The sequence below is a fragment of the Mesorhizobium sp. M0998 genome (genome assembly GCF_040318885.1).
In the GTDB taxonomy this organism is placed as follows: Bacteria; Pseudomonadota; Alphaproteobacteria; order Rhizobiales; family Rhizobiaceae; genus Mesorhizobium.
On record NZ_JAMYND010000022.1, the window covers coordinates 1 to 111,902 of the forward strand.

93 protein-coding genes, 1 tRNA gene and 6 pseudogenes are annotated in these 111,902 nt (G+C 62.0%); 63 read left to right on the plus strand and 37 right to left on the minus strand.

All coding sequences use genetic code 11. The features are described 5' to 3' along the window. Nucleotides 1–192: 192 nt before the first annotated feature. The 4 genes and pseudogenes from NKH59_RS20560 to NKH59_RS20575 all read left to right on the plus strand — a co-directional run bounded on the left by NKH59_RS20560 (nt 193) and on the right by NKH59_RS20575 (nt 2,215). On the plus strand, nt 193–1,218 hold the full coding sequence (locus tag NKH59_RS20560; RefSeq protein WP_353022927.1) for a zinc-binding alcohol dehydrogenase family protein: 1,026 nt from the start codon (nt 193–195) through the stop codon (nt 1,216–1,218). Between the two features lie 101 nt (nt 1,219–1,319). Next, nucleotides 1,320–1,424, plus strand: a pseudogene (locus tag NKH59_RS20565) (EamA family transporter); the annotation flags it as partial. Nucleotides 1,425–1,557: 133 nt separating this feature from the next. After that, the gene (locus tag NKH59_RS20570; protein ID WP_352851185.1) at nt 1,558–1,785 is read left to right on the plus strand and encodes a CopG family transcriptional regulator; all 228 of its coding nucleotides are present in this window, start codon (nt 1,558–1,560) and stop codon (nt 1,783–1,785) included. A 15-nt stretch (nt 1,786–1,800) separates the two neighbouring features. Further along, nucleotides 1,801–2,215 (plus strand): annotated as a pseudogene (locus tag NKH59_RS20575) (TA system VapC family ribonuclease toxin). A gap of 141 nt (nt 2,216–2,356) precedes the next feature. On the opposite strand, the gene NKH59_RS20580 reads toward NKH59_RS20575, so the two are convergent. From NKH59_RS20580 to NKH59_RS20595, 4 genes are all read right to left on the minus strand, one after another. Beyond that, on the minus strand, nt 2,357–2,812 hold the full coding sequence (locus tag NKH59_RS20580; RefSeq protein ID WP_352474447.1) for a type II toxin-antitoxin system VapC family toxin: 456 nt from the start codon (nt 2,810–2,812) through the stop codon (nt 2,357–2,359). Then, nucleotides 2,793–3,035 carry a type II toxin-antitoxin system Phd/YefM family antitoxin gene (locus NKH59_RS20585; RefSeq protein WP_352467423.1) on the minus strand — a complete coding sequence of 81 codons (243 nt, stop codon included), beginning with the start codon at nt 3,033–3,035 and terminating at the stop codon, nt 2,793–2,795. The genes NKH59_RS20580 and NKH59_RS20585 overlap by 20 nt, the downstream gene beginning before the upstream one ends. A gap of 456 nt (nt 3,036–3,491) precedes the next feature. Beyond that, complete coding sequence (locus tag NKH59_RS20590) at nt 3,492–4,619, minus strand: NAD(P)/FAD-dependent oxidoreductase (RefSeq protein WP_353022896.1); 1,128 nt, start codon at nt 4,617–4,619, stop codon at nt 3,492–3,494. A 64-nt stretch (nt 4,620–4,683) separates the two neighbouring features. Further along, nucleotides 4,684–5,685, minus strand: coding sequence for an SIS domain-containing protein (locus NKH59_RS20595; RefSeq protein ID WP_353022897.1), 1,002 nt, complete (start codon nt 5,683–5,685; stop codon nt 4,684–4,686). A gap of 103 nt (nt 5,686–5,788) precedes the next feature. Here NKH59_RS20595 and NKH59_RS20600 point away from each other — a divergent pair, with 103 nt between their 5' ends. From NKH59_RS20600 to NKH59_RS20615, 4 genes are all read left to right on the plus strand, one after another. Continuing rightward, on the plus strand, nt 5,789–6,625 hold the full coding sequence (locus NKH59_RS20600; protein WP_352979862.1) for a PfkB family carbohydrate kinase: 837 nt from the start codon (nt 5,789–5,791) through the stop codon (nt 6,623–6,625). A gap of 179 nt (nt 6,626–6,804) precedes the next feature. After that, a complete protein-coding gene (locus NKH59_RS20605; RefSeq protein WP_352449157.1) occupies nt 6,805–7,641 on the plus strand; it encodes an ABC transporter substrate-binding protein in 837 nt (278 codons plus the stop codon). 76 nt (nt 7,642–7,717) lie between these two features. After that, the gene (locus NKH59_RS20610) at nt 7,718–9,247 is read left to right on the plus strand and encodes an amino acid ABC transporter permease/ATP-binding protein (protein ID WP_352614958.1); all 1,530 of its coding nucleotides are present in this window, start codon (nt 7,718–7,720) and stop codon (nt 9,245–9,247) included. An 88-nt stretch (nt 9,248–9,335) separates the two neighbouring features. Continuing rightward, nucleotides 9,336–10,481, plus strand: a complete 1,146-nt coding sequence (locus tag NKH59_RS20615) for a LacI family DNA-binding transcriptional regulator (RefSeq protein ID WP_352921396.1) — start codon at nt 9,336–9,338, stop codon at nt 10,479–10,481. A gap of 234 nt (nt 10,482–10,715) precedes the next feature. Here the strand turns inward: NKH59_RS20615 and NKH59_RS20620 are convergent, their stop codons facing one another. Continuing rightward, on the minus strand, nt 10,716–11,795 hold the full coding sequence (locus NKH59_RS20620) for an FAD-binding oxidoreductase (RefSeq protein WP_353022898.1): 1,080 nt from the start codon (nt 11,793–11,795) through the stop codon (nt 10,716–10,718). Between the two features lie 88 nt (nt 11,796–11,883). Then, nucleotides 11,884–12,741, minus strand: a complete 858-nt coding sequence (locus NKH59_RS20625; RefSeq protein WP_352503720.1) for a LysR family transcriptional regulator — start codon at nt 12,739–12,741, stop codon at nt 11,884–11,886. Nucleotides 12,742–12,874: 133 nt separating this feature from the next. On the opposite strand from NKH59_RS20625, the gene NKH59_RS20630 reads away from it, so the two are divergent. From NKH59_RS20630 to NKH59_RS20660, 7 genes are all read left to right on the plus strand, one after another. Further along, nucleotides 12,875–13,957, plus strand: coding sequence for an amidohydrolase family protein (locus NKH59_RS20630; RefSeq protein WP_352503721.1), 1,083 nt, complete (start codon nt 12,875–12,877; stop codon nt 13,955–13,957). Nucleotides 13,958–13,968: 11 nt separating this feature from the next. Further along, nucleotides 13,969–14,322 carry a Rieske (2Fe-2S) protein gene (locus NKH59_RS20635; protein WP_352503722.1) on the plus strand — a complete coding sequence of 118 codons (354 nt, stop codon included), beginning with the start codon at nt 13,969–13,971 and terminating at the stop codon, nt 14,320–14,322. A 112-nt stretch (nt 14,323–14,434) separates the two neighbouring features. Beyond that, nucleotides 14,435–16,042, plus strand: coding sequence for an ABC transporter substrate-binding protein (locus NKH59_RS20640; RefSeq protein ID WP_352823071.1), 1,608 nt, complete (start codon nt 14,435–14,437; stop codon nt 16,040–16,042). Nucleotides 16,043–16,136: 94 nt separating this feature from the next. Continuing rightward, a complete protein-coding gene (locus tag NKH59_RS20645; protein WP_352503724.1) occupies nt 16,137–17,183 on the plus strand; it encodes an ABC transporter permease in 1,047 nt (348 codons plus the stop codon). Nucleotides 17,184–17,290: 107 nt separating this feature from the next. After that, nucleotides 17,291–18,064 carry an ABC transporter permease gene (locus tag NKH59_RS20650; RefSeq protein WP_353022900.1) on the plus strand — a complete coding sequence of 258 codons (774 nt, stop codon included), beginning with the start codon at nt 17,291–17,293 and terminating at the stop codon, nt 18,062–18,064. Further along, on the plus strand, nt 18,054–19,685 hold the full coding sequence (locus NKH59_RS20655) for an ABC transporter ATP-binding protein (protein WP_352503726.1): 1,632 nt from the start codon (nt 18,054–18,056) through the stop codon (nt 19,683–19,685). Before NKH59_RS20650 ends, NKH59_RS20655 begins: the two co-directional genes overlap by 11 nt. A 187-nt stretch (nt 19,686–19,872) precedes the next feature. After that, nucleotides 19,873–20,604 carry a protein-L-isoaspartate O-methyltransferase family protein gene (locus NKH59_RS20660; RefSeq protein ID WP_353022901.1) on the plus strand — a complete coding sequence of 244 codons (732 nt, stop codon included), beginning with the start codon at nt 19,873–19,875 and terminating at the stop codon, nt 20,602–20,604. A gap of 210 nt (nt 20,605–20,814) precedes the next feature. Here NKH59_RS20660 and ftsH read toward each other — a convergent pair whose 3' ends face one another. The 4 genes from ftsH to NKH59_RS20680 form a co-directional block, all read right to left on the minus strand. Continuing rightward, on the minus strand, nt 20,815–22,737 hold the full coding sequence (ftsH, locus tag NKH59_RS20665) for an ATP-dependent zinc metalloprotease FtsH (protein ID WP_352823078.1): 1,923 nt from the start codon (nt 22,735–22,737) through the stop codon (nt 20,815–20,817). 462 nt (nt 22,738–23,199) lie between these two features. After that, complete coding sequence (locus NKH59_RS20670) at nt 23,200–23,562, minus strand: hypothetical protein (RefSeq protein ID WP_352770511.1); 363 nt, start codon at nt 23,560–23,562, stop codon at nt 23,200–23,202. 514 nt (nt 23,563–24,076) lie between these two features. Continuing rightward, nucleotides 24,077–24,694: a glutathione S-transferase family protein gene (locus NKH59_RS20675; protein WP_353022902.1), complete on the minus strand. Its 618-nt coding sequence runs from the start codon at nt 24,692–24,694 to the stop codon at nt 24,077–24,079. 68 nt (nt 24,695–24,762) lie between these two features. Next, a complete protein-coding gene (locus NKH59_RS20680; protein WP_352821528.1) occupies nt 24,763–25,863 on the minus strand; it encodes a pyridoxal-phosphate dependent enzyme in 1,101 nt (366 codons plus the stop codon). Between the two features lie 87 nt (nt 25,864–25,950). On the opposite strand from NKH59_RS20680, the gene NKH59_RS20685 reads away from it, so the two are divergent. From NKH59_RS20685 to NKH59_RS20715, 7 genes and pseudogenes are all read left to right on the plus strand, one after another. Beyond that, nucleotides 25,951–26,433: an Lrp/AsnC family transcriptional regulator gene (locus NKH59_RS20685; RefSeq protein ID WP_352540712.1), complete on the plus strand. Its 483-nt coding sequence runs from the start codon at nt 25,951–25,953 to the stop codon at nt 26,431–26,433. Between the two features lie 270 nt (nt 26,434–26,703). Further along, nucleotides 26,704–27,366: a TetR/AcrR family transcriptional regulator gene (locus tag NKH59_RS20690; RefSeq protein WP_352503732.1), complete on the plus strand. Its 663-nt coding sequence runs from the start codon at nt 26,704–26,706 to the stop codon at nt 27,364–27,366. A gap of 111 nt (nt 27,367–27,477) precedes the next feature. Beyond that, on the plus strand, nt 27,478–28,341 hold the full coding sequence (locus tag NKH59_RS20695) for a TauD/TfdA dioxygenase family protein (protein ID WP_352503733.1): 864 nt from the start codon (nt 27,478–27,480) through the stop codon (nt 28,339–28,341). A 24-nt stretch (nt 28,342–28,365) separates the two neighbouring features. Beyond that, nucleotides 28,366–29,313, plus strand: coding sequence for a carbohydrate ABC transporter permease (locus NKH59_RS20700; RefSeq protein WP_352770518.1), 948 nt, complete (start codon nt 28,366–28,368; stop codon nt 29,311–29,313). Beyond that, a complete protein-coding gene (locus NKH59_RS20705; RefSeq protein WP_352770521.1) occupies nt 29,303–30,139 on the plus strand; it encodes a carbohydrate ABC transporter permease in 837 nt (278 codons plus the stop codon). Before NKH59_RS20700 ends, NKH59_RS20705 begins: the two co-directional genes overlap by 11 nt. A 28-nt stretch (nt 30,140–30,167) precedes the next feature. Continuing rightward, a complete protein-coding gene (locus tag NKH59_RS20710; RefSeq protein WP_352540714.1) occupies nt 30,168–31,457 on the plus strand; it encodes an ABC transporter substrate-binding protein in 1,290 nt (429 codons plus the stop codon). 36 nt (nt 31,458–31,493) lie between these two features. Further along, nucleotides 31,494–31,679, plus strand: a pseudogene (locus tag NKH59_RS20715) (SDR family oxidoreductase); the annotation flags it as partial. Nucleotides 31,680–31,854: 175 nt separating this feature from the next. Here NKH59_RS20715 and NKH59_RS20720 read toward each other — a convergent pair. After that, nucleotides 31,855–32,655 carry an IclR family transcriptional regulator gene (locus tag NKH59_RS20720; RefSeq protein ID WP_352470926.1) on the minus strand — a complete coding sequence of 267 codons (801 nt, stop codon included), beginning with the start codon at nt 32,653–32,655 and terminating at the stop codon, nt 31,855–31,857. 239 nt (nt 32,656–32,894) lie between these two features. Here NKH59_RS20720 and NKH59_RS20725 point away from each other — a divergent pair, with 239 nt between their 5' ends. The 4 genes from NKH59_RS20725 to NKH59_RS20740 are packed head-to-tail and all read left to right on the plus strand — an operon-like array spanning nt 32,895 to nt 37,404. After that, nucleotides 32,895–33,947 carry an ABC transporter substrate-binding protein gene (locus tag NKH59_RS20725; RefSeq protein ID WP_352470927.1) on the plus strand — a complete coding sequence of 351 codons (1,053 nt, stop codon included), beginning with the start codon at nt 32,895–32,897 and terminating at the stop codon, nt 33,945–33,947. A gap of 18 nt (nt 33,948–33,965) precedes the next feature. Then, a complete protein-coding gene (locus tag NKH59_RS20730; protein ID WP_352614870.1) occupies nt 33,966–35,474 on the plus strand; it encodes a sugar ABC transporter ATP-binding protein in 1,509 nt (502 codons plus the stop codon). Continuing rightward, nucleotides 35,471–36,436, plus strand: coding sequence for an ABC transporter permease (locus NKH59_RS20735; RefSeq protein WP_353022904.1), 966 nt, complete (start codon nt 35,471–35,473; stop codon nt 36,434–36,436). The genes NKH59_RS20730 and NKH59_RS20735 overlap by 4 nt, the downstream gene beginning before the upstream one ends. Then, nucleotides 36,433–37,404, plus strand: coding sequence for an ABC transporter permease (locus NKH59_RS20740; RefSeq protein ID WP_352470930.1), 972 nt, complete (start codon nt 36,433–36,435; stop codon nt 37,402–37,404). The genes NKH59_RS20735 and NKH59_RS20740 overlap by 4 nt, the downstream gene beginning before the upstream one ends. On the opposite strand, the gene NKH59_RS20745 is transcribed toward NKH59_RS20740, so the two are convergent. Then, nucleotides 37,378–38,319 carry an amidohydrolase family protein gene (locus tag NKH59_RS20745; protein ID WP_352851184.1) on the minus strand — a complete coding sequence of 314 codons (942 nt, stop codon included), beginning with the start codon at nt 38,317–38,319 and terminating at the stop codon, nt 37,378–37,380. The genes NKH59_RS20740 and NKH59_RS20745 overlap by 27 nt on opposite strands. 77 nt (nt 38,320–38,396) lie before the next feature. On the opposite strand from NKH59_RS20745, the gene NKH59_RS20750 reads away from it, so the two are divergent. The 6 genes from NKH59_RS20750 (at nt 38,397) to NKH59_RS20775 (ending at nt 44,187) form a co-directional block, all read left to right on the plus strand. Then, nucleotides 38,397–39,716 (plus strand): type III PLP-dependent enzyme domain-containing protein, encoded by a 1,320-nt coding sequence (locus NKH59_RS20750; RefSeq protein WP_353022906.1) that lies wholly within the window; start codon nt 38,397–38,399, stop codon nt 39,714–39,716. A gap of 49 nt (nt 39,717–39,765) precedes the next feature. Beyond that, nucleotides 39,766–40,110, plus strand: coding sequence for a RidA family protein (locus NKH59_RS20755; RefSeq protein ID WP_352540719.1), 345 nt, complete (start codon nt 39,766–39,768; stop codon nt 40,108–40,110). Between the two features lie 9 nt (nt 40,111–40,119). Continuing rightward, the gene (locus NKH59_RS20760; protein WP_352470934.1) at nt 40,120–41,127 is read left to right on the plus strand and encodes a succinylglutamate desuccinylase/aspartoacylase family protein; all 1,008 of its coding nucleotides are present in this window, start codon (nt 40,120–40,122) and stop codon (nt 41,125–41,127) included. Nucleotides 41,128–41,182: 55 nt separating this feature from the next. Further along, entirely contained in the window at nt 41,183–42,361 is a 1,179-nt protein-coding gene (locus tag NKH59_RS20765; RefSeq protein WP_352470935.1) for a hypothetical protein, read from the plus strand. Nucleotides 42,362–42,496: 135 nt separating this feature from the next. Then, nucleotides 42,497–42,880 (plus strand): helix-turn-helix domain-containing protein, encoded by a 384-nt coding sequence (locus NKH59_RS20770; protein ID WP_502899609.1) that lies wholly within the window; start codon nt 42,497–42,499, stop codon nt 42,878–42,880. After that, nucleotides 42,880–44,187 (plus strand): type II toxin-antitoxin system HipA family toxin, encoded by a 1,308-nt coding sequence (locus NKH59_RS20775; RefSeq protein ID WP_352470936.1) that lies wholly within the window; start codon nt 42,880–42,882, stop codon nt 44,185–44,187. The genes NKH59_RS20770 and NKH59_RS20775 overlap by 1 nt, the downstream gene beginning before the upstream one ends. A gap of 287 nt (nt 44,188–44,474) precedes the next feature. Here the strand turns inward: NKH59_RS20775 and NKH59_RS20780 are convergent, their stop codons facing one another. After that, the gene (locus NKH59_RS20780) at nt 44,475–44,918 is read right to left on the minus strand and encodes a MarR family winged helix-turn-helix transcriptional regulator (RefSeq protein ID WP_352470937.1); all 444 of its coding nucleotides are present in this window, start codon (nt 44,916–44,918) and stop codon (nt 44,475–44,477) included. A gap of 104 nt (nt 44,919–45,022) precedes the next feature. Here NKH59_RS20780 and NKH59_RS20785 point away from each other — a divergent pair. Then, a pseudogene (locus tag NKH59_RS20785) lies at nt 45,023–46,609 on the plus strand (FAD-dependent monooxygenase); the annotation flags it as partial. A 99-nt stretch (nt 46,610–46,708) separates the two neighbouring features. On the opposite strand, the gene NKH59_RS20790 reads toward NKH59_RS20785, so the two are convergent. The 3 genes from NKH59_RS20790 to NKH59_RS20800 all read right to left on the minus strand — a co-directional run bounded on the left by NKH59_RS20790 (nt 46,709) and on the right by NKH59_RS20800 (nt 48,689). After that, a complete protein-coding gene (locus NKH59_RS20790; protein WP_352470939.1) occupies nt 46,709–47,785 on the minus strand; it encodes a tartrate dehydrogenase in 1,077 nt (358 codons plus the stop codon). Nucleotides 47,786–47,864: 79 nt separating this feature from the next. Then, a complete protein-coding gene (locus NKH59_RS20795; protein WP_352470940.1) occupies nt 47,865–48,377 on the minus strand; it encodes a phosphatidylglycerophosphatase A family protein in 513 nt (170 codons plus the stop codon). A gap of 51 nt (nt 48,378–48,428) precedes the next feature. Continuing rightward, on the minus strand, nt 48,429–48,689 hold the full coding sequence (locus NKH59_RS20800) for a hypothetical protein (RefSeq protein ID WP_352614884.1): 261 nt from the start codon (nt 48,687–48,689) through the stop codon (nt 48,429–48,431). Here NKH59_RS20800 and NKH59_RS20805 point away from each other — a divergent pair. The 3 genes and pseudogenes from NKH59_RS20805 to NKH59_RS20815 all read left to right on the plus strand — a co-directional run bounded on the left by NKH59_RS20805 (nt 48,688) and on the right by NKH59_RS20815 (nt 50,265). Beyond that, complete coding sequence (locus NKH59_RS20805) at nt 48,688–49,314, plus strand: CDP-alcohol phosphatidyltransferase family protein (RefSeq protein ID WP_352470942.1); 627 nt, start codon at nt 48,688–48,690, stop codon at nt 49,312–49,314. The two genes, NKH59_RS20800 and NKH59_RS20805, sit on opposite strands and share 2 nt — an antisense overlap. A 39-nt stretch (nt 49,315–49,353) precedes the next feature. Then, nucleotides 49,354–49,786, plus strand: a pseudogene (locus NKH59_RS20810) (antitoxin Xre-like helix-turn-helix domain-containing protein). Next, nucleotides 49,783–50,265, plus strand: a pseudogene (locus NKH59_RS20815) (RES family NAD+ phosphorylase). The pseudogenes NKH59_RS20810 and NKH59_RS20815 overlap by 4 nt, the downstream one beginning before the upstream one ends. Nucleotides 50,266–50,303: 38 nt before the next feature. Here NKH59_RS20815 and NKH59_RS20820 read toward each other — a convergent pair. The 6 genes from NKH59_RS20820 to NKH59_RS20845 all read right to left on the minus strand — a co-directional run bounded on the left by NKH59_RS20820 (nt 50,304) and on the right by NKH59_RS20845 (nt 55,705). Continuing rightward, nucleotides 50,304–51,323 carry an LLM class flavin-dependent oxidoreductase gene (locus NKH59_RS20820; RefSeq protein ID WP_352470945.1) on the minus strand — a complete coding sequence of 340 codons (1,020 nt, stop codon included), beginning with the start codon at nt 51,321–51,323 and terminating at the stop codon, nt 50,304–50,306. 162 nt (nt 51,324–51,485) lie between these two features. After that, on the minus strand, nt 51,486–51,692 hold the full coding sequence (locus NKH59_RS20825) for a hypothetical protein (protein WP_352470946.1): 207 nt from the start codon (nt 51,690–51,692) through the stop codon (nt 51,486–51,488). Between the two features lie 18 nt (nt 51,693–51,710). Further along, nucleotides 51,711–52,853 carry a DegT/DnrJ/EryC1/StrS family aminotransferase gene (locus tag NKH59_RS20830; protein WP_353022907.1) on the minus strand — a complete coding sequence of 381 codons (1,143 nt, stop codon included), beginning with the start codon at nt 52,851–52,853 and terminating at the stop codon, nt 51,711–51,713. A gap of 253 nt (nt 52,854–53,106) precedes the next feature. Continuing rightward, complete coding sequence (locus NKH59_RS20835; RefSeq protein WP_352850281.1) at nt 53,107–54,030, minus strand: carbohydrate kinase family protein; 924 nt, start codon at nt 54,028–54,030, stop codon at nt 53,107–53,109. Continuing rightward, nucleotides 54,027–54,473, minus strand: coding sequence for an RbsD/FucU family protein (locus NKH59_RS20840; protein ID WP_352470949.1), 447 nt, complete (start codon nt 54,471–54,473; stop codon nt 54,027–54,029). Before NKH59_RS20840 ends, NKH59_RS20835 begins: the two co-directional genes overlap by 4 nt. 2 nt (nt 54,474–54,475) lie before the next feature. Then, nucleotides 54,476–55,705: an ROK family transcriptional regulator gene (locus NKH59_RS20845; protein ID WP_352470950.1), complete on the minus strand. Its 1,230-nt coding sequence runs from the start codon at nt 55,703–55,705 to the stop codon at nt 54,476–54,478. A gap of 267 nt (nt 55,706–55,972) precedes the next feature. On the opposite strand from NKH59_RS20845, the gene NKH59_RS20850 reads away from it, so the two are divergent. From NKH59_RS20850 to bglA, 10 genes are all read left to right on the plus strand, one after another. Then, nucleotides 55,973–56,950, plus strand: coding sequence for a sugar ABC transporter substrate-binding protein (locus NKH59_RS20850; RefSeq protein WP_502893787.1), 978 nt, complete (start codon nt 55,973–55,975; stop codon nt 56,948–56,950). A gap of 154 nt (nt 56,951–57,104) precedes the next feature. Next, a complete protein-coding gene (locus tag NKH59_RS20855) occupies nt 57,105–58,166 on the plus strand; it encodes an ABC transporter permease (protein ID WP_352503463.1) in 1,062 nt (353 codons plus the stop codon). A 2-nt stretch (nt 58,167–58,168) separates the two neighbouring features. After that, complete coding sequence (locus NKH59_RS20860) at nt 58,169–58,951, plus strand: ATP-binding cassette domain-containing protein (RefSeq protein ID WP_352470952.1); 783 nt, start codon at nt 58,169–58,171, stop codon at nt 58,949–58,951. A gap of 175 nt (nt 58,952–59,126) precedes the next feature. Next, nucleotides 59,127–61,595, plus strand: coding sequence for a glycogen/starch/alpha-glucan phosphorylase (locus NKH59_RS20865; protein ID WP_353022909.1), 2,469 nt, complete (start codon nt 59,127–59,129; stop codon nt 61,593–61,595). A 146-nt stretch (nt 61,596–61,741) separates the two neighbouring features. Next, nucleotides 61,742–63,955, plus strand: a complete 2,214-nt coding sequence (glgB, locus tag NKH59_RS20870) for a 1,4-alpha-glucan branching protein GlgB (protein WP_352871592.1) — start codon at nt 61,742–61,744, stop codon at nt 63,953–63,955. Between the two features lie 35 nt (nt 63,956–63,990). Then, a complete protein-coding gene (gene glgC / locus NKH59_RS20875; protein WP_352490794.1) occupies nt 63,991–65,256 on the plus strand; it encodes a glucose-1-phosphate adenylyltransferase in 1,266 nt (421 codons plus the stop codon). Nucleotides 65,257–65,259: 3 nt separating this feature from the next. Further along, nucleotides 65,260–66,705 carry a glycogen synthase GlgA gene (gene glgA, locus NKH59_RS20880; protein ID WP_352832930.1) on the plus strand — a complete coding sequence of 482 codons (1,446 nt, stop codon included), beginning with the start codon at nt 65,260–65,262 and terminating at the stop codon, nt 66,703–66,705. Between the two features lie 3 nt (nt 66,706–66,708). Further along, nucleotides 66,709–68,337: an alpha-D-glucose phosphate-specific phosphoglucomutase gene (locus NKH59_RS20885; protein WP_353022911.1), complete on the plus strand. Its 1,629-nt coding sequence runs from the start codon at nt 66,709–66,711 to the stop codon at nt 68,335–68,337. Further along, nucleotides 68,337–70,370: a glycogen debranching protein GlgX gene (gene glgX / locus NKH59_RS20890; RefSeq protein ID WP_352972283.1), complete on the plus strand. Its 2,034-nt coding sequence runs from the start codon at nt 68,337–68,339 to the stop codon at nt 70,368–70,370. The genes NKH59_RS20885 and glgX overlap by 1 nt, the downstream gene beginning before the upstream one ends. Beyond that, entirely contained in the window at nt 70,360–71,988 is a 1,629-nt protein-coding gene (gene bglA, locus NKH59_RS20895; protein WP_352972281.1) for a beta-galactosidase BglA, read from the plus strand. The genes glgX and bglA overlap by 11 nt, the downstream gene beginning before the upstream one ends. A gap of 16 nt (nt 71,989–72,004) precedes the next feature. Here bglA and NKH59_RS20900 read toward each other — a convergent pair whose 3' ends face one another. Continuing rightward, entirely contained in the window at nt 72,005–73,789 is a 1,785-nt protein-coding gene (locus NKH59_RS20900; RefSeq protein WP_353022913.1) for a pilus assembly protein TadG-related protein, read from the minus strand. 1 nt (nt 73,790) lies between these two features. Beyond that, the gene (locus NKH59_RS20905; RefSeq protein WP_084641571.1) at nt 73,791–74,270 is read right to left on the minus strand and encodes a TadE family protein; all 480 of its coding nucleotides are present in this window, start codon (nt 74,268–74,270) and stop codon (nt 73,791–73,793) included. A gap of 381 nt (nt 74,271–74,651) precedes the next feature. Between NKH59_RS20905 and NKH59_RS20910 the strand changes: the two genes are divergently transcribed. The 4 genes from NKH59_RS20910 (at nt 74,652) to NKH59_RS20925 (ending at nt 80,066) form a co-directional block, all read left to right on the plus strand. Next, entirely contained in the window at nt 74,652–76,244 is a 1,593-nt protein-coding gene (locus NKH59_RS20910; protein WP_352771877.1) for a peptide ABC transporter substrate-binding protein, read from the plus strand. Between the two features lie 166 nt (nt 76,245–76,410). After that, complete coding sequence (locus NKH59_RS20915) at nt 76,411–77,334, plus strand: ABC transporter permease subunit (RefSeq protein ID WP_352470962.1); 924 nt, start codon at nt 76,411–76,413, stop codon at nt 77,332–77,334. Continuing rightward, complete coding sequence (locus NKH59_RS20920; protein ID WP_353022914.1) at nt 77,327–78,445, plus strand: ABC transporter permease; 1,119 nt, start codon at nt 77,327–77,329, stop codon at nt 78,443–78,445. The genes NKH59_RS20915 and NKH59_RS20920 overlap by 8 nt, the downstream gene beginning before the upstream one ends. A gap of 1 nt (nt 78,446) precedes the next feature. Beyond that, nucleotides 78,447–80,066 carry an ABC transporter ATP-binding protein gene (locus NKH59_RS20925; RefSeq protein WP_352503453.1) on the plus strand — a complete coding sequence of 540 codons (1,620 nt, stop codon included), beginning with the start codon at nt 78,447–78,449 and terminating at the stop codon, nt 80,064–80,066. Here NKH59_RS20925 and NKH59_RS20930 read toward each other — a convergent pair. Both NKH59_RS20930 and NKH59_RS20935 read right to left on the minus strand, forming a co-directional pair. After that, complete coding sequence (locus NKH59_RS20930) at nt 80,041–81,180, minus strand: site-specific integrase (RefSeq protein ID WP_353022916.1); 1,140 nt, start codon at nt 81,178–81,180, stop codon at nt 80,041–80,043. The genes NKH59_RS20925 and NKH59_RS20930 overlap by 26 nt on opposite strands. Before the next feature lie 387 nt (nt 81,181–81,567). Next, a tRNA-Pro gene (locus tag NKH59_RS20935) sits at nt 81,568–81,644 on the minus strand. A 205-nt stretch (nt 81,645–81,849) separates the two neighbouring features. Here NKH59_RS20935 and NKH59_RS20940 point away from each other — a divergent pair. Next, nucleotides 81,850–83,364 (plus strand): phosphomannomutase/phosphoglucomutase, encoded by a 1,515-nt coding sequence (locus NKH59_RS20940; RefSeq protein ID WP_502893782.1) that lies wholly within the window; start codon nt 81,850–81,852, stop codon nt 83,362–83,364. A gap of 17 nt (nt 83,365–83,381) precedes the next feature. Then, nucleotides 83,382–85,652, plus strand: coding sequence for an AGE family epimerase/isomerase (locus NKH59_RS20945; protein WP_352972274.1), 2,271 nt, complete (start codon nt 83,382–83,384; stop codon nt 85,650–85,652). Here NKH59_RS20945 and betB read toward each other — a convergent pair. Genes betB through betI form a run of 5 tightly spaced genes read right to left on the minus strand, consistent with a single transcriptional unit; the run spans nt 85,616 to nt 91,916 of the window. Next, nucleotides 85,616–87,079 (minus strand): betaine-aldehyde dehydrogenase, encoded by a 1,464-nt coding sequence (gene betB, locus NKH59_RS20950; RefSeq protein WP_352501751.1) that lies wholly within the window; start codon nt 87,077–87,079, stop codon nt 85,616–85,618. The genes NKH59_RS20945 and betB overlap by 37 nt on opposite strands. Before the next feature lie 57 nt (nt 87,080–87,136). Further along, a complete protein-coding gene (betA, locus tag NKH59_RS20955; RefSeq protein WP_352501752.1) occupies nt 87,137–88,789 on the minus strand; it encodes a choline dehydrogenase in 1,653 nt (550 codons plus the stop codon). A 3-nt stretch (nt 88,790–88,792) separates the two neighbouring features. Further along, on the minus strand, nt 88,793–89,800 hold the full coding sequence (locus tag NKH59_RS20960) for a pyridoxal-phosphate dependent enzyme (protein WP_502908710.1): 1,008 nt from the start codon (nt 89,798–89,800) through the stop codon (nt 88,793–88,795). Then, nucleotides 89,800–91,329, minus strand: coding sequence for a choline-sulfatase (betC, locus tag NKH59_RS20965; RefSeq protein WP_352922953.1), 1,530 nt, complete (start codon nt 91,327–91,329; stop codon nt 89,800–89,802). The genes NKH59_RS20960 and betC overlap by 1 nt, the downstream gene beginning before the upstream one ends. Beyond that, entirely contained in the window at nt 91,326–91,916 is a 591-nt protein-coding gene (gene betI, locus NKH59_RS20970) for a transcriptional regulator BetI (protein ID WP_352501755.1), read from the minus strand. Before betI ends, betC begins: the two co-directional genes overlap by 4 nt. 220 nt (nt 91,917–92,136) lie before the next feature. On the opposite strand from betI, the gene NKH59_RS20975 reads away from it, so the two are divergent. Continuing rightward, nucleotides 92,137–93,303, plus strand: coding sequence for an acetyl-CoA acetyltransferase (locus NKH59_RS20975; RefSeq protein WP_352501756.1), 1,167 nt, complete (start codon nt 92,137–92,139; stop codon nt 93,301–93,303). 25 nt (nt 93,304–93,328) lie between these two features. Further along, nucleotides 93,329–94,333: an asparaginase gene (locus NKH59_RS20980; protein ID WP_353022919.1), complete on the plus strand. Its 1,005-nt coding sequence runs from the start codon at nt 93,329–93,331 to the stop codon at nt 94,331–94,333. Here NKH59_RS20980 and NKH59_RS20985 read toward each other — a convergent pair. After that, entirely contained in the window at nt 94,326–95,702 is a 1,377-nt protein-coding gene (locus tag NKH59_RS20985; protein ID WP_352501758.1) for a TIGR03808 family TAT-translocated repetitive protein, read from the minus strand. The two genes, NKH59_RS20980 and NKH59_RS20985, sit on opposite strands and share 8 nt — an antisense overlap. 131 nt (nt 95,703–95,833) lie before the next feature. On the opposite strand from NKH59_RS20985, the gene NKH59_RS20990 reads away from it, so the two are divergent. Further along, nucleotides 95,834–96,307 carry a GreA/GreB family elongation factor gene (locus NKH59_RS20990; protein WP_352501759.1) on the plus strand — a complete coding sequence of 158 codons (474 nt, stop codon included), beginning with the start codon at nt 95,834–95,836 and terminating at the stop codon, nt 96,305–96,307. Here the strand turns inward: NKH59_RS20990 and NKH59_RS20995 are convergent. The 4 genes from NKH59_RS20995 to NKH59_RS21010 form a co-directional block, all read right to left on the minus strand. Next, the gene (locus NKH59_RS20995) at nt 96,304–96,690 is read right to left on the minus strand and encodes a type II toxin-antitoxin system death-on-curing family toxin (RefSeq protein WP_352501760.1); all 387 of its coding nucleotides are present in this window, start codon (nt 96,688–96,690) and stop codon (nt 96,304–96,306) included. The two genes, NKH59_RS20990 and NKH59_RS20995, sit on opposite strands and share 4 nt — an antisense overlap. Beyond that, complete coding sequence (locus tag NKH59_RS21000; RefSeq protein ID WP_352501761.1) at nt 96,687–96,917, minus strand: AbrB/MazE/SpoVT family DNA-binding domain-containing protein; 231 nt, start codon at nt 96,915–96,917, stop codon at nt 96,687–96,689. The genes NKH59_RS20995 and NKH59_RS21000 overlap by 4 nt, the downstream gene beginning before the upstream one ends. Nucleotides 96,918–96,992: 75 nt before the next feature. Continuing rightward, nucleotides 96,993–99,116, minus strand: coding sequence for a methylmalonyl-CoA mutase (gene scpA / locus NKH59_RS21005; protein WP_352501762.1), 2,124 nt, complete (start codon nt 99,114–99,116; stop codon nt 96,993–96,995). Continuing rightward, nucleotides 99,113–100,555 carry a methylmalonyl-CoA mutase subunit beta gene (locus tag NKH59_RS21010; protein WP_352501763.1) on the minus strand — a complete coding sequence of 481 codons (1,443 nt, stop codon included), beginning with the start codon at nt 100,553–100,555 and terminating at the stop codon, nt 99,113–99,115. Before NKH59_RS21010 ends, scpA begins: the two co-directional genes overlap by 4 nt. Nucleotides 100,556–100,830: 275 nt before the next feature. On the opposite strand from NKH59_RS21010, the gene NKH59_RS21015 reads away from it, so the two are divergent. After that, nucleotides 100,831–102,363 (plus strand): helicase HerA-like C-terminal domain-containing protein, encoded by a 1,533-nt coding sequence (locus tag NKH59_RS21015; RefSeq protein WP_352501764.1) that lies wholly within the window; start codon nt 100,831–100,833, stop codon nt 102,361–102,363. Nucleotides 102,364–102,517: 154 nt separating this feature from the next. Here NKH59_RS21015 and NKH59_RS21020 read toward each other — a convergent pair whose 3' ends face one another. Beyond that, on the minus strand, nt 102,518–105,379 hold the full coding sequence (locus NKH59_RS21020; RefSeq protein ID WP_353022921.1) for an ATP-binding protein: 2,862 nt from the start codon (nt 105,377–105,379) through the stop codon (nt 102,518–102,520). Between the two features lie 207 nt (nt 105,380–105,586). Between NKH59_RS21020 and NKH59_RS21025 the strand changes: the two genes are divergently transcribed. From NKH59_RS21025 to NKH59_RS21055, 7 genes are all read left to right on the plus strand, one after another. Further along, nucleotides 105,587–106,906: an epoxide hydrolase family protein gene (locus NKH59_RS21025; protein WP_502908711.1), complete on the plus strand. Its 1,320-nt coding sequence runs from the start codon at nt 105,587–105,589 to the stop codon at nt 106,904–106,906. A 130-nt stretch (nt 106,907–107,036) separates the two neighbouring features. Further along, a complete protein-coding gene (locus NKH59_RS21030; RefSeq protein ID WP_352501906.1) occupies nt 107,037–107,573 on the plus strand; it encodes a hypothetical protein in 537 nt (178 codons plus the stop codon). 47 nt (nt 107,574–107,620) lie between these two features. Next, nucleotides 107,621–108,268, plus strand: coding sequence for a cysteine hydrolase family protein (locus tag NKH59_RS21035; protein ID WP_352501766.1), 648 nt, complete (start codon nt 107,621–107,623; stop codon nt 108,266–108,268). Between the two features lie 221 nt (nt 108,269–108,489). Continuing rightward, nucleotides 108,490–109,146: a VOC family protein gene (locus NKH59_RS21040; protein WP_502893785.1), complete on the plus strand. Its 657-nt coding sequence runs from the start codon at nt 108,490–108,492 to the stop codon at nt 109,144–109,146. A 91-nt stretch (nt 109,147–109,237) separates the two neighbouring features. Next, nucleotides 109,238–109,990 carry an SDR family oxidoreductase gene (locus NKH59_RS21045; protein WP_353022923.1) on the plus strand — a complete coding sequence of 251 codons (753 nt, stop codon included), beginning with the start codon at nt 109,238–109,240 and terminating at the stop codon, nt 109,988–109,990. A 46-nt stretch (nt 109,991–110,036) separates the two neighbouring features. Further along, complete coding sequence (locus NKH59_RS21050; RefSeq protein WP_352501769.1) at nt 110,037–111,098, plus strand: alpha/beta fold hydrolase; 1,062 nt, start codon at nt 110,037–110,039, stop codon at nt 111,096–111,098. 55 nt (nt 111,099–111,153) lie between these two features. Further along, entirely contained in the window at nt 111,154–111,573 is a 420-nt protein-coding gene (locus NKH59_RS21055; protein WP_353022925.1) for an Ohr family peroxiredoxin, read from the plus strand. The last annotated feature ends 329 nt before the right edge of the window (nt 111,574–111,902 follow it).

Consider the following 111,902-nt stretch of genomic DNA (forward strand, 5'->3'; position numbering starts at 1 on the left):
CACCCCCCGCCACCCCCCCGGGGGCGCACCCGTCCGCCCCCATTGTTCCCCCCGGCGCCGGCTGGGGCCCCTCCACACCTCCCCCCCCTCTCTTGTCCCCCCCCCGGGGCCGGGGGTTGCCCCCCGCCGCCCCACTTCCTGTTGCCGGACTCCAGCTTAGCAAGGGGGTGAATTATAGTCATGGGCCCCACCATCAAAGTCGTGCGATGCGCTGAGCCGGGCAGGCTGGTGTTTGAGGAGCAGCAGGCACCAGGCACTCCGCCCGAAGGCTGGGCACTGATCAATGTCGTCTATGTCGGGATATGTGGAACCGACTTCCACATCTTCGAGGGCAGGCATCCTTATCTCGCCTATCCGCGCGTCATGGGCCATGAGGTTTCGGGAACAATCGCGGCAATCAACGCGCCGGTGGACCTGTCGGTTGGAGAGCAAATCCTCGTCAACCCCTATTTTGCCTGCGGAAATTGTGCCGCCTGCCGCCAGGGAAAGCCGAACTGCTGCATGTCGATCGAGGTGCTTGGCGTGCACCGTGACGGTGCCATGAGCGAGCAGATTCTCGTGCCGGCGCAGAACTTGATACCAGCGGCCGGCCTGTCACCGGTCGAGGCTGCCACGGTCGAGTTTCTGGCCATCGGTGCTCACGCGGTGCGCAGATCCATGGCGGGGCCGGGCATTCGCACCTTGGTTATCGGCGCCGGGCCGATCGGCCTTGGCACCGCGCTTTTTGCGCGCATAGCGCAACTCAACGTGACCGTCATGGACGTCGATGCCGAGCGGCTGGCCTTTGCCGCAAGACAATTGGGCTTCCTGGTGATCGACGGGTCGAAGGGATCGATCGTCGAAACGATAGCGGAGCGAACTGCGGGAGCAGGTTTCGACGTCGTCTTCGACGCCACGGGGAACAGCCGTTCGATGCAGTCTGCCTTTGCCTATGTTGCCCATGGTGGCGTCATGGTGATGGTCAGCGTCGTGCCGGACGACATAACCTTCTCAGATCCAGAGTTCCACAAGCGGGAAATGATGCTGATCGGCAGTCGCAACGCGACGCGTAGCGATTTCCAGCACGTCATTGCCTCGATCCGCGCTGGAAAAATACCAATCGACCGACTCGTCACCCATCGCACTACCCTGCGAGACAGCCCACGCGACATCGCAATCTGGGCGCAGCAGAAGTCCGGTCTGATCAAAGCCGTTGTCGACGTGGCTGGATCTGGCTGATGTCAGCAAACACAATCAAGATATGTGACCGCAGCCCTGATGCTGCATTATGGGAGGGGGAGTTGCTCGGTGACGCCAGGCTAAGCGGCGCGCTTGACACGGTATTCGGAGTGGGTTTCCTCCGTGAACAATTGTCCCTGCCGAACTGGCTTGGCGTTTCACTGATTGCAGCAGGGGGCGCAGTTCTCGTCGCATACAAAGGTTGAAGCCGTGAAGCGACAATCCTTCCGGCACAAAACGCGTTCCACGCCAAGTCCGCCGGCTATTCGCACCGGTTGAGTATCCGACGTCGCTATTTTATATGATGCGTGATGTTTGATGCGCACCAAGCAGGGCAACATGAGAACCACACTGGCGATCGATGACGATGTCCTGGTTGCAGCCAAGGCCATCGCCCGGCAGCAGGATCGCAGCCTCGGCGAGGTCATCACCGATCTCGCCCGGCGCTCGCTGCGTCGGCCTCAAGCCGGCGGCGAGCGCAACGGGATTCCTCTACTGTCGCGTCGGCCGGATGCACCTCCTGTCACGCTTGAGACGGTCAATGCCTTGCGAGACGAACTGCCGTGACGCTCCTGCTCGAATGTGCTGATCGCACTGATAGATCCTGGCCACGTCGCCCATGACGACGCGCATGGCTGGTTCGAAGAGACCGGTAAACTCCGCATGGGCTACGTGTCCCGTCACCGAAAACGGCGTCCTGCGCATCGTCGGCAACCAAAGATATCCCAATTCTCCCGGCTCACCAGCTGTTGTTGCGCGAATCGTTACCAAGTTGCGGACCCTGCACGGGCACAGCTTCTGGCCCGACGATGTGAGCCTGGTTGGCTCCGGCGACATTGATGCAGCCAAAATCCTGACCTCGGCGCAGGTGACGGCTACGTACCTTCTCGCGCTCGCCAAGGCGCGCGGCGGCCAACTTGCCAGCTTTGACCGCAAGCTGTCAGCGGCGGCCGTGAAGGGCGGGAAGTCTGCACTGCATCTGATTCCAACAAGGTAGAGACTCTTCGGTGCGGTCTACCTCCGATCTTCTCGGGTTTCTTCGGCGAGAAAGTCGCGGAGGTCCAGAGTCAGCACGGAATCGAGAGCGTCAAAGACTTCTGCACGTCGAACAACATAGGCAGGTGGTCGAGCGAAGAGGTCAATTGCCATTCGCGAGCGGCCCGAGAATTTGGACTCCCTGGCGGCGTGCGGCAAGTGCGAGCTTCCGATCGAGGGTGGCCAGCGGCAACTCGGTTTCGATTGCCAGCGCCAGATAGGCGGCGTCATAGGCGCTGAGCCCGTGCGAAGCCGCTAATGTCAGCACTGCGCCGTCCGACCCGCCGCCGGCGTCCTCCAGCGGCAATCGGCGCAGCCGTGCCATGGTGGTGGCAGCTTCGCCCGCCGCGATGCGGCCACGCCGCTCGGCCATCAATACGACGTTACGCGCCTCGTGCCAGAACAGGGAAGGGACAGGCGCCGTTGCTCCCGGCAATCGTCGCATCAGGGCGGCCGCCGCCTCACTGTCTTCATCAGGAAGAATCCAGGCAGCGGCCATGGAAAAGTCGACAACGAAAGGCATCAGACGATGATCGCCATCAAGCGCGACGCCCTTCATCGCGCCAGGCCCGAATTTCGTCCTGCGTCACGGGCTTGGCGCGAGCGCGGGCAGCGCTGATCTCTTCGATCACGGCTTCGACATCGTTGCGGCGTTGAATCCGCGACAGTTTAGCGATGGGATCATTGCCGCGCGAAATAATCACCTCCTCGCCGGCTTCTACCCTTGAAAGCAGTTCCGAGAGATGCGTTTTGGCCTCGCCAACTTTCACCGTGATGGTCATTTCCTGTCCTTGCGCGCGTCGGGTCAACGTGGTGAGCCGTGTTCATTGCCGAGCTGAGTGTGGATTGCTCGACAATCGCTCTTGCACGCGACGATAGGCGCAATCCTGACCCTTGGTCAAGGCTTGGTCAAGTCATTGCCGACCCCTCGCACGCCGCAAGGCGGGCCGTCTCTTGACAAGGTGAAATCGTTCTGGAGCAACGGCTTCTGATTATGCGCAGTGTCTGATTTTGCGGGCGGAAGCTTGCGCAACTTGTCGCGGTTAGCGCACTCCAGTGGATCGCGAGTGGCTATCTGACCATAGTTTGCGGGGCATTCTTCTTCGAGCGTTCGCGCTTGGACGCGCAGCGCCGATCTCTCGCCGTCTCTGTTGCCGTAGCACGACAACCTGATCACGCCGCTCTTCCCCAGGCCCGCGACCCATCTGGACAGTTCGGCCTTGCCCCAAATTGCCCTTTCAGCTGAAACGATTAGGGCGGAACGTTGCAAGCATGGGATGCGGATTGCCAGAGGCGATTTCTTTGGCAAGCAATTCGCCGACGATCAATCCAAGCGTGGCGCCGCTGTGGCTGAAGGCGACGTGAAGTCCGGCAACGGTCTCGACGCAGCCAAGCACTGGCTCGCCGTCGCCGGGGATGGGCTTCGGGCCAACTGCATAGGCAGCGAGTTGGAGCCGCGGATTGCCCTCGAGCACCGCACTAGCCTCCTCGAGCAGTCCTTTGACGGTCTTGTCGTGCACGGTGTAGGTTCCGTCAGAGTTGACCACGACTTCTTCCTCCGACCACGCCGAATCCAAAACAAGTGCGCCATCCGGCGTCGGGCGAACCGCCACGCGGGGCGTATTCAGCACGGCACGGAGCTCGGTCTTGATCGGCTTGGTCTTCAAGAGAAGTGAAATTGGCGTGGCGTCGGGGACACGAACTCCGATCTCTGCGAGCATGATAGGCGTCGCTGGCCCGACCGCAAGGACCACTGCATCCGCCTTTACCGGCACACCGTCGGCAGTGACGACGCCACGCGCGCGACCACCTGTGGCATCTATCCGGACGCGTCCAGCGTCCCGAACAAACTTGCCGCCACGGGAGCGGAACTCATTGAGCAGCAGACTGATCAAAGACGGCAGGTCAACCCATCCTTCGCCAGGATTGAAGATGGCGCCCTGGGGGGTAATTGCGCTCGCGTTGACGCCGGGCACCACTGCACCGACTTCGGCAGGGCCGAGCAGAAGCGCGTCATAACCAATATCCTGCTCCAACTGGCAGACGGACGCGATCTGGTTCGTCTCGTCATCCGCATCCCAGGTGAGGCCGCCGTCAAAGCGAAGCCACGATCCCGTTTCCGGCCTTGTGGCGGCCAGGGTCCGATAACGGTCGATGCCTGCAAGCCTCAAGCGGTGGTAGGCAGTGTCCGCACGTCGCGCTGAGTTCAGCCAGGAAAGTGAACGGCCGGATGCACCGTTGGCTGGCGCGCCGTCGTTGACAAGCGTTACATCAAGGCCAAGACGAGCAAGGTGCAACGCGGAAGAGATGCCGAAGATGCCCGCGCCGATAACAACGACATGGCGCGGCTTTGGTGATGCAGTCATAGAGAAATCCTTCTTCGCAGAAGCCGGGCTGGGAGTTGTTGGATGGCTGCAGAGCGCGGCGGAACTAATAGTCGGTGAGCTTCTTCATGTAGCGCCGGCCCTCAAGCATTGGACGGCCGCGCAGGGCGGCCAGCTCGTAGGCAAAACGCCAAAGCGTGTCGAAGAAGACCAAGGGCACGAGATAGGGTTTGATGTGTTCGGACATACCGCTGAGGTCGAGTTCCGCTCCATCGAGCACCAGGACGTTTTCCCGGCTGCCGTACTTGAAAAGGAAGTCTCGGGCGCGTTCGGGAAGGCTCCGCGTTTCGTCCAAACCCAGCAAGACCACGAAGCAAGTATCCCGGTCGACCACCTCAAATGGGCCGTGAAAGAACTCGTTGGCGTGTATGGCCTGCGAATCGTACCACTGCATCTCCATCAACACGCAGATGGCGTACGAATAGGCCGCACCATAGCTGGCACCGCTGGCCAGTGTGTAGATCGCATTGCGCGGCGCGAAACGGGGGGCGAAGGCCTGAAACCGGTCGGCATAGGTCCGGTGCGCACGCTCGATCGCCGGCTGAAGATGGCTCAGGCTCGTCAGCAGATCGGCAGTTAGCCCGGCATCCTCCCGAGCATCGATCAGGCCGGCGAGCAACATATAGAGCACGCCGTAGTTGCTGCAGGCTGAATCGATTGCTTTGCCCGTCGTGTAGGAGGCCTGGTAGGCGACTGCGTGGTCGACCGTCAGCGCGAGGGGCGATATCTGGTCGAGCGTCATGCCGATTGTCGTTGCGCCTCGATCCTTTGCATGATTGGCCGCTCGCACAGTTTCGCGGGTGGTGCCGGTCTGCGAGCAAAGGACAACGAGCGCGTCAGGTCCCAACCGTCGCGGGTCTCGGCAGACGAACTCATCCGCGTTGTAGATGTCGCAGGCGAATGTGCCGCTGTGACGGTCGACGAAGTATTTGCCTGCCATCATGATCGAGAGCGAACCGCCGCACGCCACGAGGAATAGGTGCGAAAACTGCGTGCCCGCCGTAGCGGTCAGGGCGCGTTCCACGTCGGAGGGCAGGGCGGAAATCATGAGCTTCCTCGTCTCGTTGGCAGAGCTAGGGGCGGGCCCACAATTGACAGGTGGGCGGCCATTGTGCGAACGTTATCACACCCTTTAAACTGAAAGTCCTGCAATGGTCAAGATTGCCGCGATAGGCGATAACGTGGTCGATTGTTATCTTGCTCGCGACGAGATGTATCCTGGTGGAAATTGCCTCAATGTCTCGGTTTATGTCAGCCGCTTCGGCGGGCGATCGGCCTATGTCGGAGCGATCGGCAAAGACCGGGCAGGGGACCTTATCTGCACTGCACTGGCGTCGGAGCGCGTGGACATCACCCGATTACGGCGTCTCGAGGGACCGACCGCTTACTGCCTCATAGGTCACCGCAACGCCGATCGGATTTTCCTGGACTTCGATCTCGGAGTTTCGGTGTTTACGCCGACGCAAGAAGATCTGGATTTTCTCTCGGGCTTTCAGGCCGTCCACATCGGCCAGTCCAGCGGTTTGGACCCGTGGGTTGCCGCTGTATCAAGTAAGTCACTGTTGTCTTATGATTTTTCCACGCGACGGGACCCGGGACACCGACGCGAGATTGGACCCTATTGCTATCTGGCTTGTGTCTCGGGTGACGGTCTCGACGACAAGGAATTGGCCGCAATCGCGGCCGAATTGCTTGCACGTGGTTCAAAGTGGGTTCTTGTGACTCGTGGTCGAGCCGGCGCGGTGCTTCACGGCGACACCGTCTCTTACCGAACCCCGGCGCGGTTGGTCAAACCCGTCGACACCCTGGGCGCGGGCGACACCTTCATCGCAAGAACGCTATTCGGCCTGCTTAAGAAAGAGGCGCCTCAAGACATTCTCGGCCATGCCGCAGAGGCGGCTGCTGCTACCTGCCGGTACTACGGGGCAATCGGCCATGCGACAGCAATCGACCTAGGAAAGATGACGCCGAAGATCCCCCACGCTTAACACTGGAAACCATCTAGCAGCGAAATTCTCCGAAACAATTGACGCGAGAAATGGACAATGCTAGAGAAAATGATAACGTTCTCACTTTCCTGGCCGAACGCCGTCCAAGAGCGTTTTGATAGATGAGACGTCGAGTGGGATCGCAAGGCCGAGTTCGGCCAATCGTAAGAGGAGAAGACATGCACACGAATTCGAGCAGGCGCCTACTTTTGAAATCCGGTCTGGCGCTGACGATCGCGCTGTTGACAGGACTTGGCACGTTGGCCTCGTCAACTCAGGCAAACGCGGCGGACAACCCTTATAACCTCATCGACCCGACGGTGATCAGCGTCGGAACCATGGGCGATGCGAAACCCTATGTCTTCACCGATGCCAACGGCAACTTCACCGGCTTCGACGCCGAACTCTTCCGTGATGTGGCGCGCCGGCTCGGGTTCAAGGAGGAGCAGGTCGTTTTCACCGGCCAGGAATTCTCGGCGCTGCTGCCCTCCGTTGCCAACGGCCGCTTCGATGTCGCTGTCGCCGCCATCGGCACAACGGCGCAGCGCAAGAAGACGGTGGATTTTGGCGACGGCTATCTCGCCGGCTACCTGTCGATCATTTCGGCGGATCCGGCACTGACGAGCAATGAGAGCACCGCCGGAAAGCGCATCGGCGTGATCCAGGGAACGCTGCAGGAAATCTATGCCGAGAAGAACCTCAAGGGCGACATTGTCAAATTTCCCGACAACAACACTGCGGTGGCGGCGCTGAATAACGGGACGATTGATGGCCATTTCACTGACTATGAGTCCGCCAAGCAGTATGTGGAGCGCTACAAGAACCTGAAGATAACAATGAACGTGCCGTCCTTCGATGCGCCGGCCGGGTTCGTGGTCAAGAAAGGCAACGATGCCTTCCGCGAGGCGCTCAACAAGGCGCTGCGCGAGGCCATGGACGATGGCACCTGGAAACGGCTGCATGAGAAATGGTTCCCGGGCACTCCGATGCCGGATCAATATCTGCCCAAGAAGTGAATTCGCGCGTATTCATTTTCGTTTCCGGCCGGGCCCGTCAGCAACGGTGCCCGGCCGAGTTATAGATGGACTTGATATGAGCTGGTTCGATACCTTCGCCCGCAGCTTCCTTGATTTCCAGGCGATGGCAGAAGTTCTGCCAAACATGGTGATGGTCGGCCTCAAGAACACTTTGATCCTGGCCCTTGCCTCGACGTTTTTCGGAACGCTGATCGGTATCGTCCTCGCAGTCATGGGGATTTCAGAGAACCGGCCGCTGAAACTCCTTGCCCGAGTCTATACCGATATCTTCCGTGGGCTTCCTGCCATTGTCACAATCCTGATCATTGGCCAAGGCTTCGCGCGGTTGGGCCGAGATCTGTTCGGTCCATCGCCTTATCCGCTGGGCATTCTGGCGCTCAGCCTGATCGCCGGAGCCTACATCGGGGAGATTTTCCGCGCCGGCATTCAGAGCGTCGAGCGGGGTCAGATCGACGCCACGCGCACTCTCGGTATGACGTATGGCCAAGGCATGCGCCTGGTGGTGATCCCGCAAGGCATCCGTCGCGTCCTGCCTGCACTGGTCAACCAGTTCATCGGCAATGTCAAAGACTCCAGCCTGGTCTATTTCCTTGGTCTGCTCGCCTCCGAACGCGAACTGTTCCGCGTCGGCCAGGACCAGGCTGTGCTGACCGGCAACTTGTCGCCGCTATTGCTGGCCGGAGTGTTCTATCTCGTGATCACGGTGCCGCTGACCCATCTCGTCAACTACATCGACGCGCGCATGCGCGTCGGCAAACGAATAACCGCCGTGCAGAGTGGCCTCCAAGAGGTCGCCGAGCTTGCCGAAGCCGTCGTGCCGGGAGCAGCGACGTTGCCTGCAGCAGCGCCCACACGCTTCAAGGGTGGCGGCATCGAGGTCAAAAATATCGACATGGCCTACGGCGCCGTCCAGGTGCTGCATGACGTCGGTCTGAAAGTGGAGCCCGGGACCGTCACCTGCCTCATCGGTCCGTCCGGATCGGGCAAGTCGACCTTGCTGCGCTGCCTCAACCGTCTCGTAGAATGCCGAGCCGGTGACATTCTGCTCGACGGCGAAAGCATCTACAAGCAGACCCCTGACCAACTCCGGCGGCGTGTGGGCATGGTTTTCCAGCAGTTCAATCTGTTCCCCGACCGTAGCGCGCTCGCCAACATCACCTTGGCGCTGCGCAAAGTTAAACGCATGTCGCGCGAGGAGGCTAATGACGCGGCCTTGGCCAGGCTAAATGAAGTCGGACTGCTGGAGCGCAAGGACCATCGGCCGGCCAATCTCTCGGGCGGGCAACAGCAGCGGGTGGCCATCGCGCGTGCGCTCGCGCTCGAACCCGAAATTATGCTGTTCGACGAAGTCACCAGCGCCCTCGATCCAGAATTGGTCAAAGGTGTCCTGAACTTGATGGCCGACCTCGGGCGGGGCGGGATGACGATGGTGGTCGTTACACACGAGATGAATTTCGCTCGCAAGGTCGCGAACCAGGTCGTGTTCATGGACGAGGGGCGGATCGTCGAGGCAGGCCGGCCAGAAGACCTATTCGACAATCCGCAGAGCCCGCGTCTTCGACGCTTTCTGTCGGAGGTGCTGTGATTCAAATGGTGTGCGCAGCGGCGGGTTCTGCGGTGTTCGGCCTTGCGGGGCGTGCCTAACTGCCGCTAGTTCGTCGCCACGACGTTGCATGGTCGGCGGGACTTGCTGGGTGACTCAAAGATCCAAAAACGCAACTATCATCGAAGTCGCTCGCCGGGCTGGAGTGAGCTCTGCCACGGCTGGGCGCGTGCTTGGTGACTACGGGTACAGCAGCCCTGAGGTCCAGGAGAAGGTGCGCGCCGCGGCATCTGCGCTGGGTTATCGGCCCAATCGCCTGGCCAAAGGTCTGATCACCGGTAAGACCCAGACTATCGGCGTTGTCGTAGGCGACATCGAAAGCCCATTCTATGCAAGCGTGCTGCGCGGAATAGGGGACGTCGCGCGCCGTGGCGGCTTTGGGGTTATTGTTACGAATAGTGACGAAAATGCCGAACTCGAGCGAGAGGCGGTGCAGCTGCTGTTGGAAAAGCAGGTCGATGGTTTAGTCGTCTCATCGACCTTCTTGGACAAGCCGGATCATCTTCGTGACGCAGTCGCGGCCGGCTGTCCCGTCGTGCAGTTCGACCGCATCGTGGCGGGCATGGAAACCGATTCGGTCGTGGTCGATAACGTTTCTGTAACGCGTAGCAGCATAGCGGCGGTCATCGCCGCCGGACACAGCCGCATCGGAATATTGGCGGAACTCGGGCCGGACCAACGCGATGATGTTGGTTCCTTTGTGACAAACGCTGATCTCTCCAGCTCCGACGTTCGCTACCATCATCCAAGCTGGCAACGGTTGTTGGGTTATCTCGAAGCCCATCGCGCTGCGGGCATTTCGCCGGATCCACAGTTGATCCGCCGCGTGGCGGTCTATTCCAGCGAGGCAGCCCGAAAGGAGGCACTCGATCTGCTGACAATGCGCAATGCGCCGTCCGCCCTGTTTACCGCCGACGGTGTGATGTCGACAGGCGTTCTGGAGGCGACATCCGCACTGAAGCTTGCGATTCCGGGAGAGGTTTCGCTGCTTTGCTTCGACGATCTCGACTGGATGCAGTTCGTGGCCCAAGGTATCACAGCCATCGCGCAGCCGGCGCATCTGATCGGGGCGACGGCAGCCGAGCTTCTCTTGAAGAGGCTGGCTGGCGACACCGCACCGTTTGAACACCGTGTCCTCGCGGCTCGCCTGGTGAACCGTAATTCGATTGCGGTTCATCTCAACCGCAACGCCCCTGATCCGGCCGCGACGGTGTAGCTGGAGCCGAATTGCCGCGCCTCTTTGTGTCGAGGTCGGTCCCATGCAACGGCTGAATGATAGCTCAAGCGTATTGCTGGGTAGGACTTTTGTCGCTTGCGATGCCCAGCGTGAGCTGCGCCAGAAATCGGGCGAGCCCATCCGGGTTCCGAAACCTAATCACTTGCGGTCGCAGTAGTATGGCTTGGTCGTTGAACGCAAAGGCTGCCCGATTTCGTTCCGCGATGGGTACAATTATAGATCAAGCAAAATGTCGCCTTGTGGGCGGCTGCAGCACGCCAGGATGTAGCCTGCCGATTTGTCCTCCAACGTCAGTCCGCCTAGGTCATCCATGACGACTTCGCCAGACAGCTTGGCGATCCGGCACGTACCGCAAACTCCCTGCTGGCAAGCGGTTGGGACATGGACGCCACATTGGCGCGCCGCTTCCAGCAGGGTCTCTCCGGGCGCGCAGTGATATGCAAGGCCGGAGCGGGCGAAGCGGACCGAAGACGAAACCTTTGAATCCGATAGCGAACGCGAAATGTTGCCGCCCCCGAAGCTCTCCTCATGATACTGTGAAGGGGCGAGCCCGATTGCATCGAGGCAGCTGCGTGCAGCCTTCATGTAGGACTCCGGCCCACAGGCAAAAATCGTGCGGCTATGGAGATCGGGAACCAAGGTCAGGAGCATCTCACTGTTAATTCGCCCGGTTGGACCCGTCCAGGCCGGGTCTCCATGACTGCAAATGCAAGTCACATGAACATTGGGAAAGCGAGCGGCAAGTGCGTCCAGTTCGAGCCGAAAAATGATGTCGTCCGGCGTTCTCGCACTATGAATGAAGTGGATATCCTGGTTTGCTGCGCGGTCGGTAAATGCCCGCAGCATTGACATGACGGGAGTTATCCCGCTGCCACCTGAAAGGAAGAGGGACTTTGCATGCGGCAGATCGTCGAGATTGAACGAGCCGAGCGGCCCTTCGATCTCGATCCCATCGCCCGGCTTCAAATTGTCATGGAGCCAATTCGAAACGAGCCCGCCCGGCGTCCGTTTCACGGTGATCTGCAGGTCGAGCGGTCGCGTCGGCGGTGATGAAACAGAGTAGGAGCGTGTCACCGCGGCCCCCTCGATCCTCAGGTGCACCACAACATATTGGCCAGCGCTGAAGCAGAACATCCGATCTGAAGCGGGTGTGAGAACGAATGTTTTCACATCGTGCGTCTCGTCGATCACGCGTCGGCAGAGCACAAGCTGCGGCGTGGTCTGTGCCCACTCCCGGTGAAGCTTTGTTGGGGCGAAGCCGGAGGCTGCAAAGGCCGCGTAAGCATTCATCATTCAACTCGGGTTTGAAGTGGAGCCAAGATGCCACTTCAAACCCCGCTGAACAGCCGCGCAATCCTGCCGTTATGATCGGCAATTTCGATTACACTTCCAGGGACATTACAGCCACCTGGAGAGCTCGGATGCCCTTGCGAATAATGGGTTCGTGTTTGCGGCGCGCAAGGATCGCGGTGTGGACTGGCTGGTGCAGCGTCGGCGCTCCCTCGACGAGGAACGATGGGAGCTCGGCCGTGAACCGGCGCGCATCGTCGCTGCGCATGTAGCAGGTGCCGCCCGTTCGTCGCAGCATGATCTCCGCCAGAGTTTCCGATCCCGTCGAAAGCCGACAGATCGCAAGCTCGGCCAGCAGCTCTGCGTGCGTCTTTTCCAGCACCGCGGTGTAGCCTGGGCGAATGTAGGTTTCAGGGTCGACATCAGACAGCGTTCTGGCAGCCGTCGAAACCATCACATATTCCTCGACCATCAGATGCTCGTAGGCGATCTCAGGCAGGTAGCGAGGCGCATAAAGCACGGCAATATCGAGATTTCCCATGCTTAGGTCGCTGACCATCTGGTTCGAATAGTCCGACTCGACATGGATCGAGGATTTTGGAAGCGCCTGGCACAGTGTCTCGACCCATCCCGGCAGGACCGAACGGGTCATCCCCACCTGTGCGGCGATGCGCAACGTGCCCTCGAAACGGTTGAACGCTCGCACATCGTGTCGAGCTTGCGACCACGTCGACAGCAAGGATCTGGCATAGGCTTCGAACCGCCGCCCGGCGGCTGTCGGCTCAGCGCCGGCGCGCCCGCGCAGAAAGAGCTCGGACCCGATCGCGCTCTCCAGATTCTTGATGCGGGTGCTGATCGTCGACTGGGTCAACCCCAGCCGGTCGGCGGTACGATTGAAATTTCGCGACTCGATGATGTCGAGAAAGGTCTCGATGTGATCTAGCTGCACATGACCTCCGATCGAAAAAGTCGATCATATTGCGCAGGATCATAAGCTTGATCAAACAATACTCAAGGCGGAAGCTGCACGCGGTGAAATCGGCCGGCAGATCGTCCAGGCTGAAGCTACGGAGCTGAGCAACGTGTTCATAGTCGACTGCGATTGTCACAATTACTGGTCGAGCGCGACTGTATTGGAGCCTTACCTTTCCGGCCTATGGAAGGACATGTTCGTTGAAGGCGAGAAGACAGGTCCCGTTGGCGCCTTCCCGCATGGCCATCGTCCCTGGTTTCATCCGCAGGACTTCTCACGCAAGGACGTCCGTCCGAAAACAGAAGCCGACAACTATCTCATCATGAAGGAAAAACACCTCGACAAGTACAAGGTCGATGTGGCGATCCTGACCGGCGATGAGCCGATCGAGGCTTCCACCCTCGCCAATCCCTATTATGCCAGCGCCCTCGTCAGCGCCTACAATGACTATCAGATCGACCAATGGCTGCCGAAGGACGATCGCTTCATGGGCTCGATCATCGTCGCGCCACAGGATCCGAAGCTCGCGGCCGCCGAGATACGCCGTCTGGGCAATCACCCGCGCATGGTTCAGGTTCTCGCTTCGCAAGGCTCCGTCAAGCCCTATGGCGATCCGTTTTACCATCCAATTTATGAGGCTTGCGCCGAGGTGGGGCTGCCCTTTGCCATTCATCTGGGCGGCCATGGTGGCGTGAATTCGACCGCGATTGCTCCGGCCCCGACGACATTCTTCTGGGAGACCCATGCCATCCTGCACATGTCGGCCATTTCGCATGTCGCAAGCATGATTGCGCATGGCGTCTTCGAAAAATGGCCGGACCTCTACTTCGTGGTCATCGAATGCGGCGTCGCCTGGGTGCCATCGGTATTGTGGCGCCTGGACGCCGACTACAAAGCCCTACGCAAAGAGACGCCATGGCTGAAAATGCTGCCGTCCGAATATTGCCGGCGAAATATCCGCTTTTCCACGCAGCCGCTGGAGCAGCCCGCAAATATTCAGCATCTCTGGTCCACTCTCGAGGCGATGGACGGCGAAAATACGCTGATGTTTGCCTCCGACTATCCCCATTGGGACTATGACGATGCCAACACGCTGCAAATCCCTCCTGCCTGGAAGAGCAAGATCATGGGGCTGAATGCGCTGGAGGTTTACAAGCGCATCCCGCGCGCGCAAGCGGCGAATGCTGCCTGAGGAAGCAGACGATGCCCGAGAAGACATACATCTGTAGAGTCGACGAGATCGAAACCGGATCTCCCTTCATCGCCAAGATCCGCAGCCTTTCGGTCGGCGTTTTTCGCATCGGAGATTCATTCCACGCGCTGCTGAATGTTTGTCCGCACCGCGGCGCTCCCCTTTGCGAGGGGCCGCAATGTGGAACAACTGCACCGGTCGAAGAGGCGCAGTTCATCTATCACCGCCAAAACGAGATCGTGCGCTGCGCCTGGCATGGCTGGGAATTTGACATCAAATCAGGCGCGGCCCTGGTCGATCCGTCCGTTCGTGCGCGCACATTTCCAGTAACGGTCGAGGCGGGCAGCATCTATGTGACGGCCTGATTGAGGTACGGATTCGAAGAGTAGCAGAAATGATGATCGCGGCTAACGGGCAGATTTCTTCACAGGGTGCGTGACGAACAAGAACGCGGAAAATCCGCAATGGGAGAGTCAAATGTCAGAATCTGGATACAAGCTTGCTATCGCTCAAAGCCTGATCGGTCGCGGCAAGATTTCCCGTCGCGATTTCATTAATCTTGGGCTGGCCGCTGGGCTGACGGTCACCGCTGCGGATAAGCTCTTCGTCAGCACGGCCCGCGCCGAACCGCTGCAGGGCGGCTTCGCCAAGCTCGGAATGGCACATGGCGCGACGACGGATTCGATCGATCCGGCCGGCTACCCGGACACCTTCACACAGACAGCGTTCTCAGGCTCGATGTCCAACAGCCTCACCGAGGTCGACGCCAAAGGCAACGTCCAACCGGACCTTGCCGAGAGCTTTGAATCGTCCGATGGCGCCAAAACCTGGGTCTTCAAGCTTCGCAAGGGCGCAACCTTCCACAACGGCAAGAATGTGACGGCGGACGATGTCGTGACTTCGCTTCGCTATCATATGGGCGACGAAACTAAGTCGGCGGCGAAGCCGCTGCTTGAGCCCGTCGCCAGCATTAAGGCGGATGGCCCCGAAACGGTTGTCTTCACGCTGAAAAGCGGCAACGCCGACTTCCCCTACATCATGAGTGACTACCATCTGGTCATCATGCCGGCCAAGGACGGCAAGGCGGATTGGGGATCGGGCGTTCGCACCGGCGCTTTCGTGCTTGAGAATTTCCAGCCCGGCGTTTCGGCCAAACTCAAGCGCAATCCGAACTACTTCAAGAACGGCAAACCCTATCTCGACGAGGTGGAGTTCATCGCCATCACCGATCTCGCCGCTCGCATGGCCGCGCTATCGACAGGGGAGGTAGACTATATCGGCCGCGCCGACCTCAAGACCCTCGGCATGTTGAAACGCAACCCCAAGGTGGAGATCGTCGAGGTCACCGGCTATGGCCATTATACGTTGCCGATGAATGTCACGATGGCGCCGTTCGACAATGCGGATGTCCGGATGGCCTTAAAGTGGGCGATCAACCGTCAGGAGATCGTCGACAAGATCTTTCTCGGTCACGCCACTGTGGCCAATGACAACCCGATCGCGCCGGCGATTAAATTCGCCACCAATCCGCAGCCGCAGCACAGTTTCGATCCGGAGAAAGCCAAGCATTATCTGAAAAAGGCTGGAATGGAGAAACTGAAGGTGGACCTCTCGGTCGCCGATGCCGCTTTTGCAGGCGCGGTGGACGCGGCTGCGCTGATCCGCGAGACGGCAGCCCAGTGCGGTATCGACGTAAACGTCGTGCGCGAGGCCGAGGACGCCTATTGGGACAATGTCTGGCTCAAGAAACCTTGGTGCGCTTCCTATTGGAGCGGTCGCGCGACGGCCGACTGGATGTTCACGCAAGCCTTCGCCGCCGATTCCAGCTGGAACGAGTCGTTCTGGAAAAATCCCCGCTTCAACGAGTTGCTTGTCCAGGCGCGCGCCGAGACGGATGAGGCCAAGCGGGCGGCAATGTATGCCGAGATGCAGCAACTGACGCATGATGATGGCGGCAGCATCGTGCTGGTCTTCAACAACTTCGTCAGCGCCAAATCCAATAAGCTCGCACATGGCGAAGTGGCGCCGAACTGGGAGAACGACGGACTGAAGATGGCCGAACGCTGGTGGATCGCCACTGCGTGAGAGAGCGGGCCGGACCCGCGATGGCTACTGGGCTTCGGCTTGCAGCCGCGTGCCCTGCCGGCAGGGCAGCGACGGCAACGGGAAACGCGAGCAAATGAACCCGGTCGCAAGAACGGTTCTGCAGCGCCTTGGCCTCGGCCTGGTCACGCTGTTCATCGTCTCCATCATTATCTTCTCTGCGATTGCAATGCTGCCGGGCGACTTCGCCAAGGCGATGCTCGGACAATCCGCGACACCCGAAACGGTCGCCGCCTTCCAGCGAGAAATTGGCATCGACCGTCCGCCTGTCGAGCGTTATTTCGTCTGGGTCGGGCAGATGCTCCACGGGGATTTCGGCTCTTCGTTCGCGAGCCGCACCGGATATCGGCGCACCGTCGCCGAGATCATCGCGCCGCGCCTTTACAATACGATGTTCCTCGCATCGATGACCGCGCTGATCGCAGTTCCGCTCGCCCTGGGACTGGGCATCCTCGCTGCGCTCCACCGCAATGGCTGGTTCGACCGGCTGGTGAACGCAGTGACGCTGACAACCATTTCGTTCCCGGAGTTCTTCGTCGCCTATATGCTTGCCTACCTGGTCATCTCGCGCGACACATTCATCGGCTCCGAGTTCGCACAATCCCTGCCGCATTGGCTTGCAGTGTCAGTGAACTGGATACTTAACGCAGTTCCCAAGTTCCCGACATTGTCGAACGTGAACGACCAGACGCCGTTCTGGGATCAGGTCTGGAGAGTAGCCTTGCCGGCGACCACGCTTACGCTCGTCATCGTCGCACACATGATGCGCATGACACGAGCGGCGATCATCAACATGCTTGCAAGCCCCTATATCGACATGGCGCGTCTCAAGGGAGTCTCGCCGATGGCCATCGTACTCAGGCATGCCTTGCCCAACGCATGGGCTCCGATCGTCACGGTGGTGGCCTTCAATCTTGCTTATCTCGTGGTCGGAGTGGTCGTCGTCGAAGTGGTGTTCGTCTATCCCGGCATCGGTCAGCTGATGGTCGACGCGGTCAAATCAAGGGATGTTCCGGTTGTCCAAGCTTGCGCCTTGATTTTCGCGGCAACCTATATCCTCCTTAATCTGACCGCTGACATCATTTCCATCGCCACCAATCCCAGGCTCTTGCATCCACGATGACCAGCTACGAACCCATCGCGCAGGTTCACAGGCTGAGGCGCTCGCGCGCCACCCGGGCCAAAACGGCGCTGAAGAAGGCACCCTTCAGTGCCTGGTTCGGCATCCTCGTGATCATTGGCTATGTCGTCGTTGCGGTCTTCACGCACTGGATCGCCCCATACGGCGAAACACAGGTCTTCAGCGAGGCCTTCGCACCGTGGAACCAGCAGTTCAAATTGGGTACCGACCAACTCGGCCGCGATATGCTCACACGCTTGATTTACGGTGCGCGCAACACCATCGGTATAGCCGTCGCGACTACATTGCTGTCCTTCGCAGTCGGCGTCTCGCTAGGCCTTCTTGCCGCGTTGTATAGAGGATGGCTCGACCAGATACTGTCGCGTGCGGTGGACGTCTTGATGTCGATCCCAAGCCTTATCTTCGCCCTGGTGCTGCTTTCGATCTTCGGCTCGTCGATCACAAGCCTGATAGTCATCATTGCGCTGCTCGATTCTACCCGTGTCTTTCGGCTCGCACGCGCCGTCGGGCTTAACGTGGCGGTAATGGACTATGTCGAAGTGGCGCGATTGCGCGGCGAAGGCCCGAAATGGATCATCGCGAAGGAAATCCTTCCCAACGTGATGCCGCCGCTGGTCGCGGAGTTCGGCTTGCGATTTTGCTTCGTATTCCTCACGATCGCGGCACTGTCCTTCCTGGGGGTCGGTATTCAGCCACCGACCGCCGATTGGGGATCGATGGTGCGCGAGAATGCGACCCTGATCACCTACGGCGATGTCACGCCGCTGCTGCCGGCCGGCGCGATTGCCCTCCTCACGGTCTCTGTGAATTTCGTCGTGGACTGGTTCCTGCATGCAACAAGCGGGTTGCGGGATGAAAAATAGCGCTCCCGGATTGCGCGAAAAAGGCAAGGATCTGCTTCAGATCCGCAATCTGCATGTGGAGGGTTTCTCGGACGAGCGGTGGTATCCCATTGTCCGCGGGGTCGATCTGGCGCTGAAGCGGGGGGACGTTCTTGGCCTGATCGGCGAGTCAGGCGCCGGCAAATCCACCATTGGCCTCGCGGCGATGGGTTACGCCAAGCCGGGCTGCCGTATTACACAGGGCTCGATCCTGTTCGACGGGATCAATCTTCTGGCACTAAGCGAAACAGGGCGGCGTCGCCTCAGAGGCTCCCGTATCGCCTATGTCGCGCAAAGCGCGGCGGCCTCTTTCAATCCGGCCCACCGACTCCTCGATCAGACTGTCGAAACCGTGGTGGCGCATGGGATTGCCAGCCGAGAGAAAGCGAACCGGAGTGCGGTCGATCTTTATCGGCGTCTTCAGCTTCCAGATCCGGAGACCATTGGCTTTCGCTATCCTCACCAGGTTTCCGGCGGACAATTGCAACGGGCGATGACCGCGATGGCGATGGCTTGCCGTCCGGACCTCATCGTCTTCGACGAGCCAACGACGGCGCTCGATGTGACAACGCAGGTCGAAGTTCTCGCCTCCATTCGCAACATCGTGGAGGAGTTCAACACCGCTGCAATCTATGTGACGCATGATCTGGCGGTGGTGGCGCAAATGGCGGACCGCATCATGGTTTTGCGCCATGGACTAACCGTGGAGGAGGCAGAAACGCGCCAGATGCTCGCCTCGCCCACCCAGGAATATACCAAGACGCTCTGGGCCGTGCGCAAGCTCGCCAAGCCCGAAGTTCCGGCCGATGAATATTTGCTTACGATAGACAACGTCACCGCGGCCTACGGCCGGGCGGTTAAGGTGCTCCAGGATGTCTCCATCAAAGTTCCACGCGGAAGAACAGTGGCTGTGGTCGGCGAGTCCGGTTCCGGCAAATCGACGCTCGCTCGCGTCGTTACCGGCCTGCTGCCCCCGCTTTCGGGGTCGATTTCCTTTGCCGGCCAGGCCCTTTCCAAGACCGTGAAGTTGCGCCCAAAAGAGATCCTGCGACGCATACAGATGATTTATCAAATGCCCGACAACGCCCTAAATCCGCGCCAGACGGTCGAAGAAGTCATAGCTCGTCCGCTTGAATTCTACCTTGGCCTCAAGGGTGCACAACGGGATCGGCGGATCGGCGAACTCATGCACATGGTCGAGATGAGCGAAACTTACCTGGATCGTCTGCCGGCCGAACTGTCGGGAGGCCAGAAGCAGCGCGTTTGCATCGCCCGGGCGTTGGCCGCCGATCCGGAGCTGATAATCTGCGACGAAATCACGTCCGCGCTCGACCAGATTGTGCAAGAGGAAATCCTGAAGCTCTTGATCCGGCTTCAGCGCGAGCTCGGCATGACCTACATTTTCATCACCCATGACATTGCCACCGTGCGGGCGATCGCCGACGAAATTGTGGTCATGCACCAGGGTAAAGTCGTTGAGCAGGGATTAAAGAGCGAAATTCTCACGCCGCCGCATGCCCCCTATACCGAACGGCTTCTGTCCTCCGTGCCGGAAATGGATCCGGATTGGCTCACAAGGCTGCTCGCCAGCCGGACGATATGATCGTCGGGCAGAGTGTTCTTCCATATCGCCACGGTTTACGGTCTCGCGGAAGGCGCTCGGCGAGACCGCGCTCGGTCGCAAACGGACAGCGCGCGTCGCCCCGTCCATACGAGGATAGGCGCCCTTTGCCGTCACTCGGTTTTCTGAGAGCATGATGGAGTACGCGCAATCCGGGAGCCGATACTCTATGCCAGCAGAAATCGATGCTAGTGTAGCGCGCCGGTGGTTTGCCGAAGACCTGCGTGTCGCATCACCTGTCTTGCACAATCCTGCGGTCATCGAGGCCTTTGCAAGGGTTCCGCGCGAACACTACCTTGGCGACGGGCCATGGCGTATCCATTCGAGACTGCAAATCGGGGCGGTCCATACCAGCCCTTCAGCCGCGCTTCATGAGATCTACCACGACGTTCTGGTCTTGCTTGACGAAAAACGCGGACTGAACAGCGGCTTGCCGTCGCTTTGGGCATTGGTTTTCGACCATCTGAACATCACTCCCGGCCAGACCGTCCTTCAGGTGGGCGCCGGTGTCGGCTATTTCACCGCGATCCTCGCTGAACTGACGGGTTCTGAAGGACGCGTGATTGCATATGAGATCGACGAAGAACTAGCTCGTCGCGCGCAAGGCAATCTTGCTCATTATGCGCACGTCGAAGTGACGTGCGGTGATGCAACGCAGGCAATTGATCTGCCAGACCTCGATGTCGTGATCGCCTTTGCCGGAGTGACGCACGTGCCGGAACGGTGGCTTTCAAATTTGTCCGACGCTGGCCGGATGGCATTGCCGTTCACGGGTGAAGACCGACGAGGTTTCATGATGCTTCTGGAAAGGGCTGGCGATACGTTTCCCGTACGATCACTTGTGCCATGCGGATTTTACCCTGCAGCGGAGCCAGGCGCAGTGACGAAGAAAAGGCCTTGATGGTCGCCCTCAAGGCTGCGCGAGGCAAGGTCACCCGTCTCGCGCAATATCACCGAGGGCGACCGAAAAATGGCATCGAGAACGCTTGGTTGGTGACCGACACATACTGGATTTCGAAAGCCTAGATGTCGATCTTGCGTGTCACCGTCATAGCGTGCGGCACGGCTTTCCACGAGCGATTTATGCCGGCGGGAGCAGTCCGAAACATCATTATTGCGTCCGAAATTTCCCCGATCCGCGCGTGGGGATTGCAGCCGCGGTCCTGGCAGGCTGCAGCACAGCCTTCTTCTTATGCGAACTATCCTGCGCAGCACGATCCGCCGTCGAGACGTCTCCGACCAGCGCCGCAAGTTCAGTCTCATCGAGCGTCTCGGTCTCGAGCAGCCTGCGTGCCGCCCTTTCCAGCACGTCGCGCCGGGAGGTGAGCAGGCTGACGCTTCGTTCGAACGCGGCCTCCACAATGTCGCGCACTTCTGCGTCGATGGCATCGGCGGCGGCTTCGCCGTAATCGTGCTCGCGCGGTCCGCCGGCGAGCGGGTTGGGGCTCAGGAAGGAGCGTGGGTCCTTTTCCAGCGCCACGTGCCCGAGTTTTGCCGACATGCCGTAACGCGTCACCATGGCACGCGCTATGTCGGTTATCTTGGCGAGATCATCGGCGGCTCCGGTGGACAGATGGCCGAATACGATCCATTCGGCCGCCCTGCCGCCGAGCAGCACTGCCATCTTGTTGTCCAGCTCCTCGCGTGTCATCAGGAAGCGATCCTCGGTCGGACGCTGGATAGTGTAGCCGAGCGCGCCGACGCCGCGTGGTATGATCGACACCTTGTGCACCGGGTCGACGCCAGGCAGCGCCATGGCTACCAGCGCATGACCCATTTCATGGTAGGCGACGATCTCGCGCTCCTTCGGGTTCAGGAGCCGGTTGCGTTTCTCCAGTCCCGCGACGATGCGCTCCACCGCATCGTTGAAATCTCCCATCATTACCGCATCCGCCTTGCGGCGCGTGGCGAGCAACGTCGCCTCGTTCACGAGATTGGCCAGGTCAGCACCGGTGAAACCGGGCGTCAGCGCCGCCACTTTTTCCGCGTCGACATCCGTCGCCAGCTTGGCCTTGCTCATGTGAACCTGCAGGATCTTGATGCGACCCTGCTTGTCGGGCCGGTCGACCAATACCTGGCGGTCGAAACGGCCGGCGCGCAGAAGTGCCGGATCAAGGATCTCAGGACGGTTCGTCGCGGCCAGCAGCACGACGCCGATCTGTGGATCGAAACCGTCGAGTTCGACCAGAAGCTGGTTGAGCGTCTGCTCCTTTTCGTCGTGGCCGCCGACCATGGTCCCGCGGGCGCGGCCAAGAGCGTCGAGCTCGTCGATGAATATGATTGCGGGAGCCTTGGACCGCGCCTGCTCGAAAAGATCGCGCACGCGCGCGGCCCCGACCCCCACGAACATCTCGACGAACTCCGAACCGGAGATCGAGAAGAACGGGACCTTGGCTTCGCCGGCGACGGCCTTGGCGAGCAGAGTCTTGCCCGTGCCCGGCGGTCCGACCAGCAGCACGCCTTTGGGCATGCGGCCTCCGAGGCGGCCGTATTCGCCCGGGTTCTTGAGAAAATCCACAATCTCCTGCAGCTCGGCCTTGGCTTCATCGACCCCCGCCACATCGTCGAACGTCACGCCGGTATTGGCTTCGACATAGACCCTGGCCTTGCTCCTGCCAATTTGCATCAAACCTCCGACGCCGCCGTCCATGCGTCTTAGAAGCAGCATCCACAGGCCAAAGAAGACGAGCACCGGCACAACCCAGGAAAGCAGGTCGCTCAGGAAGGTGCTTTCGACCTGGCCGGTCACAGTGACACCGTGCTCCTGCAGGTCACGGGCGAGGTTCGGCTCGACGCGTGTGGTGATGAATAGCGGCCTGCCGTCTTGCGGCTCCTTGAAGCGGCCCTGGATGAAGCGGTCCGAAACCTGCACCTCGGCGATTTTGCCGGCGTTCAGCAAGGTCTCGAACTGGCTGTACGGTATCTCGGCGACGTGCTGCGTCGTGGCATAGATATACTGGACGACCATCACGCCCACGAACGCCGCGACCCAGTACCAGATATTGAACCGCGTCTTTCTGTTGCTCATGTCCATGGCGGCCTCCACAGGGAACCGGATATAGGTCGCCAAGCCCGCGCGGCATCGGTGCAGGCCAGGTACGGCGCAAAAAAGTGGGAGGCCCCAGACCGGCCGGCGACGATAGTGGGTCAGTCATTGTCCTTTCCTGTGCGGCATGCCCGGCATGCCGTTTTCCTCCGCCGGATAGCCCCTTCAAAACGTCGTTGAAATGATGGCTGACGGCCGCATTGCACTCGCAGGCAAGCGCCTGCGACCGGTGGCGGTTGCTGCTCTGCAGCAACGCCAGGCAGTTCCAGACAACATCTGCGCCGGCATGCGGCCGCTTTTCCGCATCGCAAGGATCCAACACTCAGGCGAGAGCCGGACCTATGGAACCCTACATGAATGGACGCGGAGAGAACGCGCCAGTCCTCGCCCGCCGGCGTGTTCCTCGCCGGCGGGCGGATGCCTCGGATGCAGAGAGTGGCCGCGTTCAACTCAAAGTCGATCGACGGATGCTGTAAAACCGGTGACCGCGATACCTTCGATTTCACGACCGCGACCGGCGCCGGGAAGCTTCTCCAATTGATCCAATTGGCGCAACGCGTCCATGATGGCATCGAAGCTGACTGGTTCGGTTGCTCCCGGCGGCATGCGCAGCGCCGGCACCGATTCCACTGCACAGGCATCCGATGCCCATGACGAAAGGATTGCACGCTTCTCCTGGAAGTCCAGCGTCACGTCGGTCAGCACGTTCTCAGGTCGCTCGAAATGCCGTGCCGGATGGAGCAACCGGTCAAGAAAAACATCAGGGCCCTCTGGCCCGATTGGGGGAAAACTCGTCGAAATGGCTCCTTCCATCGATAGTCCTCCGCTTTGAATAGTCTCCTCTGTTGACGTCGTCTGTGGTGGCTCTCGCGATTTCCACCAGCTGAAAATTTTGGAGAGTTTCGACCAAATTTCAATGGCTCCGCAACGCCACATCCTCGCAGTTCCGCCCGCCATCAACATTTTTTCGAACCGGTGAAACAATCGGCGTGAATGTCAGTTCTTGCGCCTGGGACAAGTCGCGCGGCAGCGCCAGGGCGGTCGGGCAGGAGAACCAATCATTTCTTACATTTCCAGGAAGCGACTGTGCATTGGCTTGGTCGCAGGAATTTTGATGCTCTCGGCTGGCGGCTTTGCTCCGGTTTCAGCACAGGAAATCCCGAACGACTTCGGCGCAATCCTGCGTCAGAAGCTGCCGGCCGTGGTCGCGAGCCCGGGCAAGATTACCGGTTTCGCGCTCTATTATCGAGGCCGACCAGCAAATGGCCGCGAGAATGCCTGGCTGATGAGGGACACATGCTGGAACTCGAAAGCCTGGCGATCGATATCAATCTCGCGTGTCGCCGCCGTAGGGCGTGGCACGCATTGAAGGGCGTTCCACGAAGGAGCTATACCATTGTGCCAGTCGTGGCCTTCCCTGCAGGAAGTCGGGCAGTCCGCGGAATTCCAGCCAGCTTAGACAAGTGGCGAGCGCGATGTGGCCGACATGGAGCGGCGCGTCGAATTCGACCTCGCTTTCCACGAAGTCATAGGATTCGATAAGCTTCATCGTCATGCCTGCACCCAAGGCGGGATAACGCAGATGTTCAGGGCGGCGCTCGTTTTCCCAGCGGATGGAAATGCCTGCGTCGCACATGCCGCCGGCAAGCGCCTGGAGGCGCAGGGCGGACCATTTGGCCCGCCCTGTTTCGGGGATGAGCCGACGACTGCTTTCAAGGTTGTCGAGATAGTCGCAGATTACGGCCGAATCGAAGAGAGCATAGCCGTCGTCGACAACGAGAACGGGCACCTTGCCAAGCGGATTGATCGCAAACACATCATCGTTGCGATTGATGGGGCTCGTCTCCTGATGAATGACGCGCAGACGTCCGGCAAGCCCAGTCTCGTGGGCAAAGACCAGAACCTTACGCGCGTAGGGAGAGTGGGTCTGGTAGATGAGTTTCATGGACCCATTCTGCGTTGGGTCTGGAATGCGGACATATCGAGCAGTACGTGGCCCAGCCGCTCTTCCGTTCAATGATCCCGGGTCCGGTGCCATCGTCCTGCGTCCTTCTCCAGTTCGGCCTCGGTCACGATGATCAGCGCCCGGCTCGATTCGTCGAGCGCAAGCTCCTGCGACAGGCCGTAAGCCGCGACGGCGGTGGCGAGGCCGGCGAGGCCTGCGGCACCCGACGGGGTTGTGTCTGGACCGTTTGCCTCACGAAGCCGGCTCTTCGCGTCGGCAAGCGCCGCTTCGGACACGGTTATGACCCGAGCGTTGCCTTGGCGCAGTACGTCGAGCGCCGATGCCGCTGCTTCGCCACAGGCGAGCATGTCTGCCGACGTCTTGAGATCGCCGGATATCCGAACTGAGCGTGCTTGCGACAGCGCGGCCGCGACGCAGGCTGCGGCCTCTGGTTCTACCACGACGATCATGGCCGGAGGCATCAGCCAGTCCTTCAGCCCAGTCGTCAGGGCGGCGGCAAGTCCACCGACACCGGCCTGCACGAAAAGGTGGGTTGGCCTCAGATGGCCAATCTCCTCGACTTGGCGACGGATTTCCGCGGCAATCACGGCATAGCCAGCGATGACATCAGCGACCGCTGGATCATCCGGGTCGCTCGAGGTATCGGCCACCAGAATGCCTTCCCCGGCGCGGGCTGCCGCAGAGGCCCGATCGACGGCATCGTCATAGGTGCCGTCGACCCACACGATTTCGGCGCCTTGGGACTCGATACGCCGCACCCGGCCCGCAGGGACGCCCGTATGGAGGTATATCCTTGCCCTCCCGCCGGCAAACTTCGCCGCCGCGGCGACGGCAAGTCCGTGATTGCCGGCGCTGGCCGTGATTAGCGCCGGCAGCGGCGTCTGGGCCCGCTCTGGATCGAGCAGTTCATCGATATCCATCCCGGTAGCGCGAGCGAGAGCGCACAGACCGGCATAGGTGCCGCCGAGGGACTTGAAGCTGCCCAGGGCACGGTGGCCCTCGTTCTTGGCAAGCACCTGGGTCACATCCAGGCTCGCAGCCAGGCTTGGCAGGTCGAGCAGCGGTGTCGGTGCATAAAACGGCGACAGGCGCTGTAACAGCGCCGCAATGAGATCAGGGCCAAGGCCCGGCTGTGTGTCTGTGGTCATGAGGCGAAATTCTATTCCCGAAACGATGGCGCTTGGCGCCTATTATCGTTGCCCAGCTGCCTGATTTCGTCATAGATGCCTGTCCAAATGACGAAAACCGCTGCCCTCGATCGCTTCGACCATGTGCTGCTGTCGCTGGTTCAGCGCGACAACCAGATCCCGGCGCGGCGTCTCGCCGAGCAGGTCGGGCTTTCCCAGAGTGCGGTCCTGCGCCGCCTGCGCCGGCTGCGGAAGGATGGCGTGATCGCGGCGGATATTGCCGTCATTCGTCCGGCGGCCGTGGGCCTGCCGCTAACCATCCATGTGCTCGTTTCGCTGGAACGGGAGAGCGCTGTCGAGTTGGACGCCTTCATCGGCAAGCTCCGCGGGCGCTCGGAGGTTCGTCAGGCCTGGTATGTCACCGGTGAAGCCGATTTCGTGCTCCTCCTGCAATTGCCGGGGATGGAGGCGTACGATGTCTTCGCGCGGGAAGTCTTCCACGCCAATTCGAACGTGAGGGCGTTCCGCACCATCGTGACAATGCGGGAAGTGGTTGGCGCAGCGGATGCGCGGCCGCTATCCACTGCCTGAGTTGCGGCGTGCCCCCGGCAAGCTGACTGCCCTGCTTGACCCGGAATTCTAGTCAAGGGCGCGAACCCGATTGAAGTTCGCTACACGCATCCCGTATCTACTCACCCGCCGCACCGAGCTAATCGCTGCCGCCAAGATGCTTCGCGAATGTCTGCCCCTGGCGCAAATTACTTCCACTCGTGCGTAGAAGAATATCCATGTATGAAACGGGGGGTGCAGCTCGCTCCCGTATACTGATCGTCCAACGGCGGCATGAATTTCGGAAGGGATATGAGAGCCAACACTTCAGGATCTCCCGGCGATGAGGCGCACTCTACCCGCAGCAGAATCAAAGAGGTCGCGGCCGAGTTCTACGTCCTGCGCGGCCACGATGGTTTCAGCTTCGGCGATATAGCGACGGCAATCGGCACGACGCGCGCCAACATCCATCATCACTTCGGCAACAAGCGTCAGCTGATGGAGGAATTGATCGCGGACTTCGCCGCCAACGCCGAGGCCCGCATCAAGCGCTTCTGGACGACCCCCGATATCCGGTTCTTCGACCGTCTCGATATGCAGCTCGAGGATCTGCGCCGCTTCTACGAACGTTTCAACGCTGAGAAGGGAGCCCGCAATATGTGGAGCCCGCTTTCGCGCCTTCGCCACGACCTCCCGGTTCTCGGCGAACCAGCGGAACGTGCCCTGGAGCGCGTCAACCGGGTCTATGATCAGAGCCTGCGTCATGCGGTGGACCAGGCGGTGAAGGACGGAGAGCTTTCCTCCGACACACTCAGCGACGAGCTCGTGCACATGCTGCGCATTACCCTTCTGTCCTGTCCACCGATGACGCAGGACACCGGAAGCTTCGACGAGGTCGCCAGGACTTTCGCAGCGCTCGCCGCGATCATCCGCGCCGCTTGGCAGGATGCGGGGAAGGGCTCGGATCGAGGCTAGATATCCGGTGGAACAAAGCGAGGGTGAGTTGACAGCCTTTGGCTTTCAAGTTACTTACTTGCAGGTAAGTCAGCCCATGATGGCGACGAGGCGCGTATTAGGGAGGATCACGTGCTGCGCGATGATGCATTCACCCGTTTCGAGGTCAGCCCCTTCACTGGTGCACTCGGTGCGGAAATTCGCGGGATCGATCTGGCGAGCGCGAGCGAGGATGCCTTCCAGGACGTTCGCCGCGCGCTCTACAAATATCATGCGCTCGCCGTGCGCGATCAGGAGCTTGACGCCGCTGGCGTCCACAAGGTCGCCCGCCGGTTCGGACCATTTAGCGGCAATCCGGTGCACACGCCGATCGACGGCTTTGACGATATCGTGCGCTTCGTGCGCGAGCCGGACGACACGGGCAAAGTGATCGGCGAGGACTGGCACATGGACCTCGCCTGGCTACCGAAGCCACCGGGCATTACGATTCTCTACGGTGAGGAGGTGCCGCCGGTTGGCGGCGACACCTGCTTCTCCAGCCTCGAGAAGGCATATGACTCGCTTTCGCCGCGGCTGGTCGAGATCCTGCAAGGCCTGACGGGCGTCCATAGCGGCCGCGGGGTCTTCGCCATCAACGCGGCCCACAGCCGGCTCGGCGTCAAGGCCGATGTCCAGACGATCGAGAATGCCGTCGTCGAGCATCCTGTGATCTGTCGCCACCCCGAGACTGGCCGGCGCTATGTCTTCGTCAGCAGCGTGATGACCAATTTCAAGGGGATGACGGAGGAAGAAAGCAAGCCGATGATCGACTTCCTGATGGCGCGGGCTGTCCGGCCCGAGTTCAACTGCAGGCTGCGTTGGGAACCGAAGACGCTCGGTATGTGGAACAATCCCCATGTCCTGCACACCGCCATCAACGATTATCCTGGATATCGCCGGGTAATGTACAGAACAACGGTGGAGGGCACCGTTCCACTTGCCGCCAGGGACGGCTGACACGCAACCGCTCAGGGAGGAGCAATGGCATTTGGTTCCGAGGCGTCCGTCGGCCATAGGGGGGAAGGGGCGGCGGAAGCGGCTGGCGAGACCATGAGGCGGCGCTTCGCGTTTTCGCCTGCCTACCTCTATGCGACGCCCGTGCACCTCCTGGTGCTTGGGATCATCGTGCTCCCCGCGATCTTCGTCCTGTGGCTGAGTTTCGAAGCCTCGTCATTCGGCCAATCGGCAACCTTCGTTGGCTTCGATAACTATATCCGCGTCCTCACCGATCCCTATTTTTGGGGTTCGGTCTGGAACACGGTCCTCGTCGTCGCCGTGGCGGTTCATATCGAACTGCTGCTCGGCCTTGGCCTGGCCCTGCTTTTCGCCTCCGGGCTTCCCCTCCAGCGCGTCATGCTCGTCGTGGTGCTCGCTCCCTACGCCATCAGCGAGGTGACGGCGGTCGCAATGTGGCGCTTCCTGTTCGATCCAGACGTCGGCCCGATCACGCTGATGCTGCGATACACCGGTCTGCCGACGCTCGACTGGACGTTCATCCCTTCTCACGGCCTCATCCTCGTCGGCCTGCTCACGATCTGGCTGCACCTGCCATTCACATTCATCATCCTCTATGCGGCACGGCTCGCGGTTCCGAAGGAGCTCTATGAGGCTGGGCGCACCGACGGAGCCAATGCGTTCCAGCTCTTCCGCAACATCACGCTGCCGCTTCTGGCGCCAGCGATGCTGATCGCGCTGCTCTTCCGCTACATCTTCGCCTTCCGTCTCTTTTCCGAGGTCTGGCTCCTGACCCAGGGCGGCCCGGCACGCACGACCGAGGTCGTTTCCGTTTATCTTTATCAGGAAGGCTTCCGCTACAACTCGTTCGGCACGGCGGCCGCGACGGCATGGATGATGGTCGTCATCTCGCTGCTGCTTGCGACTGGCTATGTCTGGCGGCTGCGCAAGGAATCCATGGCCAATGCGTTCTAGGCGTCTCGCCATCGGTGCCGGAAAGACGCTCGCCGTTGCGGCAATCGTCGTCTGGTCACTGTTTCCGATCGGCTTCATCGTGCTCTCGTCGTTCAAACCCGGTCGCGAGATTTTCGCGGTTCCACCGGAGCTCTTCTTCGAACCGACCTTCGAGCACTACGCCTCGCTGTGGCAGCGCTGGCCGGCCTTTTTCGACGGGCTCGTCAACAGCCTGATCATCACCACCGGGGCGACGGCGCTTGCCGTCATGGCAAGTCTGCTCGCCGGTTTTGCCTACTCGCGCTATCGAGGCGTCCGTTTCCTGGAGGGATCGGTGATGTTTCTGATCGGATCGCGGCTGATCCCGCCGATCGTCGTAACGCTGCCACTGTTCCCGGTCGTCAATCGGCTCGGGCTCAACGACACCCATCTGGTGCTGATCCTGCTCTACGCGACCTTCTTCGTCTCGCTCGGCACGCTCCTGATGCGCACGTTCATCGACCAGGTACCGCGCGAACTCGACGAGGCGGCCGTCCTCGACGGCGCGCGGCCGCTGACGATCCTTGTGAAGATCATCTTGCCGCTCGTAGCGCCCGGCATGCTCGCCGTCGCCGTCTTCGTGGTCGTCTTCGCGTGGAACGAGTTTCTGTTCGCCTATATCTTCACCGCCAACCACGCCAAGACCGCGCCTCTGGTCCTTTCGGAGATGATCAGTTCGATCGATGGCGTCGACTGGGGCGTCCTCTTTGCTGCCTCTACCGTCCAATTGCTGCCGGTTCTCGTCTTCGTGGTCCTGATGAACCGGTTTCTCGTCGCCGGATTGACCGCCGGCGCGACCAAGGGGTGACGACGTCACCGAGAAAGGGAGGAAGACAATGCCTTTGCACATGACACGCAGAGCCCTGCTGACGACGGCGATGGCCGCCGGCGCGACGGGTGCCTTGGGTCGGTTGGCCCATGCCCAGGTAAAGACGCTGAATGTGCTTTGCCATCGCGTCCACCAAGCCAACCTGACGACCGGCGCCGCCGGCAATGTCATCAAGCCCTGGGAGGACAAGAACAATGCCCAGATATCCTGGACCACGCTTGACAGCAATCCGCTCCAGGACCGGCTGTTCCGAGAGGCGAGCCTGAGCGAGACCGATTTCAACATCGGCTATGTCATCGACAACCGCATGACGTCGCAGATCGCCTCGCTATTCGAGCCGCTAGACGATCTCCGGAAAGCCGAGCCGATCGAGGATTTCGACGATATCGCCGAGGGCCTGCGCCACTCGATGACCGTCGGCGGCAAGCTCGTCGGCGTTCCGGTGCGCCATGCCACGCAGGGGCTTTTCTACAACGAGGAGCTGCTTCAGGAGGCCGGCATTTCGGCGCCACCGAACACGCTGGAGGAGCTGGTCGACCAGGCGAAGAAGCTGACCTTCACCTCCAGGTCCGGCACGCCCGTCGTCGGCATGATCCTTGCGAGCGACCTCGCCGTCTTCCCGGTCATGTTCGCCCGCGCCTTCGGCGGCGATTTCATCGACAAGCAGTTCAAGGTGGTCCCCGATCCGGAGGCGATGGAAAAAGGCCTGTCCGCGCTTGCCGACCTCTTCAAGGCCGGCGCGCTCCCCCGCAGCTATGCCACAACGCGCAACGACGACATGGTGACGTGGATGCAGCAGGGGCGCGCGGCCTTCGCGGTGCTGCCTTTCGCCCGCTACGCGCAGCTCAACAACAAGGAACAGTCGACCGCACCGGGAAAGATCAAGGCGATCGAGTTCCCCGGCTCCAAAACCCTCGGCAGCGGTCACGAAATGCATCCGGTCGTTGAATCCTGGGCGATGGCCATTCCCGCCAATTCGACGGACAAGAAGCTCTCCTGGAGCTACATCCGCTTCGTAGCGAGCAAGGCCGCCACACTCGACATGGCGCGCAACGGCAATGGCCCCGTCCGCACCTCGACCTATGCCGAGCCGTCGTTCGCCGGGTCGCTGCCGCAGGCGAAGGTCGAGGCTGCCGCGCTCGCCAAAGCGCGACCGGCATTTCCGGCTTTTCCCGAAGCCGCTCGCGCTCAGTCGACGTTTCTCGAGGAGGTTCAACTCGCTGTCCTCGGTCGCAAGAGCCCGAAGGAAGCGGTCGCCGCCATTATCGACCGCGTCAAACCGCTGATGCCAGCGTAATCATATGAACCGACGTTCATATCGCCTCGCACATACCGAATGGGAACGCCGGCCGAAATCGCTGCGGCGGTGGCGTTCCTCGCGAGTGATGAAGCTTCGTTCGTCACAGGCCAAACCCTGATCGCCGACGGAGGGCTCTCGATACTGGACTTCACTTCGCTTTCTCTTCTCGACCAGCGCGGTTCGGTGCTGTTCTCAGGCATGGTCGGCGACACTCCGTAGGCAGGTCTGAACCAGGCCGAAGCCGACCGCCGATCTTTCCGATCGAATATCCGATGATCTGGTAGCAGGAGCGCGCTGCCGCCTTTGCCATACTCACCGGAGTACCAGTTTCGGGTTTCGCTGCTGCGGCTGAACGAACGGAGCCTACCCCGGACCTTCGCGCGCCGATTTTCTACTAGCTTCCCGCGAGCGACAACCCACTGGCGCGCTCGCATAACAGGGCAAGCAATTCGCTGCGCCGCGCTTCTGGCGTGTCGACGGGCAACACGAAACAAAGCGTCTTGTTGATGGCTCCGTTGCCGTCGCGGATGGGCGCGGCCATGCACCAAGTGAAGCGGTCGGCCAGAGCGGCGGTCTCGCTGAAACCTTGCTGGCGCGCCAGAGCGACATCGCCGAAGAACTCGGCTGGCGCAATGACACGGCCGTCTGGAAGCGTGTAGTCGCCAGGCGGAATGAAGTCCCGTATTTCCTGCTCGCTCATATGGCCGAGCAGCAGCCTACCGGACGCCGTCCACGGTATCGGCACCTCGACGCCGACATCGCTTGAAATCCGGAACGGGCCAGGCGAGTCCCGGCAATCAAGGACGACATATTTGGTCCCGCGCAGGCCGCACAGTTGGACGGTCTCGCCCGTCTCCGCGCCTAGTCTGTCTAGGGTTTCGATGATGCGCCGGTAATGGGCATTATGATGTGAGTAGGCCCAGCCGAACAGATGCATCGCCTTTCCGAAATAGACATAGCCTTCCGTCCCGACATTTTCGAGCATTTCGGCTTCCAGCAGGCTGTTGACGATTTCATAAGTGGTTGAACGCGGCGCGCCGATCATCTTGGCGATGTCGCCGACGCGCATCGGCGCGCGGTGCCGCAGAAGGGCCTCCAGTAGCATGATGACGCGGTCGATCCCGCGACGCCGTTCGCCATTGCGCGGCTCGGCGCCGGCTTCCGTTTCAATTAGACCAGTGACGCCATCGCTCATGTAGGCCGCACCCGCGCAAAAATCATTCGGCCCTCGTCTCAAGACGCTTGAAAGATGTCAAGGCTCAGTCTAGCATCCCGTTTGTCCGATATACAGGCCTACTGTCTGAAATATCGGACAATAACGAGCCAGGCGCAGAAAGTCCTGACGAGAAAAACGGGCGGTTTCCGATGCGGCAACCGGCGGGTTCTCTCGTCCCGATCCCGCACGTCCAGGCATAACTTCAGAAGGGAACAATCATGACGAAATCATCGTTTTTCGCGTCCGCCAGTGCCCTTTGCCTCGGCCTCCTCCTCAGCCTCGGCGCCGGTTCGCAGGCCAACGCCGCCGCTAAATGCATCAAGGGCGATCGCAAAGCGCCATATACGATCGGCTGGGCCAATATCTATTCAGTGCCGACCTGGATGAAGCAGACACAGGGCACGATCGAAGCCGAAGTCGAGACTTTGAAGAAGCAAGGCTTGGTCGACAAACTCGTCGTGACCGATGCCCAGGGCGACGCCAACGTCCAGATTCAGCAGATCCAGTCGATGATCGATTCCGATGTCGATGCCATCATCTTGATCGCTGGTTCGTCGACCGCGCCGGCGCGCGTGCTGGCGGACGCCTGCGCCAAAGGCATCGCCATCATCAACTTCGACAGCCTCGTCGATACCGACCAGGTGACCGCCAAGGTCAACACCGATTCCTCACAGTGGGGCGATCAGGCGGCCAAGTTCCTGATCGACGCCATCGGCGGCAAGGGCAAGATCCTCATCCTCAATGGCCCAGCCGGCGTTTCGGTCAGCGACGACCGGCGCAAAGGCGCCGATGCCGAGCTTAAGGCCCATCCCGATGTGAAGGTGCTTGCCGAGACGAACACGCCCTACAATGTCGCGCCCGCCCAGGAGGCCGTCACCAGCCTGCTTTTCGCCAACCCCGAAATCGACGGCATCCTGTCGCTGGGCGGCGCGTTGTCGGCGGGCGCCGTGCTCGCGCTCGACAAGCAGGGCCGCGACCAGGTGCCGATCACCGGCGAGAATGCGCGCCAGTTTCTCGAACTGTGGAAGGAAAAGGGCCTGAAGAGCTGGGCGACGATGCAGCCGAACTGGCTCGGCGCCTTCGCCACCTACACCGCCGTCCAGGCACTGGAGGGCGAGGATGTGCCGGCTTTCGTCAAGATCCCGTTGCCGGTGATCGACAATTCCAACATCGACGAATACCTCGCCCGGGCGAAGGATTTCCCGGCTGACGGTTACATCTATTCGCCGTACGATGAGGATCTATTCAAGAAGCTGCTGGCCCAAAAATAAGCCTGAAGGGTTGTAGCATTGACAACCACGGCTCCGCTTCTCGCCGCGCAGGGGGTGTCGAAGTCCTTTTTCGGCAACCCCGTTCTGCGCAACGTTTCAATCGCTCTCCAGCCCGGCCGCGTGCATGCACTGCTGGGCGAGAACGGCGCAGGTAAGTCGACACTGATCAACCTTTTGTCCGGCGCCTTGCGCCCGGACGGCGGGGCGATCGAGGTCGATGGGCGCCCGGTCTCGCGCATGACCCCCGCTAATGCGCGACAGGCCGGAATCGCCGTTGTCCAGCAGGAACTCAGCCTGACGACCAGCTTGTCCATTGCCGAAAACATCGGGCTCGGTGCCTATCCCAAGCGGTTCGGCTTGATCGACTACAACGAGCTTGCCGTCCGGGCCAGGGCCGCATGCGATCTTGTCGGGCTTTACGAACCGCTGTCTGCGCCGGTGGGGCACCTGTCCCTCGGCCGCCGGCAGATGGTGGAGATCGCCAAGGCGCTTTACCGCCGGCCGCGCGTGCTCATTCTCGACGAACCCACCTCATCGCTATCGGCAACTGAGACAAAAATCCTCACCGACCTGCTGGAGAGGCTTCGGGGCGAGGGCATCGCTATTCTCTACATCTCACACCGACTGAACGAGGTGATGGCGCTGTGCAAGCATGTCACCGTGCTCAAGGACGGGACCTGCACGGCGGACTGCTCGCTGGAAGGAACCGATGCCGCCGGGCTGGTACGGCTGATGGTAGGACGCGACCCCGGCGATCTCTTTCCACGATGGCGGCCTTCGCCATCGCCGGCCGACGCCATCTCGGTTCGTAAATTTTCGGCCGGCCTGATGCGCGACGTCGATCTCGACATCAGGACGGGCGAGGTGCTTGGCATTGGCGGCCTGGTCGGGCAGGGGCAGGAAGATCTGCTGCTTGGCCTCTACGGCGCGATCCCCGCTAGGACGGTATCCGCGACCGTAAACGGTGTTTCGGGTTTGCCCGGCGGCGTGCCGAACGCCAATGCGCTCGGCCTCGCTTATGTCCCGGCTGACCGCAAGCGCGAAGGCCTGCACCTGATCCATCCCATCATCACCAATATGATGCTGCCCGCCTTCGCAAGGCTGCCGGCGCTGAAGCTGCGCAGTCGGCGTGCCGAGCGCGATATGGCAAGGGGTCTCGCCGCCCAGCTTGCCATCAAGGGCGACCTCGACCGCCCGGCACAGGCACTCTCAGGTGGCAACCAGCAGAAGGTCGCGCTGGCGAAATGGATGCCACACGAGCCGCTTGTGCTTCTCCTCAACGACCCGACGCGCGGCGTCGATGTCGAGACCAAGCGTGAGATCTACATGATGCTTCGCAAACTCGCCGCCGCCGGCAAGGCGATCGTGCTGCTCAGTTCCGACACACCCGAACTGGTGCACCTTTGCGACCGCGTCGGCGTGGTCCGCGAAGGCCGCATCGTGGCCATGCTCGAGCGCGAGGCACTGAGCGAGGAAGCCATCGTTTCCGCCGCAATGGGCGCCGAACAGCAGAAAGTTGCGGCATGAGCGCGGTCGCATCCTCAAACCAAGCCGGCGCGCTCTACTGGCCGGTTCAGCTGCGCCGCAATGTCGGCGTGCGCAGCCTGTTCGCTGTGGTCCTGGCGTTCGTCATTGCTTACGGTTTCCTGTTTCCCGGCCTCTTGACAGCGTCCGGTTTCGCCAAATTCACCCAGAGCTGGTTTCCGCTGGCGCTGGTCGCCATGGCCCAGGCGATCCTCATGCTCACCGGCGGCATAAGCCTGGCCATCGGCGCCATGGTCAGCCTGGGCGCAGTGATCGCTGCGACGACGATGACTGGACCGCTGGGCGTAGCCGGCGGTGTCGCTGCGGTGGCGCTGACCGGTCTCGTCATCGGTGCCGCGATCGGGTTCATCGTCGTGAAACTTCGGTTGCCGGCGATCGTGGTGACGCTGGCTGGCTCCTTCATTATCGGCGGCGCTGCCCTGCTCATCCTGCCGAGGCCGGGGGGCGCCATACCCGAGTGGCTGTCGGACCTGCTTGCCGGCAACACGCCGGCGGCATTCGTGCTGCTGGTACTCATCGTGGTTTTGTGGAAACTCTATCTCGCCACGCCGCTTGGTTTGAGCATCTATGCTGCAGGCGAAAATCCCGTCGGCGCCTACCGCTCCAGCGTGCCGGTCGACGGTGCCCGGATCGCCGCCTACGCGATTAGCGGCCTGCTTTGCACAGGCGCCGGCCTGTTCATCGCCGCGCAAACGGGTTCGGGCGATCCAGTCATCGGCACGGCGTTCACGCTGAATTCCATAGCCGCCGCAGTGCTCGGCGGCATCGGTTTCCTTGGCGGCCAAGGTACCATGCGCGGCGCTCTTGCGGGCAGCCTGCTGCTCAGCCTGATGATCAGTGTCATGTTCTTCCTCGGCTTCACGCCGGTCGCCCAATATGTCGCCCAGGGCCTCATCATCATCGGGGCGGTCGCCATCCCGCAATTCCGCAAGGTGCAGCAATGACAGCACGGAAAGTCAGTGTGAGCGGCAGGCGCGCCGTGACGATTTTGCGCAGCCGGCCCTTCCTTACGATCGCTATAGTTGCGGCGGTATGGATCGCGGCGAGCTTCGCTTCACCTGGCTTCGGCGCTTATGGGCATTTGCGCTATTTGGTTGAATTGGGCGCGGTGGTCGGCCTGGTCGCGGCGGGCCAAACTTTCGTGGTGATTGCCGGCGGAATCGACCTTTCCGTCGCGGCGATCGTCACGGTTAGCGCTGTCAGCCTGCCGCTGCTTTCATGGCAGGCGGATCCGACAGGGCTCACCGCCGTTCTTGCAGTTCTCACGTTGACGAGCGCAATCGGTCTGGTGAACGGGCTGGGCGTGGCGCTGTTGCGCGTTCATCCAATGATCATGACGCTGGCGATGGCGACATTCCTGCAAGGTCTGCTGATCATCATCGCCGGCGGCAGTGCCGTGACCGCCGAGAACCCGCTGGTCCGCTGGCTCGGCAATGCGCGGCCGGTCGGTATTCCGGCAGGCGTGCTTTTGTGGGTGGTCATTTCAGTGATCGTTCTGACCACGATGCATGCGACATCCCTTGGCGCCCGGATATTCGCGATGGGCGCCAATCCGCTCGCCGCGGCGCTGTCCGGGGTTCCCGTCGCCTCGACCACGCTGGCGGTCTACGGCATCAGCGGCTTCTGTGCGGGACTTGCCGGTGTGTTGGTCCTCGGCATGAACGGACAAGGCTATGTCGGTATCGGCGATCCTTATCTGCTCGCCTCGATTGCCGCCGTGGTGCTTGGCGGCACCTCGATCCTCGGCGGGCTCGGCACCTATGCCGGCACCATCCCCGGCGCCATCCTGCTGGTTACGATCACGGCGCTGATCACCGTGGTCAACGCATCGCCTGGCTGGCGCAGTATCCTGTTCGGGTCGCTGATCCTGGGGCTGCTGCTTCTCTCAGGCAGAGAGCAGGCCCGCCGATGACATATCGTCCAGCCGATAAATGCGCCGTGCATTGCCGTAGAACAGTGCCGTCTGCTCGTCCGCGGAAAGCTCTCCTGCAATGGCCTTGAAGCTGTCATACACCGCATCGAACGATGCATGCAGGCCGGCGACCGGAAAGTCGCTGCCGAACATCGCGCGCCGCGTACCGAAACAGTCGATGCAATGCATGACAACCGACCTTAGGCTGTCGAGCGTCCAATCATGATCGTAGGCGACCAGATCCGACATCTTGATGGCGACGTTCTCGCGCTCCGACAAAAGCCGCAGCCCCTCGCGCCACACCCGCATTCCGTCCGCATCGCGATCGATCGGGCTGCCGCAATGGTTGAGAACAAAGAGCTGGTCTGGAAAGGCCGCTGCGAGGCGCGCCGCGCCGGTGAGCTGGCGCGGAAACACCATCAGGTCGAAAACCAGCCGGCGGCGCCCAAGCAGGGACAGGCCGGCACGCCAGGCCGGATCGTCCATGATGCCGTCGCGGGCGGCAAAACGACGGGCGGGATCAGGATCCCAGCTCAGTATGTCGCGTACGCCGACGACACGGTCGAATGCCGCCTGCGCCTGGACCAGCGCCGGCGCTTGGCGGTTCGCCAGAGGTACGTGAACGACGTAACGGGCGGCCACGCCGCGCGACTTGTCGAGGGTTTCAAGCCACCGCGTTTCACCCACGCAGTCATCCCCGGCCCAACCGGCTTCAATATGGACGGTGGCGACGACACTGTGCTGGCCGGCGTCGCGCAAATAATCTTCAGGAAGGTAGTTTCGCCGCAAGGGGCCAAGCTCGCCCAGACCGCCGCGTTCGCCAGCCGTGGGCGCGAGCCAGGGATGGCGGCCGAGGCCGAGATCCCACAGGTGATGGTGGGCATCGATGATCGGTCCGCAGTAACGCTTTGGCACGCATCTCTCTCATGGTGTGGCCGGCATCGGAAATCGATCCGGACTTCATCCTGCGAAAGCGAAAGGACTAGCATCGGATGACCGAAAACTCACCCGTACTGTCGCTCGCGACCCGTGAAAATTTCCTGCTCGACGATCGTATCCGCGGCGTTCCGCCTGGCACCCTCGGCCTGGACAGCAGCTTTGTCGCATCTGAGCGCTGGCATCCAGCGCATGGACGTATGTCGTTGCCGGTGTTGACCCTCGACGAGGAGGCCTTCATCGCCAATCGTGACCTGTTCTTGGGGTATGCGCGAGAACAGGGCGCCGTGATCGCCCCGCATGCCAAGACCCCGATGGCGCCGGACCTTGCCCGGTCCCTGGTCGAGGCTGGAGCATGGGGCACGACCGTCGCCGACATAAGGCAGGCCACAGTGATGCTCAGATCCGGGCTCTCTCGGCTGATCATCGCCAACGAGGTCGGCGGACCAGGTGGTGCGAACCGACTTGCTGTCCTTGTCGGCGCCTGGCCAAGCGCCGAGTTCTACGTTTTTGCCGACTCTTTCGACGCCGTGAATGCGCTTGCTGAAGCTTGGCGCGCCAATGCGACGCTGCCGCCATTGCGCGTGCTCGTCGAACTTGGTGCGGGGAGGGCAGGCGCCCGGACCACCGGCGAAGCCGAGGCGATCGCCGACGCGGTTGTAGCTGCCGGAGGGCGGCTGCTGATCGCCGGCGTCGCAGCCTACGAAGGTGCCGCGGCGCAAGCCGATCCTGGCCGTACCGATGAGGCGATATCCGCGCTGTTGGCAATGACAGCCGATATGTTCCTGCGGCTCCGCGCCCGCGTCGGCGGCGACACCCCGCTGATCGCCACCGCCGGCGGCTCGGTGTACTTCGACAAGGTGGTCGCAGCGCTTTCGCCCCTCGTCTCCAGGGACGGCAATGCCACGTTGGTGCTGCGCAGCGGCGCCATCTTCTTTCACGACCATGGCGTCTACGACAGGTCGCTCGGCGCACTCGATGCCCGCGACGGTTTTTCGATCGGCGGCGTCGGTGCTTCCGCACGAAATTCCTTCCATCCGGCTTTACGTCTTTGGGCCGAGGTACTGTCGCGGCCGGAGCCCGGCCTTGCTATCTGCGGTATGGGCATGCGCGACGTGTCGTTCGACCAGGGCTTTCCGAAGGTCGTGACCATCTTTCGTGCCGGCAAGCAGCTGCCGAAAGCGCGTGCCGAGGTCTTCAAGCTCAACGACCAGCACGCCTTCCTGACAATTGCGTCGGGCGACGATATTGCCGTTGGTGACGTCGTTGAATTCGGCATCTCGCACCCCTGCACCTGCCTCGATCGCTATCGCGTGATCTTCGGCGCCGACGCGGCCGGGTATGTCCGCCACGCCTTTCCTACCTATTTCGGCTGAGCAGATATCGCGGCCACTTCCAAAAAAGAGAACCTCGAAAGGATCTGATATGATCAAGTACTTCCAGTCCGGCTCCCGCATGTCTCAGGCGGTCGTCTATGGCGGCCTCGTGCACATCGCAGGCCAGGTGGCAGACGACCGCAAGGCCGGCATCGAGGGTCAGACGAGCGACGTGCTCTCCAAGGTCGAGACGCTCCTTGTTGAGGCCGGCAGCAGCAAGTCGAGGCTAGTGGCGATCAACATCTTCCTGCCGCAGATCGCCGACTTCGATGCCATGAACAGCATCTACGATGCCTGGGTGGATCCTGCGCGCCTGCCGGCGCGCGCCTGTGTCGAGGCGCGCCTCGCCGATCCCGATCTCCGCATAGAGGTCACTGCGATCGCAGCTATCTGAGCCGCCGCCATGCACACCGGCCTCAGCCATACGCTCGACTTCGACCGGGACGGCAAGACACTCGGCCATCTCAGCATTCCGTTTTCGATCGACCGTTCGCCCTATTTCCAGGTCAAGGTCCCGATCTGCCTTGTCCGCAACGGCGAAGGCCCGTCGGTGCTTCTGATGGCCGGCAATCACGGCGACGAATATGAAGGCGAGCTGTCGTTGGCAAAGCTGGTGCGCCGGCTCGATCCCAAGCAGATCAAGGGTCGCGTCACCATCCTGCCGATGGCGAACGTGCCGGCGGTGATCGCCGCAAAGCGCTGCTCGCCACTCGACGGCGGCAATCTCAACCGCGCCTTTCCGGGCGACCCGTCAGGCACGCCAACAAGCCGGCTTGCCAATTTCCTGGAGATGGAACTGTTTCCCCGCCACGACGTCATCTTCGACATTCATTCTGGCGGCACCTCGATGGAGCATCTGCCGACCGCGCTTGTCGAGCACAATACCGATCCCGACCGGCACCGGCGCGGTGTGGAGCTAATGCGGACGCTCAGCATGCCCTATGGGTTCGTGGCCGACAACGGCCAGGCCTCACCGACCTCCATGGGTGCGGCGCGCCGGGCCGGCGCCATCGGCGTCAGCGGAGAGTTCGGCGGCGGTGGCACTGTCACGGTCGATACGATGGAGATTACCGCCCGCGCACTCGACGCCCTGATGGCCGCCTTGGGAGTGGTTGAGGCGCCGGTTCTTGCACCGGCAACCGGACCTTCGGCGCCGACGCGGCTTCTTTCGTTGTCTCGGCACAGTCAGGGCCTTTATGCCACAAGCCGTGGTTGGTTCGAGCCGGCAGTCAGGCTGGGCGACAGCGTGACTTCAGGCCAACTGGCGGGCTGGTACCACGACCTCGAACGACTCGACCTCGCCGAGCAAGCCCTGCACTTCCTCGAAAGCGGCATTGTGCTTTCGCGCCGGCTGCACACGATGTGCGAGGCGGGAGACTGCCTCATGCAGGTCGCCGAGCCGGTCGACTGATAAGAAGCCCTCCCGACCATACGCCCATATCAGGATCAAGACTGAGGATAACCGGATGCAACTGTCGATGTGGACCTATCCTTGGGATGTCCAGGATCTGGGCTTGGAGATGGTCGAGCGCGATCTTGTCGAGCGTGCCGGGCTCAACATGATCAGTCTGGCGACTTCCTATCACGCTGGCCGGTTTCTGCAGCCGCGCAGCCCGCGCCGGAAAGCCTATTTTCCGGAAGACGGAACCATCTATTTCAAGCCAGATGCGGCACACTGGGCCGACCTAGCCATCCAGCCCAAGGTGGCGAAGGTGATCATGGAAGGCGGCGATGTGCTTGGCGACCTTGTCCGCCGGCGCGAGGTGGGTGGGCTGGGCGTTTCGTGTTGGACGGTCTGCTTGCACAACACCCGGCTCGGCATGCTTCATCCGCAGGCCGTAACCCGCAACGCCTTCGGCGATGCCAACTACTACAATCTCTGCCCATCACATCCGGAAGCGCGCGCTTATGTCCGCGCGCTGATCGCCGATATCTCGCACAGCTACAGGCCGGACCGGATCGAGCTTGAAAGCCCGTCCTTCATGGGCTTCGCCCACGAATACCATCATGAGAAAGACGGTGTCGGGCTGATGCCGGAAGACGATTTTCTGTTGTCGATATGTTTCTGCCCGTCCTGCCTTGCGCGCGCGGCCGAGGCCGGCGTCGACGGCGAAGTAGCGCGCAAGCTCGTCGGGCAATGGATCGTCGAGACCTGCGAGCGCGCCGTGCCCGAACGGCGCTTTCCAGACTTTCCGGGGAGCGGCCTCGACACTTTTTTGCCATGGCCGGAACTCCATGGCTACCTGCTGTGGCGGTTCGAACCGGTGACCAGCCTGGTCGCCGAACTGCGCGAGGTGGCCAATCCGGCGACCCGCGTTGTCATCATCGATTTGAAAGACGGTTGGCTTGGCGGCTGCGATCTCGCGGCGCTCGGCAAGGTCTGTGACGGGGCAATCCTGTGTGCCTACGACATGCAGCCCGGCGATGTCGCCAGCCTGATGGCGGCCGGACGCGCAGCCCTTGGCGTGAAAAAGTTCCTCGGCGCCGGCTACCGGCTGTTCTATCCGGAAATGGCCGGCCCCGACATCCTCACCGCCAAGGTCAAAGCTGCGATGGCGCCGGATGTCGACGGCATCAATTTTTATAATTATGGCCTTGTCCCTGCCGCACGCCTCGATTGGGTGAGTGCCGCAAGATCCGTTTGAAAAACCGATCCGTTGCCGCAGTCTGCTAGGACTGACCTCACTTTGCCTTGGAGCTTTATGAGCATGCCGGCTATTCGCTTCGGTCACATTGGCCGGCGGCGGCCGGACAAGCTGAAAGCATGGCGGTGACGGTCCATGCGGATCGAAGATCATACGCCGACCATATTGCTGCTTATACGCTTCAAAGTATACAAAATTCGATACGGAAAAGCGTATATTGAAATTTATCTGCGCGAGCGTATAATACCATGGCTAGAGAGGTATGCTGTGGACCAAATCGCCCGAACACCCAAGCAAATTGGAGATGCCGTCCGCCGGCAGCGTCGCAAGCTCCGCCTCAACCAGACCAATGTCGGGGACCAAACGATGCTGCGTCAGGCGACCATCTCGGCCGTCGAGAGTGGCGCGCCTGGGACCCAGCTCGGAACGCTTTGCGATATTCTCGCAGCGCTCGACCTCGAATTCGTCGTCCGCCCTCGTACCAAGGCAAAGCCGGCTGAGATCGAGGACATCTTCTGATGGCTCGTCCGCGGCAGCACATCCCGCTAAATGTCTTCTTGAACAGCCGTCTCGTCGGGCGGCTGAATAGACAATCCAGCGGCGCGATCGATTTTCAGTACGATCCGTCCTGGCTTGCTTGGGAGCACGCGCTGCCCGTCTCGCTATCACTGCCTCTGCGTGAAGATCGTTATATCGGTGCGCCCGTCATCGCCGTCTTCGACAATCTCCTGCCCGACAACGTCCCCATTCGCCGCCGTATGGCGGAGCGTGTTCATGCTCAAGGAATAGACGCTTACGACCTGCTTGCCGCTGTCGGGCGCGATTGTGTCGGCGCATTGCAATTCCTGCCGGATGGTGTCGAGCCAGGCCCCGCCGGTATTGTCAACGGCAAACCCGTTGACGATACCGAGATTGCTCGTCTTCTCCTCGATCTGGCATCGGCTCCCCTTGGGCTTGGCGAGGACGAGGACTTCCGGATCTCGATCGCTGGCGCTCAGGAAAAGACTGCGCTCTTGTTCTGGAAAGGACGTTGGTACAAGCCGCTGGCGACGACTGCCACGACGCACATCCTCAAACCACAGATTGGACGGTTGCCAAATGGCATCGATCTTTCCTTCAGCGTCGAGAACGAATTTTTCTGCCTCAAGCTGACAACCGCCCTAGGGCTCCCGAGCGCCGTCGTCGCAATCGAGGAGTTCGAAGGCAATCGCGTGCTCGCGGTCGAGCGGTTCGATCGCCGATGGACCAGTGACAATCGTCTCCTGCGTTTGCCCCAGGAAGACTGCTGCCAGGCCCTTTCTGTGCCGCCGTCACTGAAATACGAATCCGACGGCGGGCCTGGCGTTCCGGCTATCCTCAATTTGATGAAGGGAAGCGACCAACCGGAGGTAGACCAGGCTGCGGTTTTAAAGGCCGTGGTTGCCTTTTGGCTTCTCGGCGCCACAGATGGGCACGCCAAGAATTTTAGCGTCTTTCTTTCCCCCGGCGGCCGGTTCCGCATAACGCCGCTCTATGATGTGATTTCAGCGCAGCCCAGCCTTGATGCGGGACAGATCAAGCGCAACAAAATGAAACTGGCGATGGCTATTGGTGACACACGCCACTACCTCGTCGACAGCGTCATGCCACGCCATTTTATCCAGACCGCCGCCAAAGCAGGGATCGGTCCGAAACCCGTCAAGGCGATCTTTGATGAGCTGCGCCAACAGGCGCTAGCGGCGGTCGAACTGGTTTCTGCATCGCTCCCAAAGGATTTTCCTGCGGAAGTCGCTGATGCCATCGGCAATGGGGTCAGGGCTCGTGTACGCAGACTGGAAGAGGCGTGATGCTGAAAGTAGAGACGCAACGAGACTGATGTCGCCATTGCGACAACGCTCAAATGGTCTTCTTCAGCAGCAGCAGCATCCAGGCGGCCACGGCCGCCGCTGCGTCGTCCAGATGATGCCGAACCCACCCCTTACCTTCTCATGCGCGATAGGATGGGCCAAGGTTTGACCACGTCAAAAAAACCGGAAAGCAAGGAACCTGCCGACCACCAGAGCGGCTCGAGCGGCAGCATGGAAAGTGTGACGCGGCGCTACCCGATCCTAGCCAGTGCCTTTCCGGGATAGGATCAACTCACGGATTTGCCAGCCTGTAACTTTCTTACGAGGCCGATCAACTGATCCAGATCAGCGCGTGGAAGCGCAAGTATCTCGGGCGGGGGTTTGTGATATTCCTTCATCAATTCCTTGATGGTTGCGGCACCTTTGGGTGTGAGCTTGACAAGCTTCACACGGCGATCGCCTGGCGACGGAATCCGTTCGGCGAGCCCCGCCTGCTCAAGCCGGTCGACCAGCCAGGTCGCCGTCGATGGATCGCACTGCCATTGAGCAGCCAATGCGCCGATCGGCTTGCCCGCATCTTTGTCGAGCGTGAAGAGGGCGCGGGAGTCGTTGGGCGTCAGGCCCAATTTCTGCTGGATCGCCAACCGGTCCGGCGCGGACCGCATCAGGAAATCAAACATCAGGCGCCATGCCTCGGTGGCGTGCTGCAAGCGATCTTGGCTCGGTCTCATTCCACGCTCCTTCGTGTCTTGACACATACTTGGACCAATCATATGATTTGATCAATCAAAATGTTTTTGTGGTCAAAGCAATGAGAGGAGATCCGAGATGACCAATACCACGGTTCTCGTCGTCGGAGGCGGCCTGAACGGTCTGACGGCGGCCGCCCTTTTGGCTCACAACGACATTGCGTGTGTCCTCGTCGAGCGTCATCCCGACACGTCAATCCAGTACAAGTTTGCCGGCATCTCCCCGCGCAGCATGGAGATATTCCGAAGCCTCGGCCTCGAGGAGGAGATTCGTACAAATCGGACGGGGGACCAGCAGGCAGGCGCTATTGCGCGCGCCAGGAATCTCGCCGATCCGCAGATTCAATGGGGCGGACCGGCGTGGCCGGATGCAAGTGCCCTCAGCCCCACGCAACCAGCGACGTGTGATCAGCACGTCCTGGAACCGATTCTGCGCCGCTACGCCGAGCGGAACGGTGCAGACGTGCGTTTCAGCACGGAGCTGGTGACTTTCGATCAGGACGAGACCGTCGTCCGCGCGGAAATTCGCGATATCGCGACCTGCGCAAAGGAGGTCATCTCGGCCGACTATCTGATCGTCGCGGACGGTGCGAACGGTTCCCTGCGAGAGAGGCTGGAGATCAGCCGCAGCGGGGCAGGCGGCCTTCAGCACTGGATGAATGTCGTCTTTGACACGGACATGCCTCCGACGATAGGCGGCAAGCGCTTCACGTCGTGCTTCGTGACGGACCTCAACGGGACCTTCACGCCCAGACAGGGTGGACGATGGCTTCTGGCGCTCCAGTACTTTCCCGAAAAGGGCGAGAAACCACAGGATTTTGATGAAGCCAAGTGCAGGGAACTGATCATACGAGGTGCGGGCCGGCCGGACATCACGACGAGGCTTGTCGATGCGCGCTCCTGGGAAGTGGCCGCCCTCACAGCGCGCCAATTCCGCCGAGGCCGTTCTTGTGGGGGATGCCGCACATGTGATGCCTCCAACAGGCGCTTTCGGTGGCAATTCAGGTATCCACGACGCCCATAACCTTGCCTGGAAGCTTGCGATGGTAGCACGCGGGCATGCCGATCCCTCGTTGCTGGATAGCTATGACATGGAGCGCCGGCCGGTCATCGAGGCTACGTTGGCGCAAGCGCTCGCCCGCCTACAGAAATGGTTCGACGATCCGTCGAAGCGGTTGCCTCCTCCTGTTGCGATCGTCGAGGATTACGACGTGGTATTTGGCCAACGCTACGCTGCAGGCATCGTGGCTCTGGAATCCACACCGGACGATCACCCATTCCAAAAATCCACGGAGCTGTCGGGCCGCCCCGGCACGCGTTTGCCGCATTTCGCGGTCGGACGTGCCGGCCAGCGGATTTCGAGTCTCGATTTGTGCGACCGCGATCTTCTTCTCCTCTGCGCCGACGAAGCATGGTGTCAGGCCGCTGACTCCGTAAGCCAGCGCCTCGGGATGCCGCTGACGTGCCACTCGTTGGGTGCGAATGGGGATCTGCTTGACTTGGACCATCGGTGGCCTTCCGTGCTCGGGGTTAAAAGCGGCGGTTCCGCCTTGGTCAGACCGGACGGATTTGTCGCGTGGCGGTCAACGCACGGTGTGCCTGATCCTGTACAGGTGCTGATCGAAACACTTGATGGGCTCGGTTTCCGCACGGAGGCGCACGAACATCATCGGTGAGCGGCGGCGAGTGCGGATGCCTCCCGCCTTCGGGCATGACTTCCTTGCCGATGCCATCACTGGGAATGACAACGATGCCAGGCGCTTGCTCCTTTCCTACTCGTTGTCGCCGAGTAGGGCCGCGCACACCGCTTCGGTGACCTTATCGGTGGTGGCACTTCCGCCGAGATCGGGCGTGTGCAGTGAGGCGTCCGCCGTCACGCGCTCGATGGCGCGCATCAGGCGCGCCGCGGCAGCCGGCTCGCCAAGATGCTCCAGCATCATCACCGCCGACCAGAACGTGCCGACCGGATTGGCGATGCCCTTGCCGGTGATGTCGAAGGCCGAGCCGTGGATCGGCTCGAACATCGACGGAAACCGCCGCGCGGGGTTGAGGTTCGCAGTCGGCGCAATGCCGATCGATCCGGCAAGTGCGGCCGCAAGATCCGACAGGATATCGGCGTGAAGATTGGTCGCGACGATTGTGTCGAGCGAGCGCGGATTGAGCGTCATGCGCACTGTCATCGCGTCGACCAGCATTTTGTCCCATGCGACATCAGGAAAATCGGCCGCGACCTCACGGGCGATGTCGTCCCAGAGCACCATGCCGTGACGCTGGGCGTTCGACTTGGTGACCACGGTCAACAGCTTTCGCGGCCGCGACCGCGCCATCTCGAAGGCGAAGCGCATGATGCGCGTCACGCCGGCGCGGGTGAAGATCGAGACCTCGGTCGCGATTTCCTCAGGCAGGCCGAGATGCGAGCGCCCGCCCTGGCCGGCGTATTCGCCTTCCGAATTCTCCCGAACGATGACCCAGTCGAGATCCCCTGCCGTGACGCCGCGAAGCGGGCTCTCGATACCGGGCAGGATGCGGGTCGGGCGGACATTGGCGTACTGGTCGAAGGGCTGGCAGATCGCGAGCCGCAACCCCCAAAGCGTCAGATGGTCGGGCACGTCTGGCGCGCCGACAGCGCCGAAATAGATCGCATCGAAGGCCTTCAGCCGCTCGGTGCCGTCCTTGGGCATCATCACGCCGTTGAACTTGTAGTAGTCCGAGCCCCAGTCGAAATGCTGCACCTCGAGACTGAAACCGCCGTCGCGCGTGGCGCAGGCGGCCAGCGCACGAAGGCCGGCCGCTACGACTTCCTTGCCGATCCCATCGCCTGGAATGGCCGCGATCCTATAGCTTCGCATTAGTCCAGTCCTCCCCTTGTGGCGCCAAACTAGCATGGACCATCGTGCTGGCCTTTGGCCGTGAGGCCGAATGCCGCCATTACGGCAAATGGTCAATCAATCCGTTCAGCAGGAGCAGCAGCACCCCGGCGGCCACAGCCGCAGCCGCATCGTCCACCATGATACCGGCCCCACCCCTTACCTTGTCATGTGCGATACGGATGGGCCAAGGCTTGACGACGTCGAAAAACCGGAAAGCAAGGAAGCCTGCTGCCCACCAGAGCGGATCGAGGGGCAGCATGGAAAGGGTTAGGGCCGCGCCGAAGGTCTCATCAATGACGACGATCTGCGGATCCTCCGTCCCGGTACGGGAGATAACATACGATGACGCCCATACGCCGACGGCGAACAGGGCCACGTAGGCAAGCACCGTCAGCCAAGGTGATGCGGGTATCAAAGCCGCGGCAACAGCCACTCCAACCATTGCGCCGGCCGTGCCCGGCCATATTGGAGATAATCCCGCGCCGACAGAGGTCGCGAGCAGGTAGGCGAACTTGGGTGGAAACTTATGCATCGATTTTCGGCCGGCTTCCCACGGATCGCAAGCGATCATAGTCACATCGTTCGGGTGCTGCCGCCAGACTGCTGTTCGATTTGCACCACCTCACAAGGGCATCGCCCAAACCGTGAAAATGCTGTCGGGCAGCTGTCGCAGTGACTGGAAGTTCTGTTTCGCCGCCAGCTCGGCGAGTACCTTAATCCGCCGGCCCCATTCGCCAAACGAGATCATTTTTGCGGCAAGTTGAGAACGTTGCTGAGCCCGGTCTCGGCCCGCATTGGCCAACCGAAACGGTGGCGACGGTGGAACAAACCCGCAAATTGCTGGTAAAGCTCCGTCAACCGACATCATCAGAGGAGCCGCCATGATCGCCGGTCTCATGAAAAGTCGCATCGACCCGCTATGGGAGCAGGCCGCCTCTCCGCTGATCGGGATCGGCATGACGCCGAACCAGGTTACGGCCAGCGGGCTGGTGCTCGTGGCTTTGTCTTCGGCCGCCTACGCGTTTCATCATTCAAGTCTTGCCTTTGGCCTTTGCCTGGCGTTTGCCTTCAGCTTCGATGCGCTGGACGGTGCGGTCGCCCGCCGGACAAATATGAGCACCAAGGCCGGTGGCTATTTCGACGCCGTCGTCGACCGCTATCAGGAACTGGCCGTCTTTGCGGCTATCGGCTGGGTTGCCGATCTGTGGGCGATCGCAATGTTCGCATTCGCGGGCGGGATCCTCACCAGTTACGCCAAGGCGCGGACGGCGCTGGAAATCCCTGTGAAAAACCACGGTTGGCCGGATTTCTTCGAGCGGATGGAACGTCTGGTGTTCATTTGCGTGCTGCTCGCCGCCGACGGAGTCGCGACCGCGATGGGCGCGGCTTCGCCCTGGATTCTGGCGGGTGGGTTCGCGCTGTACGCAGTGCTGGCCAACGCCACAGCCCTGCAACGGATCAGTCGCGCATTTGCGATGCTGAAACGAGCCGACGGGAAGCAGCCGTGAGACTACGGGGATGCTTGCACTTGGCCTCACCTGAGGCTAATGGCATTTGGAAATATAGCCGATGTGCTGGGGCTGCCGCCCAAGGAGACGGCTGCACGGTCGCCATTCGGGCTGATGGCTCGAATCGAAGACGGATTGCCGTTGGGTGCGCTTGAACGCGTCTCACAATTGTTGGCACCGGCCGATACGCAATTCGAAATATCGCCTCGTCCCAAAGGCAACTTATGAGCGCCGCAAGAGAGGTGCTCTCCGACTCTCTTCGGAAGAGGGCATGCGGGTGGCGCGGGTGGCGCGCCTATGGAACCTGGCCCTCGACGTTTGGCAGATCGAAGGTGAGGCTCGTGACTTTCTGTTTCGGTCTCATCCCATGCTGGAAGACCGACGCCCGATCGACGTGGTCATTCAAAGCGAGATCGGCGCCGAACTGGTGCTCGATATCCTTGCAGGCCTGAAGTACGGCACCGCTGCTTGACGGCACAGATACTCGATCGCATGCTGCAGTGCTTCAGGATCGGCGATCCAGCCGGCACATATCCGATCTTCGACGCGACGGGCTCGACGATAGCGCCTGGCCGCTGGAACACGCCCGGCAGCCCGTTGATCTACACCAGCGAGCATTATTCAACGGCCTTGCTGGAAAAGCTGGTGCACGGCAGCGGCAGACTGCCGCCCAACCAGCCTTACGTCCAGATCATGCTTCCGCGCGGGCTGAGCTACGAAATCTTTTCTCAGCCGTCGTTGCCCGGATGGGATATGATGCCGGCAACGGTGAGCAAGGAATTCGGTGAGACATGGTGAGTCGAGCGCCGCAGCGCGATCCTGATCGTGCCAAGCGTCGTGGCTCGCCCCGACAACAACGTGTTGATCAATCCGGCACATCCGGAGTTTTCCCTGATCACGGCCAGCCTGCATCAACCCGTATACTGGGATAGCCGCCTGTTTGGCTCCTGAGCCGGGCAGAGAGGCAGGTTCCTACTTAACACAACCCGTCAGCGCCAACTCAAGCCTGGAGCGACATGGGTCAGGATCGCCTCGATGGCATGGACATTGTACTCGACGCCGAGCTGGTTGGGGACGGTAAGCAGCAGCGTATCGGCCTCGGCGATGGCTTCGTCGCCCTTTAGCTGCTCGATCAGGACGTCCGGTTCGGCGGCATAGGAGCGGCCGAACACCGCGCGTCTGTCTGCCTCGATGTAACCGAAATGATCTCCGCTCTGGTTGCCGCCGAAATAGGCTCGGTCGCGATCGTCGACCAGCGCAAAAATGCTCCGGCTCACCGACACCCGCGGCTCGCGCGTGTGTCCGGCCGCCTTCCAGGCCTCACGAAAAGCCCGGATCTGTTCGGCCTGCTGGACGTGAAACGGCTTTCCGCCTTCATCGAATTTGAGCGTGGAGCTCTGCAGGTTCATCCCCAGTTTCGCCGCCCATTCGGCGGTGGCGTTTGTGGCGGCGCCCCACCAGATGCGCTCGCGCAGGCCCTCCGAGTGCGGCTCGACGCGAAGCAGGCCAGGCGGGTTGGGAAACATCGGCCGCGGGTTGGGCTGCGCAAAGCCTTTGCCCAGCAACACTTCGAGCAGCACTCCGGTGTGTCTACGGGCCATGTCGGCATCGCTCTCGCCCTCTTGCGGGGCGTAGCCGAAGTAGCGCCATCCCTCGATCACCTGCTCCGGCGAGCCTCGGCTGATGCCCAGCTGCAGACGCCCTCCGGCGATTAGGTCGGCGGCGCCGGCGTCCTCGGCCATGTAGAGCGGGTTCTCATAGCGCATGTCGATCACCGCCGTGCCGATCTCGATTCGGCTGGTCTTTGCGCCGACCGCCGCCAGCAGCGGGAAGGGCGAGGCGAGCTGGCGGGCGAAGTGATGCACGCGGAAATACGCGCCGTCCGCACCCAGCTCCTCGGCCGCGACCGCCAACTCGACGGACTGCAAAAGCGCGTCGGATGCCGTCCGCGTCTGCGATTGCGGCGAGGGCGTCCAGTGCCCGAACGAGAGGAAACCAATCTTCTTCATGAGAACCAGCCTAAAGGGGAGCCAGGTGCAGACTATGCTGCGGCGCGCAGCAAAGCATCGCAAAATCGGTGCCGATGACCGCCTGCCTTGACGCGCAAAGCTTGAATCGGCGGTTGTTGATCAACGATGGCCGACCGTGCCGAGCTGCCGTCGGACGCCAGCCTAGGAAGGTGCCGCGAATGCGAGCGCTATCGCGATGAGGATCAACAGCGGTCCCATCCATTTGAAGCGAGTCCCAAAGTTGGTCCACCATGCTTGCTGCTGGCCGGGGCGAGCTTGGAACGGGTCCGCGAGAAATCCGAAGCCGATGCCAGCCATCCACAACCCGGCGCAGAACATGATGAACTCGTCGATGTATTCCGCGACCATGCTTCGAAGCTTTCGAATTTATGCCGCCGCTACATGCGCCGAATTCGAGCCGATATAGTTTCGGATCGTTTCGATGATCCGGTCCTGGTCAGCCTCGCTCAGATAGGGATGCATTGGCAGGCACAGGATGCGCTTCGGCAGCTCTTCCGAAACGGCAAGGCCGGTCGGCGTGCGCGGATAATCGCGATAGGCAATCTGGCTGTGCAGCGGTTTCACATAGTAGATGACCGACGGAATGCCCTTTTCACCGAGATGTGCCTTGAGCCCGTCCCGTTTCGGCGTTTCGATGGCGTATTGCGCCCAGGCCGAGCGGCCGCCGCCCAGATTGCGCGCCGCCTTGACGATATCGCCGAGACCTTCGGCATAGCGATTGGCGACCGCTTGCCGCGCCACCATCTCGTCCTCGAGGATGGCCAGCTTCTCTATCAGGATCGCCGCCTGAAGCGTGTCGAGCCGTGAATTGATGCCGACGCGGACATTGTCGTATTGCGTTTCGCCTTTTCCGTGAAAGGCGAACGAGCGCAGCTGTTCGGCCAGCGCATTGTCATTGGTGAACATCGCACCGCCGTCGCCATAGCAGCCGAGCGGCTTTGCCGGATAGAAGCTGGTCGAGCCGACGGTGCCGAACGAGCCGCACATCTTGCCGTCAGCCGAGCCGCCGGTCGCCTGCGCCGCATCCTCGATGACCATCAGGCCTTCGCGGTTGGCGATGGCCATGATCGCCCCGTAGTCGGCGGCGAGGCCGAACAGGTCGACGGGAATGATTGCCTTCGGCCTCAGCCGGCCCTCCGCCTTGATCATGGCAATTGCCGCCTCGAGGCTGGCGATGTCGATATTGTAGCTGTCGGCATCGACATCGACGAACACCGGTTCGGCCTTGGTCAGCGCCACCACTTCGGCCGTGGCGGCGAAGGTGAAGCTCGGCACGAACACCGCGTCGCCCGGGCCGATGCCGGCGGCAAACAGCGGCAGCAGCAGCGCATCGGTGCCGTTGGCGCAAGCGACCACGTGTTTGGTGCCGATATAGGCGGCGAGCTTGTTTTCGAATTCGGTGACCTGCGGTCCGAGAATATAGCGGCCTTCGTCGACAACCCGGTCGATTGCCGCTTTCAGCCTGTCGCGGATGCGTTCGCGCTGCGCGCCAAGATCGATGAACTGCATGTCGGCCTCAAACGGTTTTAGTCAGATAACCGGCCGCTGGTAGCAGACTTGGTACGGCCGAGAAAGCCGCAGGGCAAAAACCTGAATTGCTCAAGTGTCGCAGCCTGTTACCTCTGATTTCCGATCTGCCCTCTTAAACGCGGGGAAATCCGGGCTTCGGCCGGCCTGATACAGGCTTCGCATCCCGCCCGCCAGGCTGGACGAAACATAAAGTGATCGTCGGTGAGCAGTCCATGGGCTGCGCACCAGCCGGTCAAGCGATTTCATGCCGCCATGGCGGGTTGGCGCCGGCCCGCGATACCGTCACCGCCGCCGCCTTGGCACCGAGCGTCAGCGCCTTGTGGATGGCGTCTTCCGGCAAACTGGCGATTGCCGTCTTCGACAGCAGACCCTGTTCGTGCAAGGAGGCAAGAATGCCGGCATTGAATGTGTCGCCGGCGCCGACCGTATCGACCACCTCGACCTTGTCCGGCACGACGGTGACCCGGTGCTGGCTGCTGTAACCGACCGCGCCTTCGCTGCCGTGGGTGACCACGATCAGCTTTGGGCCGCGATCCAGCCAGTTACGGACGACGTCTTCATGCGAGCCGGCTTCGCCGAACCAGTTCAAATCCTCGTCCGACAGTTTCACGATGTCGGCCATCGCCATCATGCCGCGGATGCGCCTGAGGTGCTTGGCCTTGTCGGGAATGAAGTTTGGCCGGATGTTGGGGTCGAGCATCATCACGCGGCGCTCATGTTCGCGCCGCATGAACTCCTCATAGGCCGATCCGGCCGGCTCCGAGATCAGGCTGATGGCGCCGAACAGCATGGCCTCGATCTCGCTGCCGAGCTCCGGCAGGTCCTCGATGGTCAGCATGCGCCCGGCGGTGTTCTCGTCATAGAATGTGTAGGTCGCTTGGCCGTTGGTGAGCCGCACGAAGGCGAGCGTGGTCGGCCGCGGCGAAGTGTGCGCATAGGTCGAGCTGACCTTGCTGGCCCCCAGCGCCTCCCTGAACTGCCCGCCGAACAGATCCGACGACAGGCCGGAGAAAAAGGCAGCGGGCGCGCCGAGCCGGCCTAGCGCAATGGCCGAGTTGAAGACGGCACCGCCGACATAGGGGGCAAAGGCCGGCTCGCCCTCCGTCGTGGTCCGCGGCAGCATGTCGATCAGGGCTTCGCCGCAGCAGAGGATCATGAAGTCTTGCTTTCCGGCGGATAGATCACGCCCTTGCGAATGATGATGTTGGCATAAAGCCGCGGCTCGCTCGTCGCGACGATCGCGTGCGCGGCCTTGACCCGTGCATAGAAGTCGGCACCGGCAAGCGCAACCACCTTGCGGCCCGGCGCACGCCTGGCGCAGATCGCTTCCATCTCATAGTGAACCGGATCGGCGAGCAGGGGATCGCCTTTGGCCGAGGCGCGAAACAGCGCCTGCGGCACGGCGTCGTCGACCGGCAATACGCTCAATACCGCATCGAGCACGGGGACGAGATGATGACCGTCGGCGCGGACCAGCCGCTGTGCCTGCTGCTCGGCCGGGTAGTTGCCGTCGACCAAGGCGATCTCGTCGCCATGGCCCATGGCGCGCAATATCGCCAGAAGCTCGGGGCCGAGCAGCGCCGGGATGCCGATCAGCATGCTCAGAAGCTCCGGGAAATCGTGGTCGAGCCGATGAGGAAGCGCTCCGACAGCGGCAGGCTGGCGCCACCCAGCGCCCGCGCATGGATGCCGACGGTTCCCTCGCGAACGGCCGGCAGCCTCAGGCCTTCGCCGTCGATCCGGCCGATGGCCTGGATAACGGCATCGACAAGCCGCCTGCGCACGGCAAGCGGCATCCATCCGTCGATCACCGCGGCATCGAAGTCAATGACTGAGGAGGCCGAAACGATGGCATAGGCAAGCGCCTGCGAGGCGCTGGCGATCCAGTCGTCAAGCTCGGCGCCGATCTCGCCCCAGTCCCCCGGTGATGTCCACAGATGCGAGGCCTCGATGCCGCGCGCGTTGAGCGCCTTTTCCAGCATGGCGATCGACGCCACGTCGATCAACTGCGTCGGCTTGCCGTCCGGCCCTGGCACCGGCATCGAGCCCAGCGCGCCGGCATTGCCGGTTGGGCCACCAAACAACCGGCCGTTCAGCACGATGCCGCCGCCGGCAAAGGCACCGATATAGAAATAGACGAAATCGCGTGCCGCACCCGCCGCGTGGCCGAACACGAGCTCGGCGCCGCAGGCCGAGGTGGCGTCGTTCTGCAGATAGACTGGAAATTCGCATTGCGCCTGGATATCGGCGCGGATGTCGCGATGGCGCCATTCGTCCATGATTTCACGCGGCGCGCCGGCGGTGTCGGCCCAGTTCCACAATTCGAACGGCATGGCGATGCCAAGCCCGGCAATGCGTTTATCCTGCGCCGGGGTGAGTTCGCCGCGCATCTTCTTCATGCCGCTTGTGACGAATTCCACCGTTTCGCGCGGCGCCGGATAGCGGTAGGAATGCTGCAGCATCGAGCGCACACTGCCGAGGAAATCGATCAGCACCAATTCGGCGCTGCGGCGGCCGATCTTCAGGCCGATGAAATAGGCGCCGTCGGGATTGAGCGCCATGGGTATCGAGGGCTGGCCGATCTTGCCGCGCAACGGCGCCTGGCGGACGAGCAGGTCGTCCTCCTCCAGCTCGCGCATGATGACCGACACTGTCTGCGCCGAAAGGCCGGTCATACGTGCGATGTCGGATTTGGCCAGGCTGCCGTGCTGGCGCACCAGCGACAGCACCAGCCGCTCATTGTGGTCCCGCATGCCACTTTGATTGGTGCCGCGGTGCAGGCGGCTTTCGGCCGCATCGGGCGAGCCGTGCCTCGTAATGCCGGTCTCCACCCTGTTCCTCCCGTCGTTTCCCCTCAATGCTTTTGGTCTAGAGTGAGTGAACAATCCTGCGTTGTCAATAATAAATAAGAGTGATTTAATTATTGACAGTGCTGCCGGACTGGTGTCTCTTGAGGTCGGCGCCGACACTGGGAGATTTCGTCGGACGCGCTGCAGATGCCGGTTGGCCGGCATCCTAAATGGTTCCATGGGAGGAAAATCGTGACCACGTCAAAACTGTTGAAATCCACCGTGTTTGCCGCGGCCGGACTGAGCCTGATGGCCTTTGCGTCGACGGCATCGGCCGCCGGGGTCGGCGCCTGCTTGATCACCAAGACCGACACCAATCCCTTCTTCGTCAAGATGAAGGAAGGTGCGGCGGCCAAGGCCAAGGAGCTTGGCGTCGATCTCAAGACTTACGCCGGCAAGATCGACGGCGACAGCGAGAGCCAGGTGGCTGCAATCGAGAGCTGTATCGCCGACGGGGCCAAGGGTATCCTCATCACCGCGTCCGACACCAAGGGTATCGTGCCGACCGTGAAGAAAGCGCGGGACGCCGGGCTGTTGGTGATCGCGCTCGACACCCCGCTTGATCCGATCGATGCGGCTGACGCGACCTTCGCGACCGACAATCTGGAAGCCGGCAAGCTGATCGGCGCATGGGCCGCCGCGACGCTTGGCGATAAGGCCAAGGATGCCAAGATCGGCTTCCTCGACCTGACGCCGTCGCAGCCCACGGTGGATGTGCTGCGCGACCAGGGTTTCATGATGGGCTACGGCATAGACGTGAAGGACCCCAACAAGATCGGCGACGAAGACGATCCGCGCATCGTTGGCCACGACGTGACGAACGGCAATGAAGAGGGTGGTCGCAAGGCGATGGAGAACCTTCTGCAGAAGGATAACACCATCAACGTCATCCACACCATCAACGAGCCCGCAGCTGTCGGCGCCTACCAGGCGCTGAAGGCCGTCGGTCTCGAAAGCCAGGTGCTGATCGTCTCGGTCGACGGTGGCTGCCCCGGCGTGAAATCGGTGACCGAAGGCGTAATCGGCGCTACCTCGCAGCAATATCCGCTGCAAATGGCGGCGCTCGGCATCGAGGCGATCGCCACTTTCGCCAAGGACGGGACGAAGCCGAAGCCGACCGAAGGCAAGAACTTCTTCGATACCGGCGTCAATCTTGTCACCGACAAGCCCGCCAACGGTGTGAAGTCCATCGACACCAAGGAAGGCCTCGCCAAGTGCTGGGGTTGAGCCTGGCCTGACCGGCAACAGATCGCGATCGGCCGGGGCTTGATCCCCGGCCGCTCCGGGTGGACGATGTGCCGATCTAAACGCAAATAGTGCCGGCGGCAGACCGGAAGGCGTGGATGGCGTCGGCGGTTGGCCGAAGCCCAGGGGAGGAAACATGGCTCAAGCACAAGAATTCGAAAAAGTTCTATCGAGCAGCGACACAAGCGTCGCCGCGTTCGACGACCATAAATCGGCCGTCAAGCGTGCCCAGCATTTCCTGCATTCCACGCCGGCAGCGGTGCCGCTTATCGTGTTGGTTCTGGCTATCATTATTTTTGGTATCACCATCGGCGGGCGTTTTTTTTCATCCTATACGCTGACGCTGATCCTTCAGCAGATCGCCATTGTCGGCATTCTGGGCGCCGCACAGACGCTGGTGATCCTGACTGCCGGCATCGACCTGTCGATTGGCGTGATCATGGTGATTTCGGCTGTGATCATGGGCAATTGCGCGGTCAGCTACGGTATGCCGGCCGTGCTCGCGGTGGCGATCGGGCTTCTCGCCGGTGGCGCGTGCGGCCTGCTCAACGGTGTGCTGGTCGCCTACATGAAGCTGCCGCCCTTCATCGTGACGCTCGGCACCTGGAACATTGTCATGGCCACCAACTTCATCTATTCGGCCAATGAGACGATCCGCGACACCGACGTCGACGTCCAGGCGCCTCTGCTGCACCTGTTTGCCCTGAGCTTTAAGGTCGGCACGGCCGTGCTGACGCTTGGCGTCATTGCCATGGTCGTTCTCGTGTTGGTCCTCTGGTACGTGCTCAACCACACCGCATGGGGCCGCCATGTCTACGCGGTCGGCGACGATCAGGAGGCTGCGAAACTGTCGGGCATCCAGACGAAGAAGGTGCTGATGACCGTCTATGCCCTTGCCGGGCTGATCGCCGCCTTCGCAGCTTGGGTCTCCATCGGCCGCAATGGCTCGATCTCTCCTTCCGCCGCTGTCACCGACTACAATCTTCAGGCCATCACCGCGACGGTGATCGGCGGTATTTCTCTGTTCGGCGGGCGCGGCTCGATCCTCGGCACGCTGTTCGGCGCCATGATCGTCGGCGTCGTCTCGATGGGCCTCAACATGCTGGGCGCCGATCCGCAGTGGAAGGTGCTGCTCACCGGCGTGCTGATCATCGGCGCCGTGGCGATCGATCAATGGATCAGAAAGGTTTCGGCATAGCCATGACCCAGGAACCCATCCTCATCGCGCGCGGTCTGGTCAAGCGCTATGGCCGCGTCACCGCCCTCGACAACGCCGATTTCGACCTCTATCCGGGCGAAATCCTTGCCGTCATTGGCGACAACGGCGCCGGCAAGTCGTCGCTTATCAAGGCGATTTCCGGCGCGGTCGTGCCCGACGAAGGTGAGATACGACTTGAAGGCAAGCCCGTTGCGTTCAAGTCGCCGATGGAGGCACGGGAGGCCGGCATCGAAACAGTCTATCAGAACCTGGCTCTGTCGCCGGCGCTGTCCATCGCCGACAACATGTTCCTCGGCCGGGAGATCCGCAAGCCGGGGTTCCTCGGCGAATGGCTGCGCATGCTCGACCGCCCGGCGATGGAAAAGCGCGCCCGCGACAAGCTCACGGAGCTTGGCCTGATGACCATCCAGAACATCAGCCAGGCCGTGGAAACGCTTTCTGGCGGCCAGCGTCAGGGCGTGGCGGTGGCGCGCGCCGCCGCCTTTGGCAGCCGGGTGGTGATCATGGATGAGCCGACGGCGGCGCTTGGCGTCAAAGAGAGCCGCCGCGTCCTCGAACTGATCCTCGACGTGAAGAAGCGAGGCCTGCCGATCGTGCTGATTTCACACAACATGCCGCATGTCTTCGAGGTGGCGGACCGCATCCACATTCACCGGCTCGGCCGTCGCCTGTGCGTCATCGATCCGAAGCAGTATACGATGTCCGACGCGGTCGCCTTCATGACGGGCGCCAAGGTGCCGCCGGAAGCGGCGCTGGCGGCTTGAGCAAGAACTTGAGGCCCATCGCCAAGGGTCCCAAACGCGCTGTTTCCAAATGCCAAATTGCCGCAGGGCAACCCGGCTTGCGATCACCTGAATCGATTGAACATCCGGTGGGATGCACTAGCATTGGCAGAGATGGTGAAAGCCGCATGATCCTGGCAACGTCACGAGAGGCAGCATGACGCGCGCGATGACAACCGAAGCTCCTCTGCCCACGCTCGAAAACCCGGATCCCAAGACGCTCGCCGAGGAAGTCTTGCAAGCCCTCAAATACAGGGTCGGCAAGGGCACCAACGTTGCAACCCAGTACGATTGGCTCACCGCCTCGATCAAGGTTGTACGCGACCGCATAGTCGATCACTGGATGCAGGCGACCCAAGAGGCCTACGCCCAGCAGGAAAAGCGCGTCTACTACCTGTCACTGGAATTCCTCATCGGCCGCCTGATGCGCGATGCCTTCTCCAATCTCGGCCTGATGGACAATATGCGCGAGGCGCTGTCGTCGCTTGGCGTCGACCTCGACATCATTGCAGCGCTCGAACCGGACGCTGCCCTTGGCAATGGCGGTCTTGGCCGGCTCGCCGCCTGCTTCATGGAAAGCATGGCGACCGTCAATATACCCGCGCATGGCTACGGCATCCGCTACGCCAACGGCATGTTCCGGCAGGAGGTCCATGACGGCTGGCAGGTGGAGCTGCCCGAGACGTGGCTCGATCACGGCAATCCCTGGGAGTTCGAGCGCCGCGAACGCTCCTTCGAGGTCGGTTTCGGCGGCTCGGTGGAATCGATCACCTCGAAGGACGGCAGGCTCGAGCGGCACGTCTGGAAGCCGACCGAACATGTTCTGGCCGTTGCCTACGATACGCCGGTGGTTGGCTGGCGGGCCAACCGCGTCAACACGCTGCGTCTGTGGTCCGGCATGCCGGTCGACCCGATCCTGCTCGACAAGTTCAATGCCGGCGATCACATCGGTGCGCTCGCCGAAAGCAACAAGGCCGATGCGTTGTCGCGCGTCCTTTACCCGGCCGATTCCCACAAGGCCGGCCAGGAGTTGCGGCTCAGGCAGGAGTATTTCTTCTCCACCGCCTCGCTGCAGGACATCGTCCAGCGTCATCTCAGCCAGTATGGCGACCTGCAATCGCTGCCCGACAAGGCGGCGATCCATCTTAACGACACCCATCCGGCCATCGCCGTCCCCGAGTTGATGCGCCTGTTGATGGATGTCCACGGCATGGATTTCGACCAGGCCTGGAGCATCACCAAGCGCACTTTCGGCTACACCAACCACACGCTCCTTCCCGAAGCGCTGGAAAGCTGGCCCGTGCCGCTGTTCGAGCGGCTGTTGCCGCGCCACATGCAGATCGTCTACGCCATCAACGCCGAGGTGCTGCTCGAGGCGCGCGCCTCCGACCAGTTCTCGGACGAGCAGATCAGCCGCATCTCGCTGATCCAGGAAAATGGCGATCGGCGCGTGCGTATGGGCAATCTGGCCTTTGTCGGCTCGCACTCGATCAACGGCGTGTCGGCACTGCATACGGAATTGATGAAGGAGACGGTGTTTGCCGACCTCCACAGGCTCTACCCGGATCGCATCAACAACAAGACCAACGGGATCACACCGCGGCGCTGGCTGATACAGTGCAATCCCGGCCTCACTGCACTCACCCGAGAGGCGATTGGCGACGGCTTCCTCGACGACATCGACGAGATAAAGCGGCTTGATCCTTTCGCTGAGGACGCAGCCTTCCGCGACAAGTTCGCCGCCGTCAAACGGGCGAACAAGATGAGGCTTGCCAAGCTCGTTGCCGACCGGCTCGGCATCAAGGTCGACCCATCGGCGCTGTTCGACATCCAGGTCAAGCGCATCCACGAATACAAGCGCCAGCTCTTGAACATTCTCGAAGCGGTCGCGCTTTACGACCAGATCCGCTCGCATCCGGAGCGCGACTGGATGCCTCGCGTCAAATTCTTCGGCGGCAAGGCGGCGCCCAGCTATCACAACGCCAAGCTGATCATCAAACTTGCCAATGACGTCGCCCGGGTCATCAACCGCGACCCGGCGGTGCGCGGCTTGCTGAAAGTGGTATTCGTGCCGAACTACAATGTCAGCCTGGCCGAGATCATGATGCCGGCCGCCGATCTTTCGGAGCAGATATCGACCGCCGGCATGGAAGCGTCCGGCACCGGCAACATGAAGTTCGCGCTGAACGGCGCGCTGACCATCGGCACGCTCGACGGCGCCAATGTCGAGATCAAGGAATGCGTGGGCGACGATAATATCTTCATCTTCGGCCTGACCACCGATGAGGTCGCCGAGCGGCGCAACAATGGTTACGATCCGCGCGCTGTGATCGAGGGATCGCCTGAATTGGCGCAGGCGCTTGCCGCGGTTTCGTCCGGGGTTTTTTCACCTGATGATCCGGACCGTTATCGCGACCTGATCAACGGCCTTTACCAGAGCGACTGGTTCATGGTCGCCGCGGATTTCGATGCCTACGCCGCCACCCAGCGCGACGTCGATGCCGTCTGGCGCAACAGCCCGGACTGGTACGCCAGAGCGATCCGCAATGTCGCGCGCGTCGGCTGGTTCTCGTCCGATCGAACGATTCGCCAATATGCGAAAGACATCTGGCACGTGCCCGCCTGATGTGATTGCATGAGACCAGGAACAATGTGGCCCTAGTGGAGTGATTTGACCCTCGCATCCCTTGGAGGGTAAGGCGGCATGGCGACTGTCGAACTCAAAACTTCACTAGAAACATACACTTGGTGCCCGGGGAGGGTCACTGCCTGATGAGCAAGCCGCGCGCGACCGTTGCGACAAGCGGGCCGGACGGACTGGCGCCAGCCGGCGATGTCGCGGCGATTGTCGCCGGCACGCACGGCGATCCGTTTGCCGTGCTTGGCGTGCATGAGGCGGGAAAGGGCTTTGTCGCCCGCTGCTTCGTCCCTCATGCCGAGTTCGTCACCGCCTATACGCTGACCGGCAAGAAGGCCGGCGAGCTGTCGAGACGCGACGACCGCGGTTTCTTCGAAGGCAAACTGTCGCTGCGCAAACGCCAGCCGCTGCGCTATCACGCCAGGAATTCCGGCGGTGACTGGTGGCTGACCGATCCATATTCCTTCGGTCCCGTGCTCGGCCCGCTGGACGATTATTACATCGCCGAAGGGTCGCATCTCAGGCTGTTCGACAAGCTCGGCGCCCATCTCATCGACCATGAAGGTGCATCGGGTGTGCATTTTGCGGTGTGGGCGCCCAATGCAAGGCGCGTCTCGGTGGTCGGCGACTTCAACGAGTGGGACGGCCGCAGGCATACCATGCGCGTCCGCCGCGACACCGGCATCTGGGAGCTGTTCATTCCCGACATCGGCGCTGGCCGCCCATATAAATATGAAATCATCGGGCCGGATGGCGTGAGATTGCCGCTCAAAGCCGATCCGTTCGCCTTCAAGTCCGAACTGCGCCCGGCCACCGCCTCGGTGACGGCGCTGCCGCCGGCGCACGAATGGGGCGACGAGGCGCACCGGAACTACTGGCGCAATGCCGACCACAGGCGCGAAGCCGTATCGATCTACGAGGTCCATGCCGGGTCATGGCGGCTTCACGACGACGGCAGCTTCCTGTCGTGGGACGAGCTCGCCGAGAGGCTGATCCCTTACGTGGTCGAGACCGGTTTTACCCACATCGAATTCATGCCGATCTCCGAACACCCTTATGACCCGTCCTGGGGCTACCAGACGACGGGTCTTTATGCGCCGACTGCCCGCTTTGGCGATCCGGACGGTTTTGCCCGCTTCGTCGACGGCGCCCACCGTGCAGGCATCGGCGTCATCCTTGACTGGGTGCCGGCGCATTTCCCGGTTGACGAACACGGTCTGGCAAAGTTCGACGGTACCGCGCTCTACGAACATGCCGATCCGCGCAAGGGCTTCCATCCCGACTGGAACACAGCGATCTACAATTTCGGCCGTCGCGAAGTGATTTCGTTCCTGGTCAACAATGCGCTGTTCTGGGCCGAGAAATATCACGTCGACGGACTGCGCGTCGATGCGGTCGCCTCGATGCTTTATCTCGATTATTCGCGCAAGGCCGGTGAATGGATTCCCAACGAGAAGGGCGGGCGAGAGAACCTCGAAGCGGTCAGCTTCCTGCAGCGGATGAACAAGGAGGTCTACGGCCACCATCCAGGTGTGATGACCATCGCCGAGGAATCGACCTCGTGGCCGAAAGTCTCGCAGCCGGTGCATGAAGGCGGACTGGGCTTCGGTTTCAAGTGGAACATGGGTTTCATGCATGACACTTTGGAGTATTTCTCCAAGGAGCCGATCTTCCGCAAGCATCACCACAACGACATCACCTTCGGCCTGGTCTACGCTTTCAGCGAGAATTTTGTGCTGCCGCTGTCCCATGACGAGGTGGTGCACGGCAAAGGCACGCTGCTCAACAAGATGGCCGGCGACGACTGGCAGAAATTCGCGACGCTGCGGGCCTACTACGCCTTCATGTGGGGTTATCCTGGCAAGAAGCTGTTGTTCATGGGCCAGGAGTTCGCACAGCGCCGCGAGTGGAGCGAGGCGCGCGCGCTCGACTGGAACCTGCTCGATTTCCGGTTCCACCGTGGCGTCTGGCAGACGGTGCGCGATCTCAACTATCTCTACCGCTCGCGCCCCGCGCTGCATGCCCGCGACTGCGAGCCGGAGGGCTTTTCCTGGCTGATCGTCGACGACAGCGCGAACTCGGTCTTTGCCTGGCTGCGCAGCGCGCCGGGCGGCAACCCGGTCGCCGTCATTTCCAACTTCACGCCGGTGCCGCGCGACAATTACCGCGTGCCGTTGCCGCAGGCCGGAAAATGGCGCGAGATCATCAACACCGATGCCACGGATTATGGCGGTTCCGGCAAGGGCAATAGCGGCGTCGTCGAGGCTCGGGCGGAAGGGGGAGGGATTTCGGCGACGATGCTTTTGCCGCCGCTGTCGACGATCATGCTCGAATTCGTCCCGGACTGAGCTATGTCTGGAGCATCTAACCTGGGAGGATAGGAATGGCTGAAATAAAACGAACACAGCCGCTGGCACGCGACGCCATGGCTTATGTGCTGGCAGGCGGCCGTGGCAGCCGGCTCAAGGAACTGACCGACCGCCGCGCCAAGCCGGCGGTCTATTTTGGCGGCAAGACCCGCATCATCGATTTCGCGCTCTCCAATGCGCTCAATTCCGGTATCCGCCGCCTCGGCGTCGCCACCCAGTACAAGGCGCATTCGCTGATCCGCCATCTGCAGCGCGGCTGGAACTTCCTGCGGCCCGAGCGCAACGAGAGTTTCGACATCCTGCCTGCCAGCCAGCGTGTATCGGAAACGCAATGGTATGAGGGCACGGCCGACGCCGTTTACCAGAACATCGACATCATCGAGGCCTACGGGCCGGAATACATGGTCATCCTGGCCGGCGACCACATCTACAAGATGGACTACGAAATGATGCTGCGCCAGCATGTCGAGGCCGGCGCCGACGTCACCGTCGGCTGCCTCGAAGTGCCACGCATGGAAGCCACCGGCTTCGGCGTCATGCATGTCGATCCCAAGGACACCATCATCTCCTTCATCGAAAAGCCCGCCGATCCGCCGGGCATTCCCGACAAACCGGATTTCGCGCTGGCCTCGATGGGCATCTATGTGTTCAAGACCAAATTCCTGATGGAGCAATTGCGTCGCGATGCGGCGGAGCCCGGCTCGAGCCGCGACTTCGGCAAGGACATCATCCCCTACATCGTCGAGCACGGAAAGGCGATCGCCCATCGTTTTGCCAAATCCTGCGTGCGCTCGACCGCCGAGAACGAGGCCTATTGGCGCGACGTCGGCACGGTCGACGCCTATTGGGAGGCCAATATCGACCTGACCGACATCACGCCGGAACTCGACCTTTACGACCGCGATTGGCCGATCTGGACCTATGCCGAGTTGAAGCCGCCGGCAAAATTCGTGCATGACGAGGATGGCCGCCGCGGGTCGGCCGTGTCGTCTCTCGTGTCGGGCGATTGCATCGTTTCGGGCGCTTCGCTGAAGCGAAGCCTGATCTTCACCGGCGCGCGCATCAATTCCTATTCGACGCTGGAGGAGGTCGTCATGCTGCCGGACGTCCATGTCGGCCGCAACGCCAGGCTGAAGCGCGTGGTCATCGATCACGGCGTCAGGATCCCGGAGGGTCTGGTGGTCGGCGAGGATCCCGTCCTCGACGCCAAGCGTTTCCGCGTTTCGGAAAAAGGCATCTGCCTCGTCACGCAGGACATGATCAACAGGCTGGGATCGTAGTGCATGCAGGTTCTGTCGGTGGCGCCCGAGATCTTTCCGCTGGTCAAGACGGGCGGGCTCGCCGACGTGACCGGCGCCTTGCCCGTGGCATTGGCCGGCAAGGGCGTCACCATGCGCACGCTCGTCCCCGGCTATCCTCAGGTGATGGGCGCCTTCAGGAAAAAGAAGCCGGTTCAGCAATATCCATTGCTGCAGGGCGGCAAGGCTTCGGTGTATGCCGCCCAGATCGCCGGGCTCGACCTGTTCGTGCTTGACGCGCCGCATCTTTTCGACCGTCCCGGCGGCCCATACGGCAACGCGACAGGCGCCGACTGGCCGGACAATTGGCGCCGGTTCGCGGCCTTGAGCCAGGTAGGCGGTGATATTGCCGGCGGTGCGATCTCGGGCTACCTGCCCGATATCGTCCATGCCCATGACTGGCAGTCGGCAATGACGCTTGCCTACATGCGCTACGGCAAGGCGGTCGGCACGCCGTCGATGATCACCGTGCACAACCTCGCCTTCCAAGGCCAGTTCGGCGCCGGCATCTTTGGCGAGCTTGGCCTGCCGGCGGCGGCGATGGCGCTCGACGGCGTCGAATATTACGGCGGCGTCGGCTTCCTCAAGGCCGGCCTGCAGGCGGCGTGGGCGATCACCACGGTCAGCCCGACCTATGCGCAGGAAATCCGCTTGCCCGAATTCGGCATGGGCCTCGACGGCCTGATCAACATGCGCTCCGTCGATCTCCATGGCATCGTCAACGGCATCGATACCGAGATCTGGAACCCGGAAACCGACAAGCATCTGGTCTCCAACTACACCGCAAAGACGCTCAAGGCGCGAATGCCCAACAAGGCCGCGGTCGAGGACCGTTTCAGCCTCGATCGCGATGACAGCCCGATCGTCTGCGTCGTCAGCCGGCTGACCTGGCAAAAGGGCATGGACATACTGGCTGCGGCCATCGACGGCATCGTCGCGGCAGGTGCACGGCTGGCGATCCTCGGCTCCGGCGACGCTGGGCTGGAAGGCGCGTTGCTTGCCGCCGCAGCCCGCCATCGCGGCCGCATCGGCGTCGTCGTCGGCTATGACGAGGGACTCTCCCACACCATGCAGGGCGGCTGCGACGCAATCATTATCCCATCGCGCTTCGAACCTTGCGGGCTGACACAGCTTTACGGCCTGCGCTATGGCTGCGTGCCGGTCGTCGCGCGCACCGGCGGCCTTGCCGACACGATCATCGATGCCAACGAAGCCGCCATCTCTGCCGGCGTGGCGACCGGTTTCCAGTTTGCGCCCGCCAATGCCGGCGCCTTGCTGCACGCCGTCCGCCGCCTTGTCGAGGCGCGTGCCAATCCCGCAGTGTGGACGTCGATGCAGCGGCAAGGCATGAAGGCCGACGTTTCGTGGGACAAAAGCGCCGAAAAATATGTCCAACTCTATCGCTTGCTGCTTTCGAAAAGGGCTGCCTGACTGATGATCCGCACCGTCGCCACCAAACCTTATCCCGACCAGAAGCCCGGCACCTCCGGGCTGCGCAAGAAAGTCCCGGTGTTCCAGCAGGAGCACTATGCCGAGAACTTCATCCAGTCGATCTTCGATGCGCTGGACGGGTTCGAGGGCAAAACCCTGGTGATCGGCGGCGACGGCCGCTTCTACAACCGCGAGGTCATCCAGAAGGCCATCGCCATGGCCGCGGCAAACGGCTTCGGCAAGGTGATGGTCGGGCAGGGCGGCATCTTGTCGACGCCGGCCGCTTCGCATGTCATCCGCAAATACAAGACCTTTGGCGGCATCATCCTGTCGGCCAGCCACAATCCGGGTGGCCCGCATGAGGATTTCGGCATCAAGTACAATGCCGGCAATGGCGGCCCAGCGCCGGAAAAGCTGACCGACGCGATCTTCGAAAAAACCAAGGCGATTTCAAGCTTCAAGATCGCCGATATCGGGCAGGTCGACATCGACACGATCGGCACGGTCAAGACGGGGGACATGACCGTCGAAATCATCGATCCTGTCGCCGACTATGCCGAACTGATGGAAAGCCTGTTCGATTTTGACGCATTGCGGGCGCTGTTCAGGTCGGGCTTCCGCATGCGCTTCGACGCCATGCATGCGGTGACCGGCCCCTACGCCAAGGAGATCCTCGAAAACCGGCTCGGCGCGCCCAACGGCACCGCCCGCAATTTCATTCCGCTGCCGGATTTCGGCGGCCATCATCCCGATCCCAATCTGGTGCACGCAAAACACCTCTACGACGAGATGATGGGGCCGGATGCGCCAGACTTTGGCGCCGCCTCGGATGGCGACGGTGACCGCAACCTGATTATCGGCAAGGGAATTTTCATCACCCCGTCGGATTCGGTGGCGATGCTCGCCGCCAACGCCCATCTGGCGCCGGGCTACAAGGCCGGGCTGAAAGGCATCGCCCGCTCGATGCCGACCAGCGGTGCTGCCGACCGGGTCGCCGAAAAGCTCGGCATCGGCATCTACGAGACGCCGACCGGCTGGAAATTTTTCGGCAATCTGCTCGATGCCGGCATGGCAACGATCTGTGGCGAGGAGAGTGCGGGGACCGGCTCCAACCATGTCCGCGAAAAGGACGGCCTGTGGGCTGTGCTTTTATGGCTCAACATCCTTGCCGTTCGCGGCGAAAGCGCCAAGCAGATCGTCACCCAGCATTGGGCGGCCTATGGCCGTAACTATTATTCGCGCCACGACTACGAGGAGGTCGAGACCGATCGTGCCAACGCGCTTGTCGGCGAGTTGCGCGCCAAGCTCGGCTCGCTGCCTGGCACCAGCGTGCGCGGCATGACGATCGCCAGCGCTGATGATTTCGCCTATCACGATCCGGTCGACGGCTCGGTCAGCAAGAACCAGGGCATCAGGGTGTTGTTCGAAGGCGGCTCACGCGTCGTCTTCCGCCTGTCCGGCACCGGCACCTCGGGCGCGACGCTGCGGCTTTATGTCGAGCGCTACGAGCCGGACAAGAACCGCCACGATCTCGACACCCAGGAGGCGCTTGCCGATCTGATCGCGGCGGCCGACGACATTGCCGGGATTCGCAGCCATACCGGCCGCGCCAAGCCGAGCGTCATCACCTGATGTCGTCGGGACTATCCGCCGGCTATCGTCCGCGATTTGGCGGGCTTGCCGGGGAGGGCGGTATCCGCTTCGCCGCATGGTCCTCGTCGGCTCGGCGCATCTGGGTTTCGATTTTCGACGAACACGGCAACCGCGAAGTCGACCGGCTGGAACTCCAGTCGGAAGACGAGGGCGTCCATGCACTTTTTGTTGCCGGTCTCGCCGCCGGGACCCGATACGGGTTCCGCGCCGATGGCGACTACGCGCCGGAACACGGTCTCTGGTTCGATCCCGACAAGCTGCTGGCCGATCCCTATGCCGTCGAGATCGACAGGCCCTATGCCTATGACGGCCGGCTCGCCGCGCGCCGAGGCGAGGGGGCCGACACGGCGCCGCTGATGCCGAAAGCCATCGCCGGCGCCTTGCCGGAACCCTTGCCCGCCTTGCCGCCGCTGTTTCGGCCCGGCGGCCTTATCTACGAAGTGCCGGTACGCGCCTTCACAAAGCTGCATCCCGACATTCCCGAGAAGCAACGCGGCACCATTGCAGCGCTCGCTCACCCCCTCGTTGTCGAGCATCTGCAAAAACTCGGCGTGGCAGCCATTGAGTTGATGCCGGTGACTGCATCGATCGACGAACGGCATTTACCGCCGCTCGGTCTGCGCAACGCCTGGGGTTATAATCCCGTGACCTTCATAGCGCTCGATCCGCGACTGGCGCCCGGCGGTCTGGCCGAGTTGCGCGGAACGGTCGCCGCGCTGCGCGAGGCCGGCATCGGCACCATTCTCGACCTGGTGTTCAACCACACCGGCGAAAGCGACCGGCTCGGCCCGACATTGTCGCTGCGCGGGCTCGACAGCCGCGCCTATTATCGGCACGAGCCGGACGGCGCTCTGGTCAATGACACCGGAACCGGCAATACGCTCGCCTGCGAGCATCCGGTCGTCCGGGAAATGGTCCTCCACACGCTTCGCCACTTTGTCCAGCGCGCCGGTGTCGACGGATTCCGCTTCGACCTGGCGCCGATCCTCGGCCGCGTCGACGGCGTTTTCGACGCCGATGCGCCGCTGCTGAACGCCATTCGCAACGACCCTGTTCTTGGCGACCGGGTGCTGATCGCCGAGCCTTGGGATATCGGACCGGATGGCTATCAGCTCGGCAATTTTCCGCCGCCCTTCCTCGAATGGAACGACAAATACCGCGACGATATCCGCCGCTTCTGGCGCGGCGACGGCGGCATGATCGGTGCCCTGGCGACGCGGCTTGCCGGTTCGTCCGACGTCTTTGCCAAAGCAGGCCAGACAACGAGCCGCAGCATCAACTTCATCGCCGCGCATGACGGCATGACGCTGGCCGATATCGTCGCCTATGGGCACAAGCACAACGAGGCCAATGGCGAACTGAACCGCGATGGTCACGACGACAACCTGTCCTGGAACGATGGCGTCGAGGGCGAGACCAGCGACCAGTCAATCGTTACGGCCCGTTTCGATGACCAGCGCGCGCTGCTGGCGACGCTCTTTGCCTCGCGCGGCACGATCATGCTGACGGCCGGCGACGAGTTCGGCCGCACGCAGCGCGGCAACAACAACGCCTACGCGCAGGACAATGACATCACCTGGCTCGACTGGGCCGGGCGCGACCTGGCGCTCGAGCATCATACGGCTCTGCTCGCCAGGATGCGTCGCGCCGTGCCGGCGCTCTTGGACACAGCATTCCTGACCGGAGAACAGCCTGCGGGTTCGGAAATCCCAGACGTAGCCTGGCTGACGGAAACCGGCGTGCCGTTCGAAGAGGCAGCCTGGGACGATGCCAGGCGGCACCGGCTGGTCATGGTTCTCGGTAGCGGTGAGAACAGTCGCCTTGCCGTGATCATCAACGGCGACCGCCGGGCCTGCACGTTCACGCTGCCGGAACGGGCGGGTTTTCATTGGCGCCCAGCTATCGAACCGGATAGTAGCGATATCTCGCGGCCGGTGCCTGGGCGAACAGTCCTGTTCATGATCGAAAGCAGGACAGCGTGTGCGGGCGCAGGGGAGAGCCATGATGGCTGACAATGCCGAATGGTGGCGCGGCTGCGTCATCTACCAGATCTACCCGCGCTCCTTCCAGGACACGACAGGCGACGGCAGCGGCGATCTCAGCGGCATCACCTCGAGGCTGGCCCATGTCGCATCGCTCGGTGCCGACGCCGTTTGGCTGTCGCCTTTTTTCAAGTCGCCAATGGCCGATATGGGTTACGACGTTTCGGATTACTGCGCCGTCGATCCGATGTTCGGCACATTAGAGGATTTCGACGCACTGATTGCGGAGGCGCACCGGCTCGGCCTGAAGGTGATCATCGATCAGGTCTTGTCGCATTCGTCGGATCGGCACGAATGGTTCGTCGAAAGCCGCACGAGCCACGACAACCCCAAGGCCGACTGGTACGTCTGGGCCGATGCGAAGCCCGACGGCACCGCCCCCAACAATTGGCTGTCGCTTTTCGGCGGCCCGGCCTGGGAATGGGACGCAACGCGCAGGCAATATTACCTGCACAATTTCCTCGCCTCGCAGCCGGACCTGAATTTCCACAACCCACAGGTGCAGGACGCCTTGCTGGAAACGGTGCGGTTCTGGCTCGAGCGCGGCGTCGACGGTTTCCGGCTGGATACGGTCAACTATTACGTCCACGACCGCTGGCTGCGCAGCAACCCGCCTTTGGCGGAAAGCGTCGCCGGCACCAATACGGCAACCAGCCCCTATCTCTATCAGGAGCATCTGTTCGACAAGAGCCAGCCGGAAAACCTTGCTTTCCTAAGGCGCTTCCGGGCCTTGCTTGACGAATATGAAGGCCGCGCCGCTGTCGGCGAGATTGGCGACGAAACGCGTTCCTTGCAGACACTCGCCGCCTATACCGGCGGTGGCGACAAGCTCCAAATGTCCTACACGTTCGACTTGCTCGGCCCGCAATTCTCGGCGTCGCATGTGCGTGGCTGTGTCGAGGCCTTCGAGAGTAAGGTATTCGACGGCTGGGTTTGCTGGGCGTTCTCCAATCACGATGTCGTGCGCCATGTCAGTCGATGGAAAAGGCCGGGCGGCGATCCGGACAGGGTGGCGAAATTCTCGATCGTGCTGCTTTCCTGCCTGCGCGGATCGATCTGCCTCTACCAGGGCGAAGAACTCGGGCTGGAGGAGGCCGAACTGGCGTTCGAGGATTTGCGCGATCCTTTCGGCATCCGCTTCTGGCCGGGGATCAAGGGGCGGGATGGGTGCCGAACGCCGATGGTCTGGGAGGCTGGCGCCGACAATGCCGGCTTTTCGACGGGCAAGCCGTGGCTTCCGGTCCCGGCAAGCCATCGCGCCCAGGCGGTCGACGTCCAGGATGGCGAGCAAACCTCCGTCCTGGCGAGCTACCGTGCGATGCTGGCCTTGCGCAAGCAGCATCCGGTGCTGGTTCGAGGCTCGATCCGGTTCCTCGATGCCGAAGGCGACGTCCTTGCTTTCATTCGCGAAGGCGGTGACGAAAAGCTGCTCAGTGTCTTCAATTTCGCCGACGAGCCGGCCGGCTGGCAATTGCCACCGGATCTGGAAGCGATAGAGCCGATAGACCTTGGCGGTGCTGCCGGCGTCTTGCAGGAAAGAACGCTGTCGCTGCCGCCGCTGGGCTGCTTCCTCGGCCGGATTGGCTGAGCTCTATTTCATTATCTCATTGAACGAGCACGGAGCGCCCGCAAGTCGCGCCGACAACCCGCACATCGGCCTCGCCGACATGCACGCCGACAGCTGCAAGCACGTTATAGACCAGTTCGTCGACCGGCGCCGTCACGCCGTTCAGAACCGTTACCACCGCCGGCTTAACCGTTCCGAGCAGGGCCGTCACGTCCAGCCCGAGGCCCAGTGCATTGACCGAGAGCGAGAGGCCGCTGACCAGCGATGTCGTGAGTGATTGCGTCAGGTTTTTTGTGGCGACAGTTTTTATCGTCTTGTTGGCGATATCGGTGCTGTCGAACGTCAATGTGGTCGGATCGTTGTTGGTGATGGCAAGTGATGACGAACCCTTCACATCGAGCAGATTGAGGGTAAGCAGCAGAAGCTTCACGCTTACCTGGGCAATCGTGGCATCGGAGAACGATTGCGGATTGCTGAAATCGGCGAAGGCCGATGGGTTGTTGTCGGCGTCGCTGGTGGCAAGGTGCAGCGAGGCCACGCCAGGCTGCGCGGCGATCGAAACCTTGATGCTATCCGGCCGGCCCGTCGGGCAGCTGATGTCGGTTAGCTTGGCTTCCGCATAGGCGACTTCGACATGCAGAGGCAGGTTGACGGACAGCAGGCTGATGCCGCCGCCGAGATTGGAATTGCCGATGCCCACTGTGGTGACCAGCTTGATGCGCGTCTGCGCGGTGCGCACCACGGTGCCTTTTTCCCCGACGGCCAGCCAGGGTGAGTATTGCATCGGTTCACCGATGGCGATGGCGAGCGTGGTGGAGGTAAGTCCCGGAATAGTGGCGCCGAGATCGACCTGGACCTGGTTTGAGCCATTGGCCAGCGAGGCGGCGGCACCCAGCATGCCCATCGCGCTTGCGTCGACGGAAAAGCCGGGAGACTTTTGTCCGAGGCCGAGCCTGCCGATCGAGCCAAGATCGATAAGATGACTGAGGGGTATCTTGACCGTGTTGGTGGCCCTCGACGCGATCGTCTGCAGCACAAGTTTGCTGGCGCTGCCCGACCCGGACGCATTGGCCATGGCGGTCGCGATCTGGCCTACCGTCGCTTTTGACGCCAGCACGTCGGAATAGCTGACACCTGTCAGTTGCAACTGTACGGCAAGGGCATCGACGAACGAAAGCACGTTTACATCGGCCGAGATCAGCGCGTTGTAGTCCATGACGCTGAGCGAAATGTTGGCGCCCAGCAACTTGCTGAGAAGCGCGTTGAGGATGCCGCCATTGACGCTGAGGAGCCTGGACCCGACCGAGAACATCGCTTGCGGGGTCACACTGGCGATGGCTTCGGTGCCGACAACCGGAGTAGGGATGAGCGAACTGGCGAAATACCGGGCGGGGATTTTTCGCAGAGTGACGCGAACGGCGTTGTAAGGCGTTTTGCCGGCTTCGAAGCGCTTGTCGACACCAACGGAGGACGCCGCTGAGTATCGGCCGCCGGTGACCGACACGACGGTTTTGCCAACCGTGGGAACGATTGTCTGACCTGCCTTTTGAACAATGATGCCGGGCATTCGGTTGTCACTGAGCGTGGTTACCGCCGCGGCTTCCATATTGTTGATGTTCGACGCCGCGGTGATCGCCGCCAGATCGGTCATCGCCTGGGCTTCCCTGCGCTCCGTGTAGATCGAACCTTCGTCGACAGCGAAGGCAGCCAGCCCCAGCGCGAATGGCGCTGTCAGCGCCGTCATGACGGCAAAGTTCGCCTTCTTGTCGCCAACCATCGAGCGAGCGATCCACCCGATGCTCCTCAGCAAGAACTGCGACATTTCAAATGCCTCCAATCCTGATGGTAGATCTGCGCGACATCGTGGTTTGCGGCATCGCAAGGCTTGGTAACAGGTTCCAGATCGGCAGGTTGCTGGCATCGTACTGGATCGACACGACGAACTGATTTCCGTCGGCCGTGCTGTCCGTCGCCTGATAGGTCAGCTTGCCGGAATCGACAAACGGGTATCCACTGGCATTGTTTTTGACGAAACTCGCCACCAGCGCCTGGCGCTCGGTTTGATTCAATCCGGCAATTGCGGTGCGGGCGGCATCGGCGGCGATTTGCTGCAAGGAGTTGCTTGCACCAAAATAGATACCATATGCAACCATTCCGAGCAAAAGAAGGATAAAGATTGGGGAAAGCAGGGCGAACTCGACCGCGGAAGTTCCGGACTCTTCTCCAATTTTGCGTAGATTCGTCCGTATGTGGCGCAATATTTTACGCTTCAATGCGACAGTATTACTGTCTATCTTGTTCATTGCCCTTGCCCGTTGGAACCCAAGGTCGATGTGCCGATTCCATCGAAATTTGTAACCCTTGGTTGCCTAAGAACCAATTAATACATTCCGGTAAACTGAAAAGATCGGTCAGATTATTTCCCAGATCGGCGTTCTGGCCAGGAAACCCAGTCAAACTCATGGTTTCGACCATTGATTGGCCGCCCGCAAAACGACTGCCCCGGCCCCCTTACTTTGGGTGACCCCGAGAGTCTGTTGAAATAAAAAATCTCCACGTTACTGTTTGGCCACCAGCTGCCGGAAAGGGAACCGGCTGCGCGCTCGAAAGGAACCAGCCAATCGGTTTCGGGGCGTCAACACTTAGAGACGTGGCCGAAGGGCGACGTCGTTAGGGAGAACTCCATGCTGAAACATGTGCTGAAGGCGACGGTACTCGCCACGACCATGGTCTTGGCCGCCGGTACGTTCTACACGCCGGCTTTCGCCGAGACCGTCTACAACCGCGGAGCCGCCGCCGAAGCGGAGACGCTCGATCCGCACAAGACCTCGACGGTCTACGAAGCCGATATCATACGCGACCTGTTCCAGGGCCTCGTCATGCATGACCAGAAGACGAATCTCATTCCGGGCGCCGCTGAAAGCTGGACGGTGTCCGACGACGGCACTGTCTACACCTTCAAGCTGCGCAAGGACGGCCTCTGGTCGGATGGCAGCCCGGTGACGGCGGACGACTTCGTTTATTCGTTCCGTCGGCTGGAAGATCCGGCCACCGCTGCGGAATACGCTTCCATGCTCTATCCAGTGAAGGGTGCCGAGGAAGTCAACACCAAGAAGGGCAAGCCGGAGGATATGGGCGTCAAGGCGATTGACGCAAATACCCTCGAAGTCACGCTCAAGGCGCCAACGCCTTACTTCCTGGAGATGCTGACCCATCAGGCGACCTATCCGGTTAACAAGGCGTCTATCGAAAAGCTTGGCGCCGACTGGATCAAGGCAGGCAAGCTGGTCTCGAACGGGGCCTTTACAGCGGCAGAGTGGATTCCCAACGACCATCTGAAGCTGGTCAAGAATCCGAAATTCTGGGACGCCGCCAGCGTCAAGTTGGACGTGGTCAACTACATCCCGACCGAGGATCGCTCGTCCGCGATGAAGCGCTTCGAGGCCGGCGAATTCGACAGTTACGGTGACCTGCCGACCGAACAGCTCGCCGATCTCAAGACCAAATTCGGCGACCAGGTCCGTGTCGGGCCATATCTCGGCATCTACTATTACGCGATCAAGACCGACAAGGCGCCTTGGGACAACGTCGAACTGCGCAACGCTATCTCGATGGCGATCGATCGCGACTTCCTCGCTGAAAAAGTCTGGCAGAATTCGATGCTGCCCGGCTATTCGATGGTCCCTCCGGGTATCCAGGGCTACACGCCGGCACTGGCCAAATACGCCGACATGCCGCAGATCGACCGCGAGGACGCTGCCAAGAAGATCCTCGAGAAACTCGGCTATACACCCGAGCATCCGTTGAAGATGCAGATCCGCTACAACACCTCGGAAAACCACAAGAACACCGCTGTCGCCATCCAGGAACAGTTGAAGCCGCTTGGCGTCGAGGTCACGCTGCTCAACACCGACACCAAGACCCACTACTCCTTCCTCGAGCAGAAGGGCGACTACGATGTGGCGCGTGCCGCCTGGATCGCCGATTACAAGGACCCGGAAACCTTCCTCGGCATATCTCGCAAGGCCAGCGGCAACAATTATTCGAGCTATAACAGCCCGAAATTCGAGGCGGCCATGGACAAGGCCGCCGCCGCCGGCGGCAAGCCCGACCAGCGCATGAAGGAACTCGCCGAGGCCGAGCGCATCCTCGTCGACGACGTCGGCGAGATCCCGCTTCTCTACTACAGCTACCACGACATCGTTTCCTCGAAGCTGCACGGCTTCGACGACAATGTGATGGACATCCATCCGTCCCGCTTCATCAGCAAGGACTGATACCTTAGCCAGGCCGCCGCGCGACTCAATGCGCGGCGGCGCCGGTTTGCCATCGCATCGGCCCGGGAACCGGATTCGATTTTCGACAATGTCGGTGCGAAGATTTGAAGGCTAGAGCGCAATCGTCCAGCCGGACGCGCGCTGCTCTGGATCAAGCGGGGCATCGATGCTGCGATTCGTTTTCCGGCGGCTCCTGACCGCCATCCCGACGCTGTTCGTCATCGTGACTATAGCGTTCTTCCTGATACGCGTCGCGCCGGGCGGCCCGTTCAACCAGGAGCGGGGCCTGAGCCCCGAGATCAGGGCCAATCTCGAAGCCCAGTTCGGGCTCAACGACCCGCTCTGGCTGCAGTACCTCCATTATTTAGGCAATCTTCTGCGCGGCAATTTCGGCCCCAGCTACAACATGCCGGATTTCACCGTCGGCGAGTTGTTCAGGGAAGGCCTGCCGATCTCGATCCAACTTGGCGCTTCGGCGCTCGTTCTGGCGCTGCTCCTCGGCAGCGTGCTCGGCACTGTTGCCGCGCTCAACCAGAACAAGCTTGCCGACTATTCGGTGATCGCGCTGGCGACCGCCGGCAGCACCATACCAACCTTCGTCATCGCCCCGATAATCCAGCTTGTATTCGGATTGACCTGGAAGCTGCTGCCGATCGGCGGCTGGGGCGATGGAGCCCTCATCAACAAGGTCGGCCCGGTACTGACGCTCGCTCTGCCGCAGATCGCCATCGTTGCCCGCCTGATGCGCGGCTCGATGATCGAATCGCTGCACTCGCATCACATCCGCACCGCGCGCGCTCTCGGCCTGTCCGACTGGTCGGTCGTCGTCAAGCATGCGCTGCGCGGCGCCATCCTGCCGATCGTCTCCTTCACCGGTCCGGCAGCCGCAGCCCTTCTCACCGGCTCGGTCATCGTCGAGACCATCTTCTCTATCCCGGGCATCGGCCGCCATTTTGTCGTTGCCGCGCTCAACCGCGACTACACGCTGGTGATGGGGACGGTGGTGGTCATCGCGCTCTTCACCATTGTCTTCAACCTGATCGTCGACGTCCTCTATGGGGTCGTCGATCCGAGGGTGCGCTATGACTGATATCGCAGTTGCCGCACCGGTCGTCGGCCGGTCCCTTTGGGGTGACGCCTGGGCGCGCCTCAAGGCCAATCGCGCGGCCATGTTCAGCCTCTATTATCTTGCCTTCATCGCCGTCATCAGCGTGTTTGGGCCCTATCTCGTGCCGCACCAATACACCACCATCTATGCCGACTATGTCCGTACGCCGCCGAGCTTCTCCGCCTATCCGAAGGCCGACATGATCGAAGGCGCTCTCGATGAGGCGATCAGGCGTATGCGCGTCGACATCAAGGAGTGGCGGCAGGAGGACAGCCGTGTGTTCGTTACCGTCAAATCGTCCAAGCCGATCGATGACCGCAACATTCGCTACCTTGATCGTTCCGATACCTTTGATGACACAAAGATCGAGAGCAAATCGCCGGACGGTCTCGAAATGGTGATGAGTGCCTCGATCAAGCAGCAATATTTCCTGTTCGGCACCGACAATACCGGCCGCGATCTCCTGTCCCGAACGCTGATGGCCGGGCGCATATCGCTAGCCATCGGCCTGCTTGCCGGCATTGTGGCCGTGGTTATCGGCGTGCTCTATGGCGCCACCGCCGGCCTTGCCGGCGGCAGGGTCGACGAGGTGATGATGCGTGTCGTCGACGTGCTTTATTCTTTGCCGTTCATCTTCTTCGTCATCATGCTGGTGGTGTTCTTCGGCAGGAACTTCGTGCTGATGTTCCTGGCGGTCGGCGCGGTGCTGTGGCTCGACATGGCGCGCATCGTTCGCGGACAAGCGCTGTCGATCCGCCGGCAGGAATATGTCCAGGCGGCGGAAGCGATGGGCGTCGGCCAGCGAGGCATTCTGCTGCGCCATGTGATCCCCAATTTGCTCGGGCCGGTGGTGATCTACATGACGCTGCTGGTGCCGCAGGTCATTATCCTGGAGAGTTTTTTGTCGTTCCTCGGGCTTGGCGTCCAGGAGCCGATGACCAGCTGGGGCGTGCTGATCTCGGTTGGCGCCCAGAACATCGGCTCGGCCAACTGGCTGCTTCTTTTCCCGGCCTTCTTTCTCGTCTCCACGCTGTTCGCGCTGAATTTCGTCGGCGATGGGCTGCGCGATGCGCTGGACCCGAAGGATCGTTGAGATGGCTGCTTCCGATACCATTCTCAGCGTCAAGGACCTTCGAGTCCGCTTCCGCACCCTCGACGGTGTGGTGGAGGCGGTGAAGGGCATCAATATCCACGTCAAATCAGGCGAAACCGTCGCCGTCGTCGGCGAATCCGGTTCCGGCAAGAGCCAGACGATGATGGCGGCGATGAGCCTGCTCGCCTCGAACGGCGAAGCCAGCGGCACAGTCGATTATCGCGGCCGCAATCTTTTGACCTTGAGCAAACCCGAGCTCAACAAGATCCGCGGCCGCAAGATCAGCATGATCTTCCAGGAGCCGATGACGTCGCTAGACCCGCTCTATTCGATCGGCAACCAGCTGATCGAGCCGATCCGCAAGCATCGCGGACTTGGCGCCGCCGCGGCGCGCGAGGAGGCGCTCAAGCTGCTGCGGCTGGTCCATATTCCCGATCCGGAGCGGCGGATGAAATCCTATCCGCACGAGTTGTCGGGCGGTCAGCGCCAGCGCGTCATGATCGCCATGGCGCTGGCCAACGACCCCGACATACTGATCGCCGACGAGCCGACGACCGCGCTCGACGTCACCATCCAGGCGCAGATCCTCATGCTGCTCGCCGAATTGCAGCGCAAGCTCGGCATGGCGATCGTCTTCATCACCCACGATCTCGGCATCGTCCGGCGCTTTGCCGATCGGGTCTATGTGATGCGATATGGCGAGGTGGTCGAGGAGGGCGAGGCGGAAGCGATCTTCGCCAACCCGCAGCACGGCTACACCAAGATGCTACTTGCCGCCGAACCGACCGGCACCAAGGCGCCGCCGCCTCCGAATGCCCCTGTCCTGCTTGAAGGCAGAAACGTCGAGGTGACCTTCAAGATCGGCGGCGGATTTCTTGGCGGCGAGCCGCTGCTGCTGCGCGCCGTCGATCGCATTTCGATACGGCTGAAGCGCAACCAGACGATCGGCATCGTCGGCGAATCCGGCTCGGGAAAATCGACGCTCGGCCGCGCCTTGCTGCGGCTCCTGCCCAGCGACGGTATCATCCGGCTTGGTGACCGCGACATTTCCCACGCCGACCGCCAGGCGATGAGGCCGCTGCGGCGCGAATTGCAGCTGGTTTTCCAGGATCCGTTCGGCTCGCTGTCGCCACGCATGACCGTCGGCCAGATCATCACCGAGGGGCTCCTGGTCCATGAGCCCAATCTGTCGGGCAGGCAGCGCGATCTCCGCGCGGTCGATGCCTTGCTCGAAGTCGGGCTCGACCCGAACACGCGCAACCGCTATCCGCATGAATTCTCCGGTGGTCAGCGGCAGCGCATCGCCATTGCGCGCGCCATGATACTCAAGCCTAAAGTGGTGGTGCTGGACGAGCCGACCTCGGCGCTGGACCGCTCCGTGCAGAAGCAGATCGTCGAATTGCTACGCAAGCTGCAGGCCGACCACGAACTGTCCTATCTGTTCATCAGCCACGATCTCGCCGTTGTGCGCGCCATGGCCGACTACATCATCGTCATGAAACAGGGCAAGATCGTCGAGGAGGGGCCGGCCGAGGCGATCTTCAGCAATCCGCAGGCAACCTACACACAGACACTGATGGCCGCGGCCATCGATGTCACGCGATTTCGCCTGAGCGCATAGCCTTGCTGGCGATCCGCCACATGTCGACGTCGCACAGCACAGGCCACATGGCGCGGGTATAGCGAAGCACATTCGGGGTGACATCGTCGCCGAGCCCGGCTTCCACGCGGCAGGTGCGGAACGCCTTCTCGATGCGCTTTGTCGGTTCGCCCAGGCTGTCATGGACGACCGGCCCGCAGTCGCAATCGATACGCTTCCAGCGGCGCATATGGGCGATCAGCCGTGACGGCAGTCGCGTCGGCGGACGCCATTTCTTGCTTTTTTTCGCGTGCTGATCTTTGCAATAGAACACGCCGCGGCCTAGGTCCGGCCAAGCTTCTGCGGCCTCGCCATCCCAATTGAGTTGCAGGATTGAACGATGTCGGCAGCCAGTGTAGAGCCCCACAATGATAAAGCGGCAGAGATGAGCGTACTGACCGTGCTTCCGGCGCAGCCGCAATGCCGCGCGCAGCAGTCCCGCTGCTTCCTCGCGCGTCAGCCAGCGCTCGCGCGCTGCTGGTTTGTCTGGCAAGGTGACGGACGGCTTCGGATCGAGACCGTATTCCTTGGCCCAAAAGTTGATCGCCGAGCGGAGGTCCTCAAGATCGCGACGCGGGCCTGATGTAAAGTCCTTGTCTCGCCACGCCGGGAGTAACGCACGGCGGGTCTCCATCGCCGCAGCGTTGAGCTTGGCGATTCGCTCACGCTCTACCCGATTGCGCTCGCGCGAACGGTGCTCGACATAGACGCGGCAGCGATCTCCATTGATGTTGGCGACCGGCTCGGTGCCGAAGAATTCGTTCAGAAAACGCATCCTGGCGAGAAATTCCTTGCGACCGGCAATCTTGGCCTGGCGTGCTTCGGTATAGGCGGCGAGGATGTCACCGACAGTCAGGCGGCGGGCATCGGCCCTGGAGATCGGGCGCTGATATTTGCCTGCGGCGGCAGGCCCGAGTTGAGGGCGCAGCATACCTGAAGCGCTAGACACCGCTCCCGTGCGGGCATGATGATGGGTCGTCACAATGGTCCCCTTTTTTGCTCCGAAGTTGTTCGTCCTGCGGACGGGGATCACTAGAAGAGGCGACAAGACCGGCTTTGCAACAAGCAAAATGGACGATAGTGCCGTGAGATGCAAAGACTTGCGAAAGGCGGCGCAGAATCGCGCCGGCTTGGCTTTCCCGCCGGACGACGAGTCTTGGCGCATTCCCGGAGGGTAGCTGACAGCCGCATCAAAATGGTGGCTCGGGCTATCCCATGTTCCGGTTGCAACTGAGGTGTAAATCTCACGCCGGCCTTCACGGGACGATTTGGCGTTTCGAAGCGGGGGAGGTTTCCGGTGCCTTGGAAATCTCGCTTTTTTCGGTGACGAACATGCGTTAGCAATAGCCGCGATCCGATGCCACTGCGGGCACCGCGTAGCCTCTCCTCGGCCAAACCTCTTTTTGTCGAATGTACAGGCGCAACTTGGAAGAGCCCCTACGAGCCCTGAGCCATTGCCTCCCGGGTTGGACAATGTTTTTTCTGGTCGGAGTGGCAGGATTTGAACCTGCGACCCCATCGTCCCGAACGATGTGCGCTACCAGGCTGCGCTACACTCCGTGACCAGACCGCGGGCTTATAGCCGCCGAGTTTGGTTACTGCAAGCGCCAATGGCAGCGCTTCTGTCGCATTTCTTTCGCTTTCGCCGCCACGTCATACAGGTTTCAGTTTCCTGTCGCACAAACACGGCTTAAAGGGCATCTGGGTAACCGTCCACTTGCCTCGAAGCACCTGATTCAGCCGCCTGGAGTTTGCAGCCTTGTCGATGAAGATCGTTAGCGATGCCAGACCAAACACATTCGAGTTCGAAACCTCGGCGCTCGTCATGCCGTCCGGGTTTCGCGAATATGATGCGCGCTGGTGGTTCGGCCATCCCGGCTCGAACGAAACGCCGGAACTCAATCTAATCGGCGTCCAGGCGCTCGGCATGGGGCTCGGCACGCTGATCCGTCGCCTGGGTGCCGGACCCGACATCGTCACCGGTCACGATTTCCGCTCCTATTCGCTTGCCATCAAGCTGGCGCTGGTTTCCGGGCTGATGGCGGCCGGCGCACGGGTCAAGGATGTCGGGCTTGCCCTGTCGCCGATGGCTTATTTCGCCCAGTTCGCGCTCGACACGCCGTCCGTCGCCATGGTCACTGCCTCACACAACGAGAATGGCTGGACCGGCGTCAAGATGGGCGCGGCGCGTCCGCTGACCTTCGGTCCGGAGGAGATGAGCGCGCTGAAGGCGATCGTGCTGTCAAGCGATTTCGACCTTGTCGGTGATGGCTCCTACGCCTTCGTTGCGGATTTCCGCAAAACCTACCTTGACGATCTGACCGCGGGAAAGCGTATCTCCAGGAAGCTCAAGGTGGTGGCCGCCTGCGGCAACGGCACCGCCGGGGCTTTCGCTCCCGAGGCACTGGAAAGTATCGGCTGCGAGGTCATCCCGCTCGACGTCGAGCTCGATCATACGTTTCCCAATTACAATCCCAACCCCGAAGACATGCAGATGCTGCACGCCATTCGCGACAAGGTGCTGGAAACGGGCGCCGATGTCGGGCTAGGCTTCGACGGCGACGGCGATCGCTGCGGCGTGGTCGACAATGAAGGCAACGAGATATTCGCCGACAAGGTCGGCGTCATGCTGGCGCGCGACATTTCGCACCTCTATCCCGGCTCGACTTTCGTCGTCGACGTTAAGTCGACCGGATTGTTCATGACTGACAAGGTGCTGCAGGAGAATGGCGCGGTCACCGACTATTGGAAGACCGGTCACTCCTATATCAAGCGGCGGGTGGCCGAACTCGGCGCCGTTGCTGGTTTTGAGAAATCGGGCCACTTCTTCTTCAATCCTCCGATCGGCCGCGGCTATGACGATGGCCTGGTCACGGCCATCGCCATCTGCCAGATGCTGGATCGCAGCCCGCAAAGCAGCATGGCTGACCTCTATCGCGATCTGCCGCTGACCTTTGGCACGCCGACCATGTCGCCACACTGCGCCGACGAGCTCAAATACGGCGTCGTCGAGCGCGTCGTAGGCGACTTTCGCAAGATGAAGGACGAGGGCACGGTCTTCGCCGGCCAGAAGATCGGCGAACTGATCACCGTCAACGGCGTCAGGGTCGTGGCGGAGGATGGTACATGGGGGTTGGTGCGGGCATCATCGAACAAGCCGGAGCTTGTGGTGGTGGTGGAGAGCCCGGTATCGTCCGAGCGGCGCCGGCAGATGTTCGAAGCCGTCGATGCGGTGCTGCGCCGCAGCCCCGAAGTCGGCGCCTACAATCAGACTTTTTGAACGCGGGGCTTGTTTTCATGATCGAACGGATCGTCAGTTTTGTGATGAGCGGCGGCGTCGGCTCGCGGCTGTGGCCGTTGTCGCGCGAGGACAATCCCAAGCAGTTCCATGATTTCTCGGGCGACGGCTCAATGCTGGCCAAGACGCTGCGCCGGCTGACCGCGCGGCCGGAAGGCGAAACGCCGGTTTTCCTGATTGCCTCGGAAAGGCATGCCGACCGCGTTCATGCCGACATTGCCGGTCACGAGCTTTCCGGCGGCGGCCCGCTGTTCGAGCCGACCGGACGCAATACTGCCGCGGCCGTCGCTTTGGCAAGTCTGCGCACGCTGTCGGAATTCGGCGACAGCCTGGTGCTGGTGGTGCCGTCCGATCATGAGATCGCGACGCCACAGCAATTCTGGCGGAGCATCGAGGCCGGCACGGCGGCCGCGCGCCAAGGCAGGCTGGTGGTGTTCGGCATCAAGCCCGCCCAACCCGAGACCGGTTACGGCTACATCGAGGTGGCCGGCGAGCGTGATGGCATCTGCGATGTCTCGCGTTTCGTCGAAAAACCCGATCTCGCCACGGCGCAGAGCTATCTCGAGGCCGGCAATTTCTACTGGAACACCGGCATCTTCCTGTTTCGCGCAAGTGCCATGCGCGACGCGTTCATGGCCTTCCAGCCCGACATCTGGAGCGCCACAGAGGCTGCCTATCAGGCTGCGACATCGGATCTTTCCGGCCTCTACATGCCTCTGGATCTCTATGCCGCCATCCCATCGACATCGATCGACTATGCGATCATGGAGCGCGCCAGCGGCATCGCCATGGTGCCGGCCGGCTTTCGCTGGAACGATCTCGGCTCCTGGCAATCGCTGCTCGACGTCGGCCCCTCCGACACGCAGGGCAATGTCATCGTCGGCGATGTCGTCGCCATCGATTGCGAGAACTCCTATATCCGCAGCGACGGCCGCCTGCTGTCGGCCATAGGCCTGAAGGACGTCGCCATCGTGTCGACCGCCGACGCCACTTTCGTCGCCCCGGTCAGCCACAGCCAGAACGTCAAGAAGATCGTCGAGCAGCTCGAAAAAAGCGGCCGCCTTGAGACCAGGTTCACGCCCGCCGACGACCGCGTCATCGAAAGCGGCGCCTGGCAGCGCCGCGTGCACCATTGGCTGTTCGAGGAGACGGTGCCGTTGTGGTCGACGGTCGGCGTCGATGAGCGCCACGGCGGGTTCCACGAGGCGCTCGGCTTCGATGCCGCCCCGCTGATGAAACCCAAGCGCATGCGCACGCAGGCCAGGCAGATCTACGCCTTCGCCGTCGCCAAGGCGCGCGGCTGGAACGGCCCGGCCGATCGGCTGATCAGCCACGGCCTCGAATTCATGGCCAGGCACGGACGTACCGACAATGGCGGCTGGGTACGCACGCTCAACGTCGACGGCACCGTCGCCGACGCCGCCGAGGATGCCTATGACCATTCCTGCGTGCTCCTGGCGCTGGCGCATGCGCATATGTGCGGTAATCCCGATGCGTTGCGGCTTGGCCAGGAGACCTTCGCGTTCATCGACGCGCATCTCGAGGACGAACGCCTGACCGGCTTCCGCGAGACCTCGAGCGGCGAGGGCGAGCGCCGCTCCAACCCGCACATGCATCTGCTCGAGGCATTCCTGGCCTGGCATCAGGCGACCGGCGAGCGCGCCCATCTTCGTCGCGCCGCGCGCATCGTCGATCTGTTTCGCAGCCATTTCTTCGACCCGGAAAGCTGGACGCTGGGTGAGTATTTCGACCATGAATGGCGGCCGACCCCTGGTGAGAAGGGCACGTGGACCGAACCCGGCCATCATTTCGAATGGGCCTCGCTGCTGGTCGACTTCGCCGGCCGCAGCGGCCAGAGCGGCTTGACCGGCCTTGCCCGGAAGCTCTACGCGTCGGCGATCGCCAATGGCCTGAACCGCGCCACGGGCCTCGCCTACGGCGCCGTCTCGCGGCAAGGACTGCCGCTCGACCGCGTCTCGCGCAGCTGGCCGCAGGCCGAAGCGATCAAGGCGGCGATCGCGCTGGACGGTTCGGGCGGTCCCGACCTGAAGCCGGAGATCGAGGCGCGTGTCGGCCGGCTGTTCCGCTGGCACATCAATCCGGCACCGCTCGGCCTGTGGATCGACCGCATCGACGAGCGTGGCCGCTCCTTGGCGAGCGAGGTGCCGGCCAGCATCTTCTATCATCTCGTCTGCGCGCTGACGCAGTATCTGGACGGCACGGCGCCCAAGGATCAGTACGGGCTGGCGACATCCCCGGTCTCGACATAGACCGACTTCAGCTGCGAATAGAGCGCCAGTGCCGCGAGCGAATTCTCGCGGCCGATGCCGGACTGCTTGAAGCCGCCGAAGGGGATTTCGACCGGCGTCAGATTGTAGGCGTTGATCCAGCAGGTGCCGGCCTGCAGTTCGGCGATGACACGATGGGCGCGCGCCAGGTCTCGCGTGAACACGCCTGCTGCGAGGCCGAATTCGGTGTCGTTGGCGCGATCGATCACCTCGTCCTCGCTGTCGAATTTCAGCACGCTCATGACCGGCCCGAAAATCTCCTCGCGGGCAATGCGCATCGTGTCGACGACACCGGTGAACACCGTCGGCTCGACGAAGAAGCCGCCCTGAAAACCCTGCAGCGAAGGCACGTTGCCGCCGCAGCCGAGCACCGCGCCATCCTGCTTGCCGGCCTCGATGTAAGAGACCACCTTGTCGTGCTGCGCCTTCGAGACCAGCGGCCCCATCTGCGTGTCCGGATCGAGCGGATCGCCGATGCGGATTTTCTTCGTCCGTTCGGTCAGCCTCTCGACGAAACGGTCAAGGATGCCGCTCTGCACGAAGACCCGCGTGCCGTTGGAGCAGATCTGGCCGGTCGAATAGAAATTGCCGAGCATCGCGCCGCCGATGGCGTTTTCGAGGTCGGCGTCTTCGAAGACGATCAGCGGCGACTTGCCGCCGAGCTCCATCGTCGCGTGCTTCATCTTCGAGCCGGCGAGCGACAGCACTTTGCGGCCGGTCGGCACCGAGCCGGTCACCGAGACCTTGGCGACGACATCGTGGCCGACAAGGCCGGCGCCGACATCGCCAAAACCCTGCACCACGTTGAACAGCCCGTCGGGCAGCCCGGCCTCGGTATAGATTTCGGCGAGCGCCAGCGCTGATAACGGCGTGTTTTCCGATGGTTTGAAAACCATCGCATTGCCCATTGCGAGGGCGGGTGCGGATTTCCAGCCGGCGATCTGGATCGGATAGTTCCAGGCGCCAATGCCGACGCAAACGCCGAGCGCCTCGCGCCTAGTATAGGCAAAGGGTCCGCCGAGATCCACGGCCTCGCCATTAAAGGCGGCGACGGCGCCGCCGAAATATTCCAGGCAGTCGGCCGCCGACGGGGCGTCCGCAACCAGCGTCTCCTGGATCGGTTTACCAGTGTCCAGCGTCTCGATGCGCGCCAGATCGGCATTGCGCGCGCGCAAAATGTCGGCGGCGCGGCGCAGGATGCGGCCGCGTTCGACCGGCTTCAGCCGCGCCCAGGCCGGTTGTGCTGCACGCGCGGCCTCGATCGCGAGCTCCAGCACGTTCGGCGTCGCCGAGCGCAGCATGGCGATGGTCTCGCCGGTTGCCGGATAGATAACCGGCAGCGCTGCGCCGCGCTCGTCGTCGATATAGCGGCCGTTGACATAATGCGATGCCGTTGGCTGGGCGCGCATGACTGTTCTCCAAATCGTTGTCGCGGCATGCGGACTGTGCGTCCGCCGGATCATGGCCTATCTGTCCGACACCTGCCAGCGCGGATTGATCCATGGTTCCTGGTTGGAAGGTGGCAGCGGCGTACGCCCGAGAATGTGGTCGGCGGCTTTCTCGCCGGTCATGATCGACGGAGCGTTGAGATTGCCATTGGTGACGCGCGGGAAGATCGAGGAATCGGCGACCCGAAGCCCTTCGACGCCAATGACGCGGCATTCCGGATCGACGACGCTCATCGCATCGTCGGCACGGCCCATCTTGCAGGTGCCGCAAGGGTGGTAGGCGCTTTCGGCGTGGTCGCGAATGAAGGCGTCGAGCTCTTCATCCGATTGTACATGCGAGCCCGGCGACAGTTCCTTGCCGCGGTACGGATCGAAGGCCGCTTGCCCGAAGATCTCGCGGGTCAGCCGGATGCAGTGGCGGAACTCCGTCCAGTCGTCCGGATGCGACATGTAGTTGAAGCGGATCACCGGCTTCGATTTGGGATCGGGCGAGCGCAGCGTGACCGAACCGCGCGACTTCGACCGCATCGGCCCGACATGCGCCTGGAAGCCGTGCGCCTTGGCCGCCGCCTTGCCGTCATAGCGGACCGCGGCCGGGATGAAGTGATACTGGATATCGGGATAGTCGACGCCGGCGCCCGAGCGTACGAAGGCGGCCGCCTCGAAATGATTGGTGGCGCCGAGGCCGGACTTGAAGAACAGCCATTGTGCCCCGATCAGCGCCTTCGAGAACGGGTTCAGCACCGAGTTCAGCGTGATCGGCTTCGTCGATTCCTGCTGGATGTAGAGTTCCATATGGTCCTGCAGATTGCGACCGACGCCGGGCCGGTCGACAATCACCGGGATGCCGTTCTCCCTAAGGTGCTGGCCGGGGCCGATGCCGGATAGCATCAGGATCTTGGGCGAGTTGATCGAGGACGCCGCAACGATCACCTCACGCCGCGCTCTGACCATCTGAATCCGTTTGCGCACTTCGATCTCGACGCCGGTGGCGCGTTGATTCTCGATGATTACCCGCCGGGCGAAACCCTTGACCAGACTGACATTTTTCCGCCTGAGTGCCGGCCTGAGGTAGGCGCTCGCCGCCGACCAGCGGCGACCGCCGCGAATGGTCTGCTCCATCGGCCCAAAGCCTTCCTGCTTCGCGCCGTTGTAGTCGTCGGTCAGCTCGAAACCGGCCTGGCGGCCCGCCTCGACGAAGGCGCCGTAGAGTGGGTTCGTCCTCGAGCCGCGCTGCACAGTCAGCGGGCCGCCGTGGCCGCGCCAGCCATTCTCGCCGCCTGCGCTGTCCTCCATGCGCTTGAAATAGGGGAGCACGTCGGCAAAGCCCCAGCCGGCGGCACCCTGTTCGGCCCAATGGTCGAAGTCACGTGCATGGCCGCGCACATAGACCATGCCGTTGATCGAGGATGAGCCGCCGATGACCTTGCCGCGCGGCGTCGCCAGCACGCGGCCGCCGAGATACGGCTCCGGCTCGCTGACGAAGCCCCAGTCGTAAAGGCTCATATTGAGCGGGATCGACAGCGCCGACGGCATCTGGATCAGCGGCCCGATATCGCTGCCGCCATATTCGATGACGATCACCGAATGCTTGCCGTCCTCCGACAGCCGGTAGGCCATGGCCGAGCCGGCCGAGCCGGAGCCGATGATGACGAAATCCGCTTCAAGCATGGTTCATATGCGCCCATGGTTCATATGGGCCATGAAATCGGCGAGCGAGACGTTGCCGCCGGTTGCCATCACCAGAACGGTCCTGCCGGTTATGTCGACCTTGCCGCCGAGCACCGCCGCCAGCGAGGCAGCGCCGGATGACTCAAGCACCAGCTTCATCCGCTCGAAGGCAATGTGCATGGCGCGCCGCACCGACGCATCATCGACAGTGACGCCGCGAACGCCGGCGGTCGTCACCGCTGCGAACGGCGCGTCGCCGGGCCGCCGCGACATCAGCCCGTCGCAGATCGATTTCGGCCCGATCGGCATGGTTTCGATGGCGCCATGCGCGAGCGACGAGCCCATGCCGTCAAAACCTTCCGGCTCGACGCCGATGATCTCTGTGGCGGGCGACAGATAGTGGAAGGCCAGCGAAACGCCACCTATCAGCCCGCCACCGCCGACCGAACAGAACAAGAGATCGGCCTCCACTTGCCTGGCGGTGAGCTGGTCGAGTGCCTCCAGTCCGGCGCCGGCCTGGCCGGCGACGATCTCCGGATCGTCGAACGGGTGCAGCAGGGCCAGGTCATCGCTGGCGGCGATCTCACGCGCTCTGGCGGCGGCGACTTCCTCACGCGCGCGCTCGCCATGGTCGGTCAGCACGACACGCGCGCCATACCCCGACGTGGCATCGCGTTTGGCGGCAGGGGCGTCGATCGGCATGACGATGGTGACGGGAATGCCAAGCGCCTGGCCCGCCGCCGCCAGCCCCTGCGCGAAATTGCCGGAGGAATAGGCGACGACGCCCTTTTTGGTTTCGTCAGGCGAGAGCTTCTTCAGCCGCCAGTAGGCGCCGCGCACCTTGAACGATCCTGCCCATTGCAGCGATTCGGCCTTGACGAAGACGCGGGCGGCGCCGGTCTCGCGGGCAAGTGCCGCCGATTCCAGGAGCGGCGTGATCTGCGTCGCCTTGGAGGTGACGGCATAGGCCTGCCTGAGATGGTCGAGCGAGGGGACGAGACGGTCTGCCATCATTTGCCTCGCGGAAAGCGCTTCTGCTCTTCGAGCAGGTCGAGGTTCATATGGTTTCGCATGTAGCGCTCCGATGCCTTCTGCAGCGGCTGGAATTCCCAGGGATAATGGGTGCCGTTGCGCAGCGCCGGGTAGACCACCCAGCGGCGTGCCTGGCTGGCACGCACCGCGGCATCGAACGCCGCCATGTCCCAGCGCGCCCGCACCTTGTCGGTGAAAGCGGCCACCAAAGCCGCATTGGCCGGATCGGCGGCGAGGTTGGTCGATTCCAGCGGATCCGATTCAAGATCAAACAGTTGCGGCGGATCGATCTCGCAATGGATGAATTTGTAACGGCCCTCGCGCAGCGCCACCATCGGCGCGTTCGAGCCTTCGGCGGCATATTCCATCAGCACCGGCGCGGAGCGCTTCTTTCCATTCAGCAGCGGCAGCAGCGACTGGCCGTCGGTCCACGACGCAATCGCGCTGATGTCGATGCCGGCGAGGTCGCAAAGCGTCGGCGTCACGTCGAGGTTGGAGACCGGCGTGTCGATCAGCCCGGCGGCGATGCCTTTGCCGGCGATCATCAGCGGCACCCGCGCCGAACCTTCGAAGAAGCACATCTTGAACCACAGGCCGCGCTCGCCGAGCATGTCGCCGTGATCCGAGCAGAACAGGATGATCGTGTCGTCGAGCATGTGCGTGTGCTCGAGCACCGACATCAATTCGCCGAGCTTGTCGTCGAGATATGAGATGTTGGCGAAATAGCCACGGCGCGCGCGGCGGATCTGCTCCGCTGTGATGTCAAAGCTGTCATAGTCGCTGGCGCGGTAGAGCCGCTGCGAATGCGGATCCTGCCTTTCGTAAGGAATAAAGCCGACCTCGGGCTCGAGCGCCGGGCAGTCCTCGTAGAGGTCCCAGTATTGCCGCCGTGCGACGTAAGGATCGTGCGGATGGGTGAAGGAGACCGTCAAGCACCAGGGCCGATGTGCGGCATCGTCGGAGACGCGGGCAAAATCATAAAGCTTCTGCACCGCATGGAAGGCGACCTCGTCGTCATATTCCAGCTGGTTGGTGATCTCGGCAGTACCGGCGCCGCTGACGGAGCCGAGATTGTGATACCACCAGTCGATGCGCTCGCCGGGTTTGCGGTAGTCCGGTGTCCAGCCGAAATCAGCCGGATAGATGTCGGTGGTCAGCCGCTCTTCGAAGCCGTGCAACTGGTCCGGACCGACGAAATGCATCTTGCCGGATAGGCAGGTGTGATAACCTGCGGCGCGCAGATGATGGGCGAAGGTCGGGATCGAAGACGCGAATTCGGCGGCGTTGTCATAGACCCCGGTGCGTGACGGCAATTGGCCGCTCATGAATGCGGCGCGGCCCGGCGCGCAGAGCGGCGAGGCCGTGTAATTGTTGCAAAAACGCGCCGAACGCGCGGCGAGCGCCTTCAGATGCGGCGCGTGCAGGAAGTCCGCCGGCCCATCCGGAAACAGCGTTCCGTTGAGCTGATCGACCATGACGATCAGGATGTTGGGTCGCTTGGATGTCACTGCTTCTGCCGTCCGCTGAGCTTCGTTTCGAGATAGTCCTCGACCAGTGCAATCGCGGTCGCGGCATCGGGAAGACCGTCCTTCAGCGCGCGCCTGATATAGAGCCCGTCGATCAGCGCCGCCGTCGCTTCGGCGACCCGGTCGGCCTCGCTTCTCGGCAGGATGCCGGTCAGCCCGCTGAGCAGATTGGAATGCAGCCGCCGCGCATAGACCTTGAGCAGCCGTCGAAGTGCTGCCGATTTTTGCGCCTCGACATAGAAGGCGAGCCAGGCGGCGATCGTTTCGGGCTGGAACTGGATGTCGGAAAAATTGACCGCAACCACCGCCGAGACGCGCTGGCGCGCCGTGCCGGCCGCGCGAAGTGCACGGCCCGTATCGGCGGTGAGCTCGCTGAGGATGTGCCGCATCGTCGCCAACAGCAATTCGTCCTTGACGCCGAAATAGTGGTGGGCAAGCGCCGAGGACACGCCGGCGCGCCCGGCGATTTCCGACATCGTCACATCAAGCGAACCGCGCTCGCCGATCGCCGAGATCGTTGCATCGATTAGCGCCCTGCGGCGCAACGGCTCCATTCCGAGTTTCGGCATTCTTGCTCCGGCCTATTGGGGCAAGATTATTTTTTATTGACGCATCAATCAACAAAAATCCACCCTGATTTGCTGGCAAAAGCCAGGCACTATGACCAGATCATCAAGATCAAGCGATTGTGCGGTTCTGGCCCCTTCGCGAGGCCGGCAGAACGGTGCTTGAACAATGCTGATGCGCGCGCAGTATCGCGTAGCCCCGGTCCACAGGATGGAGATCGCCATGACAGCATGCATCGTCGGTTGGGCGCATTCGCGCTTCGGCAAGCTCGAAGGCGAGACGCTGGAGGGCCTGATCACCAAGGTGGCAGTCGAGGCGCTCGATCATGCCGGCATCGGTCCAGATGACGTCGACGAGATCGTGCTCGGCCACTTCAACGCCGGGTTTTCCGCCCAGGATTTCACCGCGAGCCTGGTCCTCCAGGCCGACGACCGGCTGCGCTTCAAGCCGGCGACCCGCGTCGAGAACGCCTGCGCCACCGGCTCGGCGGCGGTCAGGCAAGGCATCCGCGCCATCGACGCCAATGCCGCCCGTATCGTGCTGGTGGTCGGCGCCGAGCAGATGACGACGACGCCCGGTCCCGAGATCGGCAAGAACCTGCTCAAGGCCTCGTATCTGCCGGAGGACGGTGACACGCCGGCAGGTTTCGCCGGCGTCTTCGGCAAGATCGCCCAAGCCTATTTCCAGCGCTACGGCGACCAGTCGGATGCGCTGGCGATGATCGCCGCCAAGAACCACAAGAACGGCGTCGACAATCCCTACGCGCAGATGCGCAAGGATTTCGGCTACGAGTTCTGCCGGCAGGAAAGCGAAAAAAACCCCTTCGTCGCCGGTCCGCTGAAGCGCACAGACTGCTCGCTGGTGTCGGACGGTGCCGCCGCGCTTGTCCTTGCCGACACGGCCACGGCGCTGAAGATGCGCCGCGCCGTCGCCTTCCGCGCCAATGAGCATGTGCAGGATTTCCTGCCGATGTCGAAGCGCGACATTCTCGCCTTCGAAGGCTGCGAGCAGGCGTGGAACCAGGCGCTGAAGCAGGCGGGCGTGACGCTCGGCGACCTGTCCTTCGTCGAGACGCACGACTGTTTCACCATCGCCGAACTGATCGAGTATGAGGCGATGGGCCTGGCAAAGCCGGGCGAGGGCGCCAAGCTGGCCCTGGATGGCGAGACGGCGAAAAACGGAAGGCTGCCGGTCAATCCGTCCGGTGGACTGAAGGCCAAGGGCCACCCGATCGGTGCCACCGGCGTATCGATGCATGTGCTGAGCGCCATGCAGCTTGTCGGCGAGGCGGGCGGCATCCAGGTGCCGGGAGCAAAACTCGGCGGCATCTTCAACATGGGTGGTGCCGCGGTCGCCAACTACGTTTCCATTCTTGACCGGATCAGATAAACCCGCCCGCATTGCGGGAGGTGACATGACAAATCCGGTTCTGGTCGAAGTCTTGCGCGGCGCAATCGTCGAGAGTGCCCATCGCGGCGCTGTTGCCGTCTTCGACGCCGACGGCAAGCCTGTCTGGGAGATCGGCGACACGGCACAACCGGTGTTCCCGCGTTCGGCGGTCAAGGCGATCCAGGCGCTGCCGCTGGTCGAGAGCGGCGCTGCCGATGCCTACGGCTTCGGTGATCGGGAGCTGGCGCTGGCCTGCGCCTCGCATTCCGGCGAGCCGCCACATGTCGAGCTGGCGCGCGCCATGCTGGCGAAGGCCGCCCTGGACGAGACGGCACTCGAATGCGGCGCGCATTGGCCGTCGAGCCATGGAGCGACGTTGGCACTTGCCCGCGCCGGCAGCGTGCCGAACGCGCTGCACAACAATTGTTCCGGCAAGCACTCGGGCTTTCTCTGCACCTGCGTTCACAGCGGCATCGCCCATCGTGGTTACGTCAAGGCTGGCCATGCCTCGCAGGAGATGGTGCGCGAAGCGATGCAGGCGGTGACCGGTGCTGCCCATGACGCCGATCACCGCGGCACCGACGGCTGCTCGATTCCGACCTATGCCGTGCCGCTGCGCAGCTTTGCCCTTGGCTTTGCCCGCATGGCGACAGGTGCCGGGTTCGAGCCGGTGCGCGCCCGGGCGGCGAAGCGGCTGCTTTCCGCCTGCATGGCCGAGCCGTTTTTCGTCGCCGGCACGGGCAGGTCCGATGTCGCGATGATGGACGCCGCACCGGGCCGGATTTTCGTCAAGGGAGGCGCCGAAGGTGTTTTTTGTGCAGCCCTTCCGGAGCTTGGCCTTGGCATCGCGCTGAAGTGCGACGATGGCGCCGGCCGCGCCGCTGAAGTGATGGTCGCGGCCGTGCTGGCTAAGCTTTTGCAAGCCGACCAGGCGCTCGCAGCGAAACTGACCGAACAGGCAAATCCGCCTATCGAGAGCCGGATCGGCGCCAAGGTTGGCGCGCTCCGGCCGACGGCCACCTTCAACTGACGTGGTTGCGCTCGACGGTCAAATGCGCATAGCCGGCATTGCCTGATGCAGCGAGGTCGCCGGTCACCGGCTCGGCCCAGCGTTGGCCGACGATCGCGCCGTTCTGGACTCCGTCGATGACATTGTCGGAGATGATTGCCGTTCCGGCACCTTCGACCACGGTGACGACGATGCCGGTCCCCGCCTTGCGGATGACGTTTCCCGTGGCGACCACATTGCGCATGAACGGTCCCCAGCCGATCTGCATGCCGTAGAGCGGCGCATTCTCGATGACGTTGCCGGAAACGGTGGTGTCGGCCTCGACGCTAATGCCGACGCCGAAGCCGGGCGCGTCGGCAGGGTAGGGGCCGCTGGTCGACAGATTGCGGACGATGTTGCCGGAGCACACGCCCATGCGGCCGCCCTCGTTGAAATTGACGATCGAAATGCCGTTCGCGGCGCCGTCGACGATGTTGTTGCCGATGACGGCGCCTTCGAACGAGAATTCGGAATACACGGCCGTCTCGCCCGAACGCGAGCAGGTGTTGCCGGTGACTTGCAAATTGCTGGAAGTGTTGGCGCGGATCGCCGAGAACGCGCAGTCCGAGACAATATTGCCGGAGATGATGACGTTGCCGGCGCGGAACGCATTGATGCCGTTGCCGTTCTGGCCGGCTCCGCCGCTGCGCGCCTGGATGCGCTCGATCCGGTTGCCGCTGACGATGGTGCCGTCTTCAGCCGCCTGCCAGCGGTGCACGAGAATGCCGCCATTGGCGCAGTCGGAGACGCTATTGCCTGATATTTCCAGGCCATCGGCCTCGACCGAATAGATGCCGGCATCGGCCGCACCGGATATCTCCGAGCGCTGGATTCGGCCCCAGGCGTGCTCGAGCGCCAGACCGTTCTTGCCGCTGCCGGTAAGCTGGCAATTGTCGACGACCAGATGGGCGATGCGGCGCAGATCGAGCAGGCCTTGCGTGTAGTCGCCCATCCAGCGGTTGCAGCCATCGAACACCAGCCCGCTGAGTTCGATATGCTCGGCCTGGTCGGCCATGATGAGATGGCCATTGCCGCCATAGACGATCCGCGATGCGCCCGGCACGCCGGACAGGCGCACCCGGCCGGGCAGCGACAGGTTGGAAACGATATAGATCCCCGGCGGCAGGAACACCGGCATGTCGCGGTCGTGCGCGTCGCGCAGCAGCTTGGTGAAAGCCTTGCTCTGATCGTCAAGCGCACCGGGCCGGACGCCGAGCTCGGTCGCGTTGATCGCGCCACGCATCGCGGCTTTCTCGATGCCGGGAAGGTTTTTCGCCGCTGCCTTGCCGAGCGAAAGCCCCATGACGGCAAAGCCGGCGGTCTGCGCAAGCAGCGTTCGTCTGTTCAACATCGGCACAGATTCCTTGCGTTCAACGGTCGCGCCGCAGGATTCGTGCCAGACAGGATCGGCCCGGATCGGCTCCGACGTCGGTTCGCCGGCTACGGCTTGTGGAGTCGTCGCGTCAGGCATAAGTTCGATAAATGAGCAGGGCTTTCACCCGCGAGGAAGACAGCGAAAACGCCATCGCCGGCATCGGCGAGCGGCCGATCAGTCATCACCGCAATCTGGTGACGGAACGCGGCCTGACGCTGATCGATGCGGAGGTGGCCGCTCTGCGCGACGAACTGGGCAGAGCCGAAAAGAGGGCCGACCGCGAGCGCATCGCGCTGGTGTCGCGTGATCTCCGCTACTGGACGGCGCGGCGCGAAAGCGCCGAGCTTTCGGTGCCGGAACCGGGCAGCGACATGGTTCGCTTCGGCATGGGCGTCACGCTGGAAAGCCACGACGGCAAGAAGGTGCACTGGAAGATCGTCGGCGAGGACGAAGCCAATCCCGCTAAGGGGACAATTTCTCATATGTCGCCGATGGCGATGGCCTTGTTCGGCAAGAAGGTCGGCGAAGTTGCCGTGGTCAATGGCAAGGAATGGGAGATCGTCAAGCTCTCCGACAGTTAGTCTTCGAGCTTGACGACATGATCGCGGAAGAACGCTGAGGCGCCGGCCTCGTCGATTTCGCCGGCGGCGACCATCATGACCAGTTGAATAATGTCCGCCTGCTCGGCTTCGATGCTCAGCCCGTTGAAATAAAGGAACAGATCGGCCGCCGCAAAAGCCGTGCGCTTGTTGCCGTCGACGAATGGATGGTTCTTGGCAATGCCGAAAAGATAGGCGGCTGCGAGTTCACAGAGATCGGGCTCGCCATAGATTTCTCTTTGCTGCGGCCTGTAAAGCGCCGACTCCAGCATTCCTTGATCGCGGATTCCCGCTGCGCCGCCGTGGAGGCGCAACTGCTCGGCGTGAAGCGCCTCCACGAACTCCCTCGAATGATGCTCGGTCATTTTGCGAGCGCGCGGTAGGCAACCTCGTACTTCTTCATCCGCTCGCGCGCGATCTTCATCTTGCGCTCGAATTCTTCGGCAGTGTCCTCGGTGCGGCGCAGGCGAAGCTCATCGCCCTCCTGGACGATGACGATGCTGTCGCCGGCCTTCAGGTTCATGCGGTCGAGAATTTCCTTCGGCAGGATCACGCCTTCGGAATTACCGATCTTGCGAATGGTCGTGTTCATGGTGAGACATCCTGTTGCAACGCTGATTATAACCAACCGTGTTTCTGTTGCAACAGACATTATAACAACAGCGCATCAGCCGACCTTAAGCAGCCGGTCCATCAGCCGCTCCGCCGCTTCGGGGATAACCGTGCCGGGCGGGAAGATTTCAGTGGCGCCTGCCTGCCGGACTGCGTCGTAATCCTGCGGTGGAATGACGCCGCCGGCGACGATCAGCATGTCGTCGCGGCCGAGCTTCTTCAGCGCATGCTTGAGTTCGGGAATAAGCGTCAAATGGCCCGCAGCCAGCGACGAGGCGCCGACGATGTGCACGTCATGCTCGACGGCCAGCCTGGCGATCTCGTCCGGAGTCTGGAACATCGGCCCGACGGTGACGTCGAAGCCTAGGTCGGCAAAGGCGGTGGCGATCACTTTCTGGCCGCGATCATGGCCGTCTTGCCCCATCTTGGCGACCAGAATGCGCGGCTTGCCGCCGGACTTTTCCTCGAACGCGACGATCTTGTCCTGCAGCCGGTCGACCACCGGATTGTCGCCGAGCGCGTTGCGATAGACGCCGGAGATCGTCTGCACCGAGGCGACATGGCGGCCGAAAACTTTTTCCAGCGCCAGCGAAATCTCGCCGACCGTGGCGTTGGCGCGTGCGGCCCGGATGGCGAATTCCAGCAGGTTTCCGTTACTCCCGGCAGCACGGGTAAGCGCATCGAGCGCGCTCTCGGCGGCAGCGACATCACGCGTGCCTTTCAGCCGCTGCAGCTTCGACAATTGCCGCGCCCTGACTTCGGCATTGTCGATCTTCAGCACGTCGACTTCGATGTCCGTGCCGGGACGGTGAGCATTGACACCGACCACGATCTGTTCGCCGGAATCGATGCGCGCCTGGGTGCGCGCGGCAGCCTCTTCGATGCGCAGCTTCGGTAGACCCTTTTCGATCGCCGCGGCCATGCCGCCGAGCCTCTCGACCTCCTCGATATGCGCAAGCGCACGCGCCGCCAGATCATGTGTCAGCCGTTCGACATAGGCGGAGCCGCCCCACGGGTCAATAATGCGCGTCGTGCCGGATTCCTTCTGCAGGATGAGCTGTGTGTTGCGGGCGATGCGGGCCGAATGGTCGGTCGGCAGCGCCATTGCCTCGTCGAAGGAATTGGTGTGCAGCGACTGCGTATGCCCTTGAGTGGCGGCCATCGCCTCGATCATGGTGCGGATGATGTTGTTGTAGGGATCCTGCGCCGTCAGCGACCAGCCCGAAGTCTGGCAATGGGTTCGCAGCGACAGCGAGCGCTCGTCCTTCGGCGAAAAGTTCTTCAGCATCAGGCTGGCCCACAAAAGGCGCGCTGCTCTCAGCTTGGCGACTTCCATGAAGAAATTCATGCCGATCGCCCAGAAGAAGGAAAGGCGCGGCGCGAAACGGTCGATGTCGAGGCCGGCCGCGACGCCGGCGCGGGCATATTCGATACCGTCTGCAATCGTGTAGGCGAGCTCGAGGTCCGCCGTCGCTCCCGCCTCCTGCATGTGGTAGCCGGAGATCGAGATCGAATTGAACTTCGGCATGTGCTTCGACGTGTAGGAAAAAATGTCCGACACGATCCGCATCGAAGGTTTTGGCGGATAGATGTAGGTGTTGCGCACCATGAACTCTTTCAGGATGTCGTTCTGAATGGTCCCGGTGAGGTCCTTCTGCGCAACGCCCTGTTCCTCCGCCGCCACAATATAGAGCGCCATGATCGGCAGCACCGCGCCGTTCATCGTCATCGATACCGTCATCTCGTCAAGCGGTATGCCGTCGAACAGCTGGCGCATGTCGAGAATGGAATCGATGGCGACGCCGGCCATGCCGACATCGCCGGCGACGCGCGGATGGTCGCTGTCATAGCCGCGGTGCGTGGCGAGATCGAAGGCGACCGACAGGCCCTTCTGGCCGGCGGCAAGGTTGCGACGGTAGAAGGCGTTGGACTCTTCGGCAGTCGAGAAGCCGGCATATTGCCGGATCGTCCAGGGTTGCTGGACATACATCGTCGGATAGGGGCCGCGCACGAAAGGCGGCAGGCCCGGATAGGTATCGAGATGTGGCAAGCCCTTGAGATCGCCCTGATTGTAGAGATGCTTGACGGCAATGCCTTCCGGCGTCATCCGCTGGCCTTTGATCTCGACCGGCGCCCGCCGGGGCGGCGACCAGGCGATCTGGCTGAAATCCGGGATCATGGTACGGCTCCGATCGACTGATCGATGCGGATCGGAAATAGCGGCTCGCATACCGCAACGCCTTCGGTGAAGGCAGGCCGCCGCTCAGCCGCCAGCGTCTCGACCGGACGCTCGGTCTTCGACGGGTGCAGCGTCGTGCCGACGATCGCCCGTTCGCCGGCCTGGTAGGCTGTGTTGCGGCGGGCGGAAGCTGCCTGGACGCGCCTCTGGATGTGCCCTTGCTCAAGGCTGGTCAGCACGCCGCCTTCCGCCTCGATCTGCTGGAATTCCTGCCAGGCCGCCGCGCAGAGCTCCGCAGTCAGCGCTTCGACGGCGCCCGAACCGCAAACCGGATCGGCCACGTGGTCGATATGGCTTTCATTGGCCATGATCAGTTGCGCGTTGCGGGCAACGCGGCGAGCAAAACCCGCGGGTAGGCCGTGCGCGATCGTGTGCGGCAGGATGGCGATCGAATCCGCGCCGCCGGCGGCAGCCGCGAAAGCGGCGATGGTGGTGCGCAGGATGTTGGTTTCCGGGTCGGCCGCCGTCATCATCCGGAAGGAGGTTTCGGCATGGATGCTGGCGGTGGAGGGCGGTATCGAGCAGGCCTCCTGGACACGCGCCCACAGCCTGCGCAACGCCCTGACCTTGGCCGTCGAAACGAACTGGTCCTGGTCGACGCTGAGCGCAAAACCGATATGCGGCGCCGCGTAGACGAGCGGCTGGCGCGCTTTCTCGAACAGCCTCAAATAGGAGACGGCCGAGGCGAGCATGGTGCCAAGCTCCTGCGCCTCGGTGGCGCCGGCATTGTGGAATACCCGCCCGTCGGCCTCCAGCAGCACGCCGGGCACACCCATCGAAAAGAAATGCGCCAGCGACTGCGGCATCGAAGCCTGCAAAGCCTCGATCGACATGCGCAGCCTGCCGGTCCCGGCAAAGATCGCCGCCGGATCGATGCCGAAGGAGAGGTTGAGCTTTGCCGGGTCGGAGCGGCGCTTGGTCAAAAACGCCACCAGCCAGTCGGCCACGGCACGGCTCCAGGGATGGGCGTCGATGCGGATCTGGATGCGGTTGAGCGGCACGCCGTCGAGCACGCCCTCCAGCGCCTCCGCCGTCCTCGGCAAGCCATAGCCGAAGGCGTTCGGCGCACCCTCGAAGACAAGCGACAGTCCGGTGGCACCCTGCGCGACGTCTTCCAGCGCCTGCGCACTGGCGCGGCCTACGTCCGGATCGTCGATGCGCTGGCTGACGATCCACGGTGATCCCGGGTTGGCGCGCACGACAGGCTCGGCGGTTACCGAACGCTCATAGAGCGGCTCGATGCGGATGGCGTCGTCCGTATGCGAGACGAGCTTTTCCTCGAAGGACCCGCCGGCCAGCGCCTTCTCCGCCAGCGCCAGCCATCGTTGCCGGTCGGCGTTCGGAAGTTCGGCATCCTGGGTCAAGGCACCGGCGCCCATCGGTTCTCCTCGTTCTAGCGGCCGCAGCGGCCGACTATGTCAGTCTACGGTCCCCGGCCCGATATCACAATGCAGCACACATGCCGTGCAACACGCCTTCCGTGATTGTGACCGTCAACCGATTGCCAAACATGGGCAGGCTCCGCAAGCTCCAAAAGCCATTTTCGACAACGCCCATTGTCGCTGCGCAACGGCCTCACTATACCTGCGGCGGGGTTCCCTTTTCTTCAAGGGATCAGGGCATTCAACCCTATAGGTTTGCGGAGACCGCACACATGGCCGACGATACCAGCATCTTCATAGGGGCCAGCCGCAAGCCGGACGACAGCTATCAGCGGCCCGAACAGCTTTTGCTGCAATATGGCAATCGTCACGGCCTGGTCACCGGCGCGACCGGCACCGGCAAGACGGTGACCCTGCAGATTTTGGCCGAGGGTTTCTCCAATGCCGGCGTGCCGGTATTCTGCGCCGACATCAAGGGCGACCTGTCGGGTATCGCCATGATGGGCACAACGCAGGATTTCCTGGTCAAGCGGGCCGAGCAGGTCAAGCTCGATCCCTATGAGTTCCAGGAATTCCCGGTCATCTTCTGGGATCTGTTCGGCGAGCAGGGCCACCCGATCCGTGCCACCATCTCGGAGATGGGGCCGCTGCTTCTGTCGCGCTTGATGAACCTTTCCGAGGCGCAGGAAGGCATTGTGAACATCGCCTTCCGCATCGCCGACGAGGAAGGCCTTCTGTTGCTCGATTTGAAGGACCTGCAGTCACTGCTGGCCAACATCGCCGACCGCGCCGAAGAGATCGGCGCCCGCTACGGCAATGTGACGAAACCTTCGGTCGGCGCGATCCAGCGCACGCTGCTGGTTCTGGAGCAGCAGGGCGCTGCCAATTTCTTCGGCGAGCCGGCATTGCGGATATCCGACATTATGCGCACCACGCGCGATGGACGCGGCGCCATCAGCGTGCTCGCCGCCGACAAGCTGATGATGAATCCGCGGCTCTATGCGACGTTCCTTCTGTGGCTGATGTCGGAGCTGTTCGAGGAACTGCCCGAGGTCGGCGATCCCGACAAGCCGAAGCTGGTCTTCTTCTTCGACGAGGCGCATCTTTTGTTCGACGACGCGCCGAAGGTGTTGGTCGACCGCGTCGAGCAGGTGGTCCGGCTGATCCGTTCGAAGGGCGTCGGCGTCTATTTCGTCACGCAAAATCCGCTGGATATCCCTGAAACGGTGCTGGCCCAGCTCGGCAACCGCGTGCAGCACGCACTCCGTGCCTACACGCCGCGCGAACAGAAGGCCGTCAGGACGGCGGCCGAGACGTTCAGGCCCAATCCCGACTTCGACTGCGCAACCGTGATCACGCAGCTCGGCACCGGCGAGGCGCTTGTCTCGACGCTGGAAGCCAAGGGCGTGCCGTCCATGGTGCAGCGAACGCTGATCCGCCCGCCGTCATCGCGCCTTGGCCCGATCACGCCCGACGAGCGCCGCAAGCTGATCACCGAGAGCCCGGTTGCGGGACAATACGATCAGACCATCGACCGCGAATCGGCGTTCGAGATGCTGCAGAAGAAGGCCAAGGACGCCCAGGAGGCACAGGCGCAGCAACAGGAAAGCGGCCGTTCGCGCTGGACCATTCCCGGCTTCGGCAATGACGATCCCCAGCCGACCGGCGGCCGCCGCGCGCCGCGCCCCTCCAACCGTCAGACCGTTGCGGAGGCGGCGATCAAATCCATCGTGCGCTCGGTCGGCTCGTCGGTCGGACGGGCGATCGTCCGCGGGATTTTGGGGAGCTTGTCCAGGGGCAGGTGAGGGGCATCGCACCGAAGGGCGGGCATCTGTGTTGGCAAATTCTGTCTTGCACATCAAGTGCCGGTGGCCAGATCTGAAGGACAGCGGACGGCGGCTATGCGCCCATAGCTGCCGTCGGACCGTCTGCAAAAGTGTAAACGCGTATCGGCGGTAGCTAGTTCAGCGTCGCCAACAGGCGCGCGGCAGCCTTCAAATCTTCCGTACTCGCGCCTTCTACGAAATGCTCCGCAACCGATTGCAAGAGCTCGCGAGCGCCGTCGATCTCGCCTCGCGCGGCCATCAACGTTGTCATGTCAATTGCGGTTCGCAGCTCCCATGCCCGCGCGCCCTGACTCCGGCTCAACTCCAGTGCCTGCATTAGGTATGCGCCGACCTCGTCGCGATTGCGTCCCGACAGTTGTTGGAGAAGAAGGCCTCCCTTCATCCGCAGCAACTCCGGAAGGTACAATTGGTCACCGTTCTTTTCGACTTGACCAACTGAATGAGCGATCAGCGCGGCTGCTTCGTCGACCTGACCGATCGCGGATAGTCCTCTAACCAGCGAGAGGTTGAGCTCGGTCGTGAGCAATTCGTAAGGTGCTGCGTGGAGCTTTTGGAGAGAACTCTGGAGGCCCCCGACCCCACCTGTCGCATCCCCGTGCCGGATTGCGACTTCGCTTTTGAATCCCCGACCGACCAGCAGATAAGGGGCCATGGAATGGGACTCGGCGCGGGAAATCAGCATGTCGATGTGTGCCTCCGCGCTCTCCAGTTCCCCGGCCCACAGGAACACCGATATTCCCCAGATCAGGGCGATCGCCAGAGTCAGCGAGTGGTCCATGGCGGCGGCCTCTTCGACGGCCTGTCGAGCACGTTCCATGGCTTGGTCCGGATGGCCTTGCAGCCAAAGGTTCCTCGCCAGGATAGCCTTGGCCAGGATTTTGCCCTCGAAACCGAGATAGACCGTTGTGGTTCGCTGAGAGCGTGGCCCACGATCCAGCGCTGCCTCAAGCTCCGCGCGGGCTTCGGCCAGGTCACCACGAAGGTGAAGCGATATCCCCAGAATGGTATGCGCCAACGCAATCGCGACCGGATCCTCCAGGGTCGCGGCTATGGCTGAACAGCGTTTTGCAAACTGGAGGGCGGTCACGAAGTTGCCTGTCCGCAGGTGGAACATGTTGAGCGGACCCAGCAGGCGCACTTGATCCAACGTATCACCGCGTTCTTCGGCGATCGCCAGGCTTTTCTCCAGGGCGACGCGCGCCGCATCACGCCCTCCCCGCATGAACATCAGGGACACACCCAAGGCTGCCTGGAGATGCATCTCGTCAAGTCCGCCAAGAGCGGCATCGTCGAGAGCGAATATCGCGCGTTCTGACCAGCGATGACACTCCGGCAACAAGGACATCGCCAGGAAAACAGGCGCGGCAGCAGTGGCAAGTCCGATGCCGATATCGGCGTTTCCGCCCTCGCCGAAGCACCATTCCAGAGCGGCCCGCACATTGTTGATGGCGGCGAAGTGAGGAGCCCGCTCCTCGCCGGTCGCCAGACCTGGCCACTCGATACCTGTTTGCTCAAGCCATCTTCGATAGTAGGCGGCGTGGCGCACCGCCAGATCGGCGGCCTCGGCGTCATCTATGCTGATATCGAGGACGTAGGCGCGCGTGGTATCCAGGAGCCGATAGCGCATCATCGCTCCGAGCGGGCGCGTCGCTATGATCGACTTGGCAACAAGACTATCCATGGCATTAAGAACCGTCGATCTGTCGAGGGCAGCGCTTGTGACGACTTCCAAGACCGCATCGAGCGTGAAATGGCCAAGGAATACAGCGAGCCTGCGAAGCACTGCGCGCTCCAGGTCGGTAAGTAGCCCAAAGCTCCAATCCAGCGTGGCCTGCAGGGTCTTTTGACGCGGTGGCGCGGTCCGCGATCCCAGCCACAGCAAAGTCAGACGTTGATCGAGAAGCGCGGCGGTTTGTTGCAATCCATAAGACTCGACCCGCCGGGCCGCCAACTCGATTGCAAGCGCCACACCGTCAAGCTTTCGACAGATGCTTGCGACGATCAGGGCCTCCGCATCGCTGACATCCAAGCGCGCGCCACTTGCCACCGCGCGCTCCACGAACAGTTGAATGGCCGGGAACGTCTGGACAACCGCCGCCGTAAGCCTTGGGTCGTCCGGCGGACAGGCAAGGGCATCCAATCGGTAGATATGCTCGCCTTCGACCCGAAGCGCTTCGCGACTTGTTGCCAGAATGTGGACCTGCGACGCCGCGTCGATGATGCTTGCGGCCAGAGGCGCCACCGCATCGACGAGATGCTCGCAGGTATCGAGGATCAAAAGCATCCGCTTGTTGCGCAGGTAGGCGATCAGATTGGGCGTCGCGTCACTCGATTGAACCGACAGCCCAAGCATGGAGGCAACGGCTGTCGTCACCAGGTCGGGATCGCCGAGCATTCCCAGGTCGACGAACAGCACAGCGCCCGCGAAGGCGTCAATGAGGTGATGTCCGACCGCGATCGCGACGGTGGTTTTGCCGACGCCGCCCGCGCCAACGATTGTGACGAAGCGCGACGCATTCAGTCGAGCCGACAGCTGGAGAACGTCGTCGTCCCGGCCAACCATTCGGCCCAAGCGGCTCGGAAGATTCGCGTGCGGAAAACTGGCGGCAGCTGCAGGCTCTTCATCGCGCGGACCGCCGATCTGCGAGACGGGCGCGATGAAGCAATAACCCCGCCCTGGTAGTGTCGCGATGTATCGTGCGCCGTCCTTTCCGTCACCCAGCGCCTTGCGGAGCCTGGTCATGTGAAACCGCAGGCTGCCTTCCTCGACTACGACATCGGGCCAAACCCGCGACATCAGATCCTTTTTGCCGACGATTTCATTCGGCGTGGAGATCAGGGCAATGAGAATGTCCAGTGCACGCGAGCCCAGCGCCAAGGGAGCGCCGTCTTTTGTGACGAGCCTTTCGCTCGCAACCAGATGGAAAGGACCGAACGACAGTCCGTCCTTGGCCTGACCTGCCACTCTCGTCATGGCGCTTCTCTCGGAGCCGCCCGCCACCAAGCCGATAGTCTAAGTCAAGTACAACACCTGCACCATAGCGAACGGTGGCAGGACCCCGCTGCCCGGAGCCACCAGCGCTGACAGCCACTAACAGGGGGCTCACAACACATAACGGGCGATTCTCGTCCTGCGGGCGTAAGTTTTCGGCAGCACCGAGCACCCCCCGAGGAGAGACCCATGAATACGACCAAGACTCCCGAAGTAATCGATCAGGACCGCCGCCTGGTTTTGAGCACGGCCGCAATGGGCATAGCCGCCGTAGGTACTGCCAGCCTGCTCCCATCGGTCGCCGCAGCCGCGGGCGATGCGATCCGGCCCTTCAAGGTCAGCTTTCCTCAGGAGGAAATCGACGAGCTTAGCCGACGCGTCGCCGCGACCCGCTGGCCGGACCAGGAGAATGTGGCCGACGACACCCAGGGCGTCCAGCTCGCCACAATGCAGAAGCTCGCGAAGTACTGGGCGACGGATTACGACTGGCGCAAGATGGAGACCCGGCTCCATGCCCTGCCGCAGTTCATCACCGAGATCGACGGGCTGGACATCCACTTCATCCATGTCCGCTCCAGGCATGAGAATGCCTTGCCAATCATCGTCACGCATGGCTGGCCTGGCTCGATCATAGAGCAGCTGAAGGTCATCGAGCCACTCACCAATCCAACTGCATACGGCGGGACCGAGGCGGATGCGTTCCACGTGGTGATCCCGTCCTTGCCGGGCTATGGGTTCTCCGGCAAGCCGACGGCACCTGGCTGGATCCCTGCCCGTATCGCCAAGGCGTGGGCTACGCTGATGCAGCGTCTCGGCTACACGAAATACGTCGCACAGGGCGGCGACTGGGGCAACGCCGTGTCGGAGACGATGGCGCTGCAAGAGCCTCCGGGCTTGCTTGGCATCCACACCAACATGGCTGCCACCGTGCCCGCCGACATCTCGAAGGCGCTTGCCGCCAGCGGCCCGGCGCCCGCCGGCCTCTCGCCCGACGAGAAGCGGGCCTACGACCAGCTCGACGACTTCTATAAGAACGGGCTGGGCTACGCGATCGAGATGAACAATCGCCCGCAGACGCTCTACGGCATCGTAGACTCGCCGGTCGGTCTCGCAGCCTGGATGCTCGACCACGACATCCGCAGCTACGAGCTGATCGCACGCGTCTTCGACGGGCAAGCGGAAGGGCTGACGAAGGACGACATCCTGGACAATGTCACGATGTACTGGCTGACCAACACGGCGATCTCCTCGGCGCGGCTTTACTGGGACAACGCGCACCACCCGACGGGAGGCTTCTTCGACCCCAGGGGCATCAAGATCCCGGTCGCTGTGAGCGCCTTCCCGGACGAGATCTACCAGGCGCCGCAGAGCTGGGCTGAAAAGGCGTATCCGAAGCTTATCCATTACAACCGGCTCCTCAAAGGCGGCCATTTCGCAGCCTGGGAGCAGCCCCAGGCCTTCACCGCCGAACTCCGGACGGCATTTCGTCCGCTGCGCCAGCAAATCTGACCCCCAGCAGGGTTCCGCTTGCAGTCACACCTGCTCGACCGCCCAAGGCAACCCGATTGAACCCGGGACAAAGGAGAACGTCATGTCAGCAATCGCGCCATCTTCCGCATCGCACGAACCCATCACGAAGATGGCAGCCCCCGTCGAGGATCATGAGATCGTCGATTCAAGCTTTACGGCTATCATCAACGCGCCGATCGAGAAGATCGACATTCCCAACTGGTGCTTCGCGCTGTCGGAACATGAATATCAGGGGTGTTCGCCCGCCCACATAGCGGCGGGTTTCACGACGGCGCCGGATGGCAAGCGCATGTCGATCAATGTCGAGATCATCGGCGGCAGCCTGATGGTGCAACACTATGTCGAGACGCTCGGCCGCAAGGATCACCTCATCCTGGAGTCGGTTTCAGACCTCTTCACGCCTACGGGCCGCACCACGATCCATGTGCATTGGGAGCTGAGCGTCAAGGCTATCGACAGTCGCCGATGTGAGTTTACCAACCACGTCCGGTCCTGGGCCACGAAGGAATTCATGGCCTTCTTCGAGCGCCAGGGCATCCCGTTCGAGGTGCTTCGGTCACAGCGCCAGCCCATGTCGATCGCTCACAACAAGGGCGAGACGCCGCTTTTTGCGGCCAGCATCGAACGAGCCGCGCTCAGCAACTGAGCGGCAGCATCTTTCTTGTGATCTAGCCGCTCCATGGAGGAGGCACAATGACGAGGCACGCACATGACCGGGAGGTCACCGCACTTCTGGTGATCGATCCGTACAACGACTTCATTTCCGATGGGGGCAAGATATGGCCCCGCATCCGGGCTGTCGCAGAGGCGAACGGCTGCGTGCCTCACATGCTGCAAGTCCTGAATGCCGCGCGTCAAGCTAAGCTTCGCGTCTTCTATGCAATGCATCATCGATACCGTCCGGGCGACTATGAGACATGGACTTACGTCGCGCCCGTCCAGAAGAGAGCATGGAAGAGCAAGAGCTTTGAATACGGCACCTGGGGCGGCGAGATTCGGTCCGAGTTCGAGCCCAAGCCAGGCGAAACTGTCGCCACCGAACATTGGTGTTCCAGTGGGTTCGCCAATACGGATCTGGATCTGCAGCTGAAAAGGCACGGAATCCAGAAACTCATTGTCATCGGACTGATCGCACACACCTGCGTCGAAGCGACCGTTCGCTTCGCCGCCGAGCTCGGCTACGACGTAACCATGGTGAGGGACGCGACGGCAGACTACTCGGATGAGGAGATGCACGCGGCTCTCGACATCAACATGCCGAACTACGCCAGCGCGATTGTCACGACAGACCAAATCATCGACTCGATTTCTGCCGTCCAGACCTCGGCCGCCGAGGCGTAGTGATGATCGATCTCACACGCGAGGGAATGGCCAACCGTGCGCATCTCACTCTGCACACCGGCGGACCGTTTCCGTGCGCTCGATGCGTCAAAATACGTCGAAGAGAACTTGGCTCTGGCCGACATGCAGCAGAGAGATCCAGAACAGGCTCGGTCATTACGTGGCAACGATCGGGCAGGACCAGGTCCCACCCAACTGGAAAGAAAACGACCATGTCAGACATCGCAACGGCCCGTCAGGGCGAAAAGACCTCCGACACCGCAAGCGCACGTCCCGTCGACCTGAAGTTCGAGGTTGTCGTTATTCCGGTCGCAGACGTCGACCGCTCCAAGCAGTTCTACGAGGGCCTCGGCTGGCGGCTCGATGCCGACTTCGCGGTCGGCGATACGTTCCGGGTTGTGCAGTTCACGCCTCCGGGCTCGCCTGGCTCGATCCACTTCGGCAAGGGTGTCACCTCGGCCGCGCCGGGGTCGACACAGGGTCTCTATCTCATCGTGTCCGACATCGTAGCGGCGCGCGCCGAGCTCATCGCTCACGGTGCAGATGTGAGCGAAGTGTTCCACCGTGCCGGTCCGGGACAGCCTGCTGTCAATGGTCGGGACCCGGAGGGACGCAGCTACGTCTCCTTTGCAACGTTCAGCGATCCCGACGGGAACGGCTGGCTGCTCCAGGAGATCACCATCCGGTTTCCGGGCCGGATCGACTCGAAGGCGACGAGCTTCGCCTCCGAGGGCGACCTGGCCGCCGCAATGCGCCGCGCGTCGGTCGCCCACGGAGAGCACGAGAAGCGGACCGGCGGCCAGCGCGACGAGAACTGGCCGGACTGGTACGCCGAATACATGGTGGCCGAGCAGTCTGGCGAGGAACTGCCGCAGTAGGACGAGCTTCCAGACGGCGGCACACTGCCGCCGTATTCGTCCGCGGCCTGCGGAGATCGTGGCAACCTGACGGCCTTTATCGGAGGAAATCATGAGTACCGCAGCCATCCCCACTCAGCGCGAACCTGAACTTCTTGGCCAGACCGTCGTCGTCATCGGCGGTAGCGCCGGCATCGGTCTGGAGACCGCCCGGCGTGCCCGCGCCGAAGGCGCCCGCGTCATCCTCACCGGACGCAATCGCGACCGCCTCGATCAAGCAGCGCGCGAGATTAGCGCTGAGGGCACCGCCGCCTTCGACGCCAACGATGCGACCCAGCTGAAGTCGTTCTTTCAAGATCTGCCGGACTTGATCGACCATGTGATGGTTACTGCAAGCGCTCCCCATTATCGCTCACCCCTCGAAGTTCCTCCCGAGGAGGCACGACACGATCTCACGGACCACCTATTGCTCGCGCTCAATGTGGCACGCAGCGCCACTGGCAAGGTCGGGTCGGCCGGCTCACTGATATTCATGGGCGGCACGGGCGCACGCCGCCCAAAACCAGGCCTCGCGATCGTCTCGACGGTTACCGTCGCGTTCCCCGCGCTCATCGCCAATCTCGCGCTCGAGCTCGCGCCGATACGCGTCAACCTGATCGCCGCAGGCTTCGTCGACACGCCACTGTCGGCGTCGCTGCTCGGCGACAACCTCGACAAGCGGCGCGACGAACTGCGCGCGACGCTGCCAGTCCGACGTGTCGTCGGACCGGCTGATGTCGCCGCGCTCGCCGTTCACATCATGAGCAACACGGCGCTGACGGGCGCGACATATGACGTCGACGGCGGCCAGCAGCTCGTCTCGTGACTACGCAGGAACAAAGCACATTGCCTCATCACAAAGAGACATCACTATGAACACGATCAGTGTTTGCGACAAAATCGATAAGCGCCGCCGTCGCCTGATCGGTGCAGCCGCAATGGGCATGACGCTTGCCGAACTCGGCATGACCGCGACAGCGAAGGCGGCGCCCAGCGGAGTCGACCAGACGACGGCGGCTGCGATGCACACGGCAAAGAACTCGTTCGGCGCACCCAGGCAGATCGATGCCGGTGTCCTTAATGTCGGCTATGCAGAGGCCGGCCCTGCCGACGGTCCGCCCGTTATCCTTCTCCATGGCTGGCCTTACGACATCCACACATATGTCGACGTTGCGCCCATTCTGGCGGCGAAAGGCCGCCGCGTGATCGTGCCCTACCTGCGCGGATACGGCACGACGCGATTCCTGTCGGACGAGACGATGCGCAATGGTCAGCAGTCGGCCATCGCTGCCGACATCGTCGCGCTGATGGATGCGCTGGGTATCGAGAAGGCGACGATTGCCGGCTGCGACTGGGGCGCTCGGACGGCGAACATCATCGCCGCCCTGTGGCCGGAACGCTGCAAGGCGATGGTCTCGGTGAGCGGCTATCTCATCGGCAACCAGCAAGCCGGCAAACTGCCGCTGCCGCCGAAGGCCGAGCTGCAATGGTGGTACCAATATTACTTCGCTACCGATCGCGGCCGTGTCGGCTACGAGAAATATACGCGCGATTTCGCCAGGCTGATTTGGCAGCTCGCCTCGCCGCAATGGAATTTCGATGAGCCCACGTTCGAGCGGAGTGCTGCGGCCTTCGACAATCCGGATCACGTCGCGATCGTCATCCACAATTATCGCTGGCGGCTCGGCCTGGCAGAAGGCGAGGCGCAATATGATTCACTGGAGCAGCGGCTTGCTCAGGCACCCGTCATCTCCGTGCCCACGATGACACTCGAGGGCGACGCCAATGGCGCGCCGCATCCGGACGCCAGCGCTTACGCCAAGATGTTTTCAGGCAAATATAGCCACCGGGTAGTCATGGGCGGCATTGGACACAACCTACCTCAGGAAGCGCCACAGGCCTTTGCCGACGCCGTTGTCGAGGTCGACGCGTGATCGAGTTCGCGGCGCCGCCCCTCCGGCAGGTACGACAACCACCAAAAGAATGCCTATGAACCCGATCGCAAGGGTTGTTTACACGGCCAGGACCGCAACCATAGGTGGCCGCGAGAATGGCGCCTCGCGCAGCTCTGATGGCCTTCTGGACATCAGGCTTTCCATACCCGGATCGGCGCGCATCGGCACCAACCCGGAGCAACTGCTTGCAGCCGGCTGGTCGGCCAGCTTCGCAAGCGCGGTTGCGTCTGTGGCTTACGAACAAAAAATTGCGCTGCCGGCCGGAGTGAGAATCGATGCCGAGGTTGATCTGAATCTCGGGGACGACGGCTACTCTCTCAGCACTCGGCTCAACGTCAGCCTGCCTGGCGTGGAGTACAATACCGCACGAGCCCTGATCGACGAGGCGCACGACATTTGTCCGTACTCGAAAGCGACGCGCGGCAACGTGCAAATTGCGATCAACCTGCTCTGAGTGGATTGCATCGATCGTTGAAGCAATTGGCATGGCCAGGGTTACATTTTGGATCATTCCTTCTCGCCAAGGTCTACAAAAACCTGCCACGGCATCGCACCTGTGAGAGGGCATCCAGCACAAATACGGTCAGGATGACAGGAGGGGTATCCCTCCGGTCACCGTGATAATCCCTTCTGAGCGCGAAATGTCCGCTCTGGCTCGATAGTGTTGAAAAAGTCCGGGTTGCAGCAGTCCTGAAGCACTGATTCAATCTTCGTCGTAAGAGGAGATTGAGTCGATGATGGGCGAGCAAAGTGTGATGCAGGAGGAGCTGTTCTACGGCTTCA

What these genes read in the sequence shown, in the direction of transcription:
- NKH59_RS20570 (WP_352851185.1), top strand. Translation starts at nt 1,558, where the DNA reads ATGAGAACCACACTGGCGATCGATGACGATGTCCTGGTTGCAGCCAAG.
- NKH59_RS20580 (WP_352474447.1), bottom strand. Translation starts at nt 2,812, where the DNA reads ATGAAGGGCGTCGCGCTTGATGGCGATCATCGTCTGATGCCTTTCGTT.
- NKH59_RS20585 (WP_352467423.1), bottom strand. Translation starts at nt 3,035, where the DNA reads ATGACCATCACGGTGAAAGTTGGCGAGGCCAAAACGCATCTCTCGGAA.
- NKH59_RS20590 (WP_353022896.1), bottom strand. Translation starts at nt 4,619, where the DNA reads ATGACTGCATCACCAAAGCCGCGCCATGTCGTTGTTATCGGCGCGGGC.
- NKH59_RS20595 (WP_353022897.1), bottom strand. Translation starts at nt 5,685, where the DNA reads ATGATTTCCGCCCTGCCCTCCGACGTGGAACGCGCCCTGACCGCTACG.
- NKH59_RS20600 (WP_352979862.1), top strand. Translation starts at nt 5,789, where the DNA reads ATGGTCAAGATTGCCGCGATAGGCGATAACGTGGTCGATTGTTATCTT.
- NKH59_RS20605 (WP_352449157.1), top strand. Translation starts at nt 6,805, where the DNA reads ATGCACACGAATTCGAGCAGGCGCCTACTTTTGAAATCCGGTCTGGCG.
- NKH59_RS20610 (WP_352614958.1), top strand. Translation starts at nt 7,718, where the DNA reads ATGAGCTGGTTCGATACCTTCGCCCGCAGCTTCCTTGATTTCCAGGCG.
- NKH59_RS20615 (WP_352921396.1), top strand. Translation starts at nt 9,336, where the DNA reads ATGGTCGGCGGGACTTGCTGGGTGACTCAAAGATCCAAAAACGCAACT.
- NKH59_RS20620 (WP_353022898.1), bottom strand. Translation starts at nt 11,795, where the DNA reads ATGATGAATGCTTACGCGGCCTTTGCAGCCTCCGGCTTCGCCCCAACA.
- NKH59_RS20635 (WP_352503722.1), top strand. Translation starts at nt 13,969, where the DNA reads ATGCCCGAGAAGACATACATCTGTAGAGTCGACGAGATCGAAACCGGA.
- NKH59_RS20640 (WP_352823071.1), top strand. Translation starts at nt 14,435, where the DNA reads ATGTCAGAATCTGGATACAAGCTTGCTATCGCTCAAAGCCTGATCGGT.
- NKH59_RS20645 (WP_352503724.1), top strand. Translation starts at nt 16,137, where the DNA reads ATGAACCCGGTCGCAAGAACGGTTCTGCAGCGCCTTGGCCTCGGCCTG.
- NKH59_RS20655 (WP_352503726.1), top strand. Translation starts at nt 18,054, where the DNA reads ATGAAAAATAGCGCTCCCGGATTGCGCGAAAAAGGCAAGGATCTGCTT.
- NKH59_RS20660 (WP_353022901.1), top strand. Translation starts at nt 19,873, where the DNA reads ATGCCAGCAGAAATCGATGCTAGTGTAGCGCGCCGGTGGTTTGCCGAA.
- ftsH (WP_352823078.1), bottom strand. Translation starts at nt 22,737, where the DNA reads ATGGACATGAGCAACAGAAAGACGCGGTTCAATATCTGGTACTGGGTC.
- NKH59_RS20670 (WP_352770511.1), bottom strand. Translation starts at nt 23,562, where the DNA reads ATGGAAGGAGCCATTTCGACGAGTTTTCCCCCAATCGGGCCAGAGGGC.
- NKH59_RS20675 (WP_353022902.1), bottom strand. Translation starts at nt 24,694, where the DNA reads ATGAAACTCATCTACCAGACCCACTCTCCCTACGCGCGTAAGGTTCTG.
- NKH59_RS20680 (WP_352821528.1), bottom strand. Translation starts at nt 25,863, where the DNA reads ATGACCACAGACACACAGCCGGGCCTTGGCCCTGATCTCATTGCGGCG.
- NKH59_RS20685 (WP_352540712.1), top strand. Translation starts at nt 25,951, where the DNA reads ATGACGAAAACCGCTGCCCTCGATCGCTTCGACCATGTGCTGCTGTCG.
- NKH59_RS20690 (WP_352503732.1), top strand. Translation starts at nt 26,704, where the DNA reads ATGAGAGCCAACACTTCAGGATCTCCCGGCGATGAGGCGCACTCTACC.
- NKH59_RS20700 (WP_352770518.1), top strand. Translation starts at nt 28,366, where the DNA reads ATGGCATTTGGTTCCGAGGCGTCCGTCGGCCATAGGGGGGAAGGGGCG.
- NKH59_RS20705 (WP_352770521.1), top strand. Translation starts at nt 29,303, where the DNA reads ATGCGTTCTAGGCGTCTCGCCATCGGTGCCGGAAAGACGCTCGCCGTT.
- NKH59_RS20710 (WP_352540714.1), top strand. Translation starts at nt 30,168, where the DNA reads ATGCCTTTGCACATGACACGCAGAGCCCTGCTGACGACGGCGATGGCC.
- NKH59_RS20720 (WP_352470926.1), bottom strand. Translation starts at nt 32,655, where the DNA reads ATGAGCGATGGCGTCACTGGTCTAATTGAAACGGAAGCCGGCGCCGAG.
- NKH59_RS20725 (WP_352470927.1), top strand. Translation starts at nt 32,895, where the DNA reads ATGACGAAATCATCGTTTTTCGCGTCCGCCAGTGCCCTTTGCCTCGGC.
- NKH59_RS20735 (WP_353022904.1), top strand. Translation starts at nt 35,471, where the DNA reads ATGAGCGCGGTCGCATCCTCAAACCAAGCCGGCGCGCTCTACTGGCCG.
- NKH59_RS20740 (WP_352470930.1), top strand. Translation starts at nt 36,433, where the DNA reads ATGACAGCACGGAAAGTCAGTGTGAGCGGCAGGCGCGCCGTGACGATT.
- NKH59_RS20750 (WP_353022906.1), top strand. Translation starts at nt 38,397, where the DNA reads ATGACCGAAAACTCACCCGTACTGTCGCTCGCGACCCGTGAAAATTTC.
- NKH59_RS20755 (WP_352540719.1), top strand. Translation starts at nt 39,766, where the DNA reads ATGATCAAGTACTTCCAGTCCGGCTCCCGCATGTCTCAGGCGGTCGTC.
- NKH59_RS20760 (WP_352470934.1), top strand. Translation starts at nt 40,120, where the DNA reads ATGCACACCGGCCTCAGCCATACGCTCGACTTCGACCGGGACGGCAAG.
- NKH59_RS20765 (WP_352470935.1), top strand. Translation starts at nt 41,183, where the DNA reads ATGCAACTGTCGATGTGGACCTATCCTTGGGATGTCCAGGATCTGGGC.
- NKH59_RS20770 (WP_502899609.1), top strand. Translation starts at nt 42,497, where the DNA reads ATGCGGATCGAAGATCATACGCCGACCATATTGCTGCTTATACGCTTC.
- NKH59_RS20775 (WP_352470936.1), top strand. Translation starts at nt 42,880, where the DNA reads ATGGCTCGTCCGCGGCAGCACATCCCGCTAAATGTCTTCTTGAACAGC.
- NKH59_RS20780 (WP_352470937.1), bottom strand. Translation starts at nt 44,918, where the DNA reads ATGAGACCGAGCCAAGATCGCTTGCAGCACGCCACCGAGGCATGGCGC.
- NKH59_RS20790 (WP_352470939.1), bottom strand. Translation starts at nt 47,785, where the DNA reads ATGCGAAGCTATAGGATCGCGGCCATTCCAGGCGATGGGATCGGCAAG.
- NKH59_RS20795 (WP_352470940.1), bottom strand. Translation starts at nt 48,377, where the DNA reads ATGATCGCTTGCGATCCGTGGGAAGCCGGCCGAAAATCGATGCATAAG.
- NKH59_RS20805 (WP_352470942.1), top strand. Translation starts at nt 48,688, where the DNA reads ATGATCGCCGGTCTCATGAAAAGTCGCATCGACCCGCTATGGGAGCAG.
- NKH59_RS20800 (WP_352614884.1), bottom strand. Translation starts at nt 48,689, where the DNA reads ATGGCGGCTCCTCTGATGATGTCGGTTGACGGAGCTTTACCAGCAATT.
- NKH59_RS20820 (WP_352470945.1), bottom strand. Translation starts at nt 51,323, where the DNA reads ATGAAGAAGATTGGTTTCCTCTCGTTCGGGCACTGGACGCCCTCGCCG.
- NKH59_RS20825 (WP_352470946.1), bottom strand. Translation starts at nt 51,692, where the DNA reads ATGGTCGCGGAATACATCGACGAGTTCATCATGTTCTGCGCCGGGTTG.
- NKH59_RS20830 (WP_353022907.1), bottom strand. Translation starts at nt 52,853, where the DNA reads ATGCAGTTCATCGATCTTGGCGCGCAGCGCGAACGCATCCGCGACAGG.
- NKH59_RS20835 (WP_352850281.1), bottom strand. Translation starts at nt 54,030, where the DNA reads ATGATCCTCTGCTGCGGCGAAGCCCTGATCGACATGCTGCCGCGGACC.
- NKH59_RS20840 (WP_352470949.1), bottom strand. Translation starts at nt 54,473, where the DNA reads ATGCTGATCGGCATCCCGGCGCTGCTCGGCCCCGAGCTTCTGGCGATA.
- NKH59_RS20850 (WP_502893787.1), top strand. Translation starts at nt 55,973, where the DNA reads ATGGCCTTTGCGTCGACGGCATCGGCCGCCGGGGTCGGCGCCTGCTTG.
- NKH59_RS20855 (WP_352503463.1), top strand. Translation starts at nt 57,105, where the DNA reads ATGGCTCAAGCACAAGAATTCGAAAAAGTTCTATCGAGCAGCGACACA.
- NKH59_RS20860 (WP_352470952.1), top strand. Translation starts at nt 58,169, where the DNA reads ATGACCCAGGAACCCATCCTCATCGCGCGCGGTCTGGTCAAGCGCTAT.
- NKH59_RS20865 (WP_353022909.1), top strand. Translation starts at nt 59,127, where the DNA reads ATGACGCGCGCGATGACAACCGAAGCTCCTCTGCCCACGCTCGAAAAC.
- glgB (WP_352871592.1), top strand. Translation starts at nt 61,742, where the DNA reads ATGAGCAAGCCGCGCGCGACCGTTGCGACAAGCGGGCCGGACGGACTG.
- glgC (WP_352490794.1), top strand. Translation starts at nt 63,991, where the DNA reads ATGGCTGAAATAAAACGAACACAGCCGCTGGCACGCGACGCCATGGCT.
- glgA (WP_352832930.1), top strand. Translation starts at nt 65,260, where the DNA reads ATGCAGGTTCTGTCGGTGGCGCCCGAGATCTTTCCGCTGGTCAAGACG.
- NKH59_RS20885 (WP_353022911.1), top strand. Translation starts at nt 66,709, where the DNA reads ATGATCCGCACCGTCGCCACCAAACCTTATCCCGACCAGAAGCCCGGC.
- glgX (WP_352972283.1), top strand. Translation starts at nt 68,337, where the DNA reads ATGTCGTCGGGACTATCCGCCGGCTATCGTCCGCGATTTGGCGGGCTT.
- bglA (WP_352972281.1), top strand. Translation starts at nt 70,360, where the DNA reads ATGATGGCTGACAATGCCGAATGGTGGCGCGGCTGCGTCATCTACCAG.
- NKH59_RS20900 (WP_353022913.1), bottom strand. Translation starts at nt 73,789, where the DNA reads ATGTCGCAGTTCTTGCTGAGGAGCATCGGGTGGATCGCTCGCTCGATG.
- NKH59_RS20905 (WP_084641571.1), bottom strand. Translation starts at nt 74,270, where the DNA reads ATGAACAAGATAGACAGTAATACTGTCGCATTGAAGCGTAAAATATTG.
- NKH59_RS20910 (WP_352771877.1), top strand. Translation starts at nt 74,652, where the DNA reads ATGCTGAAACATGTGCTGAAGGCGACGGTACTCGCCACGACCATGGTC.
- NKH59_RS20915 (WP_352470962.1), top strand. Translation starts at nt 76,411, where the DNA reads ATGCTGCGATTCGTTTTCCGGCGGCTCCTGACCGCCATCCCGACGCTG.
- NKH59_RS20920 (WP_353022914.1), top strand. Translation starts at nt 77,327, where the DNA reads ATGACTGATATCGCAGTTGCCGCACCGGTCGTCGGCCGGTCCCTTTGG.
- NKH59_RS20925 (WP_352503453.1), top strand. Translation starts at nt 78,447, where the DNA reads ATGGCTGCTTCCGATACCATTCTCAGCGTCAAGGACCTTCGAGTCCGC.
- NKH59_RS20940 (WP_502893782.1), top strand. Translation starts at nt 81,850, where the DNA reads ATGAAGATCGTTAGCGATGCCAGACCAAACACATTCGAGTTCGAAACC.
- NKH59_RS20945 (WP_352972274.1), top strand. Translation starts at nt 83,382, where the DNA reads ATGATCGAACGGATCGTCAGTTTTGTGATGAGCGGCGGCGTCGGCTCG.
- betB (WP_352501751.1), bottom strand. Translation starts at nt 87,079, where the DNA reads ATGCGCGCCCAGCCAACGGCATCGCATTATGTCAACGGCCGCTATATC.
- betA (WP_352501752.1), bottom strand. Translation starts at nt 88,789, where the DNA reads ATGCTTGAAGCGGATTTCGTCATCATCGGCTCCGGCTCGGCCGGCTCG.
- NKH59_RS20960 (WP_502908710.1), bottom strand. Translation starts at nt 89,800, where the DNA reads ATGGCAGACCGTCTCGTCCCCTCGCTCGACCATCTCAGGCAGGCCTAT.
- betI (WP_352501755.1), bottom strand. Translation starts at nt 91,916, where the DNA reads ATGCCGAAACTCGGAATGGAGCCGTTGCGCCGCAGGGCGCTAATCGAT.
- NKH59_RS20975 (WP_352501756.1), top strand. Translation starts at nt 92,137, where the DNA reads ATGACAGCATGCATCGTCGGTTGGGCGCATTCGCGCTTCGGCAAGCTC.
- NKH59_RS20980 (WP_353022919.1), top strand. Translation starts at nt 93,329, where the DNA reads ATGACAAATCCGGTTCTGGTCGAAGTCTTGCGCGGCGCAATCGTCGAG.
- NKH59_RS20985 (WP_352501758.1), bottom strand. Translation starts at nt 95,702, where the DNA reads ATGTTGAACAGACGAACGCTGCTTGCGCAGACCGCCGGCTTTGCCGTC.
- NKH59_RS20990 (WP_352501759.1), top strand. Translation starts at nt 95,834, where the DNA reads ATGAGCAGGGCTTTCACCCGCGAGGAAGACAGCGAAAACGCCATCGCC.
- NKH59_RS20995 (WP_352501760.1), bottom strand. Translation starts at nt 96,690, where the DNA reads ATGACCGAGCATCATTCGAGGGAGTTCGTGGAGGCGCTTCACGCCGAG.
- NKH59_RS21000 (WP_352501761.1), bottom strand. Translation starts at nt 96,917, where the DNA reads ATGAACACGACCATTCGCAAGATCGGTAATTCCGAAGGCGTGATCCTG.
- scpA (WP_352501762.1), bottom strand. Translation starts at nt 99,116, where the DNA reads ATGATCCCGGATTTCAGCCAGATCGCCTGGTCGCCGCCCCGGCGGGCG.
- NKH59_RS21010 (WP_352501763.1), bottom strand. Translation starts at nt 100,555, where the DNA reads ATGGGCGCCGGTGCCTTGACCCAGGATGCCGAACTTCCGAACGCCGAC.
- NKH59_RS21015 (WP_352501764.1), top strand. Translation starts at nt 100,831, where the DNA reads ATGGCCGACGATACCAGCATCTTCATAGGGGCCAGCCGCAAGCCGGAC.
- NKH59_RS21020 (WP_353022921.1), bottom strand. Translation starts at nt 105,379, where the DNA reads ATGACGAGAGTGGCAGGTCAGGCCAAGGACGGACTGTCGTTCGGTCCT.
- NKH59_RS21025 (WP_502908711.1), top strand. Translation starts at nt 105,587, where the DNA reads ATGAATACGACCAAGACTCCCGAAGTAATCGATCAGGACCGCCGCCTG.
- NKH59_RS21030 (WP_352501906.1), top strand. Translation starts at nt 107,037, where the DNA reads ATGGCAGCCCCCGTCGAGGATCATGAGATCGTCGATTCAAGCTTTACG.
- NKH59_RS21035 (WP_352501766.1), top strand. Translation starts at nt 107,621, where the DNA reads ATGACGAGGCACGCACATGACCGGGAGGTCACCGCACTTCTGGTGATC.
- NKH59_RS21045 (WP_353022923.1), top strand. Translation starts at nt 109,238, where the DNA reads ATGAGTACCGCAGCCATCCCCACTCAGCGCGAACCTGAACTTCTTGGC.
- NKH59_RS21050 (WP_352501769.1), top strand. Translation starts at nt 110,037, where the DNA reads ATGAACACGATCAGTGTTTGCGACAAAATCGATAAGCGCCGCCGTCGC.
- NKH59_RS21055 (WP_353022925.1), top strand. Translation starts at nt 111,154, where the DNA reads ATGAACCCGATCGCAAGGGTTGTTTACACGGCCAGGACCGCAACCATA.